This window comes from Thermohalobaculum xanthum, from assembly GCF_016623495.1.
Taxonomy (GTDB): Bacteria; Pseudomonadota; Alphaproteobacteria; order Rhodobacterales; family Rhodobacteraceae; genus Thermohalobaculum; species Thermohalobaculum xanthum.
Window position 1 is genome coordinate 56219 of the sequence record NZ_JAEHHL010000006.1, and the last position, 112773, is coordinate 168991.

The 112773-nt window shown below is 67.3% G+C and carries 100 protein-coding genes, 1 tRNA gene and 1 pseudogene (2 of these 102 only partly in view); 51 read left to right on the forward strand and 51 right to left on the reverse strand.

Features of this window, described 5'->3' with window-relative positions:
* From H0I76_RS10065 to H0I76_RS10100, 8 genes are all read right to left on the reverse strand, one after another.
* On the reverse strand, positions 1 to 257 hold the 5' portion of the coding sequence (locus tag H0I76_RS10065) for a F0F1 ATP synthase subunit C (protein ID WP_200609744.1). It extends 22 nt beyond the left edge of the window; the window shows 257 of its 279 coding nt (coding positions 1–257); its start codon is at positions 255 to 257; the stop codon falls past the left edge of the window.
* A gap of 32 nt (positions 258 to 289) precedes the next feature.
* Positions 290 to 988 (reverse strand): F0F1 ATP synthase subunit A, encoded by a 699-nt coding sequence (locus H0I76_RS10070; RefSeq protein WP_200609745.1) that lies wholly within the window; start codon positions 986 to 988, stop codon positions 290 to 292.
* Complete coding sequence (locus tag H0I76_RS10075; protein WP_200609746.1) at positions 988 to 1275, reverse strand: hypothetical protein; 288 nt, start codon at positions 1273 to 1275, stop codon at positions 988 to 990. Before H0I76_RS10075 ends, H0I76_RS10070 begins: the two co-directional genes overlap by 1 nt.
* Before the next feature lie 30 nt (positions 1276 to 1305).
* Complete coding sequence (locus tag H0I76_RS10080; protein ID WP_200609747.1) at positions 1306 to 1608, reverse strand: AtpZ/AtpI family protein; 303 nt, start codon at positions 1606 to 1608, stop codon at positions 1306 to 1308.
* Positions 1608 to 2015, reverse strand: coding sequence for a F0F1 ATP synthase subunit epsilon (locus H0I76_RS10085; protein ID WP_200609748.1), 408 nt, complete (start codon positions 2013 to 2015; stop codon positions 1608 to 1610). Before H0I76_RS10085 ends, H0I76_RS10080 begins: the two co-directional genes overlap by 1 nt.
* Positions 2008 to 3453: a F0F1 ATP synthase subunit beta gene (gene atpD, locus H0I76_RS10090; protein WP_200610052.1), complete on the reverse strand. Its 1446-nt coding sequence runs from the start codon at positions 3451 to 3453 to the stop codon at positions 2008 to 2010. Before atpD ends, H0I76_RS10085 begins: the two co-directional genes overlap by 8 nt.
* A gap of 300 nt (positions 3454 to 3753) precedes the next feature.
* On the reverse strand, positions 3754 to 4524 hold the full coding sequence (locus tag H0I76_RS10095) for a glycosyltransferase family 32 protein (RefSeq protein WP_200609749.1): 771 nt from the start codon (positions 4522 to 4524) through the stop codon (positions 3754 to 3756).
* Positions 4521 to 5276: a sulfotransferase family 2 domain-containing protein gene (locus H0I76_RS10100; RefSeq protein WP_200609750.1), complete on the reverse strand. Its 756-nt coding sequence runs from the start codon at positions 5274 to 5276 to the stop codon at positions 4521 to 4523. The genes H0I76_RS10095 and H0I76_RS10100 overlap by 4 nt, the downstream gene beginning before the upstream one ends.
* Between H0I76_RS10100 and H0I76_RS10105 the strand changes: the two genes are divergently transcribed.
* The gene (locus tag H0I76_RS10105; RefSeq protein ID WP_200609751.1) at positions 5275 to 6174 is read left to right on the forward strand and encodes an FkbM family methyltransferase; all 900 of its coding nucleotides are present in this window, start codon (positions 5275 to 5277) and stop codon (positions 6172 to 6174) included. The genes H0I76_RS10100 and H0I76_RS10105 overlap by 2 nt on opposite strands.
* Before the next feature lie 213 nt (positions 6175 to 6387).
* Here the strand turns inward: H0I76_RS10105 and H0I76_RS10110 are convergent, their stop codons facing one another.
* Positions 6388 to 7308 carry a DUF2950 domain-containing protein gene (locus tag H0I76_RS10110; RefSeq protein WP_200609752.1) on the reverse strand — a complete coding sequence of 307 codons (921 nt, stop codon included), beginning with the start codon at positions 7306 to 7308 and terminating at the stop codon, positions 6388 to 6390.
* Positions 7309 to 7457: 149 nt separating this feature from the next.
* Positions 7458 to 8954, reverse strand: a complete 1497-nt coding sequence (locus H0I76_RS10115; protein WP_200609753.1) for a DUF3300 domain-containing protein — start codon at positions 8952 to 8954, stop codon at positions 7458 to 7460.
* Positions 8955 to 9509: 555 nt separating this feature from the next.
* On the opposite strand from H0I76_RS10115, the gene dctP reads away from it, so the two are divergent.
* The 10 genes from dctP to H0I76_RS10165 all read left to right on the forward strand — a co-directional run bounded on the left by dctP (position 9510) and on the right by H0I76_RS10165 (position 22019).
* The gene (gene dctP, locus H0I76_RS10120; protein WP_200609754.1) at positions 9510 to 10505 is read left to right on the forward strand and encodes a TRAP transporter substrate-binding protein DctP; all 996 of its coding nucleotides are present in this window, start codon (positions 9510 to 9512) and stop codon (positions 10503 to 10505) included.
* The gene (locus tag H0I76_RS10125) at positions 10489 to 11001 is read left to right on the forward strand and encodes a TRAP transporter small permease (RefSeq protein ID WP_234455249.1); all 513 of its coding nucleotides are present in this window, start codon (positions 10489 to 10491) and stop codon (positions 10999 to 11001) included. The genes dctP and H0I76_RS10125 overlap by 17 nt, the downstream gene beginning before the upstream one ends.
* The gene (locus H0I76_RS10130; protein ID WP_200609755.1) at positions 11001 to 12284 is read left to right on the forward strand and encodes a TRAP transporter large permease; all 1284 of its coding nucleotides are present in this window, start codon (positions 11001 to 11003) and stop codon (positions 12282 to 12284) included. Before H0I76_RS10125 ends, H0I76_RS10130 begins: the two co-directional genes overlap by 1 nt.
* Before the next feature lie 236 nt (positions 12285 to 12520).
* A complete protein-coding gene (locus H0I76_RS10135; RefSeq protein WP_200609756.1) occupies positions 12521 to 14929 on the forward strand; it encodes a GcvT family protein in 2409 nt (802 codons plus the stop codon).
* Positions 14929 to 16476, forward strand: a complete 1548-nt coding sequence (locus tag H0I76_RS10140) for a trimethylamine methyltransferase family protein (RefSeq protein WP_200609757.1) — start codon at positions 14929 to 14931, stop codon at positions 16474 to 16476. Before H0I76_RS10135 ends, H0I76_RS10140 begins: the two co-directional genes overlap by 1 nt.
* Position 16477: 1 nt before the next feature.
* Positions 16478 to 17149: a TetR/AcrR family transcriptional regulator gene (locus tag H0I76_RS10145; protein WP_200609758.1), complete on the forward strand. Its 672-nt coding sequence runs from the start codon at positions 16478 to 16480 to the stop codon at positions 17147 to 17149.
* Positions 17146 to 18399, forward strand: a complete 1254-nt coding sequence (locus H0I76_RS10150) for a sarcosine oxidase subunit beta family protein (RefSeq protein WP_200609759.1) — start codon at positions 17146 to 17148, stop codon at positions 18397 to 18399. The genes H0I76_RS10145 and H0I76_RS10150 overlap by 4 nt, the downstream gene beginning before the upstream one ends.
* Before the next feature lie 11 nt (positions 18400 to 18410).
* Complete coding sequence (locus H0I76_RS10155) at positions 18411 to 18677, forward strand: sarcosine oxidase subunit delta (RefSeq protein ID WP_200609760.1); 267 nt, start codon at positions 18411 to 18413, stop codon at positions 18675 to 18677.
* Positions 18674 to 21514: a 2Fe-2S iron-sulfur cluster-binding protein gene (locus H0I76_RS10160; RefSeq protein ID WP_200609761.1), complete on the forward strand. Its 2841-nt coding sequence runs from the start codon at positions 18674 to 18676 to the stop codon at positions 21512 to 21514. The genes H0I76_RS10155 and H0I76_RS10160 overlap by 4 nt, the downstream gene beginning before the upstream one ends.
* The gene (locus H0I76_RS10165) at positions 21507 to 22019 is read left to right on the forward strand and encodes a hypothetical protein (RefSeq protein WP_200609762.1); all 513 of its coding nucleotides are present in this window, start codon (positions 21507 to 21509) and stop codon (positions 22017 to 22019) included. The genes H0I76_RS10160 and H0I76_RS10165 overlap by 8 nt, the downstream gene beginning before the upstream one ends.
* A gap of 56 nt (positions 22020 to 22075) precedes the next feature.
* Here the strand turns inward: H0I76_RS10165 and msrA are convergent, their stop codons facing one another.
* The 3 genes from msrA to H0I76_RS10180 form a co-directional block, all read right to left on the reverse strand.
* On the reverse strand, positions 22076 to 22684 hold the full coding sequence (gene msrA / locus H0I76_RS10170; RefSeq protein ID WP_200609763.1) for a peptide-methionine (S)-S-oxide reductase MsrA: 609 nt from the start codon (positions 22682 to 22684) through the stop codon (positions 22076 to 22078).
* Between the two features lie 233 nt (positions 22685 to 22917).
* Complete coding sequence (locus H0I76_RS10175) at positions 22918 to 23244, reverse strand: hypothetical protein (protein ID WP_200609764.1); 327 nt, start codon at positions 23242 to 23244, stop codon at positions 22918 to 22920.
* Positions 23245 to 23417: 173 nt separating this feature from the next.
* Positions 23418 to 23729, reverse strand: coding sequence for a hypothetical protein (locus H0I76_RS10180; RefSeq protein ID WP_200609765.1), 312 nt, complete (start codon positions 23727 to 23729; stop codon positions 23418 to 23420).
* Between the two features lie 614 nt (positions 23730 to 24343).
* On the opposite strand from H0I76_RS10180, the gene ppk2 reads away from it, so the two are divergent.
* The 5 genes from ppk2 to H0I76_RS10205 all read left to right on the forward strand — a co-directional run bounded on the left by ppk2 (position 24344) and on the right by H0I76_RS10205 (position 29253).
* A complete protein-coding gene (gene ppk2, locus H0I76_RS10185; RefSeq protein WP_234455250.1) occupies positions 24344 to 25264 on the forward strand; it encodes a polyphosphate kinase 2 in 921 nt (306 codons plus the stop codon).
* A gap of 436 nt (positions 25265 to 25700) precedes the next feature.
* Positions 25701 to 26429 carry a protocatechuate 3,4-dioxygenase subunit beta gene (gene pcaH, locus H0I76_RS10190; protein ID WP_200609766.1) on the forward strand — a complete coding sequence of 243 codons (729 nt, stop codon included), beginning with the start codon at positions 25701 to 25703 and terminating at the stop codon, positions 26427 to 26429.
* 3 nt (positions 26430 to 26432) lie between these two features.
* Positions 26433 to 27050, forward strand: coding sequence for a protocatechuate 3,4-dioxygenase subunit alpha (gene pcaG / locus H0I76_RS10195; RefSeq protein WP_200609767.1), 618 nt, complete (start codon positions 26433 to 26435; stop codon positions 27048 to 27050).
* A gap of 10 nt (positions 27051 to 27060) precedes the next feature.
* On the forward strand, positions 27061 to 27903 hold the full coding sequence (locus tag H0I76_RS10200) for a BKACE family enzyme (RefSeq protein ID WP_200609768.1): 843 nt from the start codon (positions 27061 to 27063) through the stop codon (positions 27901 to 27903).
* Between the two features lie 6 nt (positions 27904 to 27909).
* Positions 27910 to 29253, forward strand: coding sequence for a lyase family protein (locus tag H0I76_RS10205; RefSeq protein ID WP_200609769.1), 1344 nt, complete (start codon positions 27910 to 27912; stop codon positions 29251 to 29253).
* A 53-nt stretch (positions 29254 to 29306) separates the two neighbouring features.
* Here H0I76_RS10205 and H0I76_RS10210 read toward each other — a convergent pair whose 3' ends face one another.
* The 11 genes from H0I76_RS10210 to H0I76_RS10260 form a co-directional block, all read right to left on the reverse strand.
* Positions 29307 to 30107 carry a crotonase/enoyl-CoA hydratase family protein gene (locus H0I76_RS10210; RefSeq protein WP_200609770.1) on the reverse strand — a complete coding sequence of 267 codons (801 nt, stop codon included), beginning with the start codon at positions 30105 to 30107 and terminating at the stop codon, positions 29307 to 29309.
* A 13-nt stretch (positions 30108 to 30120) separates the two neighbouring features.
* Positions 30121 to 31680 carry a class I adenylate-forming enzyme family protein gene (locus H0I76_RS10215; protein ID WP_200609771.1) on the reverse strand — a complete coding sequence of 520 codons (1560 nt, stop codon included), beginning with the start codon at positions 31678 to 31680 and terminating at the stop codon, positions 30121 to 30123.
* Positions 31681 to 31706: 26 nt separating this feature from the next.
* Positions 31707 to 32897 (reverse strand): acyl-CoA dehydrogenase family protein, encoded by a 1191-nt coding sequence (locus tag H0I76_RS10220; RefSeq protein ID WP_200609772.1) that lies wholly within the window; start codon positions 32895 to 32897, stop codon positions 31707 to 31709.
* A 10-nt stretch (positions 32898 to 32907) separates the two neighbouring features.
* The gene (locus tag H0I76_RS10225) at positions 32908 to 33786 is read right to left on the reverse strand and encodes a nitrilase-related carbon-nitrogen hydrolase (RefSeq protein WP_200609773.1); all 879 of its coding nucleotides are present in this window, start codon (positions 33784 to 33786) and stop codon (positions 32908 to 32910) included.
* An 82-nt stretch (positions 33787 to 33868) separates the two neighbouring features.
* Complete coding sequence (locus H0I76_RS10230) at positions 33869 to 34750, reverse strand: glycine betaine ABC transporter substrate-binding protein (RefSeq protein ID WP_200609774.1); 882 nt, start codon at positions 34748 to 34750, stop codon at positions 33869 to 33871.
* A 42-nt stretch (positions 34751 to 34792) separates the two neighbouring features.
* Positions 34793 to 35530 (reverse strand): ABC transporter permease, encoded by a 738-nt coding sequence (locus H0I76_RS10235; protein ID WP_234455251.1) that lies wholly within the window; start codon positions 35528 to 35530, stop codon positions 34793 to 34795.
* A gap of 3 nt (positions 35531 to 35533) precedes the next feature.
* Complete coding sequence (locus H0I76_RS10240; RefSeq protein ID WP_200609775.1) at positions 35534 to 36664, reverse strand: ABC transporter ATP-binding protein; 1131 nt, start codon at positions 36662 to 36664, stop codon at positions 35534 to 35536.
* Positions 36665 to 36684: 20 nt separating this feature from the next.
* Positions 36685 to 37335: an ABC transporter permease gene (locus tag H0I76_RS10245; RefSeq protein WP_200609776.1), complete on the reverse strand. Its 651-nt coding sequence runs from the start codon at positions 37333 to 37335 to the stop codon at positions 36685 to 36687.
* 93 nt (positions 37336 to 37428) lie between these two features.
* Positions 37429 to 38436 carry a GlxA family transcriptional regulator gene (locus H0I76_RS10250; RefSeq protein WP_200609777.1) on the reverse strand — a complete coding sequence of 336 codons (1008 nt, stop codon included), beginning with the start codon at positions 38434 to 38436 and terminating at the stop codon, positions 37429 to 37431.
* A gap of 155 nt (positions 38437 to 38591) precedes the next feature.
* Positions 38592 to 39962 (reverse strand): sensor histidine kinase, encoded by a 1371-nt coding sequence (locus H0I76_RS10255; RefSeq protein WP_200609778.1) that lies wholly within the window; start codon positions 39960 to 39962, stop codon positions 38592 to 38594.
* A 1-nt stretch (position 39963) separates the two neighbouring features.
* Entirely contained in the window at positions 39964 to 40629 is a 666-nt protein-coding gene (locus tag H0I76_RS10260) for a response regulator (protein WP_200609779.1), read from the reverse strand.
* Between the two features lie 142 nt (positions 40630 to 40771).
* Here H0I76_RS10260 and H0I76_RS10265 point away from each other — a divergent pair, with 142 nt between their 5' ends.
* The 3 genes from H0I76_RS10265 (at position 40772) to H0I76_RS10275 (ending at position 45035) form a co-directional block, all read left to right on the forward strand.
* Positions 40772 to 41875 (forward strand): Bug family tripartite tricarboxylate transporter substrate binding protein, encoded by a 1104-nt coding sequence (locus H0I76_RS10265; protein WP_200609780.1) that lies wholly within the window; start codon positions 40772 to 40774, stop codon positions 41873 to 41875.
* Positions 41876 to 41956: 81 nt separating this feature from the next.
* Entirely contained in the window at positions 41957 to 43936 is a 1980-nt protein-coding gene (locus H0I76_RS10270; protein WP_200609781.1) for a tripartite tricarboxylate transporter permease, read from the forward strand.
* Between the two features lie 4 nt (positions 43937 to 43940).
* Positions 43941 to 45035, forward strand: coding sequence for a 4-oxalomesaconate tautomerase (locus H0I76_RS10275; protein ID WP_200609782.1), 1095 nt, complete (start codon positions 43941 to 43943; stop codon positions 45033 to 45035).
* Between the two features lie 42 nt (positions 45036 to 45077).
* Here the strand turns inward: H0I76_RS10275 and H0I76_RS10280 are convergent, their stop codons facing one another.
* Positions 45078 to 46106, reverse strand: a complete 1029-nt coding sequence (locus tag H0I76_RS10280) for an AbrB family transcriptional regulator (protein WP_200609783.1) — start codon at positions 46104 to 46106, stop codon at positions 45078 to 45080.
* A gap of 72 nt (positions 46107 to 46178) precedes the next feature.
* Here H0I76_RS10280 and H0I76_RS10285 point away from each other — a divergent pair, with 72 nt between their 5' ends.
* The 3 genes from H0I76_RS10285 to tcuB are packed head-to-tail and all read left to right on the forward strand — an operon-like array spanning position 46179 to position 49430.
* Positions 46179 to 46856, forward strand: a complete 678-nt coding sequence (locus tag H0I76_RS10285) for a GntR family transcriptional regulator (protein ID WP_200609784.1) — start codon at positions 46179 to 46181, stop codon at positions 46854 to 46856.
* Positions 46856 to 48307, forward strand: coding sequence for an FAD-dependent tricarballylate dehydrogenase TcuA (tcuA, locus tag H0I76_RS10290; RefSeq protein ID WP_200609785.1), 1452 nt, complete (start codon positions 46856 to 46858; stop codon positions 48305 to 48307). Before H0I76_RS10285 ends, tcuA begins: the two co-directional genes overlap by 1 nt.
* Complete coding sequence (gene tcuB / locus H0I76_RS10295; protein ID WP_200609786.1) at positions 48297 to 49430, forward strand: tricarballylate utilization 4Fe-4S protein TcuB; 1134 nt, start codon at positions 48297 to 48299, stop codon at positions 49428 to 49430. The genes tcuA and tcuB overlap by 11 nt, the downstream gene beginning before the upstream one ends.
* Positions 49431 to 49571: 141 nt before the next feature.
* Here tcuB and H0I76_RS10300 read toward each other — a convergent pair whose 3' ends face one another.
* From H0I76_RS10300 to H0I76_RS10310, 3 genes are all read right to left on the reverse strand, one after another.
* Positions 49572 to 51128, reverse strand: a complete 1557-nt coding sequence (locus tag H0I76_RS10300; RefSeq protein ID WP_200610056.1) for an arylsulfatase — start codon at positions 51126 to 51128, stop codon at positions 49572 to 49574.
* Between the two features lie 329 nt (positions 51129 to 51457).
* The gene (locus H0I76_RS10305) at positions 51458 to 52324 is read right to left on the reverse strand and encodes a porin family protein (protein ID WP_200609787.1); all 867 of its coding nucleotides are present in this window, start codon (positions 52322 to 52324) and stop codon (positions 51458 to 51460) included.
* Between the two features lie 188 nt (positions 52325 to 52512).
* Positions 52513 to 53835, reverse strand: a complete 1323-nt coding sequence (locus H0I76_RS10310; protein WP_200609788.1) for a patatin-like phospholipase family protein — start codon at positions 53833 to 53835, stop codon at positions 52513 to 52515.
* Positions 53836 to 54338: 503 nt separating this feature from the next.
* Here H0I76_RS10310 and H0I76_RS10315 point away from each other — a divergent pair.
* Complete coding sequence (locus H0I76_RS10315) at positions 54339 to 55643, forward strand: sulfite oxidase (protein WP_200609789.1); 1305 nt, start codon at positions 54339 to 54341, stop codon at positions 55641 to 55643.
* Positions 55644 to 55708: 65 nt separating this feature from the next.
* The gene (locus tag H0I76_RS10320; protein ID WP_200609790.1) at positions 55709 to 56038 is read left to right on the forward strand and encodes an aldehyde dehydrogenase; all 330 of its coding nucleotides are present in this window, start codon (positions 55709 to 55711) and stop codon (positions 56036 to 56038) included.
* Between the two features lie 7 nt (positions 56039 to 56045).
* On the opposite strand, the gene H0I76_RS10325 is transcribed toward H0I76_RS10320, so the two are convergent.
* On the reverse strand, positions 56046 to 56813 hold the full coding sequence (locus H0I76_RS10325) for a hypothetical protein (RefSeq protein ID WP_200609791.1): 768 nt from the start codon (positions 56811 to 56813) through the stop codon (positions 56046 to 56048).
* A 9-nt stretch (positions 56814 to 56822) separates the two neighbouring features.
* Entirely contained in the window at positions 56823 to 57326 is a 504-nt protein-coding gene (locus H0I76_RS10330; protein WP_234455252.1) for a sigma-70 family RNA polymerase sigma factor, read from the reverse strand.
* Positions 57327 to 57593: 267 nt separating this feature from the next.
* Between H0I76_RS10330 and H0I76_RS10335 the strand changes: the two genes are divergently transcribed.
* The 3 genes from H0I76_RS10335 (at position 57594) to H0I76_RS10345 (ending at position 62626) form a co-directional block, all read left to right on the forward strand.
* Complete coding sequence (locus H0I76_RS10335; RefSeq protein WP_200609792.1) at positions 57594 to 58346, forward strand: ParA family protein; 753 nt, start codon at positions 57594 to 57596, stop codon at positions 58344 to 58346.
* 337 nt (positions 58347 to 58683) lie between these two features.
* Complete coding sequence (locus tag H0I76_RS10340; protein ID WP_200609793.1) at positions 58684 to 62325, forward strand: choice-of-anchor I family protein; 3642 nt, start codon at positions 58684 to 58686, stop codon at positions 62323 to 62325.
* Between the two features lie 225 nt (positions 62326 to 62550).
* Positions 62551 to 62626 (forward strand) — tRNA-Thr (locus H0I76_RS10345).
* A 77-nt stretch (positions 62627 to 62703) separates the two neighbouring features.
* Here the strand turns inward: H0I76_RS10345 and H0I76_RS10350 are convergent.
* From H0I76_RS10350 to H0I76_RS10385, 8 genes are all read right to left on the reverse strand, one after another.
* Positions 62704 to 64281: a Y-family DNA polymerase gene (locus tag H0I76_RS10350; RefSeq protein WP_200609794.1), complete on the reverse strand. Its 1578-nt coding sequence runs from the start codon at positions 64279 to 64281 to the stop codon at positions 62704 to 62706.
* A 5-nt stretch (positions 64282 to 64286) separates the two neighbouring features.
* Positions 64287 to 64856, reverse strand: a complete 570-nt coding sequence (locus H0I76_RS10355; protein ID WP_200609795.1) for an ImuA family protein — start codon at positions 64854 to 64856, stop codon at positions 64287 to 64289.
* Positions 64857 to 65067: 211 nt separating this feature from the next.
* Positions 65068 to 66378, reverse strand: coding sequence for a glycosyltransferase family 87 protein (locus H0I76_RS10360; RefSeq protein WP_200609796.1), 1311 nt, complete (start codon positions 66376 to 66378; stop codon positions 65068 to 65070).
* Positions 66375 to 68129: a glycosyltransferase 87 family protein gene (locus H0I76_RS10365; RefSeq protein WP_200609797.1), complete on the reverse strand. Its 1755-nt coding sequence runs from the start codon at positions 68127 to 68129 to the stop codon at positions 66375 to 66377. Before H0I76_RS10365 ends, H0I76_RS10360 begins: the two co-directional genes overlap by 4 nt.
* The gene (locus tag H0I76_RS10370) at positions 68119 to 69132 is read right to left on the reverse strand and encodes a glycosyltransferase family 2 protein (RefSeq protein ID WP_200609798.1); all 1014 of its coding nucleotides are present in this window, start codon (positions 69130 to 69132) and stop codon (positions 68119 to 68121) included. Before H0I76_RS10370 ends, H0I76_RS10365 begins: the two co-directional genes overlap by 11 nt.
* A gap of 159 nt (positions 69133 to 69291) precedes the next feature.
* Positions 69292 to 70644 carry an AAA family ATPase gene (locus tag H0I76_RS10375; protein ID WP_200609799.1) on the reverse strand — a complete coding sequence of 451 codons (1353 nt, stop codon included), beginning with the start codon at positions 70642 to 70644 and terminating at the stop codon, positions 69292 to 69294.
* Positions 70645 to 70761: 117 nt separating this feature from the next.
* Entirely contained in the window at positions 70762 to 71388 is a 627-nt protein-coding gene (gene pncA / locus H0I76_RS10380) for a bifunctional nicotinamidase/pyrazinamidase (RefSeq protein WP_200609800.1), read from the reverse strand.
* A gap of 21 nt (positions 71389 to 71409) precedes the next feature.
* Positions 71410 to 71856, reverse strand: coding sequence for a MarR family winged helix-turn-helix transcriptional regulator (locus H0I76_RS10385; protein ID WP_200609801.1), 447 nt, complete (start codon positions 71854 to 71856; stop codon positions 71410 to 71412).
* Between the two features lie 228 nt (positions 71857 to 72084).
* Between H0I76_RS10385 and H0I76_RS10390 the strand changes: the two genes are divergently transcribed.
* Genes H0I76_RS10390 through H0I76_RS10410 form a run of 5 tightly spaced genes read left to right on the forward strand, consistent with a single transcriptional unit; the run spans position 72085 to position 78638 of the window.
* Positions 72085 to 72921: an FAD binding domain-containing protein gene (locus H0I76_RS10390; RefSeq protein WP_200609802.1), complete on the forward strand. Its 837-nt coding sequence runs from the start codon at positions 72085 to 72087 to the stop codon at positions 72919 to 72921.
* On the forward strand, positions 72918 to 75647 hold the full coding sequence (locus H0I76_RS10395) for a molybdopterin-dependent oxidoreductase (protein ID WP_200609803.1): 2730 nt from the start codon (positions 72918 to 72920) through the stop codon (positions 75645 to 75647). The genes H0I76_RS10390 and H0I76_RS10395 overlap by 4 nt, the downstream gene beginning before the upstream one ends.
* 3 nt (positions 75648 to 75650) lie before the next feature.
* On the forward strand, positions 75651 to 77201 hold the full coding sequence (locus H0I76_RS10400; protein ID WP_407704266.1) for a 6-hydroxynicotinate reductase: 1551 nt from the start codon (positions 75651 to 75653) through the stop codon (positions 77199 to 77201).
* Complete coding sequence (locus H0I76_RS10405; RefSeq protein WP_200609804.1) at positions 77198 to 78067, forward strand: UPF0280 family protein; 870 nt, start codon at positions 77198 to 77200, stop codon at positions 78065 to 78067. The genes H0I76_RS10400 and H0I76_RS10405 overlap by 4 nt, the downstream gene beginning before the upstream one ends.
* Positions 78060 to 78638 carry an amino acid synthesis family protein gene (locus H0I76_RS10410; protein ID WP_200609805.1) on the forward strand — a complete coding sequence of 193 codons (579 nt, stop codon included), beginning with the start codon at positions 78060 to 78062 and terminating at the stop codon, positions 78636 to 78638. Before H0I76_RS10405 ends, H0I76_RS10410 begins: the two co-directional genes overlap by 8 nt.
* Before the next feature lie 19 nt (positions 78639 to 78657).
* Here H0I76_RS10410 and H0I76_RS10415 read toward each other — a convergent pair whose 3' ends face one another.
* The 4 genes from H0I76_RS10415 to H0I76_RS10430 all read right to left on the reverse strand — a co-directional run bounded on the left by H0I76_RS10415 (position 78658) and on the right by H0I76_RS10430 (position 83272).
* Positions 78658 to 78963, reverse strand: a complete 306-nt coding sequence (locus H0I76_RS10415) for a cupin domain-containing protein (protein ID WP_325166431.1) — start codon at positions 78961 to 78963, stop codon at positions 78658 to 78660.
* 165 nt (positions 78964 to 79128) lie between these two features.
* Positions 79129 to 79368: a hypothetical protein gene (locus H0I76_RS10420; RefSeq protein WP_200609806.1), complete on the reverse strand. Its 240-nt coding sequence runs from the start codon at positions 79366 to 79368 to the stop codon at positions 79129 to 79131.
* A gap of 95 nt (positions 79369 to 79463) precedes the next feature.
* A complete protein-coding gene (locus H0I76_RS10425) occupies positions 79464 to 81212 on the reverse strand; it encodes a hydantoinase B/oxoprolinase family protein (RefSeq protein WP_200609807.1) in 1749 nt (582 codons plus the stop codon).
* Positions 81209 to 83272 carry a hydantoinase/oxoprolinase family protein gene (locus H0I76_RS10430; RefSeq protein WP_200609808.1) on the reverse strand — a complete coding sequence of 688 codons (2064 nt, stop codon included), beginning with the start codon at positions 83270 to 83272 and terminating at the stop codon, positions 81209 to 81211. The genes H0I76_RS10425 and H0I76_RS10430 overlap by 4 nt, the downstream gene beginning before the upstream one ends.
* A gap of 167 nt (positions 83273 to 83439) precedes the next feature.
* On the opposite strand from H0I76_RS10430, the gene H0I76_RS10435 reads away from it, so the two are divergent.
* The 8 genes from H0I76_RS10435 (at position 83440) to H0I76_RS10470 (ending at position 92385) form a co-directional block, all read left to right on the forward strand.
* A complete protein-coding gene (locus H0I76_RS10435) occupies positions 83440 to 84255 on the forward strand; it encodes a ferredoxin--NADP reductase (protein WP_200609809.1) in 816 nt (271 codons plus the stop codon).
* Between the two features lie 132 nt (positions 84256 to 84387).
* Positions 84388 to 85809 (forward strand): hypothetical protein, encoded by a 1422-nt coding sequence (locus tag H0I76_RS10440; protein ID WP_200609810.1) that lies wholly within the window; start codon positions 84388 to 84390, stop codon positions 85807 to 85809.
* A 113-nt stretch (positions 85810 to 85922) separates the two neighbouring features.
* Positions 85923 to 87233, forward strand: coding sequence for an ABC transporter substrate-binding protein (locus tag H0I76_RS10445; RefSeq protein WP_200609811.1), 1311 nt, complete (start codon positions 85923 to 85925; stop codon positions 87231 to 87233).
* Positions 87234 to 87285: 52 nt separating this feature from the next.
* Complete coding sequence (locus H0I76_RS10450) at positions 87286 to 88167, forward strand: branched-chain amino acid ABC transporter permease (protein WP_200609812.1); 882 nt, start codon at positions 87286 to 87288, stop codon at positions 88165 to 88167.
* Positions 88164 to 89099: a branched-chain amino acid ABC transporter permease gene (locus tag H0I76_RS10455; RefSeq protein ID WP_200609813.1), complete on the forward strand. Its 936-nt coding sequence runs from the start codon at positions 88164 to 88166 to the stop codon at positions 89097 to 89099. Before H0I76_RS10450 ends, H0I76_RS10455 begins: the two co-directional genes overlap by 4 nt.
* The gene (locus H0I76_RS10460) at positions 89096 to 89821 is read left to right on the forward strand and encodes an ABC transporter ATP-binding protein (RefSeq protein WP_200610060.1); all 726 of its coding nucleotides are present in this window, start codon (positions 89096 to 89098) and stop codon (positions 89819 to 89821) included. The genes H0I76_RS10455 and H0I76_RS10460 overlap by 4 nt, the downstream gene beginning before the upstream one ends.
* A 10-nt stretch (positions 89822 to 89831) precedes the next feature.
* Positions 89832 to 90545, forward strand: a complete 714-nt coding sequence (locus H0I76_RS10465; protein ID WP_200610061.1) for an ABC transporter ATP-binding protein — start codon at positions 89832 to 89834, stop codon at positions 90543 to 90545.
* A 118-nt stretch (positions 90546 to 90663) separates the two neighbouring features.
* Positions 90664 to 92385: a SulP family inorganic anion transporter gene (locus H0I76_RS10470; RefSeq protein ID WP_200609814.1), complete on the forward strand. Its 1722-nt coding sequence runs from the start codon at positions 90664 to 90666 to the stop codon at positions 92383 to 92385.
* A 7-nt stretch (positions 92386 to 92392) separates the two neighbouring features.
* On the opposite strand, the gene upp is transcribed toward H0I76_RS10470, so the two are convergent.
* On the reverse strand, positions 92393 to 93052 hold the full coding sequence (gene upp, locus H0I76_RS10475; protein WP_200609815.1) for a uracil phosphoribosyltransferase: 660 nt from the start codon (positions 93050 to 93052) through the stop codon (positions 92393 to 92395).
* A 213-nt stretch (positions 93053 to 93265) separates the two neighbouring features.
* Here upp and H0I76_RS10480 point away from each other — a divergent pair, with 213 nt between their 5' ends.
* Together H0I76_RS10480 and preA are read left to right on the forward strand one after the other, a co-directional pair.
* On the forward strand, positions 93266 to 94606 hold the full coding sequence (locus tag H0I76_RS10480) for an NAD(P)-dependent oxidoreductase (RefSeq protein ID WP_200609816.1): 1341 nt from the start codon (positions 93266 to 93268) through the stop codon (positions 94604 to 94606).
* A gap of 3 nt (positions 94607 to 94609) precedes the next feature.
* A complete protein-coding gene (preA, locus tag H0I76_RS10485) occupies positions 94610 to 95923 on the forward strand; it encodes an NAD-dependent dihydropyrimidine dehydrogenase subunit PreA (protein ID WP_200609817.1) in 1314 nt (437 codons plus the stop codon).
* A 152-nt stretch (positions 95924 to 96075) separates the two neighbouring features.
* On the opposite strand, the gene H0I76_RS10490 is transcribed toward preA, so the two are convergent.
* The 3 genes from H0I76_RS10490 to H0I76_RS10500 form a co-directional block, all read right to left on the reverse strand.
* On the reverse strand, positions 96076 to 97395 hold the full coding sequence (locus H0I76_RS10490; RefSeq protein WP_200609818.1) for a ferredoxin reductase family protein: 1320 nt from the start codon (positions 97393 to 97395) through the stop codon (positions 96076 to 96078).
* Positions 97396 to 97537: 142 nt separating this feature from the next.
* A complete protein-coding gene (locus tag H0I76_RS10495) occupies positions 97538 to 99175 on the reverse strand; it encodes a BCCT family transporter (RefSeq protein WP_200609819.1) in 1638 nt (545 codons plus the stop codon).
* A gap of 39 nt (positions 99176 to 99214) precedes the next feature.
* Positions 99215 to 99628, reverse strand: coding sequence for a universal stress protein (locus H0I76_RS10500; RefSeq protein WP_200609820.1), 414 nt, complete (start codon positions 99626 to 99628; stop codon positions 99215 to 99217).
* Between the two features lie 361 nt (positions 99629 to 99989).
* On the opposite strand from H0I76_RS10500, the gene H0I76_RS10505 reads away from it, so the two are divergent.
* Positions 99990 to 100904: a DMT family transporter gene (locus tag H0I76_RS10505; protein WP_200609821.1), complete on the forward strand. Its 915-nt coding sequence runs from the start codon at positions 99990 to 99992 to the stop codon at positions 100902 to 100904.
* Between the two features lie 11 nt (positions 100905 to 100915).
* On the opposite strand, the gene H0I76_RS10510 is transcribed toward H0I76_RS10505, so the two are convergent.
* Positions 100916 to 101479, reverse strand: a complete 564-nt coding sequence (locus tag H0I76_RS10510) for a TetR family transcriptional regulator C-terminal domain-containing protein (RefSeq protein ID WP_234455266.1) — start codon at positions 101477 to 101479, stop codon at positions 100916 to 100918.
* 297 nt (positions 101480 to 101776) lie between these two features.
* Between H0I76_RS10510 and H0I76_RS10515 the strand changes: the two genes are divergently transcribed.
* Entirely contained in the window at positions 101777 to 103027 is a 1251-nt protein-coding gene (locus H0I76_RS10515; RefSeq protein WP_200609823.1) for a Zn-dependent hydrolase, read from the forward strand.
* Between the two features lie 2 nt (positions 103028 to 103029).
* On the opposite strand, the gene H0I76_RS10520 is transcribed toward H0I76_RS10515, so the two are convergent.
* Positions 103030 to 103317 carry a hypothetical protein gene (locus H0I76_RS10520; protein ID WP_200609824.1) on the reverse strand — a complete coding sequence of 96 codons (288 nt, stop codon included), beginning with the start codon at positions 103315 to 103317 and terminating at the stop codon, positions 103030 to 103032.
* A gap of 59 nt (positions 103318 to 103376) precedes the next feature.
* Here H0I76_RS10520 and hydA point away from each other — a divergent pair, with 59 nt between their 5' ends.
* The gene (gene hydA / locus H0I76_RS10525) at positions 103377 to 104837 is read left to right on the forward strand and encodes a dihydropyrimidinase (RefSeq protein WP_200609825.1); all 1461 of its coding nucleotides are present in this window, start codon (positions 103377 to 103379) and stop codon (positions 104835 to 104837) included.
* A 9-nt stretch (positions 104838 to 104846) separates the two neighbouring features.
* On the opposite strand, the gene H0I76_RS10530 is transcribed toward hydA, so the two are convergent.
* Positions 104847 to 105257 (reverse strand): cupin domain-containing protein, encoded by a 411-nt coding sequence (locus H0I76_RS10530; protein WP_200609826.1) that lies wholly within the window; start codon positions 105255 to 105257, stop codon positions 104847 to 104849.
* A 14-nt stretch (positions 105258 to 105271) separates the two neighbouring features.
* On the opposite strand from H0I76_RS10530, the gene H0I76_RS10535 reads away from it, so the two are divergent.
* Genes H0I76_RS10535 through H0I76_RS10555 form a run of 5 tightly spaced genes read left to right on the forward strand, consistent with a single transcriptional unit; the run spans position 105272 to position 109814 of the window.
* On the forward strand, positions 105272 to 106099 hold the full coding sequence (locus H0I76_RS10535; protein ID WP_200609827.1) for an ABC transporter ATP-binding protein: 828 nt from the start codon (positions 105272 to 105274) through the stop codon (positions 106097 to 106099).
* Positions 106089 to 106952 (forward strand): hypothetical protein, encoded by an 864-nt coding sequence (locus tag H0I76_RS10540; RefSeq protein WP_200609828.1) that lies wholly within the window; start codon positions 106089 to 106091, stop codon positions 106950 to 106952. Before H0I76_RS10535 ends, H0I76_RS10540 begins: the two co-directional genes overlap by 11 nt.
* Positions 106949 to 107824, forward strand: coding sequence for an ABC transporter permease (locus tag H0I76_RS10545; protein WP_200609829.1), 876 nt, complete (start codon positions 106949 to 106951; stop codon positions 107822 to 107824). The genes H0I76_RS10540 and H0I76_RS10545 overlap by 4 nt, the downstream gene beginning before the upstream one ends.
* Positions 107821 to 108795, forward strand: a complete 975-nt coding sequence (locus H0I76_RS10550) for an ABC transporter permease (RefSeq protein WP_200609830.1) — start codon at positions 107821 to 107823, stop codon at positions 108793 to 108795. Before H0I76_RS10545 ends, H0I76_RS10550 begins: the two co-directional genes overlap by 4 nt.
* A gap of 29 nt (positions 108796 to 108824) precedes the next feature.
* Positions 108825 to 109814: an ABC transporter substrate-binding protein gene (locus H0I76_RS10555; RefSeq protein ID WP_200609831.1), complete on the forward strand. Its 990-nt coding sequence runs from the start codon at positions 108825 to 108827 to the stop codon at positions 109812 to 109814.
* A 585-nt stretch (positions 109815 to 110399) separates the two neighbouring features.
* Here H0I76_RS10555 and H0I76_RS10560 read toward each other — a convergent pair.
* Complete coding sequence (locus H0I76_RS10560; RefSeq protein WP_200609832.1) at positions 110400 to 111626, reverse strand: FAD-dependent oxidoreductase; 1227 nt, start codon at positions 111624 to 111626, stop codon at positions 110400 to 110402.
* 33 nt (positions 111627 to 111659) lie between these two features.
* Complete coding sequence (locus tag H0I76_RS10565) at positions 111660 to 112118, reverse strand: nucleoside deaminase (RefSeq protein ID WP_200609833.1); 459 nt, start codon at positions 112116 to 112118, stop codon at positions 111660 to 111662.
* A 100-nt stretch (positions 112119 to 112218) separates the two neighbouring features.
* On the opposite strand from H0I76_RS10565, the pseudogene H0I76_RS10570 reads away from it, so the two are divergent.
* Positions 112219 to 112773 (forward strand): annotated as a pseudogene (locus tag H0I76_RS10570) (pseudouridine synthase); its annotated part runs 267 nt beyond the window's last position; the annotation flags it as partial.

A 112773-nucleotide genomic window follows, 5' to 3' on the forward strand; every position in this document is an offset into this window, starting at 1 on the left:
GTCGCGCCCCAGAACGGGTTGGCGAAGAGCAGGATCATCGAAACAACAAAGCAGTAGATCGCCGTCGACTCGATCATGGCGAGCGAGACGAAGAGGGTCCGCGTGATCGTATTCGCCTCGTCGGGCTGGCGGGCGATTGCATCGAGTGCCTGCGCCGCCGTTCGCGCCTCGCCGAGCGCCGGACCGATCGAGCCGATCGCGATGGTCAGCCCCGCGGTCAGGATCGAGATCGCGGCAATCAGGTCTGCTCCTTCCATCTGGCGTATCCTTTCAGCACGGAGTCTTTCGTTCAGTCGGCGTCTGTGGCGCCTTTGCGGGCGCCGAGGCGCGGGCGGGTCGCCGAGGCGATGTAGACCATGGCGAGAATCGCGAAGATGTAGGCCTGGATCATGCCGGTCAGCAGGCCCAGAAGCTGCATGACGACCGGGAACAGGAACGGCGTGATCGAGATCAGGATGCCGACGATCACTGTCCCACTCATCATGTTGCCGTAGAGACGGATGGCGAGCGCGAGCGTCCTCGACGCTTCGCCGATGACGTTGAAGGGCAGCATGAAAGGCGTCGGCTGGATGTAGTTCCGGAGATAGGCCGTCAGACCGCGCTCGGCGATACCGTAGAGCGGCACAGCGACCAGCACGCAGATCGCGAGTCCTGCCGTCGTCGAGAGCGAGGCGGTCGGCGGGATGTATCCGGGAAGCACCGTCAGTGCGTTGGAAACCGCGATGAAAAGGAAGAGGGTGCCGACAAAGGCCGTGAACCGACCCGGCTCGCTTTCGCTCACCTCGCGGATCTGGCGGCGGATCTCCTCGACCACGACCTCGAGGAAGGCCTGAAGGCGCGAGGGGACGAAGCCTTCGCGTACCTGGAAACGCACGACGAGCGAGATGGCGACCAGGATCGCCATGACGACCCAGGTCCAGAGGATCGTCGCGTTCAGCGCGAAGCCGCCGACCTCGGCGAACACGGTGGCGTCGGGCGAGAACTCCATCAGCGCGGTTCCCCGCGCGGCGCGCCGCGCGCGAGCGCAACCGCCGCCGTCCGGACGAGGACGAAGCCCGCGAGCGCCGCGACCGCATCGATTGCGTCCCCACCCGCCCGGACGAACACCACGCCGGCGAGCGCAAGCAACCCGAGCCGCAGGGCCGCGCCGGCCAGAACCGGCCACGCCGCACCTCGCCGCACCGCGACAGCGACCGAGACCCAGACGAGCCCGAGCCAAAGCACCGCGAGCCCCGCGCCGGAGGCGAGGGCCGCTGCCAAGTTGCTTGCATCCATCTCGGCCTCCCTTGGTCGCCAATGGCGGGATCAGTCCCGCCGCCCCTCGCGGTTCACCCAGTACCAGGCGTTCAGCGCGCCAAGCATCACCCCGGCCACGATCAGTGCCAGGGTCCACGAGAAGCCCTGCGGCGCCGCCTTGTCGAGCCAGAGGCCGAGCGCCACGCCGATCAGCGTCGGCACCGCCACCGCCCAGCCGACCATCCCGAACATGCCAAGACCGAACCAAGCGGCGCGCCGCCCCGTCTCACGTGCACGGACCCGGCGCTCGGCCTGGCGCTCGATCTCGCCGAGCGCCTTGTTCTTCCGCCCCTGGCCGGTCTCGCCCGTCATCAGGAATGTTCCACTTCGAGATCCAGAAAGCGGCGGATAATCCCCGCCTCGAGCCGCGCGACCGCCTGGCGCGCCTGCTGCTCGTGATCGGCGAGGGCGAGGAACTCCTGTTCGACCTTCGCGCGGAGCGTCGCGAGGTCGTCACCGGTGGCGGCCCGGCGCGCGGCGACGCGCACGGTCCTCCCGGTCTTGAGCAGGACGCCGCCATCGAGCGCGACGAAGCCTTCCCGACCGTCCTCGCACTCGAACTGCAGGATGCCGGGCACGAGCGGCGCCGCGACGTCGACATGGCGGGGCAGGAGGCCGAATGACCCGTCGAGGCCGACGGCGACGATGCGCCCGACCGCGCGCTCGAGGACGAGCCGGGCCGGGGTGAAGACGGTGAGCTGCATCGTCTCCTCAGGCATCGGCTCGCTCCGCTGCCTTGGGCTGTATCTCAGTTTGGGCAGGTGGATCCGTGTCCTCGAGATCGTCGATGCCCCCGATCATATAGAAGGCACGCTCGGGACGATCCGAGAACTCGCCATCGAGAATGCGCTCGGCGCCGTCAATGGTCGCGTCGAGATCGACGAGCCGGCCGTCGTGACCCGTGAACTTGGATGTCACGAAGAAGGGCTGGGTCAGGTAGCGCTCGAGCCGCCGCGCCTTTGAGACAGTCGCGCGGTCGTCCTCCGAGAGTTCCTCGAGGCCGAGCATCGCGATGATGTCCTTCAGTTCCTCGTATTCCGCCAGCACGCTTCTGACCGCGCTCGCCACCTGGTAGTGCCGCTCGCCGACGATCCGGGGCGTGAGCATCTTCGAGGCGGATTGCAGGGGGTCGATCGCCGGGTAAAGGCCCTGGCTTGCGCGCTTGCGCGACAGCACGATCGAGGCCGACAGATGTGCGAAGGTATGCGTCGCCGCCGGGTCGGTGAAATCATCGGCCGGGACGTAGACGGCCTGGATCGAGGTGATCGAGCCCGATGCGGTGTTGCAAATCCGCTCCTCGAGCCCGGCGAGTTCAGTCGCGAGCGTGGGCTGGTAGCCGACGCGCGAGGGGATGCGTCCCAGCATCGCCGAAACCTCGGCCCCTGCCTGGACGAAACGGAAGATGTTGTCGATGAGAACCAGGACGTCGCGGTTCATGACGTCACGGATGTGCTCGGCGATCGTCAGCGCCGAGTGCCCGACGCGAAAGCGGACGCCCGGTGCCTCGTTCATCTGGCCGAAGACGAGGACGGCGTTCGCCAGAACCTCGGCCTCCTTCATCTGGCGGTGCAATTCCTCCGCCTCGCGCGAGCGCTCGCCGATGCCGCAGAACAGGCTCGCGCCGGAGTAGGCGGCGACCATGTTGCGGATCAGTTCCATGATGAGCACGGTCTTGCCGACACCGGCGCCGCCGAAGAGCCCGGCCTTGCCGCCACGCTCTACCGGAGCGAGCAGGTCGATCGCCTTGATGCCGGTGCGAAAGACCTCCTCGCCGATGCGACGCTTCGAAAGGGGCACGGGCGTGGGGTAGATCGACTTCCACTCTACGTCGCCGAGCGCGCCGAGATCGTCGATCGGGTTCCCGAACATGTCGAGCATGCGCCCGAAGACGCCTTCGCCCACGGGCATCATGAGCGGCCGGCCCGTTGCCCGCACGGGCATGCCCAACGCGACCGGCTGGCGGTGGTCGAGGATCAGTCCACGCACTCGCCCCGGGCCGATGATGCTCGCCACCTCGATCAACGTCGGCGGGTTCTCGCCGGCTTCGAGCGTGGTGCCAGCGTGCGGCACCTCGCCTTGGAGCTCAACCTCGACAACGCTTCCTTCGACCGCAGTGACGCGGCCGCGGGTCTCTCGGGTCTGTTTCCTCGCGGCGATCTCGCTTTCTCCCGATCGGCTCGACCCGCCCGTCCGGCGGGTCGATGCGAGGACTGTGACCGACTTTCCGCAAACAGGAATTGACCTTGCTCAAAGTCCGACGACATCAGATCGTCGGCGCACGAGCTCGTGAAGGATGCCGCGCATTCAAATGGCCGGTGTCAGGGCCATCTGCGGACGGTCAGTGAGCAGCGCCCGGCCATGCCCTCGAACACATCGCTCTGGGTAAACCTCGCCCCGGCGTCAGCCAGTTTCCGGCGAGAGGCAAAATGGATGGCTTGAGGGGCGTCCGCGACCCCCTCATGCAGTCGATGCAAGCATCGTTGCGATCGGGCTTCCCTGCGGGATCGGCTTGTCGAGGCGGTCGTGGAACACCTCGTTATAGAGATGCAGTGCGACGGTCCTGTGGGTCGTCAGGTCTTCGATCGTGAGCCCCGGATCGAAGAGCCTGTAGGCGTGGAAGAAAGCAAGTGGATAGAACACGTCGCTGTGTGCGGCATGGGACAGAAGCTCGTGTTCGCGAAGGTACCATGTCAGCGCGTCCGGGCCGGTCGTGCCGAAGGGCAGATGCGCCAGGGTCGCGCGTCCTATCAGGCTCTGCAGCCGCCATTTTCGCCGCCGGGCGGCCGGCTGCCACGGGGGCAGGAAAGGGTGCGTGTCCTTGAGCGCGCAGAGCCGCGCGAGGACGGGGCAGTCGGGCGGCAGCTTGAGAACGGCATTGTTGACCGAGTCGTCCGTCTGCCAGCCGAAGATGTAGTCGGCATCCTCGATCGGCCTGAGGCAATAGACGTCGCAGTCCACATAGAGCCCGTGACCCCGGCGCAGCAGTTCATAGCGCAGAAGGTCGACGAACGGCGCGAGGCTGCCGGTCTTGCGGTGCCGGAACATCCTGCTCTGCGGCAGCAACTCGCCCGCGTCGAGAAGCTCGATCCCCTGCGGCACGTCGGAGGGGGGCTCATAGACATGCAGAAACACCCGATGCCCGTGCCGCAGGAAGGACTTGAGGCAGGCCGCGTGCACCGGACCAAGCCGCGGACCGACCCAGATTGCATTGATCGCCGCGAGGGTCATCTCTTCACGTTCTCTGTGCTCGACGCGGCGTCAATTGACGGCACGGCGTATCCGAAGTGCGCGATCTCGCGGCTGAAAAGTTTCGCGATCCGTGCATTCTGCGCCGGCGTCAGCCCGACGGTCGTGTCCGAGCTCTTGCGGATTCCCGATTTCGCGCGGGGCAGTTTGCCGTCGTAGTCGATCCCAAGATCGGCGCAGAGCGAGGCGAACTCCTCGTTCAACCTTTCGTAGCGCAGAATGCGATCCACCGCGATCCGGTCGTCGATGGTGTAGACCGGCCAGTTGGACCACCAGTGAATGTTCGGGTTCATTCCCCCGTCCTCGCCACTCTCTATCAGGTCGAGAAGATGGTCGATGTCGATCGGGTGCCCTTCCATGTGTTCCATGAAACGCCAGTACGAGATGAAGCGGTCCCACGGGTCGCGCTCCACGCAGAACTTCGTGTAGGTTTGCCAGACCCGCGGGCCAACGACCCGCAAGACCTCGGCCGCGGTCATATGCTGATGAACGGCGAAGGGCCGCCAGCCGAGCATCTTCTTCATCCTCAGCTTGGTCCACCGCTCGAGCGAAGGAAATCGCGTCGTGGTGTGCATCGTCGTCAGGAAAGGGCGGCGGATCTGCTCGAGCTCTTCCGAGCTGAAGATCACGTCCCGCGGGCCCAGCTTATCCGACAGCCAGATCTCGAGCGACGTGCCGGCGGTCTTGCGGGTCTTGAGAAAGATGAACCTGTGACGGTGCGAGATGATAGTCATGGCCGCCTCGGGATTCCCTCGAACCTTCCGTCCGCACACCAGGCGGGCCCCGGCGCCACGCCAAAGCCCTGCCGGAATACCCGTCGAGACGCCGATGGGAAAGACGTTATGGCAACACCGTTCGGCGCGCACTAAACTCGCGCGCAACGTTGCCACACCTGCCCCTTCGGACCGGCCGCGTGCCGGCCCCAAACGGCGGTCGAATCAGCACATGCAGGGAAGTATGACGATCATCGATGAAATCCGCCGCCATGACCCGAACTTCACGGCGGAGGTGATCTTCGACGTAGGGGCCAATCTCGGTGAAACGGTCGAGGAGTTCCGTGCCGCCTTCCCGCAGGCCCGGATCTTCGCCTTCGAGCCGGCGGAGAGCAGTTTCGCCGAGCTTTCGCAGCGTCATGGCGGCGACGCGAGCACGCATCTGTCGCAGGTCGCGCTCGATATCGCACCCGGACGGTCGGCCTTCTCGGACGCCAAGAAGTCCAAGGGCAACGCCCTGATCTCGCTTGGGCTGGCGGCGAAGAATGCCAAGCTGGTAACGGTCGCGACCGGCGATGCGTTCTGCAAGGAGCGCGGGATCGATCGCATCGACCTGCTGAAGATCGACACCGAGGGTTACGATCTTCGGGTCGTGATGGGCTTCACCGAGATGCTGCGCAGCCGGGCGATCGGATATTTGCAGGTCGAATGCACCACGACGCTGGACAATCATTTCCACGTCCACCTCGAACGGTTCATCCACGCGCTGCATCCGTTCGGTTACCGGCTGTTCGCTTTGACGGAGCCCGTGCGCCATTGCTGGGCGACCAACCAGCCGCTTAACGGCATCTGGTATGCAAACGCCGTGTTCGTGCCGGAAGTGCCGGATGCCAAGCTGCGCAAGGATGGCATCAACTGAACGGCGCCCCATCATTTCTCGCGAGGTTCCCGATCGCGGTATGCCCGCAGATGAGGGCGAGTGCCGAGCCTGACACGGTGACAAGGGGCGGAATCGGCCCGGGCAGGGGTCATGCGTGGTAATGCACCCATACCCGCCGGGCAGCGTCCGACAGGGTGAGACCTGACGAGCGCCGGGCCGCGCTTCAGCGCAGCACGGCCCGGCGCTCTCGGCTCAGTCTGGCTCGAGGGGTGTCCATTCCTCGCCGAGGTCATAGGCTTGGATGGCGCTGGCGGTCTCGATCGTGTTGTCGCCGAGGTCCGCCTCGTAGATGATGCCGTTTTCGCCGACCAGGAAGGTCATGATGCCGGTCTGGCCATAGTCCGACGGGAATGCCAGCATCGCGTGTCCCGCCACCATGTTGCCGTTCACCATGTAGTCGAACGCCCCGCCCGGCGCATTCTCGCCCTGCTTCTGCAGCAGCTCGAAGTAATAGCCGAGATAGGGTTCGGGCTCGCGCGCCTCTCCGTCGATCACGTAGCCCTGCGCCGCGGCCTCGGCCACGGCATCACCGATCGGGCTTTCCGGCGCGCCATCCTCGGGCGGCCAGTAGAGCCCGTCGCGGGTGCCGGGCGTCGAGATGATGTGAGCGGCGAACTCCATCACGCCATCGTTGTCGTAATCGGTCTGCCGGAAGCGGGCCTGGACCTTCACATACGCGCGCAGCGCCTCGATGACGTCGAGTTCGTTGCGGCCGATGCGCCGCTCCAGCATCTCCTCGCGGCCCGCCTCGACGTCGAACGTCCATCCGGCTTCACCCTTGGTCAGGCGGATGGGGAAAGGCCACTGCTCGCGCCCGATATAGAGGGTGGCCGAGCCGTCCTCGGCGACCGAGACGCGGTTCATCTCGTTATAGGCCGCGAGGAAGTCGTCTCGGTCCTCGCTGTCGCGTTCCGGGTCGCCCGCGACGATCACGTCCTCGTTCTCGGGACCGAAGACTTCCAGCAGCGCATCGCGATCATGGGCTTCGAGGGCCGAGATCACGGCGGCCACCGCGGCCTCGGGCGTCTCGAAGGCCTTTGGAGAGGCGAGGGCGGGGCTCCAGGCGAGGACGAGGCCGGCGGCCCCGGCAAGGGCGAAAAGGGTCTTGGTCATGATCTATTCTCCGTGACTGGCACGCCGCGCGGGAAGGTCGTTCCCGCGGGCGCGGCAGCGAATGAACTGTCCGAGCGACCAGGCCGGTGCGCGCGCGTCGGGGGCGCCGGCCCGGTCATCCTGTGCTGCGTGGGCGTGAGGCGAGATGATCACCGCCGTTTCCCTTTCCCGCCTCCGCGGCTCTTGCCGCCCCGGGCCTTGCCAGCGCGGGCCTTGTTGCCGCCGCCCCTGTTCCCGAAGGCCGAGGACTTGCCGCCGCCTTTCCGTTTAGCCGCAGCCTTGCCGCCGCCGCCGCCGCCGCGCTGGATGCTCTTGCCGCCGCCCGACTTCCGGTTTCCGACATTGGCCCGGGACGTACTCGCCTTGCCGCGGTTCTGGGCCTTCTTGGCGCTGGTGAGATTGCCCTTCCTGGACAGTGCCGATTGTTGTCCGCCGGACTTCCGGTTGGCGAGTTTGCCGCCGTCCCTGTTCTGGGACAGATTGCCCGCTGTGGCCCGGCCCCCGCCCTTGCCGGCCTTGAGTTTTTCGAGGCCCTCGCGTCCGCCGCCCTTGGCGTCGAGTTTCTGCTTCAGCTGCGCCCGGTCCCGGTCCCGGGCGTCGACGCGCGGCCTGTCGCCCCGATTGCCGTCGCCGCGGCGGTCGGCGATGTTGTTCTTCGCCCGGTCGCGCCGCCGATCGTCGGGCTTCCAGTTGCCGTCCCGGTCGATGTCGACCCGGTTGCCGATCACGTTGTTGCGGTTGAAGTCGATGTCGATGTCGTTGCCGACGCCGCCCCAGGGGTAGGGCCGGACGTAGCCGCCGCCGCCCCAGCCGACGGGCCGGTAGCCCGGGCCCCAATAGCCGTACCAGTCGTCGTCGTTGTCGAATATCTCGTTGACCAGCATGCCGGCCCCGAAGGCGAGCAGGCCCGTTGTCACCAGCGAGCCGGTCGAGAACCCGTCGCTGGTGGACTCGACCACCACCGGTGCCGATGTCGCCTGGGTCGTATAGACCGCCTGGCTGTCATAGGTCGGCACGTAGACGACCTCGGGGTTCGTCGGGGCGATGGTGATGTTGTCGCCCTCGACGGTGACGGTCTGCGCCTCGTTCGAAGGGAGGTTGCCCATGGCATCGGCCTGGGCGCGCATGCGTTGCACCGCCTCGAGCACGCCATCGCTTTGCGTCAGCATCGCGTCGCCAAGAAGTTCGGTCTGGTCGATGTCCGTCGACATCGAGGTGATGACCGTGGGGAAACCCGCAGCTAGGACGGATACGCTGGGGTCCCAGCCTTCGCCGTCCGCGGCATCGGCGCGCTGCTCTTCGGGCAACTCGGCGTTGTCCTCGACCCAGCGGCCCGCCTTCACCACGTCGAGCGGGTAGGTCGAAGCCACGAGAACCTGCGCAAGGAGTGCGTCCGGGTAGAGCGCGACCGGGGCCACGAGGCCGTCGAGTTCCTCCTCGCTCAGAAGGGATGCGTCGTCGAGGTCCTCGTCCGTCGCTGCGGGCTCGTCAGTGGTAGCCTGCGCGGCGGAAGGATCCTCGGGTGCGGGATCGGCCGCGGTCGATGTGTCCTGCGCGAGCGCCCGCGGCGGCTCCAGCGCTACGAGCGAGAGCGCCAGAAGCGCCGCTCCTCCCAACGCAAGTGATCGGCGGTGGTCTCGATCCATCCTGTTCCTCCTGCAATTGCCGGTGCGGCCCGTCCAGTGGCAGCCCGCGCATTTTGTCCGCCGCTCGATCGCCTTTGATGCTGGTCGCAAATCCCGCCAAAGAACTGTTCTTCCGATTCGCCAGCCAAATCTGAAAATCGGGCGCCAGGCTGAATCGGTTGTCGTCGCGTGAGCATGGTGCCTGCACTCGGCCCCGATGGCGAGCCTTTCGTCGGGCCGGTGTCACCTGCGAGATCAAGGGTTTCGGCACGGGGCGTGGAAGCAGTGAGGCCGTGATCGAGAGCGCCGCCCGTTACGCCAGCAGCAAGATCACCATCCCCGCAGCCTGAGATCCGGCGCCAAGCCGAGGTTGCGGCTTTCCCACAGGGCAGGGCTCACCGAGTTGGCCGACCGGCACGTCGCTGCAGTGACCAGGACCCCCTTGCCTGCCTCGAGTTGACGTCATGTAACTCGACCTGTCGCTTTCCAGACATAAGTGTCCAATATTCGCTTGACATCGGCCCGTCACAAATGCCTCGCTCCGTCTCGGAACGCATTCCTTGGAGGAGACGAGACATGTTCCTGAAGCGCGCACTCTTGGCCGGGGCGGTTCTCGCATTTGCCGGTCTGTCGTCGGCCATGGCCGAAACCACCCTGAAGCTCGCAACCGATTCTGGCGCCAAGGGATCTCCGTCCGGCGATGCGCTCGATCGCTGGGCCGCACTGATCGAGGAAGGCACCAACGGCGAGGTGCAGGTCGACGTCTTCTACCAGAACGAACTGGGCAGCCAGGCCGAGGTCTTCGATCTCCTGATCGCCGGCGACGTGGACATGATGATCAACTGGCCGATCACCGCGTATGACGAGCGGTTGGGAGTGCTGTTCACCCCCTACATGGTTACCAGCTGGGAGGAGGCGCTCGAGGCCTACAAGCCCGGCGGCTGGGTCAACGAGATGCTCGTCGGGATCTATGCGGACCTTGGTCTCAAGTTCTTCGGCCCCTGGCCCGAAGGCTTCAACGGTATCGCGTCCAAGGGCAAGTATGCCATGACGGTCGAGGAAGCCGCTGACCTGAAGATCCGCGTGCCGGCCATGTTCCCGATGGCTGAATCCGTTCAGGCGCTCGGCTACCAGACGGCCACCATCGACTGGAGCGAGGTCTTCACCGCGATCCAGACCGGGGTCGTCGACGGTGACGGCGCCAACATCATCTACTGGGATTACGAGTACTTCCGCGACACGCTCGACTACTACAACCAGACCAAGCAGCAGTTCGTCACCGGGATCATGACGATGAACGCCGGCTCGTGGGAAGGGTTGAGCCCGGAGCAGCAAGAGGTCGTGGCGAATGCCGCCGTGACCGTCATGGAAGAGGCCTTCCGCGATGCCAGGGCGCGCGACGAGGGATATATCGAACTCGCCAAGAAAGCCGGCATGACCTACCTCGAGCCCTCGGACGAGGAACTGCGCGGCATGGCCGAATCCGTGCGCGCACAGGTCTGGCCGCTGATGGAGGAGCGGATCGGCTCCGAGATCATGGACACGATCCGCGCCAATGCCAGCAAGCTCTGAAACGCGAACCACCTCGGAGCGGATCGGAGGGATCATCGCGCGCGTGCTCGACACGCTCGCGGTGATCTCCACCGTGGCGGTGACCGGGCTGATGATGTTCCTGGTCATCGCCCGTTACGTTCTCGGGCTCTCGGTGGTCGGGCTGCTGGAACTGATCATGCTCGCGGCCGTCGCGCTCTACATGACGGGCGCGCTGATCGCCTCGCGCAAGCGCGAGCACCTGACCGTGGACTGGCTCGCCGGCATCATCGAAGCCCCTGGCAAGAAGGCGACGCATGACGCCCTGATCGCCGCGCTCACGCTGGTCGTCACGGGGTTCTTCGTCGTCTGGGCCTACTGGATGTTCTCGTGGGGGCTGGAGCGCCCGCAGGTGACGCCGGCGTACAGGATTCCCCTGATCATTCCGCAGCTTGCAATCGGAATGGCGGCGCTGGGGTGCTTCTGCTACGCGCTGCGCGACCTGATCGACGCGGTCAAGCGGATGAGGGCGCGGTAATGCTGGGACTGTTTGCGCTGCTTCTGCTGATGCTTCTCATGGCGATCGGACTCCCGGTCGCGTGGTCTTTCGCGGGCGTTCTCGCGTACCTCACCATCGTCTACGACGTGAACCTCAATACCCTCATGCTTCAGGGGTTCAGGTCACTCAATTCGGTGGTCCTGGTGGCGCTGCCGCTGTTCATCCTGACCGGCTACCTGATGCAGTCCGGCGGCATCGCGCGGCGGATCGTCGACTTCGTTGGCCGGATCGCGACGGGTCGCGGCGGCATGGGGACGGCGATGGTTCTCGCCTCCAGCATCTTCGGCGCCATCTCGGGAACGGCCACTGCGGCCATCGCATCGATCGGTTCGATCATGACCGATCCGCTGGTTCAGCGCGGCTACCCCCGTGGCCGGATCGCGGCGCTGCTGGGCATCTCGTCGCTCCTCGGGATCCTGATCCCGCCGTCGATCACCATGATCCTCTTCGCCGTCGTCACACGCCAATCGGTCGCCGCCTGTTTTGCGGCGACGATCGGACCGGCGGCGCTGCTGATCGTGGGGCTCATTCTCTACAATCGATTCCTGGTCGGTCGCGCGTTCGAGGAGCGCGACATCGACGTCGGCGAGCGCGAGGGCTTCGGGCGCGTGACCGTCAAGGCCTTGCCGGCGCTCTCGCTGCCCCTGATCATCCTCGGAGGCATCTACGGCGGTGTCTTCACCCCGACCGAGGCGGCCGCGGTGGCTGCGGTCGCGGCCCTGATCGTCGGTGGGCTGATCTATCGCGAATACACCTGGCGGACGCTCGGCCGCAGTGTCGTCCAGGCGGCCGAGACGACCGGCTCGATCATCCTGATCCTGCTGTTTTCGTTCATGATCTCGCGGATCATGGCGTTCGAGCGCGTGCCCCAGGACCTCACGGAAGCGATCCAGACGATCGCAAGCTCGCCGATCAGCGCCCTTCTGATCGTGAACCTCGTGCTGATCATCGCGGGCGCGCTGATGGACGACATCTCGGTCACCGTCGTCGTCGCACCCCTGTTCCTGCCGGTGATGGTCGCCAACGGGGTCGATCCGGTCCACTTTGCTGCCATCGTGGCCTGTTCGGTCGTCATCGGCGCCAACAGCCCACCCGTCGCGCCAACGCTGTTCCTGTCGTGCAAGATATGCCGGGCTCCGATACTGGCGGCGGTGGCGCCGGCACTGGGCCTGATCTTCTTCGTCGCGCTGCCGGTCATGCTGGTCACGACCTTCTGGCCTGCACTGTCGCTTGCCATTCCGCGCGCGTTCGGCCTCATGTGAACGCTTGCGTCGAGGTCGTGTCACCGTCGGGAGGGCAGGGTTGCGCCTTGCCCCCTGGCGGCGATTTCCGCCCTGTGCCGCTCCATCCTCTCGCCTTCGAAGGGACGCCCCAAGCCGGCCAATTCGCGCGCGATCCGCTGCGCGTCTCGATGAAAACCCGATCATTGGACATTAGTGTCTAGACGCGTTCCTGAATCACCGATACGCTTCGTCGCAAATCTGTTCGGGAGGGTCGGATGAAATCCCATTACCGCGTCGTGGTGATCGGTGGCGGCGTCGTGGGCGCCTCGGTGCTCTATCACCTCGCCAAGTTCGGCTGGACGGATGTCTGCCTGATCGAGCGGTCGGTGCTGACCGCAGGATCCAGCTGGCATGCCGCGGGCGGATTTCATGCGCTGAACGCGGATCCGAACATCGCGGCATTGCAGGCCTACACGATCGATCTGCTGAGCGAGATCGAGAAGGAATCCGGGCAGTCCGTCGGCATGCACATGACCGGCGGCATGACGCTGGCCGGCACGCCGGATCGCTGGGAATGGCTGCAGTCCGCCTACCGCACCTTCCAGTCGATCGGGATCGAGGATGTCCGCCTGATCACGCCCGAGGAAGCAGGCGAGCTTTGCCCCGTGATGTCGACGGACGGGATCCTCGGCGGCATGTGGGCTGATCGCGAGGGTTATGTCGACACGACCGGAACGGTTCATGCCTACGCCGGCGCCGCCAAGAAGCGCGGCGCCGAGGTGATCGAGCACAACCGGGTGCTCGAGTTGTACCAGACCGCCGAGGGCTGGCAGGTCGTGACCGAGAAGGGCACGGTGAGCTGCGAGCATGTCGTCAATGCCGGCGGCCTCTGGGCCAAGCAGGTGGGGCGCATGGCCGGGATCGAACTGCCCGTCAGCCCGCTCGCGCACCACTACCTGCTGACCGAGACGATCCCGGAGGTCGCAGATCTCGACCGCGAGCTGCCCCTGGTCGTCGACCTCGAAGGCTTCACCTACATGCGGCAGGACCAGAAGGGGATGCTTCTGGGGATCTACGAGATCGACCATCAGCACTGGATGATGGACGGCGCACCGTGGAACTACGGCTTCGAGCTCCTGCAGGAGGATCTGGATCGGATCGCGAACGAGCTGACGCTCGGCTTCCAGCGCTATCCGGTCCTTCAGGAGGCCGGTGTGCGCAACTGGGTCAACGGCGCATTCACCTTCTCGCCCGACGGCAACCCGCTGGTCGGGCCGGTGCGGGGCAAGCGTGGCTACTGGTGCGCCTGCGCGGTGATGGCCGGGTTCCTGCAGGGCGGCGGCGTGGGCAAGTCGCTGGCTGAATGGATGATCCATGGCGAGCCCGAGGCCGACGTCTTCGGCATGGACGTGGCGCGCTACGGCCCTTACGCCGAGAACCGCGAATACATCCGGCAGACGACGGGGCAGTTCTACACCCGGCGCTTCGTCATGACTTACCCGAACGAGCAGCTGCCTGCCGGACGGCCGCTGAAGATGGCTCCGGCGCATGACGCGATGACGGCTGCTGGCTGCCGCTGGGGCGTCAGCTGGGGACTGGAGGTGCCGCTCTACTTCGCGCCCTCGCCCGAGTTCCAGGAGAAGCCGACGCTGAAGCGTTCGAACGCCTTCGACATCGTGGGCGCCGAGTGCCGCGCCGTCCGCGAGAGCGTCGGGCTCCTCGACATTTCCGGCTTCTCGCGGTTCGAGGTCTCCGGACCCGGTGCAAAGGCGTGGCTCGACCACCTCATGGCCTCGAGGCTGCCCGGCCCCGGCCGAGCCCGCCTCGCGCCGATGCTGAGCGAGACCGGCAAGCTCAAGGGTGACCTCACGGTCTTCAACTGGGGCGACGGAACCTGGTGGATCATGGGAAGCTACTACCTGCGCGAATGGCACATGCGCTGGTTCCACGATCACATGCATGAGGGTGTCGACCTGCGCGACCTGTCCGACGACATCGTCGGCTTCAGCCTGGCAGGTCCCAACTCGCGCAAGGTGCTCGAAAAGCTGACGGCCGATCCGATCGCCGAGCTTCCATTCATGGGATGCGGAAGCTTCGACATCGGCCTGATCCGCGCCCGGGTCGGACGGCTGTCGGTCGCGGGCGAGCTTGGCTACGAGATCCACTGCCATGCCACCGAACAGGTTGCGTTGCGCCGCGCGCTGCTCGAGGCTGGAGCCGAGTTCGGCATCCGCGAATACGGCTTCAATGCGCTGCTGAGCCTGAGGCTCGAGAAGAGCTTCGGTATCTGGTCGGCCGAGTTCACGCAGGGCTACACTCCCGCAATGACGGGGATGGATCGCTGGATCGCATGGGGCAAGGGCGACTTCGTCGGGCGCGAAGCCGCACTGGCCGAGCGCGAGGCCGGCGGCGCCCGCCAGGTCGTGGTGACATTGGAGGTCGATGCCGCGGACGCGGACGCCAGCGGTTTCGAGCCGGTGTGGTGGAACGCCACGCGCGTCGGCTTCGTCACCTCGGGCGGCTACGGCCATACGCTCGGCAAGTCCCTGGCGATGGCGATGGTCGACCGCGACGCCGCGCAGGTCGGCACCGAGCTTGCCGTCCATGTCGTGGGCGTCGAGAGTGCGGCGCGGGTGATCGCCCCCTCGCCCTATGATCCGGACGGCAAGGCGATGAGGCTCTGATGCATCGGGAGGGGCGGACGCGCACGGGACGGCGGCGCCCTTCCGGCGGGGCGGCTGAGCCCCGCTCCGCCCGCTCGGTCAATTACCGCCAGCTGCGCAATCCCTTCCCGCAGATGGCGGTCTTCTCCGCGGACCGGATCGCCGCCATCCACGATGCCGCGCTTTCCGTGCTCGAGGGTCTCGGGATCAGGGTGCTCCTGCCCGAGGCGCGTGCAGTCTTCCGCGCTGCGGGCGCGCGCGTCGACGACGAGACCGGCATGGTTCATCTCGGCCGCGAGATCGTGGAAGCCGCGCTTGCCTCGGCGCCGACCTCGATCACCTGCCGCGCCGGCACACGGTCGCGCGACGTTGTGCTCGAGCCCGGCAGCCTGGTGTTCCAGCCCGGCGCCGGCGCGCCGCATGCCACCGATCTCGCGCGCGGCCGCCGTCCCGGCACCGGCCGAGACTTCCGCGAGCTTGTGCAGATCACCCAAGCCTTCGACGTGCTGCACATGGTGCCGCCACTGGTCGAGCCGCAGGACATCGCGACCAGCCTGCGCCACTACTTCACGATGGAGGCCCAGCTGACGCTCAGCGACAAGCTGCCCTTCATCTATTCCCGCGGCACGCCGCAGGTGATGGACTGCTTCGAGATGGTGCGCGATTTCCGTGGGCTCTCGGACGAGGCGTTCCAGTCGGAAAGCCACTGCTACACGATCATCAACACGAATTCGCCGCGGCAGCTCGATATTCCGATGTCGCAAGGCCTGATCGACTTTGCGCGGTATGGCCAGGTCTCGATCGTCACGCCGTTCACCCTGATGGGCGCCATGGCCCCGATCACGGTCGCAGGCGCCTTGACGCTCAGCCATGCCGAGGCGCTGGCCGCCATCGCCTTGACGCAGCTCGTGCGGCCGGGCGCGCCGGTCTGCTACGGCACCTTCACCTCGAACGTCGACATGCGATCGGGCGCCCCCGCCTTCGGCACGCCCGAGCATTTCAAGGCCTCGCTGGCTGCTGGACAGCTCGCCCGGCATATCGGGCTTCCATGGCGCTGCGCCAGCGGTTCGGCGGCGAACATCAATGACACCCAGGCAGCGCACGAGACCCAGTTCGCACTCTGGGGCTGCCTGTTGGCGGGAGCGACCGTGATCATCCACGCGGCGGGCTGGCTCGAGGGCGGGCTTACGGTTTCCTACGAAAAGCTCATTACCGATCTGGAAGTCCTTCAGATGGTCGCCGAGCTTTGCGCCGTGACGCCGGCAGGCGAGGGTGAACTCGCGCTCGACGCGTTGGCCGAGGTGCCCCCCGGCGGACACTTCTTCGGTGCCGCCCACACCATGGCCCGCTACCAGACCGAATTCTACGAGCCGCTGGTGGCCGACTGGTCGAATTTCGGCACATGGGCCGAGCGCGGGTCGCGCGACAGCAATTCCCGCGCGACCGCGATCTGGAAGGAGATCGTCGCCACCGATGCACGCCCCCAGGCCGATGCCGACCGGGTGGGACGCCTTCACGACTTCATCGCGCGCCGCAGTGCGGATGGCGGCGCGCCACCGGAGAGCTGAGATGTCGAGACGATCCGATCCGGTGCTTCATCGCGACGACCCGAGCAAGGAGCCGCTTGTCGGCCACGTGAAGGTCACCCGCGAGGACTGGCTGAACGTCGCCCGCGCCATTCTCGTCGGCGACGGCGTGGCTGAGGTCAAGATCCTGCCGATCAGCGAGCGGCTCGGCGTGTCTCGCTCCAGCTTCTACTGGTATTTCAAGAACCGCGAGGACCTTTTGGGCGCCCTGCTCGAGGACTGGGCGCGAAGGAACACCAGCACGCTGGTGGCGCATTGCGGTATGCCGGCGGCCACGATCACGGGCGCGGTGTGCAACTTCTTCCGCTGCTTCCTTGCGCCGGACCTGTTTGATCCCGGGCTGGATTTCGCAGTGCGGGAATGGGCGCGCCGGGACGCCGCGGTCCGGGAGATCATCGACCGGGCGGACAAGGATCGGCTGGCGGCGGTCAGGGAGATGTTCGCGCGCCACGGCTACGACCCGTTCGACGCCGATGTCCGGGCGCGCATCCTCTATTTCATGCAGCTCGGCTATCACGCGCTTGAGCAGGCCGAGCCGATGGCCGAGCGGCTTGGGCGCCTCGAAGGCTATCTCGAGGGCTTTACCGGCCACGCTCCGGCGCCTGGCGAGTGCGATGCCCTGCGGGTGTTCGCGAAGGAAGAAGCCGGATCATGACGCGTCGATACTCAGCCCTTTCCCTTTTTCGTGAAGGGCTTGGCGGTCACCGTGGCTGGCAGCCTGCCTGGCGCAAGGCCGATCCTCGTCCGGCTTACGACGCGATCATCGTCGGTGGCGGCGGCCACGGCCTCGCGACCGCGTATTACTTGGCGAAGAACCACGGCATCACGCGTGTGGCGGTGCTGGAGCGTGGGTGGGTCGGCGGCGGTAACACGGGCCGGAATACCACCGTCGTCCGCTCGAACTATTTCTACCCGGAGAGCGTCGCTCTCTACGATCTGGCGCTGCGGCTCTACGAAGGGCTGAGCCGCGAGCTCAACTACAACATCATGCTCAGCCAGCGCGGCATGCTGATCGCCGCGCACACGCCGATGCAGATGGAGATCTGCACCCGCATCGCCAACGCCATGCAGCTCAACGGCGTGGATGGCGCGCTGATGAGCGCCGAGGAGGCGATGCGCCGCGTGCCCCTGCTTAACCGGAGCGAGGACGCGCGCTACCGCTGCATGGGCGGTATCTGGCAAGGCCGGGCCGGAGTGGCGCGGCATGACGCGGTCGCCTGGGCATATGCCCGCGCGGCAAGCGGCCTTGGCATCGACATCATCGAGAATTGCGCCGTCACCGACCTGCTGATCGAGGGTGGCCGCGTGACAGGTGTCGAGACCTCGCGCGGCACGATCCGGGCCGAGCGCGTGGGCCTCGCCGCCGCCGGCGCAACGCCGGGCTTGGCGGCGCGCGCGGGCGTGACGCTGCCGATCCACACATATGCGTTGCAGGCTTTCGTGTCGGAACCGGTTAAGCCATGTCTCGACACGGTGCTTCTTTACCTGGGAACCGGAACCTACGTGTCGCAGTCCGACAAGGGCGAGCTCGTGGTCGGAGGCGGTCTCGACCGTGTCCCGACGCATGGCCAGCGCGGCAACCTGCCGGCGCAGGAGACCGTGCTCTCGGGGCTTCTCGAGATGTTTCCGGCCTTCGGCCAGCTGAAGCTTCTGCGCCAGTGGGCCGGCGTGGTCGACGTGGTGCCCGACAGCTCGCCGGTGATCGGGCCGACAGCCGTTGAAGGGCTCTATCTCAACTGCGGATGGGGCACCGGGGGGTTCAAGGCAATCCCGGCTGGCGGCTGGCTCCTGGCGCATCTTCTGGCCCGGGGCGAGCATCACGAGATCAGTCGCCCCTTTGGCCTCGACCGCTTCGTGACGGGCCGCCTCATCGACGAGGCGGCCGGTTCTGGCATCGCGCACTAGGAGGGATCGGCATGCAACGGTTCCAATGCCCCTTCTGCGGGCTTCGCGACGAGACCGAGTTCCACTTCGCCACCGAGGCCGGCAAGTCCCGGCCCGAGCCGGCCGAGGAGGTCACCGATGCAGAATGGGCAGCGTATCTGCATCTCAACGACGCTTTGAAGGGCCAGGCGCGCGAGGTCTGGGTGCATCTGACCTGTGGCGAATACTTTCTCATGACCCGCGATACGCTGACCCGTGAAGTGAGCGGTTCCGAGGCCCTGCCGGGGCGGGCATCATGAGCGGCTGGCGGCACCCGACAGCCGGTCGCGTCAACCGCGAGCGCCCGGCGGGCTTTCACTTCGACGGGATCGCGCTGACGGGGTTCGAGGGCGACACGCTTGCCTCCGCGCTGCTCGCCTCGGGAACGCGGGTGCTGGGCCGGAGCTTCAAGTATCACCGCCCGCGCGGCCTCTGGGGCATGGGGGGCGAGGAGCCGAACGCGATCCTCGACGTTACCCGCGATGGCGTCACCATGCCAAATGTCCGCGCGACGACCGAGCTGCTCGAGGACGGCATGGCGCTCTCGTCGGTCAATGCCGCGCCTGATGCGGCGCACGACCGGTATCGGCTGCTCGATCGGCTCCAGCGGTTCCTGCCGGCCGGCTTCTACTACAAGACCTTCATGCGTCCCGGGTGGATGACCTGGGAGCCGATGATCCGCAGGATGGCGGGCCTCGGTCGGATCGACCCGGCCAATTGTCCTCCGGCCGATTGCCCGCGGATCAACGCGCAATGCGATCTTCTGATCATCGGCGCGGGCCCCGCCGGCCTTGCCGCCGCCCGCGCTGCTGCCCGCAAGGGGCGGGCGGTCTGGCTGGTCGACGAGGCGCCCGAGCCGGGCGGCAGCCTGCGGTGGCGCGGTGGCTTTATCGATGGCGCGGACTGGCGCGAATTCGTCGACGCAGTGCAGGCTGAGGTTCTCGCGGCCGGAGGCCGGGTGCTTGCACGCACGACGCTTTGGGGCGCCTTCGACCACGGTCTGTTCGCGGCGTGGGAGCGCAGGACCGGCCTGCCTGACGTGCACTGGCGCATCCGTGCCGGCGAGGTAATCCTGGCGGCGGGAGCCATCGAGCGACCGCTCTGGTTCGCGAACAATGATCTGCCGGGCGTGATGTCGGCCGAAGCCGCCTTGCACCACCTGGTTCTTTATGGCGCTGTCGCCGGCCGGCGCATCGTGCTCGCGACCGGCGGGGACGCGAGCTATCCGGTAGCCGCCGCTCTTGCCGAGGCTGGTGCCGAGGTGACGCTCACCGACATCCGACCCGAGGGTCCCGACGCGCCGGAAGGCGTCCGGGTCGTCCGCGCGGCCCGGCTCACCGCCGCCCGGGGCGGCCGGGAGGTCCGGTGCGCGGTGATCGACGGCGAGGCGTGGGAGGCAGACACGGTCCTCACGTCGGGCGGCTACACGCCTTCGGTTCACCTCTACTGCCAGGCCGGTGGCAAGCTCGACTGGGATGACGTGCGCGATGCGCTGGTGCCGCGCCGGGGAACCGCTCCGATCATGGTCGCCGGCGCTGCCAGTGGCAGCTTCGGGCTGTCCGCGGCATTAGCCGAGGGGCATGCCGCCGCAGGCGGCGAAGGCCCGGCGCCACGTCCCGAGGGGGATGCTCCTTGGGGCGTCACACCGATGAGGCCCGATCCGGCGCTGCCAGGGCGCCAGTGGATTGATCTGCAGAACGACGTCACACTCAAGGATGTGGGCCTGGCAGCACGCGAGGGCTTCACCTCGGTCGAGCATCTCAAGCGCTACACCACGCTGGGAATGGCGACCGACCAGGGGCGCACCTCGAACTTCGCGGGGCTTGCCGCGATGGCGGCGCTGACCGCGCGCAGCATCCCCGAGACCGGTACGACGACCTATCGGCCTCCGTTCACACCTGTGCCTCTCGCGGTGATTGCCGGGCGCCGCAGGGGCGCGCTGTTCAACCCGCTCAAGCGTCTGCCGCTCGAGCCCGAGCATCGTGCAGCCGGCGCGCGCTTCCGCGAGTACGGCGGCTGGCTGCGCCCGGCGGTCTACGGAACCGGCGACGAGTCGACGCTGGCCGTCGACGAAGCCCGGACCGCGCGCCAGAGCGTGGGCATCTTCGACGCCTCCCCACTCGGCAAGATCGAGGTGATCGGGCCCGGCGCGCCCGAACTTCTCGATTTCGCCAATTACGTGCGCATGTCGACCTTGCGGCCCGGGCGCGCGCGCTACGGGTTCATGCTGGCGGAAAGCGGCGTCGTCTATGACGATGGGGTGGTGCTGCGGCTGGCCGAGGACCGCTTCATCGTCTCGGCCTCCTCCAGCCACGTCGCGGGCGTGCTCCTGCGGCTCGAGGATGCGCGCCAGGACAGGTTCGACCCGTCCAGGGTCGTTCTGCATGATGTCACCGCCCATTGGGTCACGCTGACCGTCACGGGACCGCGCGCCCGCGACCTGCTCGATGAGGCGGAGATCGCGGTGCCCGAGATGCCGCATATGGGCGTGGCCGAAACCACCGAGGCGGGCCATCCGATGCGCATCGCGCGCGTCAGCTTCACCGGCGATCTGAGCTATGAGGTATCGGTGCCGGCGCGCCATTCGGACGACCTGCGCAACCGGCTGGATCGTGCGCGCGGCGCGGTGGGGGGGCGCTGGATCGGGCTAGAAGCCGTCATGATCCTGCGCGCCGAGAAGGGCTACATCCTCGTTGGCAAGGATACCGACGGCCTGACGATGCCGCACGATTTGGGCTGGGGAGCGCAGCGCGAGCGGCGCCGTGACGAGTACCTGGGCAAACGCTCGCTCTTTACGCCCGAAGGGTGCAGGGAGGGGCGCCGGCAACTGGTGGGAATCGCCGTGTCCGACGGCGATGCGCCGCTGGCGGCGGGGGCACATCTGGTGCCGCTCGACGGGCCGCGCCGCTCGCTTGGCTTCGTGACGTCGAGCTACCGAAGCCCCGGTCTCGACCGTCCGATCGCACTGGCGCTCCTGGAAGACGGCCGGGCACGGATCGGAGACAGGATCGGTTGCTTCCACATGGGCGAGGTGCGGGCCGCTGTCGTCGCTCCGGCCTGTGCCTTCGATCCGGAGGGACATCGCCTTGATGGATGAGATGAGCTGGCCCGACACCATACCCTCGCCGGGCGCGACACTTGACCTCGGCGGCGTTCAGGCCGCCTGCCTCGCTCCGGGCCACGCCGTTCTGGTCTCGGGGAATCTCGGCGCCGCGCTTGCCGAACTCGCGCCCGGGGCACGGATGGTCGGCCTCGGTGGTGACATCGGTGGCGGGGCTTTCGCGCTGCGCATTGCCCGGGATCGGGCGCTGCTTGTTGCCCCGACGCCCTTCGAAATTGCAGACGGGTGGCAAGCGGCAGATTACGGAGTGAGCCGCGCGGGCGACGCCTTTTGCCCGATCAGTCTCGTCGGAGAGAGAGCCGGGCAAGTCATCGCCCAGGGCACCGCGTGCGACCTTAAAGGCAACTCGCCCTCGGCCGCACTGATCTTCGCCGGGCAGTTCGCATTGCTCGCCCGCGACGGCGCTGCGTTCATGCTGTGGGTCGAGCGTCCCATGCTGGCCTATGTCTGGGACTGGATCGGGCAAGCCGGCAAGGACTGAGCGGCTGACGGTTGCTGGCAGTCCCGTTTGAGGCCTCAGGTGGCGGGGCGGCGGGCTCACTCGTGGTCGGGGATACCCAGACGCGCGGTATTCCCCCACAGCTCCTCCACCCGCCGGTCGCGCCCGCACGACCATCGGTAGAAGCGGTACTGGAACGGGCTCTTCTGGTAGTAGTCCTGGTGGTATTCCTCGGCCGGGAAGAAGGACCCAGCGTCCTCGATCGGCGTGACGATCTCCTGACCGAGCTCGGTCTGCGTCACCTGTTTCGACGCCTCGGCGGCGCGGCGCTGCTCGGCATCGAGGACGAAGACCGCGGTCGTGTACGACACCCCGCGGTCGCAGAACTGGCCGCCGCGGTCAGTCGGGTCGACCGAATGCCAGAACGCAGTCAGCAGCTCGTCATAGGAAACCTGCCGGGGATCGTAGGTAATCATGACCGCCTCGCGATGGCCGGTTCCGCCGGCGGAGACCTCTGCGTAGCTCGGGTTCTCGGTCAAGCCGCCCGTGAAGCCCGAGACCGTCGCGAGCACGCCCGGTATCCGGTCGAAATCGGACTCGACGCACCAGAAGCATCCTCCGGCAAAGACGGCGGTGGCGGTTTCCTGTGCCGTCACCGCGAGCGGCGCCGTGCCAATCGCCAATGCAACGAGCAGATATCGGATCATTCTGGGCCTCCCATCCGGCCCATCAAAGATAACCCTCGCCCCGGGATCCGCGATACCGCGCGGCTCACAAGCACGTTATTGCGCGACCGTACTCTTCTTCGGTCACATGCCACCCTTTGGCGTGGCGAGACGGCACTCGGCCAACTTCGCGATCCGGCGCAGATCCCGCGGAAAGAGGGAGGTGACACCCCAACCGTGGTGGCAGTCGCGGTGCGTCGTTGCAGCCAAGACGGCTACGGCATCAGTCGGGGCGGGGCCGTGACGCCGAAGATTTCTGTCTCGGCATTTGCAAGCGGATATGGCGCGCACGCACCGGCGTGCGGGTGTGGGGCCGGCGAGCGCGGGAAGCGCCGACGGTCCCGGACCATCTGCGCAACGTCGAGAATATCCTTCTCGGTCACCGCATCGCTGGCCATGAGAAGACGGATGATGGGCTCTCGGACAATCTCATCCAGTGTCGGCTTTGCTGCGCGCAGGGCAGGCGATCCGGACCCGGTCGCACAGCCGGCATCCGTCCACCCGTCAAACATGCGGAAGTTTGCGGAGGCCGCGCTCGACATCTCGTCTCCATCGGAAAAATTGCGCGAACGTCGCGCGCCATCGCATCCACGCGGCATCGCGGCGGAGTATCGCCTACCAAGTCTTCAAATTCATGACGATCGTTGATTGACCCGCAGGAACGGCCCCGCCACCGAAACTGCGGGACATGCCGGCCGTTTCGTATCGCGACGTCCTACAATTGAGAGGTCGCCGTCCCGGTTGTTCCTGCCGCTGACACATCGCGCGAGCGGCTCGCCGAATACTGGCGTGCGACATGGCTATACGTCGCCTGCGCATTCTCCTGAAGCTGGCCAAGGGCATCCAGCATCTCGCGATGATGTTGGACAGCTTTCAGGTACGCGGTGTGGGACATGTAGTCGTGGCGCCGAGGGGCCGCTTTGAGCAGCACGTCGGACGCATCCTTCAGCATTTCGGACAAGAACCGCCAGTCACGACCGAGGTATGGGCCATACGACCCGTCCTTGTGGAGTGTTGGGCGCAGCATTGTCGGCCTCTCGGAAGTCTGAGTTTCGACACGGCAATTGTGGGTAAGTTATCGGGCGCCAAGCTCGATGCAAGCCCTGCGGGGCGCGACGGACCGTTTGGATGATCCGGTGTCGTCACGACTTTCTCCGGCAATGAGTGTGGCGCACCGGATGCACCACGTCTCGCGTGTGGAACGCAGCACGATCACCATCGCACCGCTCTGGCCATCGAACCGGCATGAAAGCGTCACAGAACTCGGTTAGGCCAAAACCGTGACCGATCCGGAGGCCAGCATGAATGTCTGCCTTGAGACGACGGAGGCGGGGACCGTGTGCGGACAGCCGGCGCTAGATGGCGGCAGCATGTGCTGGCTGTGCGAGCGTCGGCGTATCGCGGCGAGGCAGCCTCGTGAAATGGATGGCGCTCGGGTCTATTTCGTCGTTCCTTCGCGGCTTCCGGCACCTCAGGACTGGCGGCGCGCCCGCGGTGACGCACTGGTCTCAAGGTTTCCCGTTGACCGCACCGAGCATCGCGGCTGACAACTCATCCGGCATTGTCGTTGCTGCCAGTGGACGTGGGCGACGTGCGGCACCGAGGCCGACAATAAACGTGCCCGAGTGACGGGAGGTGATCATGAGCACGACTGGAAACGGTTCCGATGGCATGGACTGGCTCGAAGCGGAGCTGGCAGATACGCTCGACGAGGATTACGAACTCGAGCTGTCCGAACCCGCCCTTTCGCTCGAGATCCGGAAGATCTACCGGAAATCGCACCCCGACATCATCGATCGGCGTGTCTATTTCCGAGAGCTCCTCACCCTGCAGTCTGAGCTGATCAAGCTTCAGGACTGGGTCGCCCACAGCAAGGAGAAGATCGTGGTGATCTTCGAAGGGCGCGACTCGGCCGGCAAGGGCGGGGTGATCAAGCGGATCACCCAGCGCCTCAATCCGCGGATCTGCCGCGTCGTCGCGCTGCCCGCACCGAGCGACCGAGAACAGACCCAGTGGTATTTCCAGCGCTACGTGCCGCATCTGCCGGCCGGCGGCGAAATCGTGCTCTTCGACCGATCCTGGTACAACCGCGCCGGTGTCGAGAAGGTGATGGGCTTCGCGACCAAGGACCAGATCGAGCAGTTCTTCGAGGATGTTCCCGGCTTCGAGCGCTCGCTCGTCCGCTCCGGCATCCGGTTGATCAAGTACTGGTTCTCGATCACCGACGAGGAGCAGCAGATGCGCTTCCTCATGCGCATTCACGATCCGCTCAAGCAGTGGAAGCTGAGCCCCATGGACCTTCAAAGCCGGGTCCGCTGGGAACAGTACACCAAGGCCAAGGAGGAGATGTTCGCCCGGACGAACATCCCCGAGGCGCCATGGTACATCGTCGAGGGCAATGACAAGAAGCGCGCGCGTCTGAACTGCATTCACCACCTCCTGCAGCAGATCCCGTACGGCGACGTTCCGCACGAGGAGATCCGACTGCCCGACCGCGTCTTCAACCCCGATTACGAACGCAAGGTGCTGCCGAGCGAGCTCTACGTTCCACAGAAATACTGAGTTCGAGCGCACCGCCATATTGGTGCGGCCAAGGTCGTCAGGTGCGCATTTGCATCGCTCGGCGTCGATCGACGGCGGGCAGCGATTCAATCATCTCGGTAATCCTCGGCGCTTCTCCCCAGAATCGGTGGATAACCTTGTGGGTAGTCGCTCCGGTGGCACGCGTTTATCATTGAACTGACATGAGCCTTAACTGATTGCTCAAATTTCGGGCAGGACATGCGCGCCCATTCCATCGCGTGCGCTGTCAATCCGTGAAACCGACGCGACCGCAATTTGATCAGGTCTGTGTGATCCGGATCCAGACCGGTACGTTGTGACAGCTCTGCCGGGATCGGTTACGGGTATAGAGCGGCGCGGCCTGTCTGATCGTTCAACCCGTCGCTCCGCGGGCGGGAAGCCGGGAAGAAACCGGCACCGAGAGGGAGGTGAAACGATGAACGGGCCCAGGGACGAATTCTACCAGCGTGACAGGACGTGGCATCCTCCGGCCTTTTCGCGTGACTACAAGACCAGTGTCGCGCGCTCGCCCAGCTTGCCTCTGCTCTCGCTCGAGCAGTCGATGTCCGAGATCACAGGGCCGACCTTCGGGCATTCGGACCTCGGGCCGCTCGATAACGACCTGATCCGGAACTACGCCCATGGCGGCGAGGCAATCGGCGAGCGCATCATCGTGCATGGACGCGTTGTCGACGAGAACGGGCGCGGCGTGCCGAACACCTTGGTCGAGGTCTGGCAGGCCAATGCCGGCGGGCGTTACCGACACAGGAAGGACACCTACCTCGCGCCCATCGATCCGAACTTTGGCGGATGCGGCCGGATGCTGACGGACGGGAACGGGTATTATTTCTTCCGAACCGTGAAGCCCGGCGCCTATCCCTGGCGCAACTGGATCAACAACTGGCGGCCGGCGCATATTCATGTCTCGGTCTTCGGGTCGGGCTTCGCGCAACGGCTGATCACCCAGATGTATTTCGAGGGCGACCCCCTGATCGCGCAGTGCCCGATCGTCAACACGATCCCCGATCCGCGCGCGATCGAGCAGCTGATCGCACCCCTCGACATGAACGCGGCCGTGCCGCTCGACAGTCTTGCCTACAAGTTCGACATCGTCTTGCGCGGCCGGCGCTCGACGTTGTTCGAGAACCGGCTGGAGGGGAACTGAGCGATGACGCAGAAGCTCGACCGCCTCAAGGAGACGCCCTCGCAGACTGCGGGACCCTATGTCCATATCGGCCTCGCGCCCGGTGCCGCGGGCTTCGAGATCTTCGACCAAGAGCTCGGCCGGGACATCGCGGGGCCGAACGCCAGGGGCGAGCGCATCCGCATCGAGGGCACCGTCTATGACGGGACCGGAGCGCCGGTGAAGGACGTGCTGATCGAGACCTGGCAGGCGAACGCCGACGGCATCCACCCCCATCCCGCCGACCCCCGCGCATCCGAGGTCGAGGCGGGCTTCCGCGGCTGGGGCCGGATCATCTCGGACTTCGACACCGGCGCCTTCGTGATCGAGACGGTGAAACCCGGCGCGGTGACGGGCCGCAACGGACGGATCATGGCGCCCCATATCTCGCTTTGGGTCGTGGCGCGAGGCGTCAATGTCGGGCTCCAGACCCGCCTCTACTTCGCCGACGAGGCCGAGGCGAACGCAGCCGACCCGGTGCTCGGCTTCATCGAGCAGGTCCATCGTCGCGAGACGCTGGTTGCCGAAAGGACCGCCGACGGCGTCTACAAATTTGACATCCGCCTGCAGGGCGAGCGTGAAACCGTGTTCTTCGACATCTGAGGAGGCCGCCATGAGCGAGAAAGCCAAGCCCTGCATCATCTGCGTTGCGATCACCGGCTCGGTGCCAAAGAAGGCGGACAACCCCGCTGTTCCGATAACGATCTCCGAACAAGTGGAGTCCACGCAGGAAGCCTTCGAGGCAGGGGCGTCGATCGCGCATTGTCATGTGCGCAACGACGACGAGAGCCCGACCTCGGATCCCGAGAAGTTCGCGCGGCTCAAGGAGGGATTGGAGAAGCACTGCCCCGGCATGATCGTCCAGTTCTCGACCGGCGGGCGCTCGGGCGCGGGGCAGGCGCGTGGCGGGATGTTGCCGTTGAGGCCCGACATGGCCTCGCTGACCGTGGGGTCGAACAACTTCCCGACACGGGTCTACGAGAACCCGCCCGATCTCGTCGACTGGCTCGCCGCCGAGATGCGCGCGCACGAGGTCAAGCCCGAGATCGAGGCTTTCGACCTGAGCCACATCTTCCAGGCGGTTGCGATGAACAAGGACGGGCGGATCCCGGGGCAGCTCTACGTGCAGTTCGTGATGGGGGTGAAGAACGCCATGCCCGTCGACCGCGAGGTCTTCGATTTCTACGTCCACACGGTCAGGCGCCTCGCGCCGGATGCCGAGTGGTGCGCGGCCGGGATCGGGCGACACCAGATCACGCTCAACGAATGGTGCATCGCCGAAGGCGGCCATTGCCGCACCGGGCTCGAGGACAACGTCCGCCTCGACCGCGACCACCTCGCCCCGTCCAATGCCGCTCTGGTCGAGCGCGTCGTCGAGCTTTGTGAGCGGCATGGCCGCCCCGTCGCCACGACTGCTCAGGCGCGGCAGATCCTCGGTCTGCGACCGGCGGCCTGAGGCGAGATGACCGGCGTTTTCGACGATCCGATCTTCGCGGGGCTCTTCGGAGACCCCGAGGTCGCGGCCCACCTGACGCCCGAGGCCGAGATCGCGGCGATGATCCGCTTCGAGGTCGCGCTGGCGATCGTCGAGGCGCGGCTCGGGATCATTCCGTCCGAGGCCGGCGATGCCATCGCGGCTGCCCTGCCTGGGGTCGCCGTCGAGCCCGCCGATCTGGCGGCGGGGACGCGATCGGCCGGCGTGCCCGTTCCCGCTCTCGTCGCGGCGCTGCGCGAGGCAGCCGGCGCGCCGCATGGGGCCTTCATCCACTGGGGGGCGACCTCGCAGGATGTCTGGGATACCGGCTTCGTCCTTCGGCTGGTGCCGATCCTCGGCATTCTGGAGCGGCGGCTCGTGGCGCTCGTCGGCCGGCTGGGAGACGCCGCGCGGACGCATGCCCGCCTGCCGATGGCGGGCCGCACGCGCAGCCAGGTCGCGACGCCAACAACGCTGGGCCTTCGGATCGCGGGCTGGGTCGCGCCCCTCGGCCGCTGCCTCGACCGGCTGGCCGAGATGCGGTCGCGCGTGCTCGCGGTGCAACTGGGCGGCGCCTCGGGCAATCTTTCCATCCTTGGCGCCCGGGCGCCCGAGGCGATGGATCTGCTCGCCGACGAGCTGGGTCTCGCCCGGGTTGCCAAGCCCTGGGGCACCGAGCGCGATGGTCTTGTCGAGCTTTCCAACTGGCTCGCGATGGTGTCGGGGCTGCTTGCGCGCATGGCCGGGGACCTTGTCATCCTCGGCCGCACCGAGATCGGCGAGCTCTTCGCCGGCGAGGGCGGCGGATCATCGACGATGCCGCAGAAGGCGAACCCCGTTCTGCCCGAGGCGCTGATCGCGCTTGGGCGCTTCAACGCCGGGCAGGCCGGCGTCATGGCGGGCACGCTGTTTCACCTCGAGGATCGCGACGGGACTGCCTGGATGACCGAATGGAGCGTCCTGCCGCAGATGCTGGTTGCGACAGGTGCGGGACTCGCCCATGCAAATGAGCTTGCCGCGAGCCTGCGTCCCTGCGCCGAGCGGATGGCGGCGACGATGGAAGTGGCGGGTGGCGCGATCCACGCCGAAGCACTCGCCTTTGCCCTTGCCCGCGCGATGCCGTTGCCCGAGGCACAGGCCATGCTCAAGCGCGCCGCACGGTCCCAGGCCCAGCATGGCGGCAGCCTGCGGGACCATCTTTCGCCGCTCTGCGCCGCCAGGGGCGTCGAGATGCCCGTGACCGACGCGACCGATGCCATCGACAATGCTGAGCGCCTGGTCGAGCGCCTCCTGGCCGGCCTGGCGCCGTCAGCCGGCGCGCGGGACGAGTAGAAGCGGCAGAGGGCACATGCCCTCCGCCATCCTGACGTCCCGTACACCGAGCCTCAGCGGCCGGAGAAGCGCGGCTGGCGCTTCTCAAGCAGGGCGTCGACCGCCTCGCCGTGATCTTCGGTCTGGTGGCACGCGCCCTGATAGGCGGCCGCGAGCTCGAGGATCGTGTCGAGGCGGGTGTTCAGCCCCTCGCGCAGCAGCCGCTTGGCCATGCGGAGCTGGCGCGGCGGATTGCGCGCGATCCGGGCGGCCAGCCGACGCGCCTCGGGCAGGAGCTCGCCGGGCTCGACCACGCGGCTGACCAGGCCCCAGGCCAGCGCCGTCTCGGCGTCCACAGGGTCGGCGGTGAAGGTCATCTCGGCGGCACGGCTGAGGCCGACCTGCCGCGGCAGCAGCCAGGCACCGCCATCGCCCGAGATCAACCCCACATTGACAAAGTTCTCGGCGAAAGTCGCCGCGGTCGAGGCGATCCGGATGTCGCACAGGCAGGTCGTGTCGCAGCCCGCGCCATAGGATGGCCCGTTGACTGCGGCGATCAGCGGTACCTCGCATTCCCACATGGCACGGGCGACGCGCTGGATGCCCTTGCGGTAGCCGTCCTTCACCGAGACGGCGTCGCCCGCGAAGGTGCCGTGCTTCTCCTTCATGTGCTTGAGGTTGCCGCCCGAGGAGAAGGCCTTGCCCGCGCCGGTGACGATCGCGCAGCGCACCGTCTGGTCCGCATTGATCCGGCCCATCGCCTCGACGATCGCGTCGCAGAGGTCGTGGTCGGTCAGCGCGTTGCGCGTCTCGGGCATGTTGAAAGTGAGCGTGACGACATGCCCGTCCTGCTCGTAAAGAAGTTTCTCGGCCATCGTTGATCCTCTCTTACGCGGCGGCGGGGGCGTGTGCGGCGAGAAGCTCGCGCTTCAGCACCTTCCCGCTCGGGTTCATCGGCAGGGCGTCCATGAAGACGTAGCGCTTCGGGCGCTTGTAGGGCGCGAGGTCGTCGCTCGCCTTGCAGAAGGCATCGACCGTCTCCGCCGCGAGATCGGGGTCGCTCGCGACGATGAAGGCCGCGACGATTTGGCCCCATTTCTCGTCGGGGATGCCGACGACTGCGGCCTCCTGCACGCCCGGGCAGCGGTAGAGGATCTCCTCGACCTCGCGCGGATAGATGTTCTCGCCGCCCGAGACGATCATGTCGTCGGCGCGACCATGGAAGAAGTAGAAGCCGTCCGCGTCCTTCGAGAACAGGTCGCCCGTGTAGATCCAGCCCGCCTTCAGCTTCTTTTGCGTCTCGAAGGGCTTGTTCCAGTAGCCCTGCATGGCTTGCGGACCGCGCACGATCAGCTGCCCGATATCGCCGGCCCCGACGGTTTCCGAAGGCGGCACCTCTCGGGCGGGGTCATTTGCAATCACGCGGGCTTCGGTGATGAGCGTGGGCTTGCCACAGGAGCCCAGCTTGGCCAGCGCGTCCTCGGGGTGGAGGATGAGCGTCAGCGAGGCTTCGGTCATGCCGTAGCCGTTGAAGATGCCGGGGCAGAACTCGGCGATCACGCGCTCCATCGTGGCCGAGGAGATCGCCGCGCCGCCGGTGGTGATCAATCGCAGGCTCTTGACCTCGTAGTCGTTGAAACGGGGATGGAACAGCATCTCCTGGATCTGCGTCGGCACGGCGAAAAGGGTGGTGATCTTCTCGGTCTGGATCACCTCGAGCGTCTTCTCGGCCTCGTAGCGGCCCAGCACGACATTGGTGCCGCCGACCATCAGGTGCGGCATGAAGAAGGCCTGCATCCCGCCCACATGGTAGAGCGGCGCGATATGGAGCGCGTTGTCGAGGTGGTTGAGGCCGTATTCCATCACGCAGTTCATCGCGATGGCGAGGTCGTTTGCGTGGGTGTGGATCACGCCCTTGGGGCGGCCCGTGGTGCCCGAGGTGTAGACCAGCGCCGAGATGTCGTTGCCGTCCGGCGCGGGGCGCGGCTCGTCGCGATCGACGGTCTCCTCGGCCAGCGTGTCGAAATGGTGGTGCCCCTCGGGGATGTTTTCCTTGTCGTAGGCGCAGCCGATGAAGTCGTGGACCGATTTCACCTGTGCCTGCACCTTCAGCGCGTTCTCGGTCAGGTTGCGGCCGTAGACGAGCACGCGGGCGCCCGAATCCGAGATGATGTAGGCGGCCTCGCCGGGGCTGAGGCGGAAGTTGAGCGGGACCGCCACCGCGCCGAGCACCTGGCAGGCGAAATAGGTCGTGACCGAGTTCTCGGAGGTCGAGACGTAGAACGCGACCCGGTCGCCCGGCCGGACCCCGAGATCCGAGAGCGCCTGTGCAAAGCGCCGGATCCGGGCGTGCCACTGGGTGTAGGTCCAGCGGCGGTCCTCGAAGATCAGCGCGGTGTGATCGGGATAGCGTTCGACCGAGGCTTCGAGCAGACGTGCGATATGCATCGCTTTGGTCCCTTGGACTGTGTGGATCAGAGATTCGGTTTGACCGAGGGCATCTCGCGCGCCGCGATCAGGTATTTCGCCATTTCCGAGGTGCCGCCGACGATCGGCAGCGCACGGGCGTCGCGGTAGATCTGCTCGGCGCGTCCGAACTGGCGGGTGATGCCGTCGCCGCCCATGATCTGGACCGTGCGGTCCGAGCAGAAGACGGCGGTCTCGGTCGAGACGAGCTTGGCCTGCGCCGCCTCGCGCATCAGCTCCTTCCCGTCCATGCCGGCGTCATACATCTTGGCGGCGCGGTAGGTCAGCAGCTCGGCCGCGTCGATCCGCCAGCTCATCTCGGCCACCATGTCCCAGATCAGCTGTTTCTGGCCCAGCTTCTGGCCAAAGGCGGTGCGCGTCTCGGCATGGGCCTTGGCGATGTCGAAGGCCGAGCGGGCGACGCCGAGGCCGGAGCCACCGAGGATGACGCGCTCGAAGTTGAAGGCGCCGAGCATGATGCGAAAGCCCTGGCCCGGCGCGCCGAGCAGGTTCTCCTCGGGGACGCGAACGCCTTCAAGGGTGACCTCGCCGACGACGCAGCCGCGCCGGCCCATGAAATCATAGGTCCGCGGGAAGGAGAGGCCGGGCGTATCGGCCGGGACGGCAACTGCGCTCATGCCCTTCTGGGGGGCGACATCGGGATCCGAGATGCCCCAGACGATGTAGACGTCGGATTTCGTAGCATTCGAAATGTAGCGCTTGAACCCGTCGATGACCCATTCCCGCGTCTTCTCGTCGAAGCGGATGCGTGTCTTCATCGCCGCGCTGTCCGAGCCGACATCTGGCTCGGTCATGCAGATCGAGCCGATCGCGGTCCCTTCGAGGATCGGCGTGAGATAGCGCTCGCGGATCGCGCTGGTCGCCTTCGAATGCAGGGGATAGGCGCAGGAAAGTGCGGTCGCGATGGTCGTCTCGAAGGCGTAGTTTAGATAGGCCGCCTCCTCCGAGAGGATGGTTGCGTGGGTCAGCCCGGGCTGGCCCAGCGGCCCATCGTAGAGGTCGCGGAACATGAGCTTCATGTAGCCCGCCTCGCCCAGCGCGCGGACGACCTGCTTGACGGCCTCCCAGTCCTCGTCGCGCTCGATCTTGTCGGCGCGGGGTGCAAGCTCGCGGCCGAGGAAGTCGCGGATCTCGGCGCGGAAGGCGCGGTCCTCGTCGGTCAGGAAGAAATCGCGCATCTCTCGCTCCTCAGCTGTCGTCGCGAACGAAATCGGGGACGCCAAGCCGGTCGATCAGGCGGCTCGTCTCGCGGTGGATCAGGGCCATGTTGCTGTCGCGGACCGTCGGCAGCAGGTGGCGCGCCTTGCGGACCTGTCCGAAGTCGAGCTCGGCGGTGATGAGTTCGGCCTCGCTGCCCGCGACGGCGACCTCGCGGCCAAAGGCGTCGACGATGCGCGAGCCGCCCCAGAAGGTGAGGTCGCGCTCGGTCCCGGTTCGGTTCACCATGATCGAGGGCGCGCCGTACATCATCGAGTAGAAGCGCATGGTCAGCGCCCAGCCGGCCGGGTTGTCGAAATCGGCGCCGACCGCCTCGACGCCCGAACTGACCGGTGCGATCAGCACCGTGGCGCCGTGCAGGAAGGCGAGATGCGTGAGCGCCGGGTTCCACAGGTCCGCGCAGATCAGGAGCCCTGCGCGCCAGTCATCGTCCAGCGAAAAGGTCTCGACGAAACGGCCCGAGGCATAGTGCTTGCCTTCCTCGAGCTTGCCGTAGGTCGGCAGGTTCACCTTGCGGTGGAGATGCTGGATCCGCCCGCCGCGCAGGATGACCGCCGAGTTGTAGAACTGTGCCGCTGGCCCTTCCTCGATGAAGCCGAGGATGACGGCCATGTCGCCCGCGGCCTCGGCGAGGCGCTTCAGGCGCGGGTCGGTCCGCTTCATCGCGGCATCAAGCAGGTTGTCGGCGCCGTAATGTCCCGTCAGGGAAACCTCGGGCAGGACCAGGAGATCGAGCCCCGCTTCGCGGCCGCGCGCGATCCAGTCGAGATGGATCGACACGTTCGCGTCGACCTCGCCGATCACGCTGGCGAACTGCGCGGCTCCGACCTTGAGTATGCGGGATGACATTCGTCGTGGTCCCTCGTTGGGGCATCAGGGCGTCGGGGGTGGCGTGCGCGCACATGCGCGCACGCCCCGAGTGGTGGTGGGCTCAGACGAGCCCCTGCTCCTTCAGGAACTCGGCCGCCACGTTCTCGATCGAGACCTTCTCGACATCGACCCGGGCGTTGAGCTTCGCCATCGTCGCGTCGTCGAGTTTGGCCGAGAGCGCGTTCAGGGCCTCGCCGATGCCAGGGTTCTTTTCGAGCACCTCGGCGCGCACGACGGGGGCGAGCGCGTAGGCCGGGAAGTAACCCTTGTCGTCCTTCAGCGTCACGAAGTCGAAGGCGGGGATGCGGCCGTCGGTGGCGAAGACGAGGCCCACGTTGACGTCGCCGTTCTTCAGCGCCTCGTAGACGAGGCCCGAGTCCATGCGCTTGACGTCCGAGCGCGAGAACTCGAAGCCATAGGCCTCCTGGAGCGGCTTGAGGCCGTCGGGGCGGGCATACCACTCGGCGTTCGAGGCGAGGGTGAGGCCGGCGTTCTCGTTCACCTTTGCCGCGAGGTCCGACAGGGTCACGATGCCCATCTCGGCCGCTTCGGCCTTGCGCATGGCGAGGGCATAGGTGTTGTTGGCGGCCGAGGCATCGAGCCACACGATGCCCTTGCCTGCATCGAGTTCCTTGACCTTCGCGTAGGTCGCATCGGCGTCGAGCTTCTCCTCGACCTTGTTGTAGGTGATCAGCGACGTGCCGGTGTACTCCCAGTAGACGTCGATCTGGCCGTTCTCCATAGCCTGGCGGACGGCCGCCGAGCCCATGCCGCCGCGGCTGTCGACCTCGAAGCCCTTGGCCTCGAGGAGCTGGGCGGTCATCGCCGTCAGCAGCTGCTGTTCGGTGAAGTTCTTGCCGCCGACGACGATTTCGTCGGCCTGGGCTGCGCCGGCAATGAGGACTGCGCCGGCAAAGAGGGATTTCATCGCGTTCGCGAGCATTCGGGGTTTCCTTCCCATCTGGTGGTGATCGGCCGCGCCGTTTCAGCGGAGCGGGTTTACGCCCTTCGGGACGAGGTGCAGCTGCGCCTGGCCCATCAGGAAATCCACAAGCACCGCGAGCATCGCCACCGGGACAGCCCCGGCCAGCAGCATGCCCGTGTCCATCAGGTCGATGCCGGTGAAAATCAGCTCGCCGAGCCCGCCGCCGCCGATCAGGAAGGCGAGCGGCGTGGTCCCGACATTGATCGCGAGCGCGGTGCGCACGCCCGAGAAGATGACATAGAGCGCGTTCGGGATCTCGACGCGGAACAGGATCTGCGCAGGCGTCATGCCCATGCCGTGTGCGGCCTCCTTGAGGTGCGCGGGCACGGCCAGCAGGCCGGCATAGGTGTTGCGCACGATCGGCAGCAGCGACGCGACGAAGAGCCCGAAGAAGGCCGGCGCGAAACCGATTCCGAGGATCGTCATGGACAGCGCGATCACTGCCAGCGTCGGGATCGTCGTGCCGATGTTGAACACCTGCATGACCGTCTCGGCAGAGCGCTCCATCGAGGGTCGCGAGAGCCAGATCCCGACGGGAATGCCCGTGAGGATCGCGGCTCCGCCGGATGCGGCGACGAGGACCATGTGGCCCTGCGAGAGATAGGTGATGTCCTCCCAGTAGGCGCCGATCTGATCGATCAGCCCCGAGGTTCCGATCAGGATCCCGGCGGCGAGCGCGATCCAAGGCACGACGCGGGTGCCGAGGCGGGGCTTTTGCATGGCAGCGGGGGCGGCCATCGGTCAGGCCGCCTTACCGGCGCGGCGGTAGGTCTCGCCGAGCGCGCCCGTCACCGCGGGCTGGGTGATGACGCCGACGTAGCGACCGGAGTCGTCGGTGCAGGCAAGCCACATCGTGTCGTGGGCGAACATCTCCGAGACCACGGCGCGCAGGTCCGCGCGTGCCGGCACCGTGGCGGGCAGGGCGCGGGCGAACTCGTGAACCAGGCCGCTTGCGCCCTCGACCATGTCCTCGGTGACATAGCCGACCGGATGATGGTCGGCGTCGAGGACGACGGCGACATGCGTGCCGTGCTCGCGGATCATCGCGTGGGCGTCCTTCGCCCGCCCGTGGCGTGAGACGGCGGGCGCGTCGGCGTCGCAGACCTGCTTGGCGGTGACGAGGCGCAGGCGTTTCAGCGTCCGGTCGGCGCCGACGAAATCGGCGATGAACTCGTTCGCGGGATGGGCGAGGACGACGTCGGGGCTGTCGTATTGCTCGATCTTGCCGGCTCGGAAGATGGCGATCTTGTCGCCCATCTTGACCGCCTCGTCGATGTCGTGGCTGACGAACATGATCGTCTTCTTGAGCTCCGACTGCATCTTCAGGAACTCGTCCTGGATGACCTCGCGGTTGATCGGGTCGATCGCGCCGAAGGGCTCGTCCATCAGCATCACGGGCGGGTCGGCCGCGAGCGCACGGATCACGCCGACGCGCTGCTGCTGGCCGCCCGAGAGTTCCTTCGGGTACCGCTTGAGAAAGAGCTTCGGGTCGAGCGCGACGAGATCGAGGAGCTCGGCCGCGCGCTTCTTCGCCCGTTCGGTGTCCCAGCCCAACAGCTTCGGGACCACGCAGATGTTCTCCTCGATCGTCATGTTCGGGAACAGGCCGATCTGCTGGATCACGTAGCCGATGTTCCTCCGCAACTCGACGTCGTTGAGGGTCGAGGTGTCCTTGCCGTCGATGTAGATCTTGCCCGAGGTCAGCGGGATCAACCGGTTGATCATCTTGAGCGCGGTGGTCTTGCCGCAGCCCGAGGGGCCGAGCAGGATGCAGATCTCGCCCTCGGGGACCTCCATGTTGACATCGTCGGCGGCGACCACGGGACCGTTCGGCGTCTCGAACACCTTGGTCAGGTTCTCAAGGCGGATCATGGGCGTTTCCTGTGCTTGTGTTATCGTTTGAGGCCGGCTGGGGTCAGTCGTTTCTGCAGCGCGAGGAGCGCGTAGTCGGCGGCGATGGCGAGGATGGAGACAGCCACCGCGCCCGCGATCAGCTGGCGGGGGTCTGTCTGGCTGATGCCTCGCGCGATCAGCACGCCAAGGCCGCCTGCGCCGATATAGGCCGCGATGGCGGCCACCCCGATATTCATCACGACCGCCGTGCGCACGCCGGCCATGATGACCGGAACGGCGATCGGGATTTCGACCCGCCACAGCCGCTGCAGGGGCGTCATGCCCATGCCACGCGCCGCCTCGCGCAGCGAGGGCTCGACATTGGTGATGGCGGTGTAGGTGTTCCGGATGATCGGAAGCTGCGAGTAGAGCAGGATCGCGATCACCGCGGGCAGCCAGCCGATCCCCTGGCCGATCAACGACAGGACCGGGATCATCAGGCCGAAGAGCGCGATCGACGGGACGGTCACGATGATCGAGGCGACGTAGAGCACCGCATCGGCCAACCGTTGCGACTGGGTGATGGCGACACCGATCGGCACGCCGGTCAGGATCGCGAGACCGACCGCGACGGCCACGATCGAGATGTGCTCGACGGCAAGCCCGCCGATGACACCCAGGTTGCTGAAAATGAAGGTAATTGTTTCCATCGTTTCCCGACCTGCAGACCCGTTCGATCATGGCGGAACGCAGTGGTCCGCCTTCGGTGGGCCTTCAACTACAGGGGGAATCGAGTCGGGGCCTTACGTTGCGTCGCCTGTTTCTTGCATCGTGCCGACATCCATGGCGGCGGAACGCTTGCGAAGCACGGACGGCGGCACGCCCGACCACGCCTTGAAGGCCCGGCTGAAATGGCCCGGGCTGGAGAAGCCGGTGAGCTCGGCGATGGTCTCCAGCGAGTCGGTCGTGTCGAGCAGCCGCCGCCGCGCCGCCTTGCAGCGGAGTTCCATGTAGAAGTCCGAGGGCGACATGCCGAAGGCCGTCTCGAAGCACCGCTCGAGCTGGCGCTCGGAGACGCCGACCAGTTCGGCGACGCGGCCGATCCGCACCGGCTCGGCGAGGCTCCGCTCCATGATCGCGACCGCACGCAAGAGGTGCGGGTTGGTGATCTTGTAACGCAACCGCGTGTCCAGCCGCTGCGCCTCGCCGCCCTCGCGCGGTGGGCCGTGCAGGAACTGCTCGGCGACCTCGCCGGCGATCTCGCGGCCGTCGCGCATGGCTATGAATGCGAGCATCATGTCCAAGCCCGCGGTGCCGCCGCCCGCCGTCATCACCTCGCGGTCGATGGTGAAGAGCTTGTCGACGACCTCGCTGTCCGGAAACTCGTCGGCGAGCGCCGCCTGCATTTCCCAGTGGATGGTTGCACGCCGCCCCCTGAGCAGCCCCGCGCGACCGAGGATCAGCGAGCCATTGCTGACAGCACCGACAGACATGGGGCCGGAGCGGCGCTGGCGCAGGGCATAGAGGACGGAGGGGGTGCGGAACTCCTCGATACCAAGACTTGCGACGATGATCGTGAGCGCCGAACGCCCGTGCTGGCCGAACGCCGTCGCGGCAATCCCCAGCCCGTTGCTGGCGGTGACCATGCCGCCGCCGGGCGTCGTCACGAGCCAGGTGTAGCGTTGCTCACCAGAAATCCGGTTCGCCGAGCGCAACGGCTCGATCGTCGCGCTGAGCGCCATCATGGAAAAGCCGGGAAGAACCAGCAGTTCGACTTCGAATGGCGCGCAACTTTGAGAAGCGGAGGGCATGACCAGCGGAGCATCCCGCAGAACACGGCCGATCTCAACCGTGAAGCCGACGAAGCAACGGACCCTCGAAGCCTCCAGCCCGCCCTTACATGGTGTCAAGCGGGTTCCGGCCCTCAAAGTAGCCGGCCGTCAGCCGCATCCGAAACTTGCCGCGCTCAGGCGGTGCGCGGCAGGTGAAGAACCAGCCTCGTGCCTCGCGCGACGTGGTCGAGTTCCAGCGATCCGCCATGCGCTTCCGCAATGCTTCTTGCGATGGGAAGGCCCAGGCCCGAGCCATCCTGTCCCTGCTGGGCACCGCGGAAGAACCGGTCGAACACCCGCTCGTGCATACCGGCAGGGATGCCGGGCCCGTCGTCGGCGACGGCGATGGTGACGCCCGTCGCTGCGAAGTCGATCGACAGGCAGACACGGCCGCCGTCCGTGCATCCGTAGCGAACCGCGTTGTCCACGAGGTTGTGCAGCGCTTCCTCGATGAGCACGGGATCTCCCTCGGCCGTGTATGGCGTGCCGGAGACGGCGTATTCGAACCGGACCTCTGGCTCGTGGGGCCGTGCGGCCGCGTGCGCGATGACGTTTGTCGCCATTTCCTGCAGGTCCAGCGGCGCGTGTCGCCGGCCCTGAAGGCCGATCCTGAGCCGCTCGAGCGTCAGAAGTTGCTGCGTCAGCCGGCTCACGTGGCGGGCCGTGTCGGACAAAACGGAAACCCGCCGGCGCATCTCGTTCTCGGAGGGCGCGGTTGCCAGCGACTCGGCCTGAGCCTGGATCGCCGCAACCGGATTGCGCAGTTGATGAGCGGCGTCGGCGATGAAGGCGTCTCGCTCGGCAAAGGCCTGCTGGAGGCGCGTGAACAGCGCGTTCATCGAGGCCACCAGGCTGTGGATTTCCTCGGGAATCGCGCGCCGGATCGGCCTGAGGTCATCGGGAGAGCGCTGCCGGACCGCGTCCTCGAGGTTGGTCAGGGGCCTGAGCCCGATGCGGATGCCGTACCAGACGAGAAGCGCCGCCGCCAGGATCACCACGCCCATGATGGCAATCGACTGATAGACCAGCAGCAGGCTGAGGCGTTCCCGCTCCGTCACGGTCTGCCAGACCTCGACGGTGACCCAGCCCCCGAACTGGGGTTCGGAGATGAACTCTTCGAGCCTGACCACCCGTACCGGCTCGCCAAGCACCTCGGAGTCGTAGAAGGCGGGGATCCCGCGCTCGATCACGATGCCCGGCTGCTTCTCGGGCGCGGTCGAGTAACCCGTGACGAAGCGGCCGCCGGGACCGACGATCCGGTAGTAGACGGGATCTCCCAACGAGTTGGTAAGACGGTCGAGCAGCTGCTCGGCCAGCATGTCGCCTTCGCTCAGGACCACGTCGCGCGAGATCGTGAGGGCGACGGCAAGGAGGGTGTTGTCGTAAAGCCGGGCAGAAATCCTTTCTGCCATGAAGAACCTGACGATGGCCGCCAGCGCGGCCACCACGACCAGAGGAAGGACGATCAGGACGAAGAGGCGGCTTCGCAGCGACCAGCGCCGCATCTCAGTCGGTGCTCATCATGTAGCCGATGCCGCGAATGGTCTGGATCGATACGCCGGAGCCGAGGATGTGCCGGCGCAGTCTGGACACGGAAAGCTCGATCGCATTCGCCTCGACGTCCGAGCCCGTGCCGTAAAGCTGTTCCAGAAGGCTCTCCTTCGAGACGACGCGGCCCGCATTGTGCAGCAAGCACTCCAGCAGGGCCCGCTCGCGTCGTTTCAGGTCGATCGGCCCATCGGGCCCGATCAGCCTGCGCGCGCAATGCTCGTATCGCAGGGTGCCGATCGTCTCCGATGTCGGTTTCAGATCGGGGCGGCGACGGGCCAGCGCCCTGACGCGCGCCAGGAGTTCCGCCATGTCGAACGGCTTCACGAGATAGTCGTCCGCTCCGACGTCCAGTCCCCTCACCCTGTCCTCCGTCTCGCCGCGAGCGGTGAGCATGAGGACGGGCGTCGCGTCGCCGCGCTTGCGGAGCCGGCTGACGATCTCGAAGCCGCTCAGCCCGGGAAGGTTGACGTCGATGATCGCCATGTCGGCTCCCTGTCCCGCCAGGAACTCGTCTGCGGCGTCACCCGACGCGAGGCAGTCCACCGCGTATCCGTTGTCCCGCAGGGAGTTCTCGATGCCGAAGGCCAGAGCGGCATTGTCCTCGACGAGCAAGATCCGCACCGTTTTCCTCCTGACAGTTTTCTGACAGCATCGCGCGTTAGAAGCGCAGAAATCAAGCAGTGGCGGCGTCGGCGACGTTAAGCCGCCCGGAGACATTGCGGCACCCAATGGTGCCGCGGGGGAAACGCAGGAGGACGAAAGAATGCGAATTCATCGTGCGCTTACGCGGCGCGGCGCCCTGGGCCTCATGGGCGGAGCGCTTGCCATGGCACTCGCCGTTCCGGCGGCTGCCGAAGTATCCTTCGAGGGCAAGACCATCGAATGGATCATCCCGTTCTCGCCCGGCGGCGGCTCGGACACCTGGGCGCGCTTCAACGCCCCCTTCCTCTCCAAGTATCTTCCGGGTCAGCCGACCGTCGTGGTCGTGAACGAGCCCGGCGGCGGCTCGACCAAGGGCGCGAACCTCTTTGCCGCGCGTGCGCGGCCGGATGGCCTCACCATCTTCGGGACCTCCGGCTCGACCCAGTTTCCCTACCTGCTCGGCGATCCGCGCGTTCGCTACGACTACCAGGTCTGGGAGATCGTCATGGCCTCGCCCACGGGCGGCGTGGTCTACACCTCGCCTTCGACCGGCGTGAGCGGCGCCAGCGATATCTCGAAGCTGGCCGGGCAACAGCTCGTCTATGCCAGCCAGGGCGCGACGTCACTCGATCTCGTGCCGCTGCTCGGCTTCAAGATGATGGGGCTCGATGTTCAGCACGTCTTCGGGTTCAAGGGCCGCGGCGATGGTCGGCTGGCGTTCGAGCGCGGCGAGACCAACATCGATTATCAGACATCGTCGGGCTACATCAAAAACGTGCAGCCACTGGTAGATGCGGGAACCGCGGTTCCGCTGTTCAGCTGGGGCGCTCTCGACGCCGACGGGAACCTCGTGCGCGACCCGACCTTCCCGGACCTGCCGCATTTCGGAGAGGCATACGAGATGCTGACGGGCAAGGCGCCGTCCGGCCCGGAATATGATGCCTATTTCGCGTTCTTCACCGCCGGGTTCCCGGCCCAGAAGATGGTGTTCCTGCCCGAGGGCACCCCGAAGGAGATCGTGGACGCCTACCAGGCCGCGGTCGAGGCGATGAAGCAGGACCCCGAGTATCAGGCGACCAAAGAGGCAGTGCTTGGCACCTACGAGCAGGTGACCGGTCCTGCCGCCGCTGCGCTCTTCCGCAAGGGCACGACGATCGCGCCCGAGACGCGCCAGCAGGTGGTCGAGATGCTCGCCGCAGAGTACGACGTCAAGCTGGGCGACTGATCTGCGAGCAGGCGGCGCGGCTTCCGCGCCGCCCAATTAATCCAGAATCACGCACGATTCTCGGGAACGGGAGGTCCCGCCATGTTTGAAACACTGATTGCCGCATTCACGGCGCTCGTGACCGTCGAGCACCTCGCCTACATGCTGCTCGGCGTTTCGGTGGGCCTTGTCATCGGTGTCATTCCGGGGCTGGGAGGCATCGCGGGGCTCTCGCTGCTCGTGCCGTTTCTCTATGGCATGGATCCGATCTCGGCTCTTGGCATGCTCATCGGCCTCGTGGCCGTCATCCCGACCTCGGACACGTTCGCGTCGGTGCTCATGGGGATCCCGGGGTCTTCAGCCAGTCAGGCGACCGTGCAGGACGGCTTTCCCCTTGCCAGGCAAGGCCAGGCGGCGCGTGCGCTTTCGGCGGCCTTCATCTCGTCGCTGTTCGGCGGCATCGTCGGCGCCGTGATCCTGACCGGGTTCGTTCTGGTGGCGCGCCCGATCATCCTGCTCTTCGGCTCGGCCGAGCTTTTCATGCTGGCGCTGTTTGGCCTTTCGATGGTGGCGGTGCTTGCCGGGCGCAGCCTGCCGAAGGGGCTCGCCGCCTGTGCTGTCGGACTTGTCATCGGCTCGATCGGTGCCGCGCCCGCGACGGGCGAGTTCCGGATGGTCTATGATGTGGACTACCTTTACGACGGCATCCCGCTGGTGATTGTGGGTCTCGCGCTCTTCGCCGTCCCCGAGATCGCGGACCTCCTGCGCAAGAATGCCGCCATCGCCGAGCGAAACACCTTGGGCACGGGCTGGTTCATCGGGTTTCGCGACTGGTTCAACAACATCTTCCTCTCGATCCGCTGTTCGTCGCTGGGCTGCCTGATCGGCGCGATCCCCGGCCTCGGTGGATCGGTCGTCGACTGGATCGCCTATGGGCACGCAGTGCAGACGGCCAAGGACAAGTCGAAATTCGGGAAAGGCGATATCCGAGGGGTTGTTGCGCCAGAGAGTGCGAACAACGCGATGCAGGGCGGAGCAATGCTGCCGACCGTGCTGTTCGGTATCCCCGGCTCGGGCTCGATGGCGGTGTTCCTCGGTGGCATGGTTCTGATCGGAATCGAGCCGGGCCCGTCGATGGTCGGCACCGATCTGAATGTGACGTATTCGCTGATCTGGTCGCTCGCCCTCGCCAACATCATGGGCGCGGGGATCTGCCTCGCTCTGGCGCAACCGATCTCGCGCCTGACCTCGATTCCGTTCCGCTTCCTCGCACCCTGCATGATCGCGCTGATCTGTTTTGCGGCATTCCAGGCGACCCGCGATCTGGCTGATCTGGTTGCGCTGCTGGTCATCGGTGTGCTCGGGATCCTGATGAAGCGCTTTGGCTGGCCGCGTCCGGCGCTGCTGATCGGCTATGTGCTGGCGCCGCAGGCCGAGACTTATTTCTACCAGGCCCTGCAGTTCAACGGATGGGAGTTCCTGACCCGGCCCGGCGTCATCATCATCGGCCTCCTGACGCTTGCCTCGGTGTGGTACGGGCTCCGCAGCCGCGTCGACGACACCGGCCCCACGGGCGACGTCGTCACGACATCGCATGCCAGCCGGAACCTGCAGATCGGCTTTGCCGTGGCAATGATCGGGTTCTTCGGTATCGCCCTTTGGGATGCGACCCATCATTCGTTCCTGGGCCAGGTGTTCCCGCTCGGCGTCGCCGCCGTCGGCCTCCTGTTCGCGGCGATCCTGCTTTGGCATCTGTGGAGCGGACACGAGGATCACCCGGCCTTCTTCGATTACGAGGTCATCGGCGACCATGTCGGGAAGGAGGGCACGGGATGGCTCTGGACCGGACCGCTTTGGCTTGCTGGCCTCGTCGCGGCAACCGCGCTCGTGGGCTTCTACGCGGCGATGATCGGCTTCTTCGTCGTGTTCCTGCGGGTCCGAGCCCAGGCAAGCTGGGGGACGACACTGTTGATGACGGCCTGCGCGGCTCTCTTCCTGCTGGGCCTTGCGTGGCTTCTCAATCTGAACTTCCCGCGCGGGCTCGCGCAGGACATGTTCGATCTTCCCTGGCCCTTCCGGTGACACCATGAAACAGACGGCCATACCATTCCACTTCCTCCGGGGCGGCACCTCCCGCGGGCCATATTTTCGGCGCGAGGACCTGCCTCAGGATCGCGAGTCTCTGGCGCAGGTCCTGATCGCGGCGATGGGCTCGGGGCATCCGCTCAACATCGACGGTGTCGGGGGCGGTGCTGCGGTCACGACCAAGGTCGCGATGCTGTCGCGGTCCGAGCGCGACGATGCCGATATCGACTACTTCTTCGCGCAGGTTTCGGTCGAGGACCGGCAGGTCGACTTCAAGCCGACATGCGGCAATATCCTGTCGGGTGTCGGGCCGGCCGCAATCGAGATGGGCCTGATCGCGCCGCAGGGTGATACGACGCGCGTTCGCATCCATGCAGTGAACACGGGGGCGATGGTCGAGGCCGTCGTTCAGACCCCCGGCGGCACGGTCACCTATGACGGCGACGCCCAGATCGACGGCGTGCCCGGCATGGCCGCGCCCGTGCTTCTGAACTTCATGGACGTGGTCGGGTCGTCGACGGGCGCGTTCCTGCCGACGGGCAGCCTACGCGATGTGATCGACGGGATCGAAGTGACCTGCATGGACGTGGCGATGCCCGTGGTGATCGCGCGCGCCGACGCCTTCGGCCTGAGTGGATACGAGAGCGCAGCCGACCTCGATGCGAACCGCGATTTCTATGCCCGGATGGAAGCGATCCGGCAGGAGGCTGGCAAGCTCATGGGGATGGGCGACGTCTCGAACTCGGTCACGCCGAAATTCGCGCTGCTCGCCTCTCCGCGCGACGGCGGGACGATTGCGGCGAGGTATTTCATGCCACGCAACTGCCATCCGACGATGGCCGTGACCGGCGCCCAGTGCATCGCGTCCTGCGCGCTGACGCCGGGTACTGTTGCCGATGGGCTGGCCGAACGGCCTGGCGAAGGCCCGGCGGTCGTGGAGATCGAGCACCCGAGCGGCAAGATCGACGTGACCGTCGACTTCGAGCTGAGCGACGGCGGTTTCCGGCTCCGCTCGGCCGGCCTGCTGCGCACGGCGCGGCTGCTGGCGCGGGGCGAGATCTTCGTTCCGCATGCGATCTGGGCAGGACCGGCCTGAGCAAGGCGGGCTGCGCCTCCCACGCTTGAGCCCCGCCTTGCGTCAATCGCGCATGTAGAGGCGCGCGGCGATCGGCGCGCCCAGGATCACCAGGATGATCCGCGTCAGGTGATGCACGATCACGAACCCGATATCGGCACCCGCGACGATCGCAAGGACGATCATCTCGGCTTGCCCCCCGGGCGCGAAGGACAGGAATGCTTCGACGGGCTTGGCGAGGTCGAGCAGGTAGATGCCCTCGGTGAATGCCGCCGCCAGGCCTGCAAGCACCAGCACGAACGCGACCCCCGAAAGCACGTAGCGCCGCAATTCACGCAGGGTGACCCCCACGTAGGACACGCCGATCCCGGTGCCGATCATGAACTGCGCGAACAGAATCGCCTCGCGTGGCGGGCGGAAATGGAGAACGCCGGTCATTGCCAGCGCGGCAGTCAGGGCAAGGGGGCCCAGGATCGATGCCCCGAACAGGCCGAGCCTCTCGCCCGCTTTCCATCCCACCAGGGCGGCCGCGGCCATGATCGCAAGTTCGATCCATGGAAGGTCGGCCGCCGGTTCGCCGAGCGGGCGGGACAGGCTGGCGTCGTAGACCGTCGTTAGGAGGATCGGGGCGACGGTAATGATGATCAGCACGCGGGTAGCATGAATGAGCGAGAGCGCCCGCACGTCGGCGCCCGCCTCCGCGCCGAAGGCGATCATGTCCTGCAACCCTCCGGGCATCGCGGCGTACCAGGCGGTTGCACGGTCGTAGCCAAGCCTCAGGAAGAACGGCACGCCGACCAGCGCGATGATCACGATGTAGACGGGCACCAGCGAGACCGTCCAGATCATGCCCGGGATCTGTTGCAGCACCGCCGGCGTGATCGCGGCGCCTGCAGCCACGCCAAGGATCGTCCTCGCACCCACCGACACTTGCCCGAAAGCCTTCAGGGGCAACCCGGCCAGCGCAGCCGCGAGGCAGGCCGCCATCGGCCCGAAAAGGAACGGCAGGGGCAGGCCGACCGCCCAGAAGAGCGCCGTGCCGGCCAGCGCGATACCGATCGTCTTGATCTGCAGGAGGGTCGTCTGACGCATTGCGCGATCTCGGTTGACAGCCTGTGGATGCGATTGTATCCAAGTGGATACAGCACGGAGGCGCGCGCCGCAATGTCCGAATCCGACCAAGACGAGGATTTGCCTCAGGGGGTGATCGCCTATCGTCGCCTGCTCGACGAGATCGGCCGGGGCGTCCTGCCGCCCGGCGCGCGGCTGCGCGAGACCGAGATTTCCGAGCGGCTCCACATTTCACGAACGCCGGTGCGCGAGGCGTTGCGCATCCTCGAGGCGGAAGGCCTGGTTGCTCACCAGCCTCGTCTCGGGGTGAGCGTGCGCAGTCTCGACTACGCCGAGGTGATGGAGCTCTACGAGATGCGCGCGGTTCTCGAGGGCACCGCCGCGCGGCTGGCGGCACGCGCGGCCTCGGACATCGAGATTGCCGAGCTTCGCGCGGTCAACGACGAGTTCGCGGCGGCGCGGGCGAGCGCTGCGCGCGCCACGGAACTCAACCGTCAATTCCATCGCGCGCTACAGGACAGCGCCAAGAACAGGTATCTGGTCAAGGCGATCGGCGCGCTGGAGAAGACGATGCTCATCCTTGGCCCGACGACCCTGATCGAGGCCGAGCGTGCCGAGGCGGCGGTCACCGAACATGCGCGGGTGCTTGATGCCGTCGAGGCGCGCGACGGTGCGCGGGCCGAGAACGAGATGCGCGCCCATATCGAGGCGGCCCAGAGGGTTCGCCTGAAAGCCTTGCGTCAGCGGGAACGTCAGATCGGAGAGGATTGATGGCGACGCTTGGGACGACGGCGTCCGGCAGGGACGTATCGAGCCTCGATGAAGCATCCTCGCTTCTCGACGAGACCTGGGACGCGATTGTCGTCGGGGGCGGGAATGCCGCGCTCTGTGCCGCGATCACCATGGCCGAGGCAGGCGCGCGCGTGCTTCTGCTCGAGGGGGCGCCGCGCGACTATCGCGGCGGCAACAGCCGCCATACCCGCAACTTCCGCTGCATGCACCGTGGCCCGCTCTCGGTGCTGACCGACAGCTACGAGGAGGACGAGTATTTCGACGATCTCATGCTCGTCACCAAGGGCAAGACCGACGGGAACCTCGCGCGGCTCGCGATCCGATCGTCCGAGGAATGCCTGCCGTGGATGGAGGCCCATGGCGTTCGCTTCCAGCCGTCGCTCTCGGGCACCCTCTCGCTCAGCCGCACCAACGCGTTCTTTCTCGGGGGCGGCAAGGCGCTCGTGAACGCCTACTACAACACGGCGCAGGATCTTGGCGTCACTGTTCTCTACGAGGCGCAGGTCGTCCATCTCGAGGTCAAGGGCAACCGCGTGACCCGGCTGCGGGTCTCGCTGGCCGGCGCCGAGCCGCGCGACGTGGTGGCGCGCGCCTTCATCCTCGCCTCCGGCGGGTTTCAGTCGGATCTCGAGTGGCTGACCAGCGCATGGGGACCCGCGGCCGCCAATTTTCTCATTCGCGGCACGCCCTACAATCGCGGTGTCGTGCTGCGGGACATGCTCGACCAGGGCTGCACCTCGGTCGGCGATCCGACGCAATGCCACGCGGTCGCGATCGACGGGCGCGCGCCGAAATACGATGGTGGTATCGTCACCCGGCTCGACTGCGTGCCCTTCTCGGTCGTCGTCAACCGCGATGCCCAGCGGTTCTATGACGAAGGCGAGGACGTTTGGCCCAAGCGCTATGCGATCTGGGGCCGTCTCGTGGCCGGGCAGCCCGACCAGGTCGCCTATGCGATCATCGACTCGAAATCCATCGATCTCTTCATGCCCTCGGTATTTCCGCCCACGCAGGCCGACACCATCGAGGGCCTGGCCGAGGGCCTCGGCCTCGATCCCGGCAACCTCGCCGAGACAGTCGATGCCTTCAACGCGGCGTGCCGCGAAGGGGTGTTTCGGCCCACCGAACTCGACGGCCTTGCGACGGAAGGCATCGAGCCGGCGAAGACCAACTGGGCGCGGCCGATCGATACGCCACCCTTCTATGGCTACCAGCTGCGCCCGGGCGTCACCTTCACCTATCTCGGCCTCAAGGTGTCCGAGACCGCGCAGATCCAGACCTCGACGGGACCACTCGCGAATGTCTGGGCGGCGGGCGAGATCATGGCCGGCTCGATCCTGGGGCAGGGCTATCTGGCCGGTTTCGGCATGACCATTGGAACCGTCTTCGGACGCATCGCAGGCCGGGAGGCCGCCGCCCATGTCGCTTGATACGATCGCAACGGGCTCGGCGCTGCCACCGCTCGATGATGCGCGCCGGCAGATCGAGATCTGCAATGCCTGCCGCTACTGCGAGGGCTATTGCTCGGTCTTCCCGGCGATGATGCGCGGGAAGGTGTTCTCGGACGCGGACATGCTCCATCTCGCGAACCTCTGCCACAACTGCCGCGGCTGCTATTACTCCTGCCAGTACACGCCGCCGCACGAGTTCGCGCTGAACCTGCCGGCGGCGCTGGCCGAGGTGCGGCAGGCGAGTTGGGAGCAATACGCCGTTCCACAGGTCTTCGCCCGCGCATTCCACGAGAAAGGCGTGCCGATCGCCTTCGCATTGGTCGGGGCAGTCGCGCTCTTCTTCGCCGCGCTCGCTGCCCTCAAGCCCGAGAGCGGAGCGGGCTTCTACGCCTATCTCGCGCATTCCACGATGGTGGCGGTCTTCGTCCCGGCCTTCCTGCTGCCCCTCCTCGCCATCGCGGCCGGCCTGCGACGCTACTGGCGCGACAGCGGCGGCGGCGCGGTCAGGCTGCAGCATGTGCTTGGCGCCATCGGCTCGGCCGCGCGGTTGCGGAACCTCGATGGCGGGCAGGGGCAGGGCTGCAACTTCGAGCGTGCGGATCGCTTCAGCGACCGCCGCCGCCTGTTCCACCAGGCGACGATGTACGGGTTCCTACTGTGCTTCGCGTCGACCTCCGTCGCAACCGTGATGCATTACCTTCTGGGGATGGAGGCGCCTTACCCGTTCTTCAGCCTGCCGAAGCTTCTGGGGCTCGCTGGCGGGCTCCTGCTGGTGGTCGGCTGCGCCGGCCTCGCGTGGCTGAAGACGAAAGCCGATCCGAGCCTCGGCGACCGGCGCGTCTGGGGCGGCGAAATGGCCTTCGTGCTGCTGCTCGGCTTTGTCGGCGCAAGCGGGCTTGCGCTTTACGCCGCGACGGGAACGGGGCTGGTCGGAGCGCTGCTCGCGATCCATCTCGGTGCGGTCATGACCTTCTTTCTGCTCATGCCCTATTCGAAGATGGTCCACGGGTTCTTCCGGCTCGCGGCGCTCGTGTCCGAGGAGGGGCGCCAACCAGAGTCGCGAGCGCAGGTCGGTGCGCGGAAGAAGTCGCTGAGGTCGTGAGCGTATCGCGGTCGATCGCCGTCGCGGGCGACCCAGCCTCGCCGGCTGAAATCCCCGTGCGGCGATGCGCCGCCAGAACGTGGCAGTTGGACAGGAAAGCGGCCCGCCGCGCACAGCGGGCCGCGATGCCAGGTTGCAGCGTTACTGAGCGCCACCCGGCTGCGACAGCTTCTCCATGACCTGCTCGAGGCTGAAACTCGCCGCCTCCTGCCGTGGCGGGAACTCCTGGAATGTCCCCAGGAACTGCCCGACATAGCTCTGCGCCGGCACCAGGAAAAAGACCCTGTCGATCATCCAGTCGTAATAGGTGTTCGACGTCCTGTAGGCGCGTTCGTACGGGTCACGCCGCAGGTTGAAGATCAGGGGCACCCGCAGCGGTGTGAACGGTTCGATCCACGCGCGAAGGGTCGCGTATTCCTTCTGCTCCATGAAGATCAGCTTCCAGTCGTCGTAGCGCAGCGCCGTCAGGTCGCCGTCGTCCGAGAAGTAGAAGATCTCCTTGCGCGGACTCTCGTCGGTCTCCCCTGTCAGAAGCGGCAGGACGTTGTAGCCGTCGAGATGCACCTTGTACTCGCGCCCGATCGCCTGCACGCCGCCTTGCTTCAGCTCCTCCTTGATCTCGGGCCGCCCGGCCGCGGCAAGCAGCGTGGGCATCCAGTCCATGTGATGCACGATCTCGTTGGTGACGGATCCGGCCTCGATCTTGCCCGGCCAGCGGACCATCGAGGGGACGCGCCAGCCGCCTTCCCAGTTGGTGTTCTTCTCGCCGAAGAACGGCGTCGCGGCGGCGTCCGGCCAGGTGTTGTAGTGCGGGCCGTTGTCGGTCGAGTAATGCACGATCGTGTTGTCCGCGATGCCGAGCTCGTCCAAGAGGTCGAGGAGCTGGCCGACATGCATGTCGTGCTCGATCATGCCTGCGGTGTACTCGTCAACCGGGCCGCCGGCGATCTCGTTGGCCCTGGCGCGCATCTCGTCCTTCACATGGGTTCGGAAGTGCATCCGGGTGCCGTTCCACCACACATAGAAGGGCGTGCCCTGCTCGTGGGCGCGCTTGATGAAGTCGACGGCCGCCGCGAGCGTCTCCTCGTCGACGGTCTCCATCCGCTTCCGGGTCAGCGGGCCGGTGTCCTCGATCTCTCCGCCCGCCGACGACCTGATGACGCCGCGGGGACCGAACTTGTCGCGGAAGGTCGAGCCATCAGGCATGACCATGGCGCCCGGGTAATCCTCGTTCTCGGGCTCCTCCTCGGCATTGAGGTGATAGAGGTTGCCGAAGAACTCGTCGAAGCCGTGGTTCGTCGGCAGATGCTCGTCGCGGTCGCCAAGGTGGTTCTTGCCGAACTGGCCGGTCACGTAGCCCTCGGCCTTGAGCAGGCCTGCAATGGTGGGGTCTTCCTCGCGCAGGCCAAGCTCGGCCCCCGGTAGCCCCACCTTGCTGAGCCCGGTGCGGAATACCGACTGCCCGGTGATGTACGATGAGCGGCCGGCCGTGCAGGACTGCTCGCCGTAATAATCGGTGAAAATCATCCCCTCGGCGGCGATCCGGTCGATGTTCGGCGTGCGATAACCCATCATGCCCATCGTGTAGGCGCTGATATTGCTCTGACCGACATCGTCGCCCCAGATGACGAGGATGTTGGGCTTCCCGGTCTGTGCTGCCGCCGGAAGGGCGACGCCGGCGATCACGAGCGCGAGCATCAATTGCACGGCTCGCCGGGCTCTGGACCAGTGCCAGGGCCGTTCAGCGGTGTCGAGCATCGGAAATATCTCCAGGTTGATTTCTACGGCATCCCATCAACCCAACGTAGATGGCACTGGTTGGCGGTCAATGTGCCATTTTGTGACATTTTTTCTCGACCATGGAACCGTCGGCGCCGTGCGGGGTGGCGCCGCGGCACGTCTTGGAGCGACACGAGCGCCCCTTGCCCGGCCTGCGCCGGGCGAGGCGCCATCGCCGTTCGGCACGGTCGTCGGAGCCGCCGATGCCGCGGATCCGCCCAAGACCGGTTCTTCGAAATGGCTGCTACTCAGAACTTGACGGTGAGACCCACCGCCGGGCCGTAGAAGTCAACGTCATACTCTTTCCCATCGTTCGAGTAGTCGATCGAGATGTAGCGAAAGCCTGCCTGACCACTGAACCGCTGGGTGAACGCATAGCTGACCCCGGTGAAGATCTCCCAGCTGAACTGGGAGCCGACGCCGAACCCACCGATATCCGCGAGTGCGTTGAGGGACAGCTTGTCGGTGACCGGCAGGCGCCCCCGCACGCCAATGATCGGGTCGACCCACGACTGGTCACCACTGGCTTTCAAGACAGCCCCGATCGGTCCGCCACCAGTCACCGTGACGTCCGCCGACATGCTGACGTAGCGCGCGCCCGCGAACGCGTCGATATACGCGCCCTCCTTGTCCAGGATCCGGTAGGTCAGCGCGCCGGTGAGGAGGGTCTCCTTCAGCGAAAGCTTGGCGCGGGTGCCCGGAAAGCCACGCGACGTTGCCTCGTCGTTGCTGAGTTTCGCGTAGACAAAATCCAGGATCGCGCCGAAGCGGCCATACTGAACATTGCCTGTCGCCATCACGGTAAAGTCGAGCGCCTCGAGGACGTCGCCGCCCGTCATCGATGCCGACAAGCCGCCGCGTCCGGTGGTCACCGTGGCGTCGGTCCAGGGGAGCCACCCGTAAACCGTGACGCTGCCTGCGAGCTCGGGCTCGGCATGGGCCTGCCCTGCGCTCAGGGAAGTGGCCACAACGCCGACGCAGAAGCTCGCGGCCAGGTGCGCGAGGGTCTTCACGGCGCGATCGGCGCGGGAACCGGTGGAACTTTGCTGCCCGCAATCGCGCAAACCATTCTTTGCCGCCGTCTTGGATCCGGTTTCGTCATGCCGCGCCCACATCACTCCATCCCCCTCGGACTTTGGATACCTTTGCTCTCTTGTTTCCCAGACGCGTCGACGCTTCCCGATCCCGCCCTGTGTCCCCTATGCGCGGCGGCGACCGACGGGCGGGAAAGCGGTCGCGATCTCGATCGCCTGAACCGCTCCGCCGTCGCCGGCCGCTTCACGCGTGCCCACCATGTCGCGGCTCAGCTGCCTTCCAGCGGCGGCAGTTCCGTCGCGAAAAACGGGGGCTTGGTGCGCCAGAGCTCCCCCCCCCGGAAATAGTCGCCGCCGAAGTCATAGAGGCACTTCATGAACGCCTTGTCGAAGTCCTCCTTGGGATCGGGGCAGGGGATCTCGGGCGGGATCCATGTCGCTTCGAAGGTGATCTCGTCGCGCTGGGCGATAGCGAAGAGACGATAGAGGTCGCCCGTCCCACTGCCGCGGATCAACGAGCTCACCGCGGCACCGCCGATGCTGGTGATGCGCGGCTTTACCACCTGGTGTGGCGGCTCGAGGTCGTTGTTGACGATCACCCACAGTCGGCGGTCGATGTTGCGCCCAAGAACGCGGCGCGTCGCTTCGGCGATCGGGATCTCGGGCGACACGAATGTCACCTGCGAGGCTGCTCCGCCATCGACATGCATCTCGTCGTACTTGGTGCCGTCGGGTCCCACCACGTCGATGAAGATCGGCGGGAAGGCGACCGGTATCGCCGCCGAGGCGCGGATGAGCTCGCGAACCAGCCCCAGGGCGCCGGGCTCTCCGGACGCCGCAATGGCGCCGATATCCCAGATCACGGGCCGGCCGGCGTCGAGATTGGTGGTGCCGATGAAGAGCTGGCGCCCCTTGGCGTGCTCGGCCGCGATCCGCTCGAGCAGCTCGGGTGTGACGTATTTGGCGATCACCTTGGCGAGCGGCGTGGTGTCCGCGAGCGCGGTCCCCGAGATCAGCCCCGAGAGAACGGTCTCGCGAACGAGCTGGTCGGTGCTGTACTCCGAATAGATCTCGCGCAGCGTCGCGTCCTCGCCGCTGCCGAGAAACGCGAATGGCGCGATGATGGCGCCGGTGCTGATCCCTGAAACACCCTGGAACATGGGGCGGGTACCGCTCTCGGACCACGCGTTCAGGATGCCAGCGCCGAAGGCGCCCCACTGACCGCCACCCGACAGGGCGAGAAACTCGAGCTTGGGGACTCTGCCGGCCGCGAGTTCGGGCCCGAGTTGCGCCTTGATGACGGGCGCTCGGGCGGCAATGAAAGCGCGGATCTGGTCGTCCGTCAGCGCGTCACCCCAGCTTCGCAAGTTTGGGTGGCCGAAGGGATGGACCTCGTTCACCAGCTTATCAGGCACGGGGTTGCGCGTCAGTGCAGGTGAGCAGCCCGCTGCAACGAGGGGCAGGGCGAGTGCAAGTGCCGCCAGCACGAAGGATCGGCGGGGCTTGCCATGGCGTCCGTCGTCGCACGTCCGAGGCAGGCTGTCTGGCGCGGTAGCGAAGTGATGGGTCTGGTTCCGGGAGGCCGAGTTCATGTCTTAAACCTGTGCGTTGAATTTGGGCGCCGCAAAAATTCCGCCCTGAAGCCGAGAGAGAACGTGCCGGGCAGCGCGCGATGCGAGCCGCCCGTCTGAGTTGAGCGATGTCAGCGATGCCTGACCGATCCGGCGTGGCGCCGCAAAAAGCCGGATGCTGGGTGCGAGTGCACGTGCACGCATCACTTTCCCTCCCGTGTCGAAGATAAACAAAAGGCGGCCGCTCTGTCTCTCGCAATGCTTCGCGGTTCGCGCGACGAGACAGCGCGGAACGCGGCGGCACGCGGCCCGGTTGCATCGCCTTTGCACTCGCGCTCTCCGGGGGCGCCCGGAACCGGCGCTCTCGGCCGCACGTGGCGCGTGCCTCGTGGGCGGCTCCCGCGCGCCTTCCTTGTCGACAGGCTCTCGCTGGCGGGCTGCGCGGCACGAGCCGTAGTTGAATGCGGGAATAGAACCCGGCGGCGGCGCGTTGAGTCTGAAAACCACCAACATGGGAGGAAGTCATGCCAAAGGATCACGAGACGCGTCCGAAGCCTGCCAACCTGCGGGAGTTCTTCGCAAAGGATCCCATTGCAGCGGATCGCGCGTTCTTCGGACGCGAGTCGCATGCCGACCGGCGCGGCTTCCTGAAGGGTGTCGGGCTCGCCACGATGGCGACCATGGTGGGCGCTCATATCCCGTTCCATCGCAACATGCCTGCCGGGCTGGTGCCCGCGGCATTCGCCAGCGAGAACGTCCTCGTCGGCAAGGACGGGCTGACGCTGCTGAATGACCGTCCCGTGAATGCCGAGACACCCCCCGAACTGCTCGATGACCCGATCACACCGACGGCACGGCACTTCATCCGCAACAACGGTCTGCCGCCCGATGACATGGATGCCGGCACGTGGTCGCTGACCATCGACGGGCTTGTCGACAACCCTGCGACCTATTCGATCGCCGATCTGCGCGACAAGTTCGAGGTCGTGACCATGGCGCTCACGATCGAATGCGGTGGCAACGGGCGCGCCTTCTTCGATCCGCCCGCCTCGGGTAACCAGTGGACCTACGGCGCGGTCGCGTGCTCGAACTGGACGGGGGTGCGGCTCAAGGACGTGCTCGAGGCGGCCGGCGTGAAGTCCGGGGTCGTCTACACTGCGCATGAGGGCGCGGACACCCATCTTTCCGGCGACGCCGACAAGCAGCCGATCTCGCGCGGCCTGCCGATCGAGAAGGCGATGACGGACAATATCCTGATCGCCTTCGAGCAGAATGGTGAGGCGCTCCATCCGATGAACGGCGCGCCTCTGCGGCTGGTGGTGCCGGGCTGGCCCGGGTCGTGCTCGCAGAAGTGGCTCAAGCGCGTCTGGCTGCGTGACGTGGTCCATGATGGCCCGAAGATGACCGGGACGTCCTACCGCGTGCCGAACCGGCCCGTTGCGGCCGGCGAGGAAGTCGCGAAGGAGGATTTCGTGATCATCGAGCGGATGCCCGTGAAGTCGCTGATCACGCATCCTGCGAATGGCGCGGACAGCGGCCGGGCGGTCGAGGTCCGTGGGCACGCCTGGTCGGGCGACCGCACGATCACGCAGGTCGACATCTCGCACGATTTCGGCGCGACCTGGATGAAGGCCGAGCTCGACGACCCGGTGAACGATGGCGCGTGGCAAAACTTCCGCGCGAATGTCGAGTTGCCGATGGCGGGTTACTACGAGATCTGGGCGCGGGCGACGGACAGTGCGGGCGTGATGCAGCCCTTTGCCATCGACTGGAACCCGAAGGGCTATCTCAACAACTCGATGCACCGGGTCGGCCTGCGGGTCTCGTGACACAGGATGCTGGAACCAGAACGGGCGCGGCCTTGGGTGGCGCCCGTTTGCATGGTGGAGGTGAGATGAAACGGGAAACCCGATGGGTCGCCGCGGCGCTGAGCGCCGTCGCGCTCGGTCTTTTCTCCGGCACGAGCGCGGCGACCGAGGAGGGTGAGTTCGGCGTGCTGGTCGCGGGCGAGGGGGCTGAGCTGACATATGCCTATTGCGCGGCCTGCCATTCCGAGCGGCTGGTTGCCCAGCAGGGCCTGACAAGGGATCGCTGGGACGCGCTGCTGCAGTGGATGATCGATGAGCAGGGCATGGGTGAACTGGACCCGCCCGATCGCGAACTGATCCTCAACTACCTCGCCGAGAATTACGGGCCCGATCGGCCGAACTACCCGGTCGAGTGACCTGCGCTCAGGCGCAAGGGACGGCGCTGTCTGTCGCCGAGCGGACAGCGATCCGCAAGCCATCGGCCGCGTCGTCACGCAGGCTCTCGGACCGCAGGAGTGCCGTGATCGCTGCGAAGCGGTCGGCATCCATGCCGGCGGCGACGACACGGAAGTCGATGCCTCTCGCCGTCCAGTGCGCGAAGAGTGTATCCGCGGCACGATCGCCACCGCGATCGCCGCCGGCGCGGGCGGCCGTGACCGTCAGCCGGCAGCCGTTGAAACCCCGGTAGTGCATCGCGACCATCTCGTCTGCCGAGGCGCTGAAGGTTCGCACGTCGACCAGGACCAGCCGCGAATCCGAGAGGTCGAAGGCGCGGATGTCGCCGAGTCCCGCCGTCGAGATCGTGCGCGCAGGCGCGCCGTCGTCCAGCGCATAGGCGTTGGCCGAGAATGCCTCGTGGATCTCGGCCGTCCGGTCGGGTGAGGACACGGCCTCGCGGTATGCGCGCGGGCCGACCGTCAGGGCGAGAATGGCGACCGCACCGATCGCGGCAGCGACCGCAACGGCTCGGAAAGGCTTGTGCCTGCCGGCGGTCGCGTCCGCAGCCCCGCGCACCGGGGCCGGGGCGATGAGCGAGAGTCCGGCCTTCACCTGCTGGATCCGGCTAAGTGCCGCGGCATGGCCCGGATCCGTGGCCAGCCGGCGCGCAACCGTGGCCCGCACCTCGGCCGAGCACTCGCCATCGGCATAGGCGTTCAGCGCTTCCCACTCATCGTCACGGATCTGCGTCATCGCGCTGTTTCACTTCCGCTGACGGAGCGGCCGGACATTCGACCCCTCCATGAGTGTCATCATCGCCCGCCGCGCCCGGCTGACACGGCTCATCACGGTGCCGACGGGAATGCCGATCGTCCCCGCCGCTTCTGCATATGAGAAGCCCAGGATGTCAATCAGGCACAGGATCTCACGGTCTCGCCTCGGCAGGCGCTCGAAGGCTTGCCGCACGATGAGCGCCTCGATCGGATCCCCTGCCGTCGCCTGGCCTTCATCGAAGAGACGTCCCTGTTCCCGTGAATATTCCGCGCGAACAAGGTTTTTGCGGTAGCGGTCGATCACCAGGTTGCGCACCACGCGAAATGCCCAGGGACGCAGCTCGGCGCTGCGGCGGGGCACGTTCCGGGCCTGCAGCGCCCGGACGATGGCGTCGTGCACGACGTCCTCGGCCCGCGTCACGTCGCCTGTCAGGCTCACGGCATATGCCACGAGATCAGGTCTCAGTGCCGCAATCGCTCGGGGCTTGCGCAAGGGCCCCCTCCCGTCGACGAACTCCATCCTGACGGAGTGAAGCACACCCGAGGCATGCGCGCAAAACCGATCGTCGGTTTCGCGGTGCCCCGGCTCGGGCAGCGGCAAGCCGCCGCCGCGGCGCTCCCACTTCCATGCGGCAAGATGCGGGCGCAGGCATGCCGGCGGTGGACGCGCAGAAGATCCGGTCAGCCCGAGGTAGCGGCACGTGGGGCGAGTGGCTAGAGTCGGCGCGGCTCAGCTGCCGAGACGGATAGGGAGCGTATCGTGCACGTCATCAGCCTCTTCAACAGCAAGGGCGGCGTCGGAAAGACGGCCACGGCGGTGAACCTTGCCTATCTCGCGGCAAGCTCCGGTCGCAGGGTGCTGATCTGGGATCTGGATCCCCAAGGCGCGACGAGCTTCTACTTCCGCGTCAAGCCCAAGGTGAAGGGAGGCGCGAAGAAGATCGCGAAGGGCAAGAGCGACCTCGACGATCTGATCAAGGACACCGGGATCGAAAACCTCGACCTGATCCCCGCAGACCTTTCCTATCGCGAGTTCGACATCCGGCTGTCAGGTGAAAAGTCGACGGCGCTGAAGAAGATGGTCGCGCCGCTTGAACACGACTACGACTTGGTGTTCTTCGATTGCGCCCCCAGCATGTCGGCGCTGTCCGAGCGGGTCCTGCGCGCGACCGACCTCCTGATGGTGCCTGTCATTCCGACAACGCTGTCGCTCCGGGCATTGGATCAGCTGGAGCGGCTGATCGACGACGTCAAGACGGGCGACCTGACGGTCCGATGGTTCTATTCCATGGTCGATCGCCGGAAGAAGATGCATCGCGAGCTGGTCCTCGGCGCGAAGGGCGCGGCGCGCACGGGAAGCAGCAAGCCGCTCACGTCGAGCATTCCCTATTCTAGCCTCGTGGAGCGCATGGGTGTCGAGCGCCGGCCGGTGGTCGATTTCGCGCCGCGCAGCGCCCCCGCGCTCGCCTTCAGAGATCTCTGGGACGAGGTCGTGCCGCTGGTTTCGAGGTAGCTTTTCGGCCCGGCATCGTGGCACATGCTGCTCGCCTGCAGGTCGGGCGTGACGCAAAGCCCAATTTGACGCTGCATGGGGCTCGCAACCACAGCCTGATATGCGCCCATCGAAATCGACCGAATAAAATCAATAAATAATCAATATAAACTGATTTTTGTTATTTTTAATTATTTTGATAAAATTTATTATGCCATATTCTCGACCTGTATTTTTTCTGTCATCCAAATTTCATCAATATGTGACTACAATTCGCAACCTGTGATTGCATACTCCCGCCGCGCCAACACCTTGTTGCAGCTTGTGAAAATCACAAAACCGTCGGCTGGAGTAACGCATGAAGCCCCTCGATTTCGACATCCCCGGGTTCCTTTCGGCGTCCGGACAGGCAAAGAAGCCTGCGAAGACCTCCACGGTCACCGACCGCGAAGCCTCGACCCTCGGCAATCAACTTTCCACGGTCGCCGACAGCGGCTCCGGCGAGGCCGGCTCCGAGGTGGTGAGCGTCTATGACGGCAAGCTCTACGTGACCAATGGCGCCGAGGACCGGATCGACATTTTCGACGCGGTCTCGGGGGCCTTCATCGACTCGATCGATCTCACGACGATGGAGGGTTATGCGGGCGTCCAGTCGGTCGATGTCAGCGCCGACGGCATCGTTGTCGCCATCGATGTCGACAACGCCGAAATCGCCTCCGAGCCGATGCTCGTCGGCCAGGATGGCTGGACGACCCAGCCGATCTTCACGGTGGGCGGCACGCTCGACAACGGCTATCAGCCGATCGGAATCCTCGATGGCATCGGTGCCATCGAGCTCGATGCGAACACTGTGCGCGTCTACGTCAATCACGAACTCGGCAATGCCGAGGGCACGCCCTACGAGATCAACGGCGTCGAACTCACCGGTGCGCGGATCTCGTATTTCGACATCGACAAGGCGACGATGTCGATCACCGATGGCGGTCTCGCCTACAACGCGATCTACAACCCGGATGGCACGCTGCTCGACGACGTTGGGGACCTGGTCGAGGGCCGCAACGGTCTGGACCGGCTCTGCTCGGGCGCGGTCTTTCAGGCCGATGAATTCGGCGCGGGCAACGGGATCGTGGACACGATCTACTTTGCCGGTGAAGAGACGGGCGGCGTCTTCTCGAATGTCAGCGGCAACGAGTGGGCGCTCGATATCGCCACGGGCGAGCTTTGGGCGGTTCCCGCGATGGGCCGCGGCTCTTGGGAGAACATCACCCAGATCGACACCGGCACGACGACGCATGTCGCCTTCATCCTCGCCGACGACACCGCGCCCTTCGACGCGGATGGCGACGGCGCCGACGAAGCCGCTCCGCTCTTCCTCTATGTCGGCGAGAAGGACGCCTCGGGCGACTTCCTCGAGCGCAACGGCCTGAAGGACGGCAAGCTCTATGTCTGGGTCGCCGACAGCGGCGACACGGTGCCCTCCGAGTTCAACGGCAACAGCGAAAGCCGCACCGGAACCTGGGTCGAGATAGACAACACCCCCGATTTGTCCCAGGCGTCGGAAGACGGGTCGACCGGCTACGACGAATACGGCTATCCGACGCAGAAAACCTTGTGGACGCGTGCCGAGGCCGCCGGTGCCTTCGGGTTCTCGCGGCCCGAGGACGTGTCGACCAACCCCGCGGACGGCTCCGAGATCGTGCTCGCCTCGACGGGCGTGAGCTCCTACGACGGCGGCGCCGATACCGTCGGCACGCTCTACACGGTGCAGACGTCGTTCGACGCGTCCGGCAACCCGATCTCGGGCACGACGACGATCATCTATGATGGCGACGCCGATCCGTCGCAGACCCTCCGCTCGCCCGACAACCTCGACTGGGCAGATGACGGCAAGATCTACGTCCAGGAAGACCGGGCCGTGGACGGCATCTTCGGGGATGGCGCGGTCAACCCGGCCGGTGCCGGTGTCGTTGTGGTCGACCCGTTGACCGGTGACGCCACCCGCATCGCCGAGATCGACCAGACCGCCGTCTCGCCGCTCGGCGCGGTCGACGAGAACGTCGGCGCCGACGGAACCGGCTCGATCGACATTGGCGACTGGGAGAGCTCAGGCATCCTCGATGTCTCGTCACTGTTCGGCTATCCGGCGGGCTCGCTGTTCCTCGTCGACGTGCAGGCGCACAGCCTCGATGATCAGGACCGTTTTCCGTCGACCGAGGGGACCATTGCCGGGCTTCTTACGGACGGCCAGCTCAAGGAGGGCGGACAGCTTCTGTTCCTCGCAGCGCCGGGTGTCGAGATCGAGGTGCAGAACCCGATCGATCCGGAATACGCGCAGAACGGCCTCGTTGCCCGGTTCGACCTCGACGGCAACCTGATCGACACGGTCGAGGTCGGCAACCTGCCGGACATGGTGACCTACTCGAATGACGGCACGATGATCTTCGTCGCCAACGAGGGCGAGGCGCAGGACGTGCTCGACCCGAAGGGCTCGATCTCGATCATCGATGTCGCGACGGGGGATGCCGAAACCTTCTATTTCGACGAGTTCGACGCACAGGTCGACGCCTTGCGCGACGCGGGCGTCCGGATCTTCCCGGACTGGCTCCCCTCGATCGATTTCGAGCCCGAATACATCGCCGAAGGCGCCGACGGGAAGCTCTACGTGACGCTCCAGGAGGCCAACGCCGTCGCGGTGTTCGATCTCGACTCGAAGTTCTGGGAGCGTATCATCCCGCTGGGCACGTCCGAGCACTCGGCCGAGGGCTTCGGGATCGACCCGTCCGACAGGGATGACGCCATCGCGATCCAGAACGTCCCGGTCGAGGGCCTCCGCATGCCCGACGCCATCGCCACGGTCGAAATCGATGGCGAGGTGTACTTCCTTACCGCAAACGAAGGCGACAGCCGCGACTTCGACGAGGCGCGAGGCGAGGACCTGGTCGACGGCGACCTCTCGAACGGCGAGTTCGACGCCGCCGAGTTCCCCGAGATCGCCCTGATGCTCGAGGACGAGACGCTGCTCGGGCGGCTCAACTTCTCGAACATCGATGGCGACACGGATGGCGACGGCCTGATCGAGGAACTCCACTCGTTCGGGTCGCGCTCGTTCACGATCTTCGACGCGGATGGCAACGTGGTCTTCGACTCGGGCGACGACTTCGAAAGCGTCATCGCGGCGAACCGCGTGCCGAACGCGTTCAACAATGACGGGTTCCCCTCGGACGAACCCGGGGTGATCGACGAGAACCGCTCGGACAACAAGGGCCCCGAGCCCGAGGCGATCGCGGTCGGCAAGGTCGGTGACGCAACCTTCGCGTTCATCGGGCTCGAGCGTGACGGCGGGATCATGATCTACGACATCTCTGACCCGTCGAACCCGGCTTTTGTCGACTACATCGACAGCTCGGTCGACGGAAACATTGCGCCCGAGGTGATCCGCTTCATCCCGGCGGACGAGAGCCCCAGCGGCCTCGCGCAGATCGCGGTGTCCTACGAGATCTCGGGCACGACCGCGGTCTACGATCTCGAGCTCGGCAAGGCGATCATCGGCACGACCAAGGGTGACGAGCTTTCCGGTGGGCTCGGCGACGATGACATCGACGGCGGCAATGGTCGCGACCTGATCCTCGGCGGTGCCGGTGACGACGAGATCGACGGCGGCAATGGCAAGGACAAGCTTGCCGGCGGCACCGGGAACGACGTCATCCACGGTGGCAATGGTGCCGACTGGATCCATGGCGGCCAGGGTGATGACGAGCTCGATGGCGGCCGGGGACCGGACACCTTCTTCTTCGATCTCGGTGACGGGCAGGACACGATCGTCGCGCTCCAGCGCAACGACAAGATCGACCTGTCCTCCACTGGCCTGTCGTTCGGTGAGCTGGTGATCAGCGATCTTGGCGGCGGAGCCTTCGAGGTCGCCTACGGTGCCTCGGACACGATCCACGTCACGCTGGCGATGGGGAACGCGACGCTCGACGAGGCCGATTTCGTCCTCTGAGACCGCCGATCTGAAAAAGTGATGCGGCCCGGCGCGGGCCGCATCCGCATGTCATCGCGCGCACTGCCGGGACGGCTCGATCACCAACGAGGATGCTGGTGCGCCGCCGTGCGACAAGTCTTCCGCGAACCTTAGGCAAGCATGGACCAAGCGCGTGCCCCGCGTGGCGATCCGCTTCGCTTGCCCCGCCGACGGTGAGAGTATAATGAGCGGAGACCCTGATGGGCCGGCATAGCTCAGCTGGTAGAGCACGTGATTTGTAATCTCGGGGTCGGGGGTTCGAGTCCCTCTGCCGGCACCACCACTCACGCCAACACGCTGAAACATCTCGACTTCCGCTGGAGCCGGTCAGGCGCAGGAGTGGCGCGTGGCGGGTGGTCAGGCGAACTCGCCCTGAACGTGCCAGGCCGGCCAGTTGGCCTGGGGCGTGTGAAACAGCCACAGGCGCGGGCCCTCGGCCGTTTCGACCCGCCAGTAGTCGCGGGCGCCGCCGCGCCAGGCGGGATCGTCCCACCACCATTCCGGAGCGATCCTCTCCGGCCCCGTCGCACGGAGTGTCGCGAGCGTCCGGCCACGCCAGCGGAAGCGCGCGGGCGGGTGGATGGGCGCGCTCTGCCCGGGATCGAGTTCGGTCACCGGCTCAGGCGGGAACAGGGTGATCGGGCGCGCCGCATGCTCCCGGCCGTTCGGATCGTGCCGCGGCTGCCAGTCTCCCGGCCCGGACCAGGCGGCGGCGGCCATGATGAAAGCCCGCTCGGGGATGTGGCTTTCGGCCGGGAGAAGCCGGATCACCGCTTCGAAGCCAATGCGGTTGCCGACCCGTGCGATCAGATCGGCCAGTCGGTCGTCCTCGGTTGCGCGCCGCTGCCCCTGCGTCGGGGCGCCGCCATGCAGGGCTGCGCCGGTTTGCGCGGGGGGCAGCGCCTCGGCTTCGATCGCCTCGAGCCGGAGGGCATCGATGCCGAAACCTGCCTCGATCGCCTCGACTTTCGGCTGGAACAGCGCCCGCAGCCGCATCGGATCGCGCATGGGACGGGCAAGGCGGATCATCGCGGTCTGGTCGGCGCCATCGACCCGCCGCGCGCTGAGGCGCATTGCCCGTGCGCCTCTCTGCTCTCTTTCCAGATGGTGGCAGACCCGCTCGAGCAGGCGCTCGAGCCCTGCCATCACGTCCGACACCAGGCCGATCGGCTCGGGTAGCGTGAGACGTGCGGCGAAGACCGGCGTGGCGCGCAGGGCCGTGACCGGTTCGGGCTCGATGCCCAGCGCCTGATCGAGTCGACGCATCGTCTCGACCCCGAAGCGCCGCGCCAGGGCGCCCCGGGGCACGCCGGCCACGTCGCCGATCGTCCGCAGTCCCGTGGCGGCCAGCGCCTCTGCCGTCGCGGGTTCGAGCCGAAGTGCCGAAACGGGCAGGGGGCCGAGCGCGGCCCGGACCTGGCCGCGAGGCACGACGACGGCGCGCTCGCGGCCGAAATGGGCAAGCGCCCAGGCGGCGCCGCGATTGTCGGCCATTGCAGCGCGGGCGCTGAGGCCCTGCTTTCCAAGCCCGGTGAGCAGACCCGACAGCATGTCGGCCTCGCCACCGAAGAGATGCGCAACGCCGGTCGCATCGAGCAGCAGTGCGCCTGCGCCCGGCTCGGCCGTGTCGAGCCCGACAGTTGGCGAGAATCGCCCTGCCCAGCGCACCAGTGCCCGTCGGAAATCGGCAAGACGCTCGGGCTCGGCTGGCCGGGTCGCGAGACCGGGGCAGATCGCCCGGGCGTCGGTCAGCACCATGCCCGCGGCGAGCTCCGCCGCTGCCGCCGCGCGGTTCACCGAAACCAGGCGCAGCGTCCCCGCTTCCTGGGCGGTGACCGCGAAAGGCTGCCCGGCATCCGCCTGACCGTCATGCCTGAGGCGGCATTCGGCGCCCAGATGCGGAAGCGCGACCGAGATGATGCGCCGTCGGGGCATGGCGCTCAGGCGTGATGCGCCCGCCCGGCATGCGGCTGCCGATGCGAGGTCGCGGGTCCTGTCGCGGTGGCTCGCGTCCCGGCGCCATCGTTGGCGTGCCGCCCGAGCGTGACCTCCCAGCTTCCAGTCCGGCCGTGCTTCGACTTGATCCGCATCCATCGGTGCGGTGCTGTCCCGCCCGGGGCAGGGGCGGGCATTGGCATGGCATGCCAGCGGCTCTCGGCCGCGTTCGTGGCGAGGCCCCCTTCCGGCACGAGGCAGAGCCCGATGCAGCCCCCGGTGCCGGCGGCGAGTTGGAGACGGCGGCTCTGGGTCAGGTCCGCGGCAAGCTCGAGCTCTGCCACCACCAGGGGGGCGGCACCGGACCGCAGCGCTTCCTCCATGATCTGCAAGACCGCGATCCGGTTCATCGGTCGCACGAGGATCAGGCGGGCAGGGTCGAAATGTGCGGCGAGCCCGCGCGGGCACAACATCTCGCGCATTCTCGTCTCGATGAGCCAGAGCACCGGGCCCTCGACCCTTCCCGCGGTTTCGGCGGCGAAAGCCCGTCGTCCCGGACCCGTCGCCTCGTGCATCCGCCCGGTTCTCAGCGCCGCCTCGTGCGGCAGTTGGCCGGAGGGCAAGGGGCGAGGGATCACCGCTGTGGCGGGGACTTCCAGCATTTGCGAAAGGGCGGTGCGCATGATGTTCAATCAAGTTTGTTCACTTAATGTTCTTATCTCGATTCGACCCCGACGGTCCAGAGCAGGTGAAACCCTCGAGGTCTGGATGTGGCCGGCCGGCGGCTCAGCCCACGCCGTGGCCCGCTTGCAAGTCGGAGGCGGGTTCCCTCGCGTCGGCCGCCTGCATCCCGGTCGCAGGCTCACGCGCCGTTTCTGCCTCGCGCCGCTTTTCGCCCGCAAGCAGCGCTGCCATCAGCAGGGGGGCGAGCAGGAAGTTCATGTCTGAAAGAAAAAGTCCGGTGTCATGCGGGAGCAGCAGGTCGGCGAAGGTCACCGCCAACGCAAGGCCAAGAACCAGCATCTCGCCAGGGAAGAAACCTGCACTCCTCGCATGCCGGATCTGGAACAGCGCTCCGATATAAAGCGTGAGGATGTCGTAATCGAGCACGCGCGGCGCAATCGCAATGCTGGCATAAGCGATCAGCGCGGCCTGCACATCTGGCGCCATGGAAGGTGATCGCATCCCGCATACCAAGAACCACATGGTCCCAACCGACAGGACAGCCTGCGCTCCCACTGCCGGGATCAGATCGAAGCCCGCAAGGCGCAGCCGACCATAGAGCGACGCATAGAGATGCCACTTGTTACCAGAATCGGTAAAGACCGTCGCCGTGTGACCAAGCGAGTCGAAGAACGCCACCCAGGTTCCCGCGCCGAGAAGAAGGATAGAAACTCCTGCAAGTGCGGCAATCGTCAGGGCCGAGACAGCCAGCATGCGCCATTTGCCGGTGGCAGCCAGAGCGATCGGAAAAGCAATGACGAGATGAGGCTTGAGCGCGGCAAACCCCAGCGCTACCCCTGCCGCAACGGGTCGGCGGTCAAGGTTCAGAAGCGTCAGGCCAATGAGGGCCGCGATCAGGAAGCCGGTCTGTCCGTTGACCACGAGCATCAGAAACGGGGCCGGGATCATTGCTGCAAGCAGGGGCGTTCGGCCCGGCATGATGCGGTTGACGACGCCGAGGTAAAAGCTCAGCGTCAAGATGACCCAGAACGCATGGGCCGCGAAGGGTGGCAGCAGGCCGAATGGCGTAACAAGAACCTGAAAGACTGGAGGATAGTGCCACGGCATGACGCCCGTGAAACTGCCACCCAGTGCCGCTTCCTCGACGGCGCGATGCGCCTCCCAGTCATACGCGAGCGACGGTTGACCATTGAGCGTCATCGACGCCGCGGCCCAGAACGCCGTGAAATCGAGCACATGGCGAAAGTCCGGCCCCCAGTTCAGCGCCAGCACGATGATGAAAAATGCCGTACCCACCAGCACCAGAGTGCAGCCGAAGAGTGCCAAGGCGTAAAGTCTGCGGTCCGTCGGCCAGACGGGGCGCAGCACGGCGCGCGCCATGATGCGCAGGTTCGCATTGCGCGGGCCGGTCACGCGCAGCCGTCTCCTTCTCGAGCGGCGGTGGGTCGACGGCGGAACACCAACGCCTGCTGAACGGCGAAGTTCACCAGAGGCATAACGACGACCATCAGAGCCACGCCGACCCAATAGCTCGCACCGAGGATATCGAGCGCGAACAGCATAAGCCCCTGACTGCCCAGAAGCGAAGAAACCGCGACCACGATGAATCGCAGCAACGTCTCGCCGTGCGGGTGCACCGAACCGAAGCTCCAGTAATAATGGCCCAGATATGACACAGGTACCGCTACCATAAAGGCAGCAATGTTGGCGAAGCGTGGGTCGATGCCTGCCAACTCGATGAGCCCAGAAAGTACCAGCACATGTGTGGCTGTTGCTGCCACGCCGACGACCCCGAACCGGATGAGCCGCGCGGCCTGCACGACAAACCGGGTTGGCAGGGGGGGGCGTGGCACGGCCACGACGAGCGACGTCACATTGCCTGGCCGGTACCGCTCGCCAAGAGCAAGGGCAGCCAGCATCATCGGCGGGATGACGCCATTGATCGAGACATACGAAGTCAACTGGGTGAATGGCAGACCGAAATCGAGCCAGGAGATGAACATCGCCAGCAGGAGGACCGTGCGTTCGCCCGCGAAAAAGCCGCGAACCTTTGCGTGGCGGATCTGGAAGAGAGCGCCCAGAAAGATGATCAACAGGTCGTAATCCATCACCCGAGGGGATGCGGCGATCATTCCGTATGCGAGCAGCGAACTCTTCGCATCAAGCGAAAGTCTAGGATCACGAAACCCCTTGATGAGCACGATTCCGGCGAAGAGTGATACGACGACCTGCGTCACCATCGAGGGCCCGAAACCGACGCCTGCATTGCGCAATGCACCCGAGGTTGAGGCGTAGAAGTGGAAGACCTCCAGCGAGCGGAAATAGCTGGTGGCATGTGAGACGCCCTTCGGGAAAGCGGTCCACGTATCGATCCCAAGGATGGCGAGCGATAGGGCGCAGAAGACAGTAGCTGTGATAAGCGCAGAAACAATGACGGTCCAGCGTCTGTCTGCAATCGCCGCCAAAAGGCCTGCTACGACTAGTTGCGGCTTGATACACATCAGTCCGAATGCAACCCCCGCGATCACTGGGCGCCGCTGCCACAGCAGAAGCCCCACCCCCACGATCGCGGCCGTAAGAAACCCCGCTTGGCCGCTGACGAAGAGAAACAGGACGGGCGATGGCGCGAGTGCGGCATAGAGGGTACCGCGGCCGGGCAAGATGCGCCATGCCACGGCGAGATAAAGGCCACAGGTGACGAGGCACCAGACGATCTTTGCGACCATCATCGGCATCATCCCAAGCGGTATAACAATGAGTTGAAATACCGGTGGATAGATCCAGGGCATGTCTGCAAGACCCGAAAGTCGGGCGGCTTCTTCTTGCAGCTGCATCGTCGTTTCTAGATCGTAAGCCAGAGCAGGGGTCCCTTGGAGCGTAAGCGCCGACGTTGCCCAGAAGACTGCAAAATCCAGATGCATACCGTCGCCACGCGGGGTCTGGAACGACTGCATGAACTGGATCGCCATGATCAAGAGGATGTTGACGACAGCCGCTGCGAACGCGAGCCAGTAAACCCGGCGGTCAGTCAGCCACGCGCCCGTCAAGAAACGGTTCAGAGGGCGAGGCCTTGCGGCGATGCTTGGTGCAGCCGATTTCGGCATGCACTTCGCGGCTTCTGCGTCGTCGGTTCCGGCGTCTATTGTCGGGGCGTCAGTCTTCATGATCCTCCAGCCCCCAAGCCGCGCGAACCAGATAAAGCGGGCGCTGCTTTGTTTCGATCAGGATCCTCCCGATGTATTCGCCGAGGATGCCGAGCGACACGAGTTGGATACCTCCGATGAAGAGCACCGCGGTCAGGATCGACGCATAGCCAGGCACATCGGCACCGAAGATGATCGTGCGCAGAACGATGAAGCTCGCATAGACCATGGCGATGAAGGCGACCGAGAAGCCCAGATAGCTCCAGACCCTGAGGGGAAGGGTCGAGAAGGCCGTGATCCCATCGAGCGCGAAGTTCCACAGCGACCAGAACCGGAACTTGCTCTCGCCCGCAACGCGGTCGGTGTGCTCATAAGGGATCATCTCCGCGCGGAAGCCCACCCAGGCAAAAAGCCCTTTCATGAACCGGTTCCGCTCCGGCAGCCGGCGCAAGGCATGGATCACCGCACGGTCCATCAACCGAAAGTCGCCGGCTTCCGGCGGGATAGGCCGTTCGGCTATCTTGTTGAAGACGCGATAGAACGCGCCGCTCACGAAGCCGCGGGCGGCTGAGTCGTGTGATCGGTCGGAACGCATCGCCGCGACGACATCGACGCCTTCGCGCCATCTCGCGATCATCTCTCCCATGAGCTCGGGGGGATGCTGAAGATCGGCGTCGATCGTGACCACGGCATCTCCGGTCGCGTGATCGATGCCGGCCGAGAGCGCTGCCTCCTTCCCGAAATTTCGAGCGAAGCAGATGAGTTTCACCCGTGGCTCGGCCCGTCGCCGGGCAAGAACCCGCGCCGCCGTCGCATCACGGCTGCCGTCATCAATGCAGATGACTTCGAAGTCGTCCGTCCACGTGCTCAGCAGGGGAAGAATTCGGTCGAGGAAGGCGTCGACCGCCTCGGCCTCGTTGAACATCGGGACAATCACGCTCAGGCGGAAGGGGGCGGGCCGCGCAACCGGGTCGCCCTCGGGCACGGTCTCGTGCTTGCCGTCACTGATCTCGCGCTGATCCATCGCCCTTCTGCGCCAACCGCCGTGCGCTGAAGCCACGGCCATCCGTAAACACGGTCGCAGCGGTGACGCGGGTTCGCAACACCGTAGCACCACCCATCCTTGACGGTATCCCGTGCGAATGTGGCGAACATGAGGGCGGCGCGGTCACTTCCGCGCGTTTCAGTCCCGTGGAAACAGGTTTTCCCATGCACGCTCGAGGAAATCGGGGCGCAGCTGCGGCGCCACGCCCTCGAAGGCGCAGATCGACAGCGTCTGATCGATCAGGAACCGCGGGTGGAACGCCTGGTACGTCCTGCCGTGCCGGGCGTAGAGCTCGACCATCACGAAGGCCAGGATCTCCTCCGTCAGCGCGATGCCCATGCGGCGCGCCGTCTGTAGGAAGATCCTGACGAAAGTTTCCTCGTCGGGGCTGTCGACGAGGATCTTGTATCGCAAGCGCCGCAGCGCCGCGTCATCGACGAGGTTCGAGGGCGCGATGTTGGTCGAAAAGATCACGAGGCTGTCGAACGGCGCCTCGAACTTCCGCCCGGTTTGCAGCGCGAGATAATCCATCCCGTTCTCGAGCGGGATGATGAGGCGGTTGATCAGTTCCTGCGGATGCTGGCGCTGACGGCCGAAATCATCGATCAGCAGAACGCCGCCCGCGGCCTTCATCTGCATCGGGGCTTCGTAGACCCGGCTCACCGGGCTGTAGCTCAGGTCGAGCATGTCGAGGGTGAGTTCGCCGCCGGCAACGATGCGCGGGCGCAGGCAGCGGACATAGCGCGCATCCGCCTCGGCTCGGCGGCGCAGGCCCTCGGTGGCGCTCTCCTCCTCCACCACCGCATGCACCGCGGGATCGAAGACCGTGATGATCTGGCGGTCGACCTCGACCGCATGAGGCAACCAGACCGTGTTGCCGAACGCGCGCGTGATCGCCTCGGCGATCGAGGATTTGCCATTGCCCGGAGGGCCGTAGAGAAGCATCGAGGCCCCGGAGTTGGCCGCGGGCCCAAGCTTGCTGACCAGTGCGGGTGCCAATGTCAGGCGCGAGAACACCCGCTCGAGCGCCGGGCGCAGCAGGGTCTCGCCGCGGATCGACTGGGTGGCGACCTGGGCCGCGAAGGCGATCATCGGCACCGGTGCCGGACCGGCATATTCACTCTGCGCCAGAGCCTCGAGCGCCCATTCCCGCCCCTTGCCCGTCAGCGCGTATCGCATTTCCGCGGTCATCCGCGCGCCCAGCTGGCCAAGCGGCTCGATCAGCTTGCGCTCGCGCGCAATTGCGATCAGGTCGTCCACAACCTTGACCGGCAGACAAAGGGCGCGAGCGAGATCCGATGGTCTTTCGAGCGCGTGACGGTAGATGACCTTGCAAAGGTGATCGACAAGGAAGTTCGGATCGAGCCCGGTGTCGTCGATGCTGTTGGGCGCCGCGGGCGGGCGCGGCGCTTGCGGCGGCAGCGCCCCGTCGAGGAGGAAGGCGTCGGCGTCGGCACCCTGCGCGGCAAGGGGCGAAGCGGTGGCTGTCATGCGCGCGGTCTCCCGGTTCGGGCCGCCGGAGAATGGCGGCCGACCGCGCGATCTTGGACGCCGATCTCTTCTTCCAAGTTAAGCCAGATGGTTAATGTCGCGATGCGCGCTTGAGCCTCAGAGCGCGAAGGAAGGCACGACCCGCACGCCGCTCTCGGCCATCTCGGCATGCGCCTCGGCGAGAGAGCCCCCGAGATCGATCGCGCGGCAGGCATCCTCGGCGACCGTGACCTGGAACCCAAGCCGCGCGGCGTCGACGGCCGAGTGGCGCACGCAGTAGTCGGTGGCGAGACCGACAAGGACCAGGCTGCGCACGCCGCGCTCGCTGAGGTATCCGCGCAGCCCCGTGACCGTGCGTCGGTCGTTCTCGAAGAAGGCCGAGTAGCTGTCGATCCTGTGCCGGAAACCCTTGCGGATCACCAGCTGCGCGGGGTCGGTGCGCAGATCGGGGTGAAACGCGGCGCCGGGCGTTCCCTGCACGCAGTGCTCGGGCCACAGAACCTGCGGGCCATAGGGCATCTCGACCATCTCGAACGGCGCCTTGGCCGGATGCGCCGCGGCGAAGGAGTGATGTCCCGCCGGGTGCCAGTCCTGCGTGAGCACGACGGTCGAGAAGCGGTCCATGAGCGGGTTGATCAGGGGCACCACCGCGCTCCCGTCCTCGACCGCCAAGGCGCCTCCGGGGCAGAAATCGACCTGGACGTCGATGACGATCAGGGCGGTATCGGCGGGAAACTGGTCCATGAGGCGCTCCGTCGTGGGATCTCAGCCCAGCCGCTCGAGCAGGGCGATGAACTCGGCGCGCTCGGGCGGCGTCAAGGGGGCGAGCGTCGCCTCGGTGATCGCCTGCGCCGAAGGGATCAGGCGCGCCAGCGCGGCCCTCCCCTCGGATGTCAGGCGGACCATCACGCGGCGGCGGTCGGTCGGGCTCTCACCGGTCTCGATCAGGCCGCGCGCGGCCAGCCGATCGATGACACCCTTGATCGTGGCGGCATCCATTGCGGTGGCACGGCCCAGCTCGTTCTGGCTCACCGGCCCGATCTCGGCGGTCTTCGCCAGCGCGGCGAACTGCGTTGGCGTCAGTTCTGGGATGCCGGCGTTGAAGATCGCGATGTGGCGCTGCGACGCGCGGCGCAGGAGGAAGCCGACCTGTTCGTCGAGCTGGTAGGCCTCGGTCCCGCTCGCGGCCCGCCGGCTGGGCGCATCGCTCATGACGCCTCCGCGCGACGGATCGCGGGACGTTTCGCTGCCACCATCGATTCATCGACCTGCCGCTGCATGGGCACATAGTGCATGCGTTGAACCGCCGTGGGAAGCCGCATCCCCGTTTACCGGCATGCACGGCCCCGGGCGCCCCAGATCGCGTTTGACAGCGGCCCGGCGCGTCATATGATTTGTTTGTGTGCAAACGAACCGGGCGGTGCCCCGGGGGATGCGGCGATGCTTTACGAGAGGCCCGGAACGCTCGACGAGGCGCTCGCTCTCATGGCCGGCGGCCCGGCCTGGCGCGTGCTGGCAGGGGGCACGGATCTCTATCCCGCGACCACGCATCAGAGCCTGCACGGACCGGTCCTTGACATAGCCGGCCTGGCCGAGCTTCGCGGCATCGCGCGCGAGCCCTCAGGCTGGCGGATCGGCGCCGCGGCGACCTGGACCGAGGTCCTTGGAGCAGGTTTGCCGTCCGCCTTCAGCGCGCTGGTCGAGGCGGGCCGCGAGTTGGGCTCGATCCAGATCCAGAACGTCGCGACCGTGATGGGCAACCTGTGCAACGCCTCGCCCGCCGCCGACGGCGTGCCCGCGCTGATGGTTCTCGACGCCGAGCTCGAGCTCGTCTCGGCCACCGGCCGAAGGCGGCTTGGGCTTTCCGAGTTCATCCTGGGCAACCGTCGCACCGCGCGGACCCCGGACGAGATCGCGGTGGCGATCCACGTGCCCGAGGCGGCCGTGCGCGGTGTCTCGGCATTCGAGAAGCTTGGTACGCGGCGCTACCTGGTGATCTCGATCGCTATGGCCGCGGCCCGGGTCGAGGTCGAGAACGGCCGCATCGCGGCAGCCTCGCTCGCGGTGGGCGCCTGTTCCGAGGTTGCGCGACGGCTCCCGATGGTCGAGCGCGCGCTGGTCGGCCAGCCGGCCGACGCCCCAGTAATCGATGCGGCGGCGGTTGCGGAGGCGCTGGACCCCATCGACGACGTGCGCGCGACGGCCGCCTACCGGCGCGAGGCGGCGGCCGAGATCCTTCGGCGCGCGGTCTTGCGCGCGGCGTGGGGCGCGTCATGAGCTTCGACACAAGGCCTGCCGCCTTCACGGTCAACGGCCGCCAGGTCGAGATCGAGGCGGCGCCCACCGAACGCCTGAGCCACCTGCTGCGCGAGCGCCTGGGCCTGACCGGTACCAAGGTCGGCTGCGATGCCGGTGACTGCGGCGCCTGCACGGTTCTGGTCGATGGCATGCCGCAATGCGCGTGCCTCATGCCCGCCGCGCGCGTTGCGGGACGGCAGGTGACCACGGTCGAGGGGCTGGCCTCGGACGGGCGGCTCTCCGCGCTGCAGGCGGCCTTCCTTCGCCACGGTGCCGCGCAGTGCGGCATCTGCACGCCGGGTATGCTGATGGCGGCAGCGGCGCTTCTGTCGGTAAACCCGCGTCCCGCACCGGCCGAGGCCGAGGCGGCGCTGGGCGGAGTGCTGTGCCGCTGCACCGGCTACCGCAAGATCGTGGCGGCGGTGTGCGATGCATGGGCCGACGCGCCGCGACCCGCGCCCGTTCCGGCTGGCCGCGCGGTGGGGGCCCCCGTCGCGCGCCTCGACGGCCCGCCCAAGGTTACCGGAGCTGATGTCTTCGGCGCGGACCGCTGGCCCGCCGGCGCGCTCTGGGTGCACGTGATCCGATCGCCGCATCATCACGCGGACTTCAGCTTTGGCGATCTGGCTGCATGGCAGGCGGCGACGCCAGGTGTCGCCGCGGTCTTCACTGCAGCCGACATCCCGGGTCGCAATGCCTTCGGCGTGATCCCGCCTTTCGCCGATCAGCCCGCGCTGGCGGTCGATGCCGCACGGTTTCGCGGCGAGGCGGTGGCGCTGGTCGCGCTGGAGCCCGGTGCGGCCGAGGACTTCGACGCGACCGCCTTCCCGGTGACATGGGAGGAGCTTCCGGCCGCCCTCGATCCCGAGGCCGCGAAGTCTGCCCCCGCCATCCACCCGGCACGCCCTGGCAACCTGCTGATCCGCGGGCTCGTGCGGCGCGGCGACCCCGACGCCGCTCTCGCGGCCGCCGCGCATGTCGCCGAGGGCGCGATCGAGACCGCCTATGTCGAGCACGCCTATATCGAGCCCGAGGCGGGCTGCGCCTATATGGATGGCGAGACCCTGGTCATCCATACCTGCACGCAGGCGCCGCACATGGATCGCGACGACACCGCGGTGATGCTGGGCCTGCCGCCCGAGCGGGTGCGGATCGTGGCGACCTCGACCGGCGGGGGCTTCGGCTCGAAGCTCGACATCTCGATCCAACCCCTGGTCGGGCTCGTGACGCTCAAGACCGGAAGGCCGGCGCGGATCGTCTACACGCGGGGCGACTCGATGCGGTCGACGACCAAGCGCCACCCGGCTCGGATGCGCGCACGCATCGGCACCGACGCCGCCGGGCGCGTCACGGGTCAGGTGTTCGACGGCGACTTCAATACCGGCGCCTATGCAAGCTGGGGGCCGACGGTCGCAAACCGCGTGCCGGTGCATGCCTCGGGCCCCTACAGCGTGCCGAACTACCGCGCCGAGGCCCGGGCGATCCACACCAACGGCCCGATCGCCGGTGCGTTCCGCGGCTTCGGCGTTCCGCAAGCGACGATCATGCAGGAGGTGCTCTACGACCAGCTCGCCGCCGACGCAGGGATCGACCGCCTTGCCTTTCGACAGCTCAATGCACTGACGGACGGAGAGTCCACGGTCTGTGGCCAGCGCCTCTCGGCGGTCGGGATCGGCGCCTGTCTCGCAGCGCTCGAGGGGCCGTGGTCGGAGGCGCTCGCCTGGGCGGCGGATGCGCCTGCCGGTCCCGTGACGCGGGGCGTCGGGATCGCCTCGTGCTGGTATGGCTGCGGCAACACGGCGCTGCCCAACCCGTCGACCATCCGCATCGGCGTGACCGCGGCGGGCGAGGTCGTGCTGCACCAGGGTGCTGCCGACATCGGCCAGGGCGCGAACACCGTCATCGCGCAGATCGCCGCCGATGCGCTGGGCGTTGCGCTCGGCGCGATCCGGCTGGTCGGGCCCGATACGGCGTTCACCCCGGATGCCGGCAAGACCTCGGCCTCGCGCCAGACCTATGTGAGCGGACGAGCGGCCGAGGCCGCGGGCCGTGCGCTGAGATCCGCGATCCTGCGTCATGCGAACGTGGCCGAGGGTGCGTCGCTCGGGTTCGGGCAGGGCACGATCGTGATCGATGACGGCGCCGCGCGGCATGTGATCGACCTCGCCGCCCTGGCCGAGGGGCGGGACGGCTACGTCTTCGCCGCCGAGGAGACCTACGACCCCCCGACCACCGCGCTCGACGCGGACGGGCAGGGGACGCCCTATGCCGTCTACGGCTATGGCGCGCAGATCGTCGAGCTGTCGGTCGACACCCGGCTCGGTACGGTCAAGCTGCACCGCATCACCGCCGCGCACGACCTGGGCCGCGTGATCAACCCCGTGCTGGCGGAAGGGCAGATCGAGGGCGGCATCGCGCAGGGTATCGGGCTTGCGCTGATGGAGGATTACGTGCCCGGCCGCACCGAGAACCTGCATGATTACCTGATCCCGACCTTCGGCGATGTCCCCGAGATCCACCATATCCTGATCGAGAAACCTGACCCCGAGGGCCCGTTCGGCGCCAAGGGATTGGGCGAGCATGTCCTGATCCCCACCGCGCCCGCCATTCTCAACGCCATCCGCCACGCCACCGGGGCGCTGGTGACGCGGCTGCCGGCAACCCCGGACCGGGTGCTGGCCGCGATCCGGTCCAAGGGAGCCTGAGCCATGGACGAAGGCCCACCGCGCACCGATCCGAAGACCGATACCCCGAACCCCGAGGCGCCCGTCGAGGCCCATGCTCCGCGCGACCGCGACGGCAAGATCCGCTGCGACGCCTGCCCGGTCATGTGCTACATCGCCGAGGGGCGCACGGGGGCCTGTGACCGCTATGCCAATCATGGCGGGCGCATCCTGCGCTGCGATCCCGTGACCATCCTCGACCGCACGATGGAGGCGGGAGGCAAGGTCGTGCCCTTCATGGCGGGCGAGTGGGACGGCGAGATGATGGCGCGGCCGGGCCTCTTCGTCACCGGCGTCGGCGCGGGCACCACCTATCCCGACTACAAGCCCGCGCCCTTCATCGTCGCGTCGCGGCCCGAGGGCGCCGACCTCGTCACCGTCGTGACCGAGGCGATCTTCAGCTACTGCGGCGTCAAGGTGAAGATCGACACCGACCGCCATCTCGGCGAGGAGGGCGACTTCGTGCGCGCGGCGGGCGAGCCGGTGGGCCTGGTGATGACCGCCGAATATGGCAGCCAGATGCTCTCGCTCGGCGGCGTTCGGCATCTCACGGGGGGCTCGAAACCCGAGGGCCGCGTGACTTGCGAGACGCTGCTGGCACTGTGCAACCGCGAGGCCGTCGAGCTCGAGATCGAGAACGGCTCGCGCGTGGTCGTGCAGGCGGGGCATGCGCCCATCGTCGATGGCACGCCCGAGACGCGCATGCGCGTGGGCTGCGGCTCGGCCACGATCGGCATGTTCGCGACCCAATGGCAGGGGCTCGTGGACGAGGTGGTGGTGGTCGACGACCACATCACCGGTGTCGTCTCCGAGCACCAGGCGGGCAAGGTGATTGGCTGGGAGGACACCGGCATCCGCATCAAGGGCCGGCGCTCGACCCCGGGGCGGTATTTCAAGGTCGCGGAGCCGGGGCAGGGCTGGGGCGGCACCAATATCGATGACCCGCTGTCGATCCTGGGGCCCTGGAACCCCAAGAAGGGCGCGCGGCCCGGCCTGCGGCTGCTCATGGTCTCGACCACGGGTGAGCAAGCCGCCTATTACGAGCTGGACGAGGACCTCACGCCGGTCCGGCGCGACCTGCCCTCGCGGCTCGTGCCTTCGGTGCACCTGATCGACGAGAACTGCGAGCCGGCGCTCTGCACGGTCCTTTTCATGGGCGGCGCGGGCGGCTCGCTCAGGTCGGGCGTGACCAGGAACCCGGTGCGCCTCACGCGCTCGGTCCAGGCGGGGCGAACCCGCGTGACCTGCGGCGGCGCCCCGGTCTATGTCTGGCCGGGCGGCGGCATCACCCTGATGACCGATGTCACGCGTCTTCCCGACGGCGCCTTTGGCTATGTCCCCACCCCGGCGCTGGTCGCGCCGCTCGAATTCACGCTGCCGCGGGCCGAGTATCTCGCGCTGGGCGGCCATGGCGCGCATATCCGCACGCTCGGCGACATCCTCGCCTCGGGCGGCGAGTATGGCGAGGCGCTGGCCCGTGCCGCCCCAGACCCGGCCAACCCCTGGCCGCTGGATGACGAGATCGTGCCGGGATGAGCGCGACCGCACGCATGTTGCCGGACGGGCGGCGGCTCCACCTCCACCACGGGCCAATCGACGTGATCTTCGAGGCCTGGGGCTCTCGCGCGGAGGTCGAGGCCGCGCGCGCTCAGGCAGCCGCGCGGTTCCGCTCGATCCTGCAAGAACTGGTCGACGAGCTCCCGACCCTCCGCCGCCCGGTCGGCGACGGGCCCTCCAACCTGTCCGGCACGGTCGCGCGCGCGATGGAGCAGGCGGCCCGCGCCCATCATCCAACATTCGCGACGCCGATGATCGCCGTCGCGGGCGCGGTGGCCGACGAGATCCTACGCGCCGCCCTGTCCGGGCGGCGCCTTGCGCGCGCCTATGCCAACAATGGCGGCGATGTCGCGCTGCACCTGGGGCCGGGCGAAGCGATGGCGGCGGCGATAGCCACCCGTCCCGAACTACCGGACCGCGTCCGTATCGACGCCGCAAGCCCGGTGCGCGGCATCGCCACCTCGGGCTGGCGCGGGCGGTCGCGCTCGCTCGGCATCGCGGACGCCGTCACCGTGCTCGCGCGCAGCGCTGCCCTCGCCGACGCGGCGGCAACGCTCGTCGCCAACGCGGTTGACCTGCCGGGTCATCGGGCGGTCGAACGGGCCCGCGCCTGCGATCTCGACGATGACTCGGACCTCGGCGCGCGGCTGGTCACGGTCGCGGTCGGGCACCTCGACCCGCCGGAGGCGGCGCGGGCGCTGGAGGTCGGGGCCGCGGTCGCGCGGACGATGAAGAGACGCGGCCTGATCGAGGCCGCGGCGCTTTTTCTCGCGGGCGAGGCGCGCGTCGTGGGCGAGTTGGGAACCGGGGCGCTGATCCCCGCGCTGGAGAGGACAGATGGCTGATTTCGCGATCCGCAAGACCGTTCTGGTCACCGAGCAGATCCTGCACGACGGCGGCCCTGTCGCGCCCCGCCCCCGTCGCCGCGCGCTGGCAGCGGCGGTCGTGGCGAACCCCTTCGCCGGACGCCACGTCGCCGAGCTCCAGCCGGCGATGGAGGACCTCAAGCCGCTGGGCGAGCAGCTCACCACCATGCTGATCGGCGCGCTGGGCGAAGGCGCGATCGATGCTTATGGAAAGGGTGCCATCGTCGGCGCGGCGGGCGAGATCGAGCACGGTGCGCTGTGGCACGTGCCGGGTGGCTACGCGATGCGCGGCCGGCTCGAGCCGTCGAAGGCGATCGTCCCCTCGGCGATGAAGCTGGGCCCGATGGGGGCGAGCCTCGATGTGCCGCTCGGGCATGTGAATGCCGCCTATGTCCGGAGCCATTTCGACGCGATGACCCTGGTCGTTCCCGATGCGCCACGGACCGATGAGATCGTCTTCGCGCTGGCGATGTCCTGCGGGCCGCGCATCCACTCGCGCATGGGCGGGCTCGAGGCATGGGACGTGAAGGGCGAGGACGGGCTGCGCTGACGCCCGGGCGCCCGGCGCCTCAATCCAGCTGGACGACCGCGAGGCGGCATTCGCCCGGGCTGGTGACGCGCGTGCTGTGGCCGGTCCCCGCGACGTCCTCCATCAGCCAGATCCCGCCGGGGCCGATCTCGCGCCGCTCGCCGTCGCCGGCCTCGACACTGATGCTGCCTGACAGGCAGAACGCGACCTGGCGCTTCGGCGAGGGGTGCCGCTTGCCGACCCAGCCGGCCGGCAGGGTCAGGAACAGCAGGCGCTTCGCCGTCCACGGCGCCGAGAGGAACAGCGCCTGCGCAGGCGGCGCGAAGTCCTGGAGTTCGAGCTCCACGCTGTGGTCCTCGAAATGCGAGACGCCATTCTTGTCCGCGGCAAGATGAAGATAGTCCGTCCGTGGAGCTCCCCGCTGGTCGTCACCCGAAGGCGCCATCATGCCATGGAACGCATCGCCGCGGGGACAGCGGTGTCTCGATCCTTCGCCATCGTGGTGCCGGTGTCAGCCGCCTTCGAGCGCGTCTGCCAGCTCGCGCAGCTTGGCCGCGGCATCGCGGGTGGTCACGCCGTCCGTCAGCGTGTGATCGAAGGCGACGATCGTGATCACCGACAGCCTCTGCATCGGCGTCAGGTTGCTCCCGTTGTCCGAGTCGGAGAAATCGCGCACCAGGTCCGCTGCCGTCAGGACGGCGCGGTCGATCCTGTAGAGCGTGGGGCAGCAGCCATGCATATGTTTCGCCACGTCTTTGCACCCAGGGACGAATCGTTCGTTAACGCATCTTGCCGCGCGGGCAGTTCACTGTCTTTGACACGCGTCAGAGTCGTGCCGATCTGTTGCTACTCTGCCGCTTTGCGCAGGCTTTCGCGCAGCGCCGTGGTGGCATCGGCATCGATGGCAGCTCCGTCGATGACCACGCCGAAGCGCGCCCGCGCGTCGTCCGGCGTGTAGTAGCCCAGCCGCACGTCCTCGGCGACCGCAGCGGGATCGCGCGCCAGCGGGTCGCCGTAGCCACCGCCGCCGGGCGTGCCCACCCGGACCCGGTCCCCCGGCTCCATCGGGATGTCCTGCTCCTTCGACAGGTGCGGCGGCACGTGGATCTCGCCCTTGCGGACCACCTGCACGCTGTTGGTCGCGCCATCCTCGCCGCCCAGCGCGCCCTGCGGACCGAACCGCCCGTGATCCATCACGAAGGAGGCCCGCGCCTCGCCGCGCCTCAGCTCGATCTCGTAGTCGAGGCCGAAGCCGCCGCGCCATTTGCCTGCGCCACCCGATCCCTCGCGCAGCGCGTAGCGGTGATAGAGCACCGGGAACTGCTGCTCCATGATCTCGACCGGAGGCGCCTTCGAGATGCCGATGGTCGAGCAGCCGTTCGTCAGCCCGTCGATCCCCCGGGCGCCGCCATAGCCGCCGCCCGACAACTGGTACATCACGAAGCCGCGTCCGCGTGCGGGGTCGAATCCGCCAAGCGCGAAATTGCCCGAGGTTCCGGCGGGTGCCGCCGTCACCCGCTCGGGGATGGCCTGCACCAGGGCGGCGAACACCGCCTCGGCGATGCGCTGGCTGACCTCCGCCGCGCAGCCCGAGACCGGGCGCGGATACTGCGCATCGAGGAATGTGCCGGTGGGGACGACCACCTCCAGCGGCTCGAAGGCGCCCGCGCTGATCGGCACGTCCGGGAAGATGTGGCGCATCGCCAGGTAGACCGACGACAATGTCGTCGCCAGCACCGAGTTCATCGGCCCCTGGCAGGGCGGCGAGGAACCTGCGAAATCGAAGACCAGACGCTCCCCCGTCCGGCTCACCGCCAGCCGGATCTCGAGCGGCGCGTCCACCACGCCGTCGGAATCGACATGGGCCGTCGCATGGTAGGTGCCCTCGGGGATGGTCGCGATCTGCGCCCGCATCCGCGCGGCCGCGCGGCCGCGCAACTCGCCGATCGCCTCGCCTACGGTCGCGTCGCCATAGCGGTCGAGCAGCCGCGTGAGCCCGTCGGCGCCGATCTCCAGGGCCGCGGCCTGCGCCTTGACGTCGCCGATGCGCTGCTCGGCCACCCGGATGTTCGAGCAGATGATCTGGTAGATCTCGGGGTCGAGCACGCCGCGCTTGAACAGCTTGACCGGCGGCAGCCGCAGCCCCTCCTGCTCGACCGCGGTGGCCGAGGCCGAGAAGCCACCCGGCACCGCGCCGCCGATGTCCGGCCAGTGGCCGGTGTTCGACAGCCAGCAGAAGATCTTGCCGTCACGCCAGTATGGCATGGCGAAGCGCACATCCATCAGGTGCGTGCCGCCCAGGTAGGGGTCGTTGACGATGTAGATGTCGCCGGGCTCGGGCGCGGCGGTCAGGCCGTCGCGGATGCGCTCGATCAGGCATCGGGTCGAGAACTGCATGGTGCCGACGAAGACCGGCAGCCCGCCCGCGCCTTGCGCGATCAGCGCGCCGTCAACCGGCGAATAGATCCCGTCGGAACGGTCGTTTGCCTCGGCGATGATCGGCGAGAAGGCGGCGCGCGAGAAGGCCAGGTCCATCTCGTCGCAGATCTGCTGCAGCGCGGCCTCGATGACCGTGAGCGTCACGGGGTCGATCATGCCGCCCCCACATGGATGAAGAGGTTGCCGTCGGCGCCCGTCTCGGCCCGGTCGCCAGGCGGGATCACCACGGTGGTGTCCATCTGCTCGACGATGGCGGGGCCGGCAAAGCGGGCATCGCGTGGCAGCCGGGACCGGGCATAGACCGGGGTGTCGTGCCATTCGGCCCCGAAGCGGACGGGACGGCGGTGCGTGATCGCGTCATCGAGGCTTTTGCCGTCGCCGCCATCCGCAAGTGCCCCGAGGTCGATCGCGGCGCGCTCGCCGATCACCGAGGTGTTGAGGTTCACGAGGTTCGCGCGGATCGTCGGAAGCTCGACCTTGAAGCGGGCGTAGTAGGCCGCCTCGAAAAGCTGTTGCAGCGTCTCGCGCGCGGGTGCGGCGTCGGGCAGCGCGACGCGGATCAGGTGCGTCTGGCCGACGAACTGCATGTCGGCGGTGTAGACCGCGCGCACCCGCCCGACCGATGCGCCGTTTCGCGCGACCGTCTCGCGCCCCGTCGCGGTCTGCTCGGCCAGGATCGCGTGGACATGCGCGATGTCGATGCTGTCGAGCGGGCGGTTCACCGTGCGCACGAAGTCGTGCCGCAGGTCCGCGACCGCGCAGCCCAGCGCGTTGGTGATGCCCGGCCGGGCCGGCACCAGCACGCGCGGGATCGCGAGCTCGCGGGCGAGTGCTGCGGCGTGCAGCGGACCGGCTCCGCCGAAGGCGAACAGCGCGAAGTCGCGCGGGTCGTGCCCCATCGAGATCGAGACCATGCGGATCGCGCCCGCCATGTTGGCGTTGGCGACCCGGATCGCTGCCTCCGCCGCGCCCTCGGCGTCGAGCCCCAGCGCCGCGCCGATCCCGGCAAAGGCCGCGCGCACCGACTCGACCGGCGGCATCCCGTCGACCGAAAGCAGTTTGGCCGGGTTGAGCCGGCCCAGCAGCAGGTTCGCGTCAGAGATCGTGGGCTCGGTCCCGCCGCGCCCGAAGCAGATCGGCCCCGGCATCGCCCCCGCGCTCTCGGGGCCGACACGCAGCAAGCCCCCCTCGTCGACCGAGACGATCGAGCCACCGCCCGCGCCGATGGTGCGCACGTCGACCATCGGCACATGGATCGGCATGGCGTACTCGATCTCGATCTCGTGGCTGACGGCCGGCTCGGCGCCGCGGATCAGCGACACATCGGACGAGGTGCCGCCCATGTCATAGGTGATCAGGTTGGTGCAGCCCGCGCGGCGCCCGGTATAGGCCGCCGCCATCACGCCCGATGCCGGGCCCGACATCACTGTCTTGGCCGCCTCGCGCCCCGCGAGACGGGCCGAGACCATGCCGCCATTGCCGTTCATCACCAGGATCTCGCGCCCGTATCCCTGCGCGGCCAGCTCGGCCTGCAATCGTGCCAGGTAACGCTCGAGGATGGGCTGCACGCTGGCATTCACCGCCGCCGTGGCGCCCCGCTCGAACTCGCGGCTCTCGGACAGCAGGGCATGGCCCATGGTCACATGCCCGTTGGGCCAGAGCTCGGCCGCGACCTCGGCCGCGCGCAGCTCGTGCGCGGGGTTGGCATAGGCATGCAGGAAGTGGATCACCAGCGACTCGCAGCCGCGATCGAGCAGCGCGCGCACCGCGTCGCGCACCGCGCCCTCGTCGAGCGGGACCAGGATCTCGCCGGTGGCGTCCATGCGCTCGGGCACCTCGAGGCGCAGGTCGCGCGGAATCACGGGCCGGAAGCGCCCCGTCATGCCATAGGGCTGCGGCCGCGTCCGCCGGCCCAGCTCAAGTACGTCGCGAAACCCCGCCGTGGTGATCAGCCCCGTGCGCGCAAGGCGGCGTTCGAGCACCGCGTTGGTCGTGGTCGTGGTGCCATGCACGATCAGGTCCAGCGCCGCAGGGGCGACGCCCGCCGCCTCGAGCGCTGCCAGCACGCCATCCGCCTGATTCTGCGGCGTTGTCGGCGTCTTGGCGATCCGCACGCCGCCATCCGCGCCGCCGATCAGGATCAGGTCGGTGAAGGTGCCGCCGACATCGATCCCCGCAATGGTCTCGACAGACGGGCTTGCATCGGCGGCGGACATGCGGCAGACCCCCTTGCGACGATATTGGCCATTGCCTATTTGTTTGTACGCAAACAAAACAGGCGCGAAAAGTGGAATTCGCGGCGCCCCTGCAGGGATCGACGCCGAGGACGGAAACCCGAATGCCCGGCCGCGCGCCGGGACGGCCTCTGAGGAGCCCACCGACAATGACCGCGACCAATGCCGCTGTCGCCCAGACCGCCTATCCGATCCCGGAGAACGTCTTCGCCGAGACCGTGACCGAGGTGCAGCACTACACCGACCGGCTGTTCAAGTTCCGCATCACCCGCCCCGCGAGCTTCCGCTTCCGCTCGGGCGAGTTCGTGATGATCGGCCTGCCGAATGCCGAGCGCCCGGTCTACCGTGCCTACTCGATTGCCTCGCCGTCCTGGGACGAGGAGCTCGAGTTCTTCTCGATCAAGGTGCCCGGCGGCCCGCTGACCGAGCATCTGCAGAAGATCGTCGTCGGCGACACGATCCTGATGAAGAAAAAGCCCACGGGGACGCTGGTCAACGACGCGCTGATCGCCGGCAAGCGGCTCTATCTGTTCTCGACCGGCACGGGGATCGCGCCCTTCGCCTCGATCGTGCGCGACCCCGAGACCTACCAGAAGTTCGAGAAGGTCTACCTGCTCCACACCTGCCGCCTCGACGCCGAGCTCGAGTACGGCCGCGAGCTCGTGGCGATCACCAAGGACGACCCGCTGGTTGGCGAGGAAGCGAGCGCGCAGCTGGTGCACTACGCCACCACCACCCGCGACCAGACAGACCGCATGGGCCGGCTGACCGATCTGATGGACTCGGGCAAGCTGTGGGAGGATCTGGGCGTGCCCCCGATCGATCCGGCCGAGGACCGCGGCATGATCTGCGGCTCGATGGCGATGCTCAAGGACGTGAAGGCCCGGCTCGAAGCCGCGGGGTTGACCGAAGGGGCGAACAATCGCCCCGCCGAATTCGTGGTCGAGCGCGCCTTCGTCGACTGACGCCGCCGACGCGCTATCCACGACAACAGGCCCCGGACACGCCGTCCGGGGCCTTTTTCGTTTGCGCCCGCGACAATGCGGCACCGACCCGGCCTCTTGCCCCGCCGCGCGATTTTCGCCCTCAATGCGCAGATGGCGTCGCAGGGGAAGCACGGAGTTCGGTTCGGTGGCGGGCTTGCGGCCTGCGCGCTCGGCCTCCTGTCGCCCGTACCAGCGCTTGCGCATGTCGCCCAGCGCGCGATCGTGCTCCTGCTGCCGACGGGGCATTCGATCTGGGGCGGCACGCTCGCGGTTGCCGCGACCTTCGGGCTGCTCGCGCTGGTACCCGGCCAATGGCTTGCCCGCGCCTTCGCCTGGCGGGTCCCGCTGCCGCAAGGCGGCGAGGGGCTGCGTGTCTGGACCGGTTGGCTCGGCTTCGTCACGATGGCGGGGCTGATCGCCGCCGGGATCTGGGGCAGCCGCGATCCGCTGGAGAACCCGCTGCCGCTTGCGGTCTGGACCGTGTTCTGGGTCGCCTTCGTCATCCTGCACGCCTTCCTCGGAAATCTGTGGGCCTGGGTGAATCCCTGGCAGGCGCCCCTGGCGGCGCTGCGCCGGCTCGGTATCGGCCGGCGCGCGGCCGCGCAGCTGCCTCGGCGCCTGGGCCTGTGGCCCGCGACGCTGGGCCTCGCGGCGATCTACTGGTTCACGCTGGTCGACATCGCGCCCGACGATCCGGCACGGCTTGCCCGGGCGGTGACCGGCTGGTGGGCGTTGCATCTGATCGCCATGCTGGTCTTCGGCGAGGCGCAGTGGCGCGCGCGGGGCGAGACGCTCTCGGTGCTCACGGGTTTCCTTGCCCGGCTCGCGCCCGTCGGGCGCGACGCTTCGGGCCGCCGCGTGCTGAGCCTGCCGGGCGCGCGCGCGACGGAAGGAGCGGCGCTTCCCGGCACCACCGCGTTCCTCCTGCTCGCGCTCGCCGGCGGCTCCTTCGATGGGCTCAACGAGACGTTCTGGTGGCTCGCGCGCATCGGCATCAACCCGCTCGACTTTCCCGGCCGCTCGGCGGTGGTGGCCGAGCACAGCCTCGGGCTCGCGGGTGCGTGGGTCGGGCTGATGGCGCTCTACGGGGGCGCGCTCGCTCTCGGCGCGCGCCTCGCGGGCGGCGTTTCCGTGCGGGATGCCGCCGGGCCACTGGCGCTGTCGCTCGTGCCGATCGCGCTGGCCTATCACCTCGCGCATTACCTGATCGTGCTGCTGATCAACGGCCAGTACGTGCTCGTCGCGCTGTCGGACCCGTTCGGCACCGGCGCGGACTGGCTCGGGCTGGGGCATCATTTCGTGACGACCTCGTTTCTCAACCGGATCGAGACGGTCAGCGTGATCTGGACGGCCCAGGCCGCGATCATCGTGGGCGGGCATGTCTGGGCGGTGATCCTCGCCGACGCCATCGCCACCCGGATCTGGGCCGGCGGGCGCGGGACGGCGGTGCTGAGCCAGGTCCCGCTGGCCGCGCTGATGGTGCTCTACACGCTCTTCGGCCTGTGGCTGCTCTCGACCCCCGTGGGGGCGTGAGTCCGCGAAATCGGGGGCTTTTCCTGCAGCTTGTTTGCCTACAAAGTACTTCTGCACAACGCGAGACCGCGCCCCGGCGAGTGGCGCGGCCAGCCCGACAGGAGGGATCGGTCATGTCCAGCACGACGGCGCCCCAGGCGCAAAAGGTGCGATCGGCGATCACGCGGCGCACGGCGCTCAAGGGTCTTGCGGGCGGTGCCGCGCTCGCGGCGGCCCCGGGGTTCGTGCCATACATCCAGGCGCAGTCATCGGCGCCGCTGAAGCTGGGCTTCCAGGTCCACCGCACCGGCATCGGCGCCGCCTATGGGCGCTGGTACGACCGCGTGACGACGGCCGCGGCCGCCCTGATCAACGAGGAGGGCGGGATCAACGGCCGTATGATCGAGATCGTGACCGAGGATGACGGCACCGATCCCAAGCGCGGCGCCGAGGTGGTCGAGAAGCTCGCCTCCCAGCATGGCTGCGACCTCGCCTTCGGCACGCTGTTCAGCCACGTGGTGATGGGCTCGTCGCCCCGGGCGGGCGAACTCAAGTTGCCCTATTTCGTGGTGTCCGAGGGGCACCACGTCGCCTCGGGCAAGCTCAACCGCTACACGCTCCAGCCCGGCATCACCGATGTCAAAAGCCAGGTCCGGGCGATGGCGCCCTGGGTGTCGCAGAACCTCGGCAAGAAGGTCACGATGATCTTCCCCGACTATGCCTTTGGCCACGACCACCGCGACTTCTTCTCCGAGGCGATCGCGGCGCAAGGCGGTGAGGTGATCGAGAAGATCGCCATCCCGCCGACCGAGAGCAGCTTCACCCGCTACTTCCCGCGCATTCCGCGCGACACCGAGGTGATCTACCACGTGATGGTGGGCCCCGGCGTTCTGACCTTCGTGAAGGAGCTGGGCGAGTTCTACGGCAGCGGGGCGCGGCCGCAGATCTTCGGCTTCATCGACAGCCTCGAGGCGGTCGACATCGCCACCCCCGGCCTCGAGTTCCTGGAGGGGACCTATTTCTGGGAAGGGATGCCGCGCTACGCGCCAGCCGACGCCCCCGAATACGAGACCTTCTACCGCGAGCGCGTCGGCGTCGACGCGAACGGCGCCAGCGTGAGCGACTCCAAGGACATCTCGACCTACGCGCACATGTTCGGCTGCTGGGAGACGCTGCACGTCATCAAGGCGGGCATGGAGGCCGCTGGCTACCAGGGTCCGGACGACCGGGTGAAGCTGATCGAGGCGGTCGAGGCGATGACGACCATGCCCGCGGGCCGCGCCCATCCGCAGGGCGACAAGGTCTTCAACGGCAAGACCCACCAGGTCTTTGGCCACCAGTACATCAGCCAGGTCGCGGACGCGAAGCTCTCGGTCGTGCACACCGCGTCGATCGAGGACGGGATGTATCCCGACGAGACCGACTACACGGCCCAGCCGTTCTGACCCGGACGGGCGGGCAGGTCCCGCCCCCTTTCCTGCCGGAGGCGAGGCCCGCTTGGACTTCGGACCCTATCTCCTGCTCGCCTCGCTTGAGGGCGCGGTCGGCGCGGCGGTGCTGGCGCTCACCGCGCTCGGGCTCAGCCTCGTCTTCGGGGTCATGCGCATCGTCAATGTCGCGCATGGCGAGTTCTACATGCTTGGCGCCGTCATCGCCTGGTGGGTGACCTCGATGGTCGGCGGCCACCCGGCGCTGGGCTTCGTCGCCGCGATGGTCGTGAGCCCGCTGATCGTCGGCATCGCCGCCGCGGCGGCCGAGCGGCTGGTGCTGCGGCGCCTCGACTACGACCCCGAGGCCACCATCGTCGCGACCATCGGGCTGCTCTACGTCATTCAGCAGCTCGCGCTCTCGACCTATGGCGCTGATGCCCGCCCCGTGGCCGCGCCCATCGATTTCCGGGTGCAGTTCCCGTGGTTCGGCTATTCCGGCTACAAGCTGTGCGTGATCGGGGCCTCGGCCGTGATGATGCTGGCGGTCTGGCTGGTGCTGACCCACACGCGCGTTGGCCTGATGATGCGCGCGACCCAGCATGACCCGGAAACCGCGCGGGCCTTCGCCATTCCCGTCGACCGCGTCTATGCCGGCGTCTTCGCCATCGGCGCGATGCTGGCGGCGCTGGGCGCGGTGCTGATCGTGCCGATCCAGCAGGCGCACTACCTGATGGGGCACGACCCGCTGCTGCTCAGTTTCATCGTCGTCATCATCGGCGGGCTCGGCAGCCTGCGCGGCACCGTGCTTGCCGCCGTGATCATCGGCATGAGCGACGGCATCATCTCGGTCTTCTTCTCGCCCACGCTGGCCAAGATCCTGGCGACGCTGCTGGTGGCCTTTGTGCTGGTCTGGCGGCCGGCCGGCCTCTTCGGGGCGCGGCCGGCATGAGCCGCGCGGTCGGGCTTCATATCGCCGTGCTCGCCGGGCTCGCGCTGGCGCAGTTCACGCTGCCCGAGTACCACCACGGCAATCTCGCCCGCATCATGGTGCTCGCGGCCTTCGCCAGCGCCTACAACATCACCTTCGGGTACGCCGGGATGCTGAGCCTCGGGCACGCGATGTTCTTCGGTGCGGGGCTCTACGCGGCGGGGCTCGCGGCCGAGTTCGGCGGCATCGCCGCCCCCGGCGGCCTGGTCCTGGGCGTGATCGCGGGTGCGCTGATGGCGGCGGTCGTGGGTGTGCTCGCGCTCAGGACCACCGGCGTGAGCTTCATGATCGTGACGCTGATGTTCGCGCAGGCGGCCTTCCTCACGGTTCTCTACTTCGGCGAATGGACCCGCGGCGACGAGGGGTTCGTCATCGCCTCGGACATGCGCCGCGTGCTGGGCCTAGATCTCGCCGATCCGGCAACGCGCTACTGGGCGGCGTTCGCGGTCTTCGGGGCGGTGATGCTGGGCTCGCTCGCGGTCGCGCGCTCGTCCTTCGGGCGGGTGCTGGCTGCGATCCGAGAGAACGAGGAGCGCACTCGCATGCTGGGCTACGACGTGTTCCGCGCCAAGCTGATGGCGCTTGCGGTCTCGGGCGCCATGGCGGGGGCGGCGGGGGCAGCCTATGCGCTGCTGTTCGGCTATGTCGGGGCGACCTTCGCCTCGATCCAGTACTCGATCCTGCCGCTGCTGTGGGTCCTGACCGGCGGGGCCGCGACCGTGCTGGGGCCCTTCCTCGGTACGCTCCTGATGTTCTACCTGATCGACGTCTCGTCCTCCTTCACCACGGCGCACATGATGATCGTGGGTTTTGCGCTGATCGGGCTGATCCTGTTCTTCCCCAAGGGCATCCTCGGCACGCTGCGCGAGCGGGTGGTGCCATGGCTGCCATGACGCTGCTCGAGACCCACGGGCTGACCCGCCGCTTCGGCGGGCTCACCGCGGTCGACGGGGTCGAGTTCCGCCTCGACGAGGGCGAGATCCGCGCGCTGATCGGCCCGAATGGCGCGGGCAAGACCACGTTCGTCAGCCTGCTCTCGGGGCGCATCCGCCCCAGCGCCGGGCGCGTGGTCTTCGCGGGCGAGGATGTGACCCGCCTGCCGGCGCATGCCCGCGTGATGCGCGGCATCGCCTATACCTTCCAGATCACCTCGATCTTTGCGCGCATGACCCTGCTCGACAATGTCCGCCTCGCGGTGCAGCGGCGGATGATGCGCGGCTGGCGTGGTCCGGATGCGCGCGCGCTCGACGCGGCCGCGATGGCCGTGCTCGACCGGGTCGGGCTGGCGGACCGCGCCACCGGGATCGCGGGCAACCTGAGCTATGGTCACCAGCGGCTGCTCGAGGTCGCGATGGGGCTCGGGCTGCGCCCGCGGCTCCTGATCCTCGACGAGCCGACCCAGGGCCTGTCGGATGCCGAGATCGCCGGCTTTGTCGACCTTGTGCGCGAGATCGCGCGCGATGCCACCGTCCTGCTGATCGAGCACAACATGGGCGTGGTGATGGAGCTCGCCCACCGCATCACCGTGATGGAGATGGGCCAGATCCTCGCCGAGGGCCCGCCCGAGGCGATCCGCGCCGACGCCGAGGTCCAGCGCGCGTATCTTGGGGGCTGAGATGACCGCGATGCTCAAGGTCGAGGGGCTCGACGCCTTCTACGGAAAGGTGCAGGTGCTGCACGGGTTGTCGCTCGAGGTCGACCGGGGCGAGATCCTGTGCCTTCTTGGCCGCAACGGCGCGGGCAAGACCACCGCGCTCAAGGCGATCATGGGGCTGGTCCCGCCACGCGCGGGCGCGGTCATGCTCGACGGGGTCGACATCTCGCTGCTGCCGCCCGAGGACATCGCGAAGGAGGGGATCGGCTACGTGCCGCAAGGCCGCCGTCTCTTCGCCGAGCTCACGGTGGCCGAGAATCTCGAGATCGGGCTGATGGTTCGGGGCGCGCCGCGCCGCGCGCGCGGCCGGGTGCTCGAGCGCGTGCTCGACCTCTTCCCCGTGCTGGCCGAGCGCCTGCACCAGCGCTCGGGCACGCTCTCCGGCGGCGAGCAGCAGATGCTCGCCATCGGTCGGGCGCTGTGCCTCGAGCCCGCGGTGCTGATGCTGGACGAGCCGACCGAGGGGCTGATGCCGGCGATGATCCAGCGCATCCGCGAGGTGGTCCTGGCCATGCGGGCCGAGGGGGTCGCGGTGCTGCTGGTCGAGCAGCGGGTCGAGGCGGTGCTGCCTGTCGCTGACCGCGTGCTCTTCGTCGAGAACGGCCGCTCGCGCGACTGCGTGGCGGCCAGCGATCTTGGCGAGGATCACGCCTTGCTGCACCGCTATGTCGGGGTCGGCGCCTGAGACGATCCGACCCGCCGCCGCCCCCTTGCATTGACCCGAGCACAGGCGTTTGAATGGCGCCGTGACGCGCGCGCCCCTCCCCGGGGCCTCCACGCGGCTGTCCGAAGGAAGCATGACCATGGCGACAGATGCGACGCGCCCGGCGCCGGGCGCCGGGGGGCAATTCGTCGGGCTTTTCACGCCCAAGCTGGTGACCGTCCTGTCCGAGGGCTATGGGCTGCGGCAACTGCGCGCCGACGCGCTGGCCGGGCTGACCGTCGCCATCGTGGCGCTGCCGCTCTCGATGGCCATCGCCATCGCGTCGGGCGCGACGCCGGCGATGGGGCTCTACACCGCGATCATCGGCGGCTTTCTCGTCTCGGCGCTGGGCGGCAGCCGGTACCAGATCGGCGGACCGGCCGGCGCCTTCATCGTGCTGGTGGCGGCGACCGTCGCGCGCGAGGGGATCGACGGGCTGATCCTCGCGACCTTCATGGCCGGCATCATCCTCGTCGCGGCGGGCTTCCTGAGGATCGGAACCTATATCAAGTTCATCCCGTACCCGGTGACGGTCGGCTTCACCGCCGGGATCGCCGCGATCATCTTCGCAAGCCAGATCTCGGGTCTCCTGGGCCTGACGCTGGACGGCCCCGAGCCCGGGCCCTTGATCGAGAAGATCTCCGCGCTCTGGGCGGCGCTGCCCAGCTTCAATGGCTGGTCGGTGGCGCTGGCGGCCGGCACGGCTGCGCTCATCCTGGGGCTGCGGCACGTCAATTCCCGCCTGCCGGGAATGCTGATCGCGGTCACGGCGGCCGGGGTGGCGACCGCGCTTTTCGCCCTGCCGGTCGACACCATCGGCACCCGTTTCGGCGGCATCCCCTCGGGACTGCCGCTGCCCGCGCTGCCCGACCTGTCGCTCGCCAAGGTCGAGGCGGTTCTGCCCGACGCCATCGCCTTCGCGCTTCTCGGCGCCATCGAGTCGCTTCTCTCGGCGGTGGTCGCAGATGGCATGTCGGGTCGTCGCCACCGGTCGAACTGCGAGCTGGTGGCCCAAGGCGCGGCAAACATGGGCTCGGCGCTCTTCGGCGGCTTCTGTGTGACGGGGACGATTGCGCGCACCGCGACCAACGTACGCGCGGGCGCGCACGGCCCGGTGTCGGGCATGCTCCATTCGGCCTTCCTGCTGGCCTTCATGCTGATCGCGGCGCCGCTCGCGGCCTATATCCCGCTCGCCGCGCTGGCGGCCGTTCTGGCGGTCGTGTCGTGGCAGATGGTCGAGCGCCATGCCATCGGCATCCTGATGCGCGCCTCGCGCGGCGACGCGCTGGTGCTGAGCGTCACCTTCCTGCTCACGGTGTTCCGCGACCTGACCGAGGCAATCGTGGTGGGCTTCGCGCTCGGCTCGGTGATCTTCATCCACCGCATGTCGGGCTCGACCGTGGTCGAGGCCGGCACGCCGATGGTGCCCGAGGACCGCGCCGACGACAGCTATGCCCGCCACGGCCTGCCCGAGGTGCCGGGCGTCGTGCTCTACAAGGTGCGTGGTGTGCTGTTCTTCGGCGCGGCCTCGGCCATCGAGGGGGTGCTCGACCGGATCGGAAGCCAGCACAAGGCGCTGGTGCTCGACCTCAGCCGCGTGCCTTTCCTCGACTCGACCGGGGCGAACACGATCGGCGGCCTCGTCGCCAAGGCGCGGACGCGGGGCGTACGGATCGCCATCAGCGGGGCGCTCGATCCCGTGCGCCGCGACCTCGCCACGCACGGGATTGCCGCGCCGCAGGTGATCCTCGTCCCCACGATCCCGGCCGCGATCGAGGCGCTGGAGGCTGAAGGGGTGATCGCGGCGCCGGCGCCCGGCTGACGCAGCGTCACACCTCGCCGCGGTGATCCTTGGTTCCGAACAGCCGGTCGCCCGCGTCACCCAGCCCGGGGACGATGTACTTGTGGTCGTCGAGCCGCTCGTCCATCGACGCGGCATAGACCCGCACGTCGGGATGCGCCGCGGCGAATGCGGCCGCCCCCTCGGGCGCGCAGACCAGCGCCAGGAAGCGGATGTCGCGCGCGCCGGCCTCCTTAACCTTGCGCACCGCCTCGATGGCCGAGCCGGCAGTCGCCAGCATCGGGTCCACCAGCACCGTGACGCGGTCGCCCAGGTCGTCGGGCAGCTTCATCAGGTACTCGACCGGTTGCTTGCTGACCGGGTCACGATAGAGCCCGATATGGCCCACCCGCGCCGCGGGCACGAGGTCGAGCAGCCCCTGCAGCAAGCCGTCGCCCGCGCGCAGGATCGAGACGAAGCACAGCTTCTTGCCCCGCAGGCGCGGTGCCATCATCGGCGTCAGCGGTGTCTCGATTTCGACCTGCTCGACCGGCAGGTCGCGCAGGGTCTCGTAGGCCAGCAGCAGGCTGATCTCGCGCAGCAGGGTCCGGAAACTCGCCGTCGAGGTCTCCTTGTCGCGCATCAGCGTCAGCTTGTGCAGCACCAAAGGGTGGTCGACGATCGTGAAGCTCGGGGGGATCGTGCTCATGGGGCTCTCCGGCGGTGGCGGTCGGTTTTCGACTAGCCGGGCCGGCGACGAAAATCCACCCCGATGGACTGCGCCGACACCCGGTCACCACCTCCGGCGGGCCGGCCGCGCCCATCCGCTCGCCCCGAACGCACCGGCGAGAAGTTTTTCCAGTTGATAAAAGAATTCGCCGTGTCACAGTGATGCCTTGTACCGGGATCACGGAGGTCTGGGATGGACGGGGCACGGCACCAGGCGGGCATCGCGGCAGGGCGGATCTCGGCCGAGGAGGCCGCGCAGAACTTCGCCGACCTCCACCCGCCGCTCGACGGCCACGAGGCCGCGGTGGCGGCTGACCGTTGCTATTTCTGTCATGACGCGCCTTGCGTCGCGGCCTGTCCCACCGGCATCGACATCCCGCTCTTCATCCGCCAGATCGCGACGGGCCAGCCCCGCGCGGCGGCGCAGACGATCTTCGAGAGCAACATCCTGGGCGGCATGTGCGCCCGCGTCTGCCCGACCGAGACGCTGTGCGAGGAAGCCTGCGTGCGCATGACCGCCGAGGAAAAACCTGTCGAGATCGGCCGGCTCCAGCGTTATGCCACCGACGCCCAGATGGCCACGGGCCGCCATCCCTTCACCCGCGCGGCGCAGACTGGCAAGCGCGTCGCCGTGGTGGGCGCGGGGCCCGCGGGCCTTGCCTGCGCGCACCGACTGGCGATGCACGGCCACGATGTGGTGGTGATGGACGCCCGCCCGAAGGGTGGCGGGCTGAACGAATACGGGATCGCTGCCTACAAGACCACGGGCGGCTTCGCCCAGGCCGAGCTCGACTGGCTTTTACAGATTGGCGGGATCGAGTTGCGCACCGGCACGGCTCTGGGGCGCGAGGTGACGCTCGACGCGCTCGAGGCCGACCATGACGCCGTCTTCCTCGGGATCGGCCTCGGCGCGGTCAACGCGCTGGCCTGCGAGGGGGGCGACCTTCCCGGGGTCGAGGACGCGGTCGATTTCATCGCTCGTCTCAGGCAGGCCGAAGATCTCCCGACCCTGCCAGTTGGGCGGCGCGTCGTGGTGATCGGGGGGGGCATGACCGCAGTCGACGCCGCCGTCCAGTCGCGGCTGCTCGGCGCCGAGGAGGTAACCATCGTCTATCGCCGCGCGAAGGCGGCGATGAGCGCGAGCCTCTACGAGCAGGACCTTGCCGCCGCGCGCGGTGTCGGCCTGCGCTACAACGCCCGCCCCGTGCGCGTGATCGGAACGGGCCGCGCCGAGGCAGTCGAGTTCGAATACACCGTCGACGGGCCCGATGGCCTGACCGGCACGGGCGAGACCTTCCGCCTCGCCGCCGACCAGGTGCTGCGCGCCATCGGCCAGGCGCTGGAAACCGGGCCGCTCGCCGGGCTCGAACTCGACGGCCGCAAGATCGCGGTCGACGCCGAGGGCAGAACCTCGCGCGCGGGCGTCTGGGCCGGCGGCGACTGCACCGCAGGCGGCGACGACCTCACGGTGACGGCCGTGGCCCAGGGGCGCGACGCGGCCGAGAGCATCCACCGCGCGCTGATGGAGGGCTGAGCAATGGCAGACATCCGCGGCAATTTCGTTGGCATCAAGTCCCCCAACCCGTTCTGGCTGGCCTCGGCGCCGCCGACGGACAAGGAATACAACGTCAGGCGCGCCTTCGAGGCGGGCTGGGGCGGTGTCGTGTGGAAGACGCTGGGGGCCGAGGGGCCGCCCATCGTCAACGTCAACGGCCCGCGCTACGGCGTCGTCTATGGCGCCGACCGCCGCGTGCTGGGCCTCAACAACATCGAGCTGATCACCGACCGCCCGCTCGAGGTCAATCTGCGAGAGATCAAGGCGGTGAAGCGCGACTACCCGGATCGCGCGCTGGTGGTGAGCCTGATGGTCCCCTGCGAGGAGCAGGCCTGGAAGGACATCCTCGCACGCGTCGAGGAGACCGGGGCCGACGGGGTCGAGCTCAATTTCGGCTGCCCGCACGGCATGTCCGAGCGCGGCATGGGTTCGGCCGTGGGGCAGGTACCCGACTACATCGAGATGGTGACGCGCTGGTGCAAGGCCAACAGCCGCATGCCGGTGATCGTCAAGCTCACGCCCAACATCACCGACATCCGCTACCCCGCCCGGGCGGCGGCAAAGGGCGGCGCCGACGCGGTCAGCCTGATCAACACCGTCTCCTCGATCACCTCGGTCGATCTCGACAACTTCTCGCCAGAGCCGACGATCGACGGCAAGGGCAGCCATGGCGGCTATTGCGGCCCGGCGGTGAAGCCCATCGCGCTCAACATGGTGGCCGAGATCGCCCGTGACCCCGAAACCGCGGGCCTCCCGATCTCGGGCATCGGGGGCATCACAACATGGCGCGACGCCGCCGAGTTCATGGCGCTCGGCTGCGGCAACGTCCAGGTCTGCACCGCGGCGATGACCTACGGCTTCAAGGTGGTGCAGGAGATGATCTCGGGCCTGAAGCTGTGGATGGACGACAAGGGGCATCCGGACCTTGGCGCATTCCGCGGAAGGGCCGTGCCGAATGTCACGGACTGGCAGTATCTCAACCTCAACTACGTCACCAAGGCGCGCATCGACCCCGGCAAGTGCATCGAGTGCGGGCGTTGTTTCGCCGCCTGTGAGGATACCTCGCACCAGGCCATCGCGATGCGCGTCGAGGCCGGCCAGCGCCGCTTCGAGGTGATCGACGAGGAATGTGTCGCCTGCAACCTCTGCGTCGACGTCTGTCCGGTCGAGGGCTGCATCACCATGGAGCGGCTCTCGGCGGGATCGATCGACCCGCGGACCGGGCAGGTGGTGTCCGACGACCACGCCGACTGGACGACCCACCCGAACAACCCGGGGCGCGTGGCGGCCGAATGAACGGCGCCACACCCGGGCGTCCGCGCCGCGGCTTCGGCCGCCCCTAGCCGTGGCCTCGCAGGGCGAAGGCGACGAGCGCGACCAGCCCGGCCGCGTTGAGGAGCCAGAACAGCAGGGTCACCCTGCGGTGGCCCGAAAGCCTGCGCAGCCATTCAGTCATACTGGAACCTCTCGGCCAGGATGCGTTCGGGCGCGACGCCCAGTCCGATCAGCGCGTCCTCGGTCGCGTCCAGCATCTTCGGCGGGCCGCACAGCACGAACAGCCACTGGCGCCGCGACGGGTCGGCGAAAAGCTTGCGCAGCAGGGCTTCATCCACCACGCCCGTGCGCCCCTGCCAGCCGGGCGGCGGCTCGGCCAGCACCTGAACGACCTCCTTGCCCGGGAGCGTGGCGAAGGCCGCGAGGTCGTCGCGCGCGGCAATCTGCGCCTCGGTCCGATTGCCATAGACCAGCACGGCAGGGCGCGGATCGCCCGTCAGGTGCATCTGGCGCATGATGCCCAAGAGCGGCGCGATGCCGATGCCGCCGGCGATCAGCGCGACGCCCGGCTCGGTCCGGCCCTTGATGGTCAGGGTTCCATGCGGCCCGTCGATATGGGCGGGCGTGCCGGGCATGATCGACCCCACGGTCGAGGTGAAGTCGCCAAGCTCCTTGATCAGGAACGACAGCGCCGGGCCCGACGCGGGGGCTGAGCTGATCGAGAACGGGTGTTCGAGTATCGAGAACGGGCTGTTCCCAAGGTTGAGCCAGACGAACTGCCCCGCCTCGTAATTCAGCCCTGCGTGGTCCTGCGGCTCGATCACCACTTCCCAGCTGCGCAGCGCCGCGGGGCGGACGCTCGCGACCCGCCAGGGGGCACGCAGCTGCAGCACCGGGCGCAGCAGGTAGACATGCGCCAGCGTCAGCGCCGCCAGCGCGAACAGGCCCGTCCAGATCCATGCCAGCACGGGGTCGGCGCTGTAGCGCCCGGCTTTCAGCGTGTGATGCAGGATCAGCCCCGCGGCGATCAGCGCGCCGATCCCGTGCATCATGCGCCAAGTCTCGTAGCGGTAGTCAATTCGGTCGCGGTGAATCGCGTGCAGCACCAGAACGAACAGCAGGAGCCAGCCCAGGATGCCGCTCCAGAGCGCGCCGAAATCATGCATCAGCGTCAGGCGCCGCGTCGCGTCCCACGGGTAGGGCCGGATCGACGGCGCGCGGTAGAGAAAGGGATGGACCAGCGCCAGCACCAGCGCCGAGCGGGCGAAGAGCTGGTGGAGCCGCATCGTGACATCCATGCCGATCCGGCCAGAGACGGCGCGGAAGCGGCCCGACAGCACGAACTCGACCAGGATGACCGCGAAGGCGAGCATCCCCGCGCCGGTGGCCAGCTCGTCCCAGAACGACCGGGGAGGCCGTGTGCCCGTCCATGCCAGCGCCAGCGGCACCAGCACCACGCCGACATAGAGACCAAGCAGGAGGCGTGGGTTCATGGCCCTCCCCACGGCTGCGACGCCGAGATCCACCTGCCTGCAATGCTAGGGACGCGGCGGGCGCCGCGCCATGGCAAACGGGGGGCGGGAGGCGATCGGACGCAGCCGCGCGAGCCGCCGCCGGTCGCTCCCGCCCCGCGCCTTAGCGGGGCTCGCTCGCCAGCCCCTTCACGATCGCCCAGCAGGCCAGCAGCAGGACGACGGTGAACGGGAAGCCCGTCGATACCGCCATGGCCTGGAGCGCCCCGAGCCCGCCGCCGAGCAGGAGCGCGATGGCCACCAGCCCCTCGAAGGTGCACCAGAACACGCGCTGCGGCACCGGCGCGTCGACCTTGCCGCCCGCCGTGATCGTGTCGATCACCAGGCTGCCCGAGTCCGACGAGGTGACGAAGAACACGATCACCAGCACGATCCCGATGACCGATGTGACGGAGGCCATCGGCAGTTCGGATAGCATCCCGAAGAGCGAGAGCTCGGGCACGTAGCTGTCGATCACGTAGGTGCGCACCGCGCTCTCGGGGTTCGTCAGCACCTGCTCGATCGCCGTGCCGCCGAAGGCCGTCATCCAGAAGACCGAGACGGCCGAGGGGATCAGGAGCACGCAGACCACGAACTCGCGGACCGAGCGGCCCCGGCTCACCCGGGCGATGAACATCCCGACGAAGGGCGACCAGGAAATCCACCAGGCCCAGTAGAACGAGGTCCAGCCCTGCCGGAAGCCGTCATCGTCGCGTCCGAACGGCATCGAGAGCGGCACGACCTCGCGGGCGTACTCGCCCAGGTTGGTGAAGAACCCGCCGATGATCGCGCCCGTCGGCCCGGCGAAGACGACGAACAGCAACAGCAGCGCCGCGATCGCCATGTTGATCTCGGACAGCACCTTCACCCCGCCATCGAGGCCGCGCAGCACCGAGACCAGCGCGACCGCGGTGATGCCGATGATCAGGAAGACCTGCATGTTAACCGAGTTCGGGATGCCGAAGACGAAGTCGAGCCCGGCATTCGCCTGCTGCGCGCCGAAGCCCAGCGAGGTCGCGAGCCCGAAGAGCGTGGCGAACACGGCCAGGATGTCGATGACATGGCCGACCCAGCCCCAGACCTTCTCGCCGAAGATCGGGTAGAAGATCGACCGCATCGTCAGCGGCAGCCCCTTGTTGAACGAGAAAAGCGCCAGCGCGAGCGCCACGACCGCATAGATCGCCCAGGGGTGCAGGCCCCAGTGGAAGATCGTCGCGGCCATGCCCATGGCGACGGCGGCGTCGACGTTCTCGGGGATCAGGTTGCCGCTCTCGTCGAACGGCGCCGGCACGCCCAGCGGCTCCGAGATCGCCATGTGGTAGACCGGCTCGAGCACGCCGAAGAACATCAGCCCGATGCCCATGCCCGCGGCGAACAGCATCGCGAACCAGCCGAAATAGCTGTAATCGGGCGTCGCCTCCTTGCCGCCCAGCCGGACCGAGCCAAGCGGCGTGACGATCAGCGCGAGGCAGACCAGCACGAAGATGTTCGCCGAGGCCAGGAAGAACCAGTCGAGCGAACCGGTCAGCCAGCTTCTCAGGTCGTTGAAGATCGGTCCGACGCTGTCCTGGAAGGCGAGCGTCAGGAAGGTGAAGGCGACGATCGACAGCCCCGAGATGGCGAAGACGGGGTTGTGGATGTCGAGGCCGAACGGCCCGATTGAGGTCGTTATGTTGTCCTGGCCGATCTCGTAATCGGTCGCGATGATGTCCGCGGCCCCCTCGGGCGCGGGTATGGCCTGGGAGTCGGTGTCGTCGTTCATGAATTCCCCCGGTGTCGTTGTCGGTTGCGCCTGTCGCCGTCAGCGGACGACGAGGACCGAGGCGTCCGAATGCGTGGCGAGTGTCCCGCCGTTCGACGGCCAGATCCAATCGGTGACGTTCGGAATATGCGAGGCCATCACCACCAGGTCCGAGCGTGTCTCGTGCACCGCCTTCAGCAGCGTGTCGTCGAGGTCGATCGACGGGTCATGGCTGGTATAGGCCTTGGTCTCGGCCTGATGGCCATGCCGCGTTGCCTGGTCGCGGCCGAACTCGGCCAGCTTTTCGGCATATTCCTTCGGATTGTGCGCCAGAGAACTTGGGGTTGCGGTAGTAACCCCGACATAAACGACTGGAATCTTGTAATGCTTGGACAGATCTGCCGCAGTTATCAGCGCCTTTTCAAGCCGATTTGCGTGGGCAAGATCGACCGGAACCATTATCCGATTATACATCGTTCCCCCTGTGTTATTTCACGTGCATCCCTCGTGTATTGCACGGGCCAGCGGGATTCAACCTAACAGGGGAATTTGGCGCCGCATCCCCTGTCACCGGACTTTCACGATACGGAAGCGACCTCTGCGGCCATCCGCACGCCACGGTCATCACCACCGGCCTCCTGCGCCGCTGGCACGCTCACGGGGTGCAAACGGCGCCAGGTATTGGCGCGCGCCTTCGCATTCTCGTCCATGCCGCGCGGCGATTTCGCGGCCGGCGGTGTCGCACCCCGGGGTCGGATGCGCCGGCCTTAAAGGCGGTACCCGCCGCGGCGCAGGGGGCTGGGCAGCATGGCCGTGCCCGGGTAATGCTCGCGCCATGAGAGACGCCTCACCCGCTCCCGCCGGCCATGCCGCCGCCCCCGCCGCGACCGATTGGGCCGCGCATGGCGCCATGCTCCTCTTCGCGCTCATGATTTCCGTGTCGTTCTCGCTCGGCCAGCGCGCGGCGCCGCATATCGCGCCCGAGGCACTCACCTTTGCGCGCTTCATGCTCGCCTCGGCGGTGATCGGCGCGCTGGCCTCACGGCGGATGCAGGCCGCGCATTTCGCCAGCCCTTGGCGCTACGGCCTGCTCGGCGGCCTGCTGGGCGGCTATTTCGTGCTGATGTTCGTGGCGCTGCGGCTCACCGACCCGGTCTCGACCTCGGCGGTCTTCACCCTGATCCCGGCGATGAGCGCGTTGTTCGGCTGGATGCTGTTGCGACAGGTGACCACGCCGCGCATGGCGCTGAGCCTCGCGCTGGCCGGGGCAGGGGCGGTGTGGGTGATCTTTCGCGGCGGCGTTGACGCGATCCTCGGCCTCGAGATCGGGCGGGGCGAGGCGATCTTCTTCTTCGGCTGCATGATGCACGCGCTCTACACGCCCCTGGTGCGGCGACTGAACCGGGGCGAGCCGGTCCTGGTATTCACCTTCGGCACGCTGCTGGGCGGGCTCGCGGCCACCGGCATCGCGGGCGCGTCGCAGACCCTGTCGACCGACTGGACGGCGCTGCCGGCGGTGGTCTGGGCGGCGATCTTCTACCTCGGCATCTTCACCACGGCGGGCACCTTCTACCTGCTCCAGTTCGCGGCGCTGCGGCTCAAGTCGGGAACGGTGATGGCCTATGGCTACCTGGTGCCCAGCTTCGTCATCCTGCTCGAAGGCGTGTTCGCCGGGCACTGGGTCGCCGCACCGGTCTGGCTCGGGGTGGTCGCGACGGTCGGCGCGCTGCTGATGCTGCTTAGGGACTGAGCACCGGCGCCTCAGCGCGGCAGGAGCCCGTCGAGGAACACCCGCTCGAGGAACCGCGCGGCGTCGGAAAAGCGCCCCTCGCCCTCGTCGCCCAGCACTGCACGCACCTGCACGTCGAAATCGGCATAGTGCTGGGTCGTGGCCCAGATGGCGAAGATCAGGTGGCGCGGGTCGTGCCGCGCCAGCCGGCCCTGCCGGATCCAGCCCTCGATCACCGCCGCCTTCTCGTCTACCAGGTCCTTGAGCGGCCCCTTCAGCGCCTCGCCCAGCAGCGGCGCGCCGCGCATGATCTCGCCCGCGAATAGCCGGCTCTCGCGCGGGTAGTCGCGCGCCATCTCCAGCTTGCGGCGGATATAGTCGCGGATCTCGTGCCGGGGCTCGCCGCCGGCATCCATCTCGCGCAAGGGGGCGAGCCAGGTTTCCAGCAGCCGGTCGAGCAGCGCGCGGTAGATCTCTTCCTTGCCGGGGAAATAATAGAGCAGGTTCGGCTTCGACATCTCGGCGGCGTCGGCGATCTGGTCGATGGTCGCGCCCCTGAACCCCTCGCGCGAAAAGACCTCCAGCGCCGCGTCCATGATCCGCTCGGCGTTCTCGCGCTGGATGCGGGTGCGCTTCGAGGTGCGGGCCGCGCGCGGGGCACGGCGGCTTCCGCCCTCGGCCAGCCTGGCGTCGCCCTGCGCGTCGTCGGGTGATCGATCCTGCGCCAGGCGCTGCCTCCTTCTCGGGCAATCGGCCATGCGGTGCGCCCGCAGCGGCCAGGGGACGATCCGGGGGTGGCCGCATCGCCAAAAACGCGCTTGACCCCCTCATTCGGGTTGATAGCGTCGATTTTACCAGACGGTCAAGAACAGGCGCAGTGCGGGAGACGGGTCATGGCGGCACCGGGCGAGAATCTCAAGATCGACGGCCAGCGGCTCTGGGACAGCCTCATGGAGATGGCGAAGATCGGCCCCGGCATCGCCGGGGGCAACAACCGCCAGACCCTGACGGACGAGGACGCCGAGGGGCGCCGCCTGTTCCAGCGCTGGTGCGAGGCCGAGGGGCTGACTATCGGCGTCGACCAGATGGGCACCATGTTCGCCCGGCGCGAGGGCACCGACCCCGACGCCCTGCCGGTCTATGTAGGCTCGCATCTCGACACCCAGCCGACCGGCGGCAAGTATGACGGCGTGCTGGGCGTGCTGGGCGGGCTCGAGGTGATCCGCACCCTCAACCGCCTCGGGATCAAGACGCGCCACCCCATCGTCGTCACCAACTGGACGAATGAGGAAGGCACGCGCTTTGCCCCGGCCATGCTGGCCTCGGGCGTCTTCGCGGGCGTGATCGACCAGGACTGGGCCTATGCGCGAGAGGACGCCAAGGGCGTCCGCTTCGGCGACGAGCTCGCGCGCATCGGCTTCAAGGGCGACGAGCCGGTGGGTGCGCGCAAGATGAAGGCCTTCTTCGAGCTCCATATCGAGCAGGGCCCGATCCTCGAGGAAGAAGGCATCGACATCGGCGTCGTCACCCACGGCCAGGGCCTGCGCTGGATCCAGTGCACGGTGACCGGCAAGGAAAGCCACACGGGCTCGACGCCGATGCGGATGCGCCGCAATGCCGGGCGCGGGCTCGCGCAGATCACCGAGCTGGTCCACGAAATCGCGATGAAGCACCAGCCGAACGCGGTGGGTGCCATCGGCCATATCGACGTCTACCCGAACTCGCGCAACATCATCCCCGGAAAGGTGGTATTCACCATCGATTTCCGCAGCCACGTCCTGCCGACGCTCGAGGCCATGGTGGCCGAGCTGATGGACAAGGCGCCCAGGCTCTGCGCCGATCTGGGCCTCGAGTTCTCGTCCGAGATCGTCGGCCAGTTCGACCCGCCCGCCTTCGACGAGGGCTGCGTCGGCGCGATCCGCGACGCTGCCGAGCGGCTGGGCTACAGCCACATGAACATCGTCTCGGGCGCGGGGCACGACGCGTGCTGGATCAACCGCGTGGCCCCGACCGCGATGGTGATGTGCCCCTGCGTCGACGGCCTGAGCCACAACGAGGCCGAGGAGATCACGCCCGAATGGGCCGAGAAGGGGGCGAACGTGCTGTTCCACGCGGTGGTCGAGACGGCGGAGATCGTGGAGTGAACCTATCTCGGGAGCGCGAAGAATACTTCGAACGTGGAGCTGTGCTCGGCGTTAATCTCGCCATACCATTCGCATCGGTTCTTGCCGCGCCTAAACAGATCGCGGCCCTTTTGAAAGCGTTCCTCCATCGCGGAACAGCATGTCGGCATGGACTCGAGCTTCCGATCGAGTTCCGCTTCCAGTCTTCGATGGATCCAAAGTGCAGTGATGGACACGCCGCTAAGCTCGGCGTCCTCACATGCATTGAGCAACTCATCGAGAAGTCGCAGGGCGTCGTCCTTCGAAGGCATGCGTTTCCTCCGCGAACCATGGCTCGCGTTCAGGATGCCGCATATACAGGGAGAGAAGAATGACCAAAGTCATCAAGGGCGGCACCGTCGTCACCGCCGACCGGCAGTACAAGGCAGATGTCCTGATCGACGGCGAGACGATCCTCGAGATCGGCGAGAACCTCAAGGGCGACGAGACGATCGACGCCTCCGAGGCCTATGTCATCCCCGGCGGCATCGATCCGCACACGCATCTCGAGATGCCCTTCATGGGCACCACGGCGGCCGAGACCTTCGAGTCCGGCACCTGGGCCGCGGCGGCGGGCGGCACGACCATGCTGATCGACTTCGTCCTGCCGGGCGAGGACGGCTCGCTGGTGAACGCCGTCAATGAATGGCACCGCAAGTCGGGCAAGCAGATCTGCTCGGACATCGGCTTCCACATGGCCATCACCGGCTGGTCGAAGCAGATCTGGGAGGAGATGGCCCAGGTCGTCGACATGGGCGTGAACTCGTTCAAGCACTTCATGGCCTACAAGGGCGCCCTGATGGTCGAGGACGACGAGATGTACGCGTCCTTCCAGCGCTGCAAGGAACTGGGCGCGCTGCCGATGGTCCATGCCGAGAACGGTGACATCGTCGCCGAGCTGCAGAAGAAATACCTCGCCATGGGCATCACCGGCCCCGAGGGCCACGCCTATTCCCGCCCGCCCGAGGTCGAGGGCGAGGCCGCGAACCGCGCCATCATGATCGCCGATGCCGCCGGCACGCCGCTCTACATCGTGCATGTCTCGTGCGAGCAGGCGCACGAGGCGATCCGGCGCGCGCGCCAGAAGGGGATGCGCGTCTATGGCGAGCCGCTGATCCAGTTCCTGACGCTCGACGAGAGCGAGTATTTCAACAAGGACTGGGAGCACGCGGCCCGGCGCGTCATGTCGCCCCCCTTCCGCAACAAGGAGCACCAGGCCAGCCTCTGGGCCGGCCTCGCCGCGGGCTCGCTGCAGGTCGTGGCCACCGACCACGCGGCCTTCACCACCGCGCAGAAGCATATGGGCGACGGTGACTTCACGCGCATCCCGAACGGCACCGGGGGGCTCGAGGAACGGCTCGGCGTGCTCTGGACCGAAGGGGTCGACACCGGCCGCCTGACGCCCGAGGAATTCGTGGCCGCGACCTCGACCAACATCGCCAAGATCCTGAACATCTACCCCAGGAAGGGTGCTCTGGTGCCCGGCGCGGACGCCGACATCGTGGTCTGGGACCCCTCGATCTCGAAGACCATCGCGGCCTCGACGCAGAAATCCGTGCTCGACTACAACGTCTTCGAGGGCCGCAAGGTCACCGCCCAGCCGCGCTACACCCTCAGCCGCGGCGAGGTGATCTTCGCCTGGGGCCAGAACAGCCAGCCGCAACCGGGCCGCGGCCGCTTCGTGCCCCGCCCGCCGTTCTCCTCGGCCAACCGGGCGCTGTCGAAGTGGAAGGAGCTGAACTCGCCCCGCAAGGTCGAGCGCGACCCGATGAACATCCCGAGCGGGGTCTGAGTGGCGGTGTCACGGCACCCTGGCGTCCAGATGCGGCAGCAGCACGACGCTCTCCTGCTCGTTGGGGTCGGTGCGCGCGATCACCGCGGTCGCGGGCGTGTCCGTGCGGTTCATCGGCAGGTGCGGCACGCCGGGCGGGATGTAGAGAAGCTCGCCCTCGCGCAGCACGATGTGCTCGGCAAGATCGTCGCCGTAGAACATCTCGCTCTCGCCCTTCAGCATGTAGATCGCGGTCTCGTGGCTCTCGTGCAGGTGGGCCTTGGCGCGCCCGCCGGGCGGGATGGTAAGCAGATGCATGCAGATCCCGGTGGCGCCGACACTCTCGGCCGAGATGCCGGCGTCGTAATCGAAGCCCTGCTTCCCGGAATAGCTGGCATCCGGGCGGATGACGCGGCAGCCTCGGGCGGTGGTATCAGGCATGGGTGTTCTCCAGCATGACGGCGGCGGCTCCGAAAACGGACAGGGACGACCTCGCCCGGACTTCCGGCCCGGTGATCGAGGCGCAGGGGCTCGGCCTCACCTTCCAGACCGCCGACGGGCCGGTCCATGCGCTCACGGGCGTCGATCTTAGCATCGGCAAGGGCGATTTCGTCTCGTTCATCGGCCCCTCGGGCTGCGGCAAGACCACCTTCCTACGGGTGATCGCCGATCTCGAGCAGCCGACCGAGGGCACCATCACCGTGAACGGCGTCAGCCCGCGCGAGGCGCGGCTTGCCCGCGCCTACGGCTATGTCTTCCAGGCGGCGGGGCTCTACCCGTGGCGGACCATCGGCGCCAATGTCCGACTGCCGCTCGAGATCATGGGCTACTCGAAGGCCGAGCAGGCCGAGCGGGTCGCCCGCGTGCTCGGACTGGTCGAGCTTGCGGGCTTCGAGAAGAAGTTCCCCTGGCAGCTCTCGGGCGGCATGCAGCAGCGCGCCTCGATCGCCCGTGCGCTGGCCTTCGACGCCGACATCCTCTTGATGGACGAGCCCTTCGGCGCGCTCGACGAGATCGTGCGCGACCACCTGAACGAGGAGGTCCTGCGCCTCTGGGCCAAGACGCGCAAGACGATCTGCTTCGTCACCCACTCGATCCCCGAGGCGGTCTATCTCTCGACCAAGATCGTGGTGATGAGCCCGCGCCCCGGCCGCGTGACCGACGTGATCGAATCCCCCCTGCCGCGCGAGCGCCCGCTCGAGATCCGCGAGACGCCGGAATTCCTCGAAATCGCCCACCGCGTGCGCGAGGGGCTGCGGGCAGGGCACAGCTATGATGTGTAAGGCGGTGCCTGCCACTCGCTCGCGCTGCGCGCGGCGGACGTCATGGCGCAGGGTCGCCCGTACCGCCGCCGCATTCGTGATCGTCGGCTCGCTTGCGTCGCCCGACGCACAGGCAGACACGCTGCAGTATGATCCGGACCTCTGCCCGACCGAAGCGGATGGCAAGGTCTACCTCCGCCTCGCGACCGGAATCGCGTTCGGGTTTCCGTCGGGTTCGCTGCAATACCTCTATGACACCTTCGAGCCCAGACCTGAGGCTCCTGACCCATCAGCACCGGAGGGCTGCCCGGGCAATCCGATCGTCACCAAGACGGCGACCGTGGCCTTTTCCTTCGAGATTCCGCCCAAGGTTGAAAGTGCAGAACCTCGTCGGATCGCGGAGTTCGTGAAGCTGCGCGGGGCCGATGCGCTGGCGTTCCGGCCTGGAACCGACCATCTCTTTTTGCAAAACTCCGTCTTTCATCTCTCCGAAGTGAGCCGGAAGCTCGGGCGCTGCGAGGAGACGCCCAAGGGATGGGAGGTCTGCTATCAGCCCAAGCCGGGCCGGCCGCATCACACGGACAACGGCGCGTATTACATCGCCCTTCCGGACCGGCATCCGCTGCGCTCCGGGATTCCCCTTGCCGCCCGATGCAGTCCGCCGCTCCCATGGAACGGCAAGCGGCTTTGCGATCTCGATTACCGGCCGCTGCCGCGGGTCTATCTCTCCCTGGCTTTCACCGACAAGGAAATCCCAATCGAGTATCTCTTCGCGTTTGACGCCGCCGTCGTCGACTGGCTGGAGAGTTCGCATGTGCCCGAATTGGATTTCATCCCGCCCCCGGGCGTCCTGTACATGGAGGCCGGGCAATGACACGCATCCTCCACCACATCGCCCCGGTCCTGGCGGTCGTCGCGGCCATCGTCGTGCTCTGGTATTTCGCGGCCGTCATCCTCAACGCCCCCTGGGTCTACGATCAGGCCGCGCGGGCGGGCGAGACTGTCGGGCTGGCCGAGCTCATCCCCGCCACCATGGCGCAGGAGCGGCCCGTCCTGCCCGCGCCCCACCAGGTCGCGGCCGAGCTGTGGGACACCACCGTCGAGAAGAAGATCACGTCGAAGCGCAGCCTGATCTATCACGGCTGGATCACGCTCTCGGCCACGCTCCTTGGCTTCGTGATGGGCACGGTGCTGGGGATGCTGCTGGCCATCGGCATCGTCCACAACCGGGCGATGGACATGAGCGTGATGCCCTGGGTCATCGCCTCGCAGACCATCCCGATCCTCGCCATCGCGCCGATGATAATCGTGGTGCTGAACTCGGTCGGGCTGTCGGGGCTGATCCCCAAGGCGACGATCTCGACCTATCTGAGCTTCTTCCCCGTCGTGGTCGGCATGACCAAGGGGCTGCGCTCGCCCGACGCTCTGCAGCTTGACCTGATGACGACCTATTCCGCCAGCCGCGCGCAGATCTTCTGGAAGCTGCGCTTCCCCTCCGCGATGCCCTATCTCTTCACCTCGATGAAGGTGGCGGTGGCCGCGAGCCTCGTGGGCGCCATCGTGGGCGAGCTGCCGACCGGCGCGGTCGCGGGGCTGGGCGCGCGGCTGCTGGCGGGCAGCTATTACGGGCAGACGATCCAGATCTGGTCGGCGCTGTTCGCGGCCGCCTTCCTGGCGGCTGGGCTGGTTGCGCTGATCGGGCTCGCCAGCCGCATGGTCAATGCGCGGATGGGGGCGCGGGCATGAAGGCGCGGCGGTCCTCGACCGAGGTGGGATGGCTCATCGGCGTCGCCGCGGCGGTTGCGGCCGGCACGACGCTTGTGCGCATCGAGCCCGACAACCCGGCGGGAGCCACGGTCTGGGTCGGGATCGTCGCCACATGGGCCGCGTGCTGGGCGCTGGTCGAGTGGATCTCGCGGCTCGACACCAGTACCTCGCCCCGGCTGCGTTCGGCGCTCGGGATTCTCGTGCCGGTGCTGTTCGGGGCGACCGTGCTGTTCCTGTGGGAGGGGGTGGTGCGCGCGGCCAAGATCTCGCCGGTGCTGCTGCCGCCGCCCTCGATGATCTGGGACCGGCTGATCACCTCGACCGGCATCCTGTGGGCCGATTTCGTGCAGACCTATCTCAAGGGCGCGGTGGTGGGCTACGTGCTGGGCTGTGGTGCGGCCTTCCTCACCGCCATCGCCATCGACCGCTCGCCCTTCCTGCAGCGCGGCCTGCTGCCGGTCGGCAACCTCGTGGCGGCCCTGCCGATCATCGGCATCGCGCCGATCATGGTGATGTGGTTCGGCTTCGACTGGCCCTCGAAGGCCGCGGTCGTGGTGGTGATGTGCTTCTTCCCGATGCTGGTGAACACGGTCGAGGGGCTCAAGTCCGCCGACCGCATGCAGGCCGACCTGATGCGCACCTGGGCGGCGTCCTACTGGCAGACGATGTTCAAGCTGCGCCTGCCGGCGGCGGCGCCCTTCATCTTCAACGGGCTCAAGATCTGCTCGACCCTTGCGCTGATCGGCGCGATCGTGGCGGAGTTCTTCGGCACGCCGATCGTGGGCATGGGCTTCCGCATCTCGACCGAGGTGGGGCGAATGAACATCGACATGGTCTGGGCGACGATTACGGTGGCCGCGCTTGCCGGGTCGGCCTCCTACGGCGCCGTGGTGCTGATCGAGCGCGCGGTGACCTTCTGGCACCCTTCGGTCCGGGGTTCGGGCCGGTAACGACAAGGTTCACGACAGGGAGAACCATCATGAAACAGGTGTTCGGATTGGCGCTGGCATCGGCACTGGCGATGGCCGCGGGCGCGGCGCAGGCGGCCGACAAGGTCACGCTGCAGCTCAAATGGGTCACCCAGGCGCAGTTCGCGGGCTACTACGTCGCCAAGGACAAGGGCTTCTACGAGGAGGAAGGTCTCGACGTCGAGATCAAGCCCGGCGGCCCCGACATCGCCCCCGCCCAGGTGCTGGCCGGCGGCGGCGCGGACGTGATCCTCGACTGGATGCCCTCGGCTTTGGCGACGCGCGAGAAGGGGCTGCCGCTGGTGAACATCGCCCAGCCCTTCAAGTCGTCGGGCATGATGCTGACCTGCCTGAAGGAAAGCGGCGTGACTGGCCCCGAGGACTTCCCCGGCCGCACGCTGGGCGTCTGGTTCTTCGGCAACGAGTATCCCTTCCTCAGCTGGATGTCGAAGCTGGGCATCCCGACCGACGGCTCGGCCGGCGGCGTGACGGTGCTCAAGCAGGGCTTCAACGTCGACCCGCTGCTGCAGAAGCAGGCGGACTGCATCTCGACCATGACCTACAACGAGTACTGGCAGGTGATCGACGCCGGCATCACGCCCGAGGAGCTGGTGACCTTCAAGTACGAGGACCAGGGCGTCGCCACGCTCGAGGACGGCATCTACGTGCTCGAGGATGCCCTGAAGGACGAGGCTTTCAAGGACAAGATGATCCGCTTCGTCCGCGCCTCGATGAAGGGCTGGAAATGGGCCGAGGAGAACCCCGACGATGCCGCCGAGATCGTGCTCGAGAACGACGCGACCGGCGCCCAGACGGAAAAGCACCAGAAGCGCATGATGGGTGAGGTCGCCAAGCTCACCGCGGGCTCGGACGGCAGCCTTGACCCCGCCGATTACGAGCGCACGGTGGCCACCCTGCTGGGCGGCGGCTCGGACCCGGTGATCACCAAGGCACCCGAGGGCGCCTGGACGCACGAGATCACGGATGCGGCGCTGAAGTGAGGCGCTGAGACTGCCTGCGCGCTCCGGCTGGAGAGGCCGGGGCGCGCCCAGATGCTCGGCTTCAAGTCGCGGCCGGATCGCTCCCTTCAGTCACCATCCCTCCCGACTTCCTGTTGCGGGGATCCCTGTTCGGGGATCGTTTGGCATCCCAGTTCACGGTTGATCCGCGTGATCGTTTGCCGGATCGGATATACGGGCCTGTCTCCCTTCTCGAATTTGCCCCCGTAACCAACAATGGTGACTTGATACCGACATCCCTCCTTCAGGTTTGCCTGAAGGTGCTTTCGGCCCTGGTGGATTCCCCAGAACTCATAGGAATACGGGAGCCTGTAATCGCCCATATCCGTAAAGATTGCTCCACAGTATCCTGCATATCCGTGCGTCGGGGCCGAGCTTCTCGATTTCGAGCCGAACAACTTGGTCCTCCTTGGATAGCAATCCTCAACAGCGTCATTGTCTGTGACCGTGATTTGAGCGCGATGCGAAAAGAAAATGTATTTATGATATAAAATGAAAAAGAGTGGCGATAATATTAATAAAATAACAATGATTTTGTTAAATTTCAAATCAAGGATCCATGTGTCATTAGTTAAGATTGTTGCCTTTATTACGTTGGTTTCCCATTCCCATCCCAAGGCGCATCGCCAGGTGCCGCACCGGCGCGATCCCGTGGATCGCCTTGAGCCCCAGCCGGCGCAGGTCGCGGACCGGCTGGGCCTCGGCCTGGGCAAAGCGGTTCAGGGCATCGACCCCGGCGACGCGCGCCGCCATCTCGGGCCAGCGGGCCCGGTGGTAGCGCGACAGCAGGTCGGGCGCGCCGATGTCGCGCCCCTCGCGATGGGCGGCGGCGACCAGCCCGGCCAGGGACTCGATGTCGGCGAGGCTTATGTTCAGCCCTTGCGCCCCGATCGGCGGGATGACATGGGCGGTCTCGGCGACCAGGGCCAGCCGCTCGGCCCAGAGCCGGGTGGCAAGCTGGCCGATGATCGGCCAGACCGCGCGCGGGCTCGCCACCTCGAGCGGCCCGAAGATGCCCATCGTCTCGGCCGTGATCTCGACGCAGAGGCGCGTGTCGTCCATCGCCGCCAGTTCGTCGGCCCGCGCGTTCGGCACCATCCACACCACCGACGAGCAGGGCCGCCCGTCGATGTCGGGCATCGGTACCAGCGTCAGCGGGCCGCCCGTGCGGTGGATCTCGGTCGAACAGCCCTCGTGCGGGGCGGGGTGGGTCACGCAGAACACCAGCGCCCTCTGCCCGTAATGCCAGCGCCGGACGCCTAGGCCCGCCGCCTCGCGCAGCGCCGAGTCGCGCCCGTCGGCGGCCACGACCAGCCGCGCGCGGACCTGGCGCCCGTCGCCCAGCCGGGCCACCGCCTCGGCGGTCCGGCGCAGCACCCGCGTGACCGTCGTCCCGTCGATCAGCCGGGCATGGGGCGTCGCGGCGATCGCGTCGACCAGCGCGCGCCGCGCCGCGCGGTTCGTGACGTTGAAGCCGAAGGGCCGGTCGCCCATCTCGCGCGCGTCGAAGGGGCAGTCCTCGCGGACATGGCGCGCCTCGCCCCCGGCATCCACCAGCCGCATGGTCCAGAGCGGCGTCGCCGCTTGCGCCATCGCCTGCCACGCGCCGGCGCGGGTCAGCGTCTCGACCGCCGGCATCAGGAAGGCGGTGGTGCGCAGGTCCGGCCCCTCGGCCGCGGCGGGCAGGGGGTCGACGCAGGCGACGCGCACCCCCTCGGCGGCGAGCCGCAGGGTGGCCGCGAGCCCGGCGATGCCGCCGCCGGAGACGAGGATATCGGTGTCGATCGTTTCCATGGCTTCCAGAGCTAAACCGCGCCGGTCCGCCTCTCAAGTGGCGTTGCGACGCATGGCGAAGAAGTCGCGCAGCAGATCGGCGGACTCGGCCGCCGATATGCCGTCATAGACCTCGGGCACGTGGTGGCACTGGCGGTGCGAGAAGACCCGCGCGCCATGGGCGACGCCGCCGGTCTTGGGGTCCTCGGCGCCGTAGTAGAGCCGGCGGATGCGCGCGAGCGAGATCGCGCCCGCGCACATCGGGCAGGGCTCCAGCGTGACGTAGAGATCGCAGTCCGTGAGCCGCTCCGAGCCCAGGGCGACCGCGGCCGCGCGGAGCGCCAGCATCTCGGCATGCGCCGTGGGATCGGCTCGCTCGCGCACGCGGTTGCCGTCGGCGGCCAGAACGCGCCCTCCGGGCGCGACGACGACGGCGCCGACCGGGGTCTCTCCCCGCGCCGCGGCTGCGCGCGCCTCGGCCAGCGCCCGGTCCATATGCGAGACGAATTTCATGCCGCGCGACGATGCCCCGGAAGCGGGGGCGGCGCAATCTCCGCGTCTGCCGCGCCGCTTTCCCCTCGCCAAGCCGGATCGTCTGGCGTAGAGGGGGCGCATGGCAAGACCTCCCTCACATCGTCCCGGCCCGCGTCAGGGCGGCAAGCCCACAGGCACCGGCCGCGCGACCCGCGAGACCTCCGCAAGGACCGTGGCGGCCGCCCCCGTGTCCGACGGGCCGGAGCGGATCGCCAAGCGCCTCGCCCGCGCCGGCGTCGCATCGCGCCGCGAGGTCGAGCGGATGATCACGGATGGCCGCGTCCGTCTCAACGGCCGGGTGCTCGACACGCCCGCGGTGACCGTCACGGCTGCCGACCGGATCGAGGTCGACGGCAAGCCTGTCGCCGAACCCGAGCCGGCACGGCTCTGGCGCTATCACAAGCCCGCGGGGCTTGTGACCTCGGCGCGCGACGAGAAGGGTCGCGACACGGTGTTCGACCACCTGCCGGCCGAGCTGCCGCGGGTGATGACGATCGGGCGGCTCGACCTGAACTCGGAAGGCTTGCTGCTGCTCACCAATGACGGCGAGCTGAAGCGCCGGCTCGAGCTCCCCTCGACCGGCTGGCTGCGCAAGTATCGGGTCCGTGTCCACGGTGATCCCGACGACGTGGCG

Bases quoted from the DNA above. Each gene is read 5' to 3' on its own strand.
- H0I76_RS10070 (WP_200609745.1), bottom strand. From the start codon at position 988: ATGGAGTTCTCGCCCGACGCCACCGTGTTCGCCGAGGTCGGCGGCTTC.
- H0I76_RS10075 (WP_200609746.1), bottom strand. From the start codon at position 1,275: ATGGATGCAAGCAACTTGGCAGCGGCCCTCGCCTCCGGCGCGGGGCTC.
- H0I76_RS10080 (WP_200609747.1), bottom strand. From the start codon at position 1,608: ATGACGGGCGAGACCGGCCAGGGGCGGAAGAACAAGGCGCTCGGCGAG.
- H0I76_RS10085 (WP_200609748.1), bottom strand. From the start codon at position 2,015: ATGCCTGAGGAGACGATGCAGCTCACCGTCTTCACCCCGGCCCGGCTC.
- H0I76_RS10095 (WP_200609749.1), bottom strand. From the start codon at position 4,524: ATGACCCTCGCGGCGATCAATGCAATCTGGGTCGGTCCGCGGCTTGGT.
- H0I76_RS10105 (WP_200609751.1), top strand. From the start codon at position 5,275: ATGGCCGCCTCGGGATTCCCTCGAACCTTCCGTCCGCACACCAGGCGG.
- H0I76_RS10100 (WP_200609750.1), bottom strand. From the start codon at position 5,276: ATGACTATCATCTCGCACCGTCACAGGTTCATCTTTCTCAAGACCCGC.
- H0I76_RS10110 (WP_200609752.1), bottom strand. From the start codon at position 7,308: ATGACCAAGACCCTTTTCGCCCTTGCCGGGGCCGCCGGCCTCGTCCTC.
- H0I76_RS10115 (WP_200609753.1), bottom strand. From the start codon at position 8,954: ATGGATCGAGACCACCGCCGATCACTTGCGTTGGGAGGAGCGGCGCTT.
- dctP (WP_200609754.1), top strand. From the start codon at position 9,510: ATGTTCCTGAAGCGCGCACTCTTGGCCGGGGCGGTTCTCGCATTTGCC.
- H0I76_RS10125 (WP_234455249.1), top strand. From the start codon at position 10,489: ATGCCAGCAAGCTCTGAAACGCGAACCACCTCGGAGCGGATCGGAGGG.
- H0I76_RS10130 (WP_200609755.1), top strand. From the start codon at position 11,001: ATGCTGGGACTGTTTGCGCTGCTTCTGCTGATGCTTCTCATGGCGATC.
- H0I76_RS10135 (WP_200609756.1), top strand. From the start codon at position 12,521: ATGAAATCCCATTACCGCGTCGTGGTGATCGGTGGCGGCGTCGTGGGC.
- H0I76_RS10140 (WP_200609757.1), top strand. From the start codon at position 14,929: ATGCATCGGGAGGGGCGGACGCGCACGGGACGGCGGCGCCCTTCCGGC.
- H0I76_RS10145 (WP_200609758.1), top strand. From the start codon at position 16,478: ATGTCGAGACGATCCGATCCGGTGCTTCATCGCGACGACCCGAGCAAG.
- H0I76_RS10150 (WP_200609759.1), top strand. From the start codon at position 17,146: ATGACGCGTCGATACTCAGCCCTTTCCCTTTTTCGTGAAGGGCTTGGC.
- H0I76_RS10155 (WP_200609760.1), top strand. From the start codon at position 18,411: ATGCAACGGTTCCAATGCCCCTTCTGCGGGCTTCGCGACGAGACCGAG.
- H0I76_RS10160 (WP_200609761.1), top strand. From the start codon at position 18,674: ATGAGCGGCTGGCGGCACCCGACAGCCGGTCGCGTCAACCGCGAGCGC.
- H0I76_RS10165 (WP_200609762.1), top strand. From the start codon at position 21,507: ATGGATGAGATGAGCTGGCCCGACACCATACCCTCGCCGGGCGCGACA.
- msrA (WP_200609763.1), bottom strand. From the start codon at position 22,684: ATGATCCGATATCTGCTCGTTGCATTGGCGATTGGCACGGCGCCGCTC.
- H0I76_RS10175 (WP_200609764.1), bottom strand. From the start codon at position 23,244: ATGTCGAGCGCGGCCTCCGCAAACTTCCGCATGTTTGACGGGTGGACG.
- H0I76_RS10180 (WP_200609765.1), bottom strand. From the start codon at position 23,729: ATGCTGCGCCCAACACTCCACAAGGACGGGTCGTATGGCCCATACCTC.
- ppk2 (WP_234455250.1), top strand. From the start codon at position 24,344: ATGAGCACGACTGGAAACGGTTCCGATGGCATGGACTGGCTCGAAGCG.
- pcaH (WP_200609766.1), top strand. From the start codon at position 25,701: ATGAACGGGCCCAGGGACGAATTCTACCAGCGTGACAGGACGTGGCAT.
- pcaG (WP_200609767.1), top strand. From the start codon at position 26,433: ATGACGCAGAAGCTCGACCGCCTCAAGGAGACGCCCTCGCAGACTGCG.
- H0I76_RS10200 (WP_200609768.1), top strand. From the start codon at position 27,061: ATGAGCGAGAAAGCCAAGCCCTGCATCATCTGCGTTGCGATCACCGGC.
- H0I76_RS10205 (WP_200609769.1), top strand. From the start codon at position 27,910: ATGACCGGCGTTTTCGACGATCCGATCTTCGCGGGGCTCTTCGGAGAC.
- H0I76_RS10210 (WP_200609770.1), bottom strand. From the start codon at position 30,107: ATGGCCGAGAAACTTCTTTACGAGCAGGACGGGCATGTCGTCACGCTC.
- H0I76_RS10215 (WP_200609771.1), bottom strand. From the start codon at position 31,680: ATGCATATCGCACGTCTGCTCGAAGCCTCGGTCGAACGCTATCCCGAT.
- H0I76_RS10220 (WP_200609772.1), bottom strand. From the start codon at position 32,897: ATGCGCGATTTCTTCCTGACCGACGAGGACCGCGCCTTCCGCGCCGAG.
- H0I76_RS10225 (WP_200609773.1), bottom strand. From the start codon at position 33,786: ATGTCATCCCGCATACTCAAGGTCGGAGCCGCGCAGTTCGCCAGCGTG.
- H0I76_RS10230 (WP_200609774.1), bottom strand. From the start codon at position 34,750: ATGCTCGCGAACGCGATGAAATCCCTCTTTGCCGGCGCAGTCCTCATT.
- H0I76_RS10235 (WP_234455251.1), bottom strand. From the start codon at position 35,530: ATGGCCGCCCCCGCTGCCATGCAAAAGCCCCGCCTCGGCACCCGCGTC.
- H0I76_RS10240 (WP_200609775.1), bottom strand. From the start codon at position 36,664: ATGATCCGCCTTGAGAACCTGACCAAGGTGTTCGAGACGCCGAACGGT.
- H0I76_RS10245 (WP_200609776.1), bottom strand. From the start codon at position 37,335: ATGGAAACAATTACCTTCATTTTCAGCAACCTGGGTGTCATCGGCGGG.
- H0I76_RS10250 (WP_200609777.1), bottom strand. From the start codon at position 38,436: ATGCCCTCCGCTTCTCAAAGTTGCGCGCCATTCGAAGTCGAACTGCTG.
- H0I76_RS10255 (WP_200609778.1), bottom strand. From the start codon at position 39,962: ATGCGGCGCTGGTCGCTGCGAAGCCGCCTCTTCGTCCTGATCGTCCTT.
- H0I76_RS10265 (WP_200609780.1), top strand. From the start codon at position 40,772: ATGCGAATTCATCGTGCGCTTACGCGGCGCGGCGCCCTGGGCCTCATG.
- H0I76_RS10270 (WP_200609781.1), top strand. From the start codon at position 41,957: ATGTTTGAAACACTGATTGCCGCATTCACGGCGCTCGTGACCGTCGAG.
- H0I76_RS10275 (WP_200609782.1), top strand. From the start codon at position 43,941: ATGAAACAGACGGCCATACCATTCCACTTCCTCCGGGGCGGCACCTCC.
- H0I76_RS10280 (WP_200609783.1), bottom strand. From the start codon at position 46,106: ATGCGTCAGACGACCCTCCTGCAGATCAAGACGATCGGTATCGCGCTG.
- H0I76_RS10285 (WP_200609784.1), top strand. From the start codon at position 46,179: ATGTCCGAATCCGACCAAGACGAGGATTTGCCTCAGGGGGTGATCGCC.
- tcuA (WP_200609785.1), top strand. From the start codon at position 46,856: ATGGCGACGCTTGGGACGACGGCGTCCGGCAGGGACGTATCGAGCCTC.
- tcuB (WP_200609786.1), top strand. From the start codon at position 48,297: ATGTCGCTTGATACGATCGCAACGGGCTCGGCGCTGCCACCGCTCGAT.
- H0I76_RS10300 (WP_200610056.1), bottom strand. From the start codon at position 51,128: ATGCTCGCGCTCGTGATCGCCGGCGTCGCCCTTCCGGCGGCAGCACAG.
- H0I76_RS10305 (WP_200609787.1), bottom strand. From the start codon at position 52,324: ATGTGGGCGCGGCATGACGAAACCGGATCCAAGACGGCGGCAAAGAAT.
- H0I76_RS10310 (WP_200609788.1), bottom strand. From the start codon at position 53,835: ATGAACTCGGCCTCCCGGAACCAGACCCATCACTTCGCTACCGCGCCA.
- H0I76_RS10315 (WP_200609789.1), top strand. From the start codon at position 54,339: ATGCCAAAGGATCACGAGACGCGTCCGAAGCCTGCCAACCTGCGGGAG.
- H0I76_RS10320 (WP_200609790.1), top strand. From the start codon at position 55,709: ATGAAACGGGAAACCCGATGGGTCGCCGCGGCGCTGAGCGCCGTCGCG.
- H0I76_RS10325 (WP_200609791.1), bottom strand. From the start codon at position 56,813: ATGACGCAGATCCGTGACGATGAGTGGGAAGCGCTGAACGCCTATGCC.
- H0I76_RS10340 (WP_200609793.1), top strand. From the start codon at position 58,684: ATGAAGCCCCTCGATTTCGACATCCCCGGGTTCCTTTCGGCGTCCGGA.
- H0I76_RS10350 (WP_200609794.1), bottom strand. From the start codon at position 64,281: ATGCCCCGACGGCGCATCATCTCGGTCGCGCTTCCGCATCTGGGCGCC.
- H0I76_RS10355 (WP_200609795.1), bottom strand. From the start codon at position 64,856: ATGCACGAGGCGACGGGTCCGGGACGACGGGCTTTCGCCGCCGAAACC.
- H0I76_RS10365 (WP_200609797.1), bottom strand. From the start codon at position 68,129: ATGAAGACTGACGCCCCGACAATAGACGCCGGAACCGACGACGCAGAA.
- H0I76_RS10370 (WP_200609798.1), bottom strand. From the start codon at position 69,132: ATGGATCAGCGCGAGATCAGTGACGGCAAGCACGAGACCGTGCCCGAG.
- H0I76_RS10375 (WP_200609799.1), bottom strand. From the start codon at position 70,644: ATGACAGCCACCGCTTCGCCCCTTGCCGCGCAGGGTGCCGACGCCGAC.
- pncA (WP_200609800.1), bottom strand. From the start codon at position 71,388: ATGGACCAGTTTCCCGCCGATACCGCCCTGATCGTCATCGACGTCCAG.
- H0I76_RS10385 (WP_200609801.1), bottom strand. From the start codon at position 71,856: ATGAGCGATGCGCCCAGCCGGCGGGCCGCGAGCGGGACCGAGGCCTAC.
- H0I76_RS10390 (WP_200609802.1), top strand. From the start codon at position 72,085: ATGCTTTACGAGAGGCCCGGAACGCTCGACGAGGCGCTCGCTCTCATG.
- H0I76_RS10395 (WP_200609803.1), top strand. From the start codon at position 72,918: ATGAGCTTCGACACAAGGCCTGCCGCCTTCACGGTCAACGGCCGCCAG.
- H0I76_RS10400 (WP_407704266.1), top strand. From the start codon at position 75,651: ATGGACGAAGGCCCACCGCGCACCGATCCGAAGACCGATACCCCGAAC.
- H0I76_RS10405 (WP_200609804.1), top strand. From the start codon at position 77,198: ATGAGCGCGACCGCACGCATGTTGCCGGACGGGCGGCGGCTCCACCTC.
- H0I76_RS10410 (WP_200609805.1), top strand. From the start codon at position 78,060: ATGGCTGATTTCGCGATCCGCAAGACCGTTCTGGTCACCGAGCAGATC.
- H0I76_RS10425 (WP_200609807.1), bottom strand. From the start codon at position 81,212: ATGATCGACCCCGTGACGCTCACGGTCATCGAGGCCGCGCTGCAGCAG.
- H0I76_RS10430 (WP_200609808.1), bottom strand. From the start codon at position 83,272: ATGTCCGCCGCCGATGCAAGCCCGTCTGTCGAGACCATTGCGGGGATC.
- H0I76_RS10435 (WP_200609809.1), top strand. From the start codon at position 83,440: ATGACCGCGACCAATGCCGCTGTCGCCCAGACCGCCTATCCGATCCCG.
- H0I76_RS10440 (WP_200609810.1), top strand. From the start codon at position 84,388: ATGGCGTCGCAGGGGAAGCACGGAGTTCGGTTCGGTGGCGGGCTTGCG.
- H0I76_RS10445 (WP_200609811.1), top strand. From the start codon at position 85,923: ATGTCCAGCACGACGGCGCCCCAGGCGCAAAAGGTGCGATCGGCGATC.
- H0I76_RS10455 (WP_200609813.1), top strand. From the start codon at position 88,164: ATGAGCCGCGCGGTCGGGCTTCATATCGCCGTGCTCGCCGGGCTCGCG.
- H0I76_RS10460 (WP_200610060.1), top strand. From the start codon at position 89,096: ATGACGCTGCTCGAGACCCACGGGCTGACCCGCCGCTTCGGCGGGCTC.
- H0I76_RS10465 (WP_200610061.1), top strand. From the start codon at position 89,832: ATGCTCAAGGTCGAGGGGCTCGACGCCTTCTACGGAAAGGTGCAGGTG.
- H0I76_RS10470 (WP_200609814.1), top strand. From the start codon at position 90,664: ATGGCGACAGATGCGACGCGCCCGGCGCCGGGCGCCGGGGGGCAATTC.
- upp (WP_200609815.1), bottom strand. From the start codon at position 93,052: ATGAGCACGATCCCCCCGAGCTTCACGATCGTCGACCACCCTTTGGTG.
- H0I76_RS10480 (WP_200609816.1), top strand. From the start codon at position 93,266: ATGGACGGGGCACGGCACCAGGCGGGCATCGCGGCAGGGCGGATCTCG.
- preA (WP_200609817.1), top strand. From the start codon at position 94,610: ATGGCAGACATCCGCGGCAATTTCGTTGGCATCAAGTCCCCCAACCCG.
- H0I76_RS10490 (WP_200609818.1), bottom strand. From the start codon at position 97,395: ATGAACCCACGCCTCCTGCTTGGTCTCTATGTCGGCGTGGTGCTGGTG.
- H0I76_RS10495 (WP_200609819.1), bottom strand. From the start codon at position 99,175: ATGAACGACGACACCGACTCCCAGGCCATACCCGCGCCCGAGGGGGCC.
- H0I76_RS10500 (WP_200609820.1), bottom strand. From the start codon at position 99,628: ATGTATAATCGGATAATGGTTCCGGTCGATCTTGCCCACGCAAATCGG.
- H0I76_RS10505 (WP_200609821.1), top strand. From the start codon at position 99,990: ATGAGAGACGCCTCACCCGCTCCCGCCGGCCATGCCGCCGCCCCCGCC.
- H0I76_RS10510 (WP_234455266.1), bottom strand. From the start codon at position 101,479: ATGGACGCGGCGCTGGAGGTCTTTTCGCGCGAGGGGTTCAGGGGCGCG.
- H0I76_RS10515 (WP_200609823.1), top strand. From the start codon at position 101,777: ATGGCGGCACCGGGCGAGAATCTCAAGATCGACGGCCAGCGGCTCTGG.
- H0I76_RS10520 (WP_200609824.1), bottom strand. From the start codon at position 103,317: ATGCCTTCGAAGGACGACGCCCTGCGACTTCTCGATGAGTTGCTCAAT.
- hydA (WP_200609825.1), top strand. From the start codon at position 103,377: ATGACCAAAGTCATCAAGGGCGGCACCGTCGTCACCGCCGACCGGCAG.
- H0I76_RS10530 (WP_200609826.1), bottom strand. From the start codon at position 105,257: ATGCCTGATACCACCGCCCGAGGCTGCCGCGTCATCCGCCCGGATGCC.
- H0I76_RS10535 (WP_200609827.1), top strand. From the start codon at position 105,272: ATGACGGCGGCGGCTCCGAAAACGGACAGGGACGACCTCGCCCGGACT.
- H0I76_RS10540 (WP_200609828.1), top strand. From the start codon at position 106,089: ATGATGTGTAAGGCGGTGCCTGCCACTCGCTCGCGCTGCGCGCGGCGG.
- H0I76_RS10545 (WP_200609829.1), top strand. From the start codon at position 106,949: ATGACACGCATCCTCCACCACATCGCCCCGGTCCTGGCGGTCGTCGCG.
- H0I76_RS10550 (WP_200609830.1), top strand. From the start codon at position 107,821: ATGAAGGCGCGGCGGTCCTCGACCGAGGTGGGATGGCTCATCGGCGTC.
- H0I76_RS10555 (WP_200609831.1), top strand. From the start codon at position 108,825: ATGAAACAGGTGTTCGGATTGGCGCTGGCATCGGCACTGGCGATGGCC.
- H0I76_RS10560 (WP_200609832.1), bottom strand. From the start codon at position 111,626: ATGGAAACGATCGACACCGATATCCTCGTCTCCGGCGGCGGCATCGCC.
- H0I76_RS10565 (WP_200609833.1), bottom strand. From the start codon at position 112,118: ATGAAATTCGTCTCGCATATGGACCGGGCGCTGGCCGAGGCGCGCGCA.